The organism is Marinobacter sp. CHS3-4 (assembly GCF_030053415.1).
Classification (GTDB): Bacteria; Pseudomonadota; Gammaproteobacteria; order Pseudomonadales; family Oleiphilaceae; genus Marinobacter.
On sequence record NZ_JASGBJ010000003.1, the window covers coordinates 226948 to 340935 of the forward strand.

General features: G+C 55.9%; 106 protein-coding genes and 1 tRNA gene (2 of these 107 cut by a window edge). 45 read left to right on the forward strand and 62 right to left on the reverse strand.

The annotated features are described in order from the left end of the window. The 5 genes in view from lysA to QLQ17_RS14765 are tightly spaced (at most 44 nt apart) and all read left to right on the forward strand, a layout consistent with a single transcriptional unit that may run on beyond the window. Window positions 1-433 carry the 3' portion of a diaminopimelate decarboxylase gene (gene lysA, locus QLQ17_RS14745; RefSeq protein ID WP_283210372.1) on the forward strand. 818 nt of this gene lie to the left of the window's left edge, so only the last 433 of its 1251 coding nucleotides appear in the window; its start codon lies off the left edge, out of view; its stop codon occupies window positions 431-433. A gap of 44 nt (window positions 434-477) precedes the next feature. Next, complete coding sequence (gene dapF, locus QLQ17_RS14750; protein ID WP_283210373.1) at window positions 478-1413, forward strand: diaminopimelate epimerase; 936 nt, start codon at window positions 478-480, stop codon at window positions 1411-1413. A 37-nt stretch (window positions 1414-1450) separates the two neighbouring features. Further along, window positions 1451-2218 (forward strand): DUF484 family protein, encoded by a 768-nt coding sequence (locus QLQ17_RS14755; RefSeq protein ID WP_283210374.1) that lies wholly within the window; start codon window positions 1451-1453, stop codon window positions 2216-2218. Window positions 2219-2220: 2 nt separating this feature from the next. Beyond that, on the forward strand, window positions 2221-3177 hold the full coding sequence (gene xerC, locus QLQ17_RS14760) for a tyrosine recombinase XerC (RefSeq protein WP_283210375.1): 957 nt from the start codon (window positions 2221-2223) through the stop codon (window positions 3175-3177). Between the two features lie 23 nt (window positions 3178-3200). Continuing rightward, entirely contained in the window at window positions 3201-4868 is a 1668-nt protein-coding gene (locus QLQ17_RS14765) for a diguanylate cyclase (RefSeq protein WP_283210376.1), read from the forward strand. 2 nt (window positions 4869-4870) lie between these two features. Here QLQ17_RS14765 and QLQ17_RS14770 read toward each other — a convergent pair whose 3' ends face one another. Beyond that, window positions 4871-5104, reverse strand: coding sequence for a DUF2789 domain-containing protein (locus QLQ17_RS14770; RefSeq protein ID WP_283210377.1), 234 nt, complete (start codon window positions 5102-5104; stop codon window positions 4871-4873). Window positions 5105-5188: 84 nt separating this feature from the next. On the opposite strand from QLQ17_RS14770, the gene QLQ17_RS14775 reads away from it, so the two are divergent. Next, window positions 5189-7969, forward strand: a complete 2781-nt coding sequence (locus QLQ17_RS14775; RefSeq protein ID WP_283210378.1) for a transporter substrate-binding domain-containing protein — start codon at window positions 5189-5191, stop codon at window positions 7967-7969. 6 nt (window positions 7970-7975) lie between these two features. On the opposite strand, the gene QLQ17_RS14780 is transcribed toward QLQ17_RS14775, so the two are convergent. Beyond that, a complete protein-coding gene (locus QLQ17_RS14780) occupies window positions 7976-8347 on the reverse strand; it encodes a hypothetical protein (RefSeq protein WP_283210379.1) in 372 nt (123 codons plus the stop codon). 232 nt (window positions 8348-8579) lie between these two features. On the opposite strand from QLQ17_RS14780, the gene QLQ17_RS14785 reads away from it, so the two are divergent. Continuing rightward, entirely contained in the window at window positions 8580-9266 is a 687-nt protein-coding gene (locus QLQ17_RS14785; protein WP_283210380.1) for a hypothetical protein, read from the forward strand. 15 nt (window positions 9267-9281) lie between these two features. Beyond that, window positions 9282-11471: a patatin-like phospholipase family protein gene (locus QLQ17_RS14790; protein WP_283210381.1), complete on the forward strand. Its 2190-nt coding sequence runs from the start codon at window positions 9282-9284 to the stop codon at window positions 11469-11471. Window positions 11472-11477: 6 nt separating this feature from the next. Here the strand turns inward: QLQ17_RS14790 and QLQ17_RS14795 are convergent, their stop codons facing one another. The 3 genes from QLQ17_RS14795 to QLQ17_RS14805 all read right to left on the reverse strand — a co-directional run bounded on the left by QLQ17_RS14795 (window position 11478) and on the right by QLQ17_RS14805 (window position 14712). Continuing rightward, complete coding sequence (locus QLQ17_RS14795) at window positions 11478-12152, reverse strand: GntR family transcriptional regulator (RefSeq protein WP_283210382.1); 675 nt, start codon at window positions 12150-12152, stop codon at window positions 11478-11480. A gap of 104 nt (window positions 12153-12256) precedes the next feature. Further along, on the reverse strand, window positions 12257-13693 hold the full coding sequence (cls, locus tag QLQ17_RS14800) for a cardiolipin synthase (protein WP_502867390.1): 1437 nt from the start codon (window positions 13691-13693) through the stop codon (window positions 12257-12259). Then, on the reverse strand, window positions 13690-14712 hold the full coding sequence (locus tag QLQ17_RS14805; protein WP_283210490.1) for an AraC family transcriptional regulator: 1023 nt from the start codon (window positions 14710-14712) through the stop codon (window positions 13690-13692). Before QLQ17_RS14805 ends, cls begins: the two co-directional genes overlap by 4 nt. A 366-nt stretch (window positions 14713-15078) precedes the next feature. Between QLQ17_RS14805 and QLQ17_RS14810 the strand changes: the two genes are divergently transcribed. The 4 genes from QLQ17_RS14810 to QLQ17_RS14825 all read left to right on the forward strand — a co-directional run bounded on the left by QLQ17_RS14810 (window position 15079) and on the right by QLQ17_RS14825 (window position 18566). Next, the gene (locus QLQ17_RS14810) at window positions 15079-15864 is read left to right on the forward strand and encodes an alpha/beta fold hydrolase (protein WP_283210383.1); all 786 of its coding nucleotides are present in this window, start codon (window positions 15079-15081) and stop codon (window positions 15862-15864) included. A 104-nt stretch (window positions 15865-15968) separates the two neighbouring features. Then, a complete protein-coding gene (locus tag QLQ17_RS14815; protein WP_283210384.1) occupies window positions 15969-17060 on the forward strand; it encodes an SMP-30/gluconolactonase/LRE family protein in 1092 nt (363 codons plus the stop codon). Next, window positions 17053-17523, forward strand: coding sequence for an acyl-CoA thioesterase (locus tag QLQ17_RS14820; protein ID WP_283210385.1), 471 nt, complete (start codon window positions 17053-17055; stop codon window positions 17521-17523). The genes QLQ17_RS14815 and QLQ17_RS14820 overlap by 8 nt, the downstream gene beginning before the upstream one ends. Before the next feature lie 56 nt (window positions 17524-17579). Further along, complete coding sequence (locus QLQ17_RS14825; protein ID WP_283210386.1) at window positions 17580-18566, forward strand: NADP-dependent oxidoreductase; 987 nt, start codon at window positions 17580-17582, stop codon at window positions 18564-18566. 22 nt (window positions 18567-18588) lie between these two features. Here QLQ17_RS14825 and QLQ17_RS14830 read toward each other — a convergent pair whose 3' ends face one another. The 3 genes from QLQ17_RS14830 to QLQ17_RS14840 form a co-directional block, all read right to left on the reverse strand. After that, on the reverse strand, window positions 18589-20457 hold the full coding sequence (locus QLQ17_RS14830; protein WP_283210387.1) for a cation:proton antiporter: 1869 nt from the start codon (window positions 20455-20457) through the stop codon (window positions 18589-18591). After that, the gene (gene tcdA / locus QLQ17_RS14835) at window positions 20457-21281 is read right to left on the reverse strand and encodes a tRNA cyclic N6-threonylcarbamoyladenosine(37) synthase TcdA (RefSeq protein WP_283210388.1); all 825 of its coding nucleotides are present in this window, start codon (window positions 21279-21281) and stop codon (window positions 20457-20459) included. The genes QLQ17_RS14830 and tcdA overlap by 1 nt, the downstream gene beginning before the upstream one ends. A 233-nt stretch (window positions 21282-21514) precedes the next feature. Beyond that, entirely contained in the window at window positions 21515-23290 is a 1776-nt protein-coding gene (locus tag QLQ17_RS14840; RefSeq protein ID WP_283210389.1) for an acyl-CoA dehydrogenase C-terminal domain-containing protein, read from the reverse strand. Between the two features lie 167 nt (window positions 23291-23457). Between QLQ17_RS14840 and QLQ17_RS14845 the strand changes: the two genes are divergently transcribed. After that, window positions 23458-24201 carry an SDR family NAD(P)-dependent oxidoreductase gene (locus tag QLQ17_RS14845; protein WP_283210390.1) on the forward strand — a complete coding sequence of 248 codons (744 nt, stop codon included), beginning with the start codon at window positions 23458-23460 and terminating at the stop codon, window positions 24199-24201. Between the two features lie 74 nt (window positions 24202-24275). Here the strand turns inward: QLQ17_RS14845 and QLQ17_RS14850 are convergent, their stop codons facing one another. Together QLQ17_RS14850 and QLQ17_RS14855 are read right to left on the reverse strand one after the other, a co-directional pair. Then, complete coding sequence (locus QLQ17_RS14850; protein WP_283210391.1) at window positions 24276-24929, reverse strand: ChrR family anti-sigma-E factor; 654 nt, start codon at window positions 24927-24929, stop codon at window positions 24276-24278. Beyond that, complete coding sequence (locus tag QLQ17_RS14855) at window positions 24926-25573, reverse strand: sigma-70 family RNA polymerase sigma factor (protein ID WP_283210392.1); 648 nt, start codon at window positions 25571-25573, stop codon at window positions 24926-24928. Before QLQ17_RS14855 ends, QLQ17_RS14850 begins: the two co-directional genes overlap by 4 nt. 194 nt (window positions 25574-25767) lie before the next feature. On the opposite strand from QLQ17_RS14855, the gene QLQ17_RS14860 reads away from it, so the two are divergent. After that, window positions 25768-26841 (forward strand): AraC family transcriptional regulator, encoded by a 1074-nt coding sequence (locus tag QLQ17_RS14860; RefSeq protein WP_283210393.1) that lies wholly within the window; start codon window positions 25768-25770, stop codon window positions 26839-26841. A 16-nt stretch (window positions 26842-26857) separates the two neighbouring features. Here QLQ17_RS14860 and speA read toward each other — a convergent pair whose 3' ends face one another. Continuing rightward, entirely contained in the window at window positions 26858-28765 is a 1908-nt protein-coding gene (speA, locus tag QLQ17_RS14865) for a biosynthetic arginine decarboxylase (RefSeq protein ID WP_283210394.1), read from the reverse strand. A 161-nt stretch (window positions 28766-28926) separates the two neighbouring features. Here speA and speE point away from each other — a divergent pair, with 161 nt between their 5' ends. Further along, a complete protein-coding gene (gene speE, locus QLQ17_RS14870; protein WP_283210395.1) occupies window positions 28927-29808 on the forward strand; it encodes a polyamine aminopropyltransferase in 882 nt (293 codons plus the stop codon). A 79-nt stretch (window positions 29809-29887) separates the two neighbouring features. On the opposite strand, the gene QLQ17_RS14875 is transcribed toward speE, so the two are convergent. Next, entirely contained in the window at window positions 29888-31168 is a 1281-nt protein-coding gene (locus QLQ17_RS14875) for an ammonium transporter AmtB (RefSeq protein ID WP_283210396.1), read from the reverse strand. 77 nt (window positions 31169-31245) lie between these two features. Beyond that, the gene (gene glnK / locus QLQ17_RS14880; protein ID WP_135804419.1) at window positions 31246-31584 is read right to left on the reverse strand and encodes a P-II family nitrogen regulator; all 339 of its coding nucleotides are present in this window, start codon (window positions 31582-31584) and stop codon (window positions 31246-31248) included. A gap of 379 nt (window positions 31585-31963) precedes the next feature. Between glnK and QLQ17_RS14885 the strand changes: the two genes are divergently transcribed. Beyond that, complete coding sequence (locus tag QLQ17_RS14885) at window positions 31964-32218, forward strand: accessory factor UbiK family protein (RefSeq protein ID WP_283210397.1); 255 nt, start codon at window positions 31964-31966, stop codon at window positions 32216-32218. A gap of 6 nt (window positions 32219-32224) precedes the next feature. On the opposite strand, the gene QLQ17_RS14890 is transcribed toward QLQ17_RS14885, so the two are convergent. Then, window positions 32225-33487 (reverse strand): glycerophosphodiester phosphodiesterase family protein, encoded by a 1263-nt coding sequence (locus QLQ17_RS14890; protein ID WP_283210398.1) that lies wholly within the window; start codon window positions 33485-33487, stop codon window positions 32225-32227. Window positions 33488-33515: 28 nt separating this feature from the next. On the opposite strand from QLQ17_RS14890, the gene QLQ17_RS14895 reads away from it, so the two are divergent. Next, complete coding sequence (locus QLQ17_RS14895) at window positions 33516-35039, forward strand: YifB family Mg chelatase-like AAA ATPase (RefSeq protein WP_283210399.1); 1524 nt, start codon at window positions 33516-33518, stop codon at window positions 35037-35039. Window positions 35040-35102: 63 nt separating this feature from the next. Continuing rightward, window positions 35103-35819 (forward strand): tRNA (guanosine(46)-N7)-methyltransferase TrmB, encoded by a 717-nt coding sequence (trmB, locus tag QLQ17_RS14900; protein ID WP_283210400.1) that lies wholly within the window; start codon window positions 35103-35105, stop codon window positions 35817-35819. 16 nt (window positions 35820-35835) lie between these two features. Here the strand turns inward: trmB and QLQ17_RS14905 are convergent, their stop codons facing one another. The 10 genes from QLQ17_RS14905 to QLQ17_RS14950 form a co-directional block, all read right to left on the reverse strand. Then, the gene (locus QLQ17_RS14905; protein WP_283210401.1) at window positions 35836-36372 is read right to left on the reverse strand and encodes a hypothetical protein; all 537 of its coding nucleotides are present in this window, start codon (window positions 36370-36372) and stop codon (window positions 35836-35838) included. Beyond that, window positions 36372-37499 (reverse strand): radical SAM family heme chaperone HemW, encoded by a 1128-nt coding sequence (gene hemW / locus QLQ17_RS14910; RefSeq protein WP_283210402.1) that lies wholly within the window; start codon window positions 37497-37499, stop codon window positions 36372-36374. Before hemW ends, QLQ17_RS14905 begins: the two co-directional genes overlap by 1 nt. Beyond that, on the reverse strand, window positions 37496-38098 hold the full coding sequence (rdgB, locus tag QLQ17_RS14915) for an RdgB/HAM1 family non-canonical purine NTP pyrophosphatase (protein ID WP_283210403.1): 603 nt from the start codon (window positions 38096-38098) through the stop codon (window positions 37496-37498). The genes hemW and rdgB overlap by 4 nt, the downstream gene beginning before the upstream one ends. A gap of 22 nt (window positions 38099-38120) precedes the next feature. Beyond that, window positions 38121-38567, reverse strand: a complete 447-nt coding sequence (locus tag QLQ17_RS14920) for a DUF4426 domain-containing protein (RefSeq protein WP_283210404.1) — start codon at window positions 38565-38567, stop codon at window positions 38121-38123. A gap of 29 nt (window positions 38568-38596) precedes the next feature. Continuing rightward, window positions 38597-39199: a methionine biosynthesis protein MetW gene (gene metW, locus QLQ17_RS14925; RefSeq protein ID WP_283210405.1), complete on the reverse strand. Its 603-nt coding sequence runs from the start codon at window positions 39197-39199 to the stop codon at window positions 38597-38599. Continuing rightward, window positions 39196-40344 carry a homoserine O-succinyltransferase MetX gene (metX, locus tag QLQ17_RS14930; RefSeq protein WP_283210406.1) on the reverse strand — a complete coding sequence of 383 codons (1149 nt, stop codon included), beginning with the start codon at window positions 40342-40344 and terminating at the stop codon, window positions 39196-39198. The genes metW and metX overlap by 4 nt, the downstream gene beginning before the upstream one ends. Window positions 40345-40429: 85 nt before the next feature. Then, complete coding sequence (locus tag QLQ17_RS14935; protein WP_283210407.1) at window positions 40430-42394, reverse strand: dynamin family protein; 1965 nt, start codon at window positions 42392-42394, stop codon at window positions 40430-40432. 253 nt (window positions 42395-42647) lie between these two features. Further along, window positions 42648-43229 carry a YggT family protein gene (locus tag QLQ17_RS14940; protein WP_283210408.1) on the reverse strand — a complete coding sequence of 194 codons (582 nt, stop codon included), beginning with the start codon at window positions 43227-43229 and terminating at the stop codon, window positions 42648-42650. Between the two features lie 24 nt (window positions 43230-43253). Beyond that, window positions 43254-44087 carry a pyrroline-5-carboxylate reductase gene (gene proC, locus QLQ17_RS14945; RefSeq protein WP_283210409.1) on the reverse strand — a complete coding sequence of 278 codons (834 nt, stop codon included), beginning with the start codon at window positions 44085-44087 and terminating at the stop codon, window positions 43254-43256. A 90-nt stretch (window positions 44088-44177) separates the two neighbouring features. Next, a complete protein-coding gene (locus tag QLQ17_RS14950) occupies window positions 44178-44873 on the reverse strand; it encodes a YggS family pyridoxal phosphate-dependent enzyme (protein WP_283210410.1) in 696 nt (231 codons plus the stop codon). A gap of 145 nt (window positions 44874-45018) precedes the next feature. Here QLQ17_RS14950 and QLQ17_RS14955 point away from each other — a divergent pair, with 145 nt between their 5' ends. Further along, window positions 45019-46053, forward strand: coding sequence for a type IV pilus twitching motility protein PilT (locus QLQ17_RS14955; RefSeq protein ID WP_283210411.1), 1035 nt, complete (start codon window positions 45019-45021; stop codon window positions 46051-46053). Between the two features lie 87 nt (window positions 46054-46140). Next, window positions 46141-47262, forward strand: a complete 1122-nt coding sequence (locus QLQ17_RS14960) for a PilT/PilU family type 4a pilus ATPase (protein ID WP_283210412.1) — start codon at window positions 46141-46143, stop codon at window positions 47260-47262. Between the two features lie 21 nt (window positions 47263-47283). Here the strand turns inward: QLQ17_RS14960 and QLQ17_RS14965 are convergent, their stop codons facing one another. Both QLQ17_RS14965 and polA read right to left on the reverse strand, forming a co-directional pair. Then, a complete protein-coding gene (locus tag QLQ17_RS14965) occupies window positions 47284-47700 on the reverse strand; it encodes a hypothetical protein (RefSeq protein ID WP_283210413.1) in 417 nt (138 codons plus the stop codon). Between the two features lie 263 nt (window positions 47701-47963). After that, the gene (polA, locus tag QLQ17_RS14970) at window positions 47964-50687 is read right to left on the reverse strand and encodes a DNA polymerase I (protein ID WP_283210414.1); all 2724 of its coding nucleotides are present in this window, start codon (window positions 50685-50687) and stop codon (window positions 47964-47966) included. Window positions 50688-50774: 87 nt separating this feature from the next. Between polA and QLQ17_RS14975 the strand changes: the two genes are divergently transcribed. Beyond that, window positions 50775-51110, forward strand: a complete 336-nt coding sequence (locus tag QLQ17_RS14975) for a DUF2782 domain-containing protein (RefSeq protein ID WP_283210415.1) — start codon at window positions 50775-50777, stop codon at window positions 51108-51110. A 21-nt stretch (window positions 51111-51131) separates the two neighbouring features. Here the strand turns inward: QLQ17_RS14975 and QLQ17_RS14980 are convergent, their stop codons facing one another. Then, window positions 51132-51623, reverse strand: a complete 492-nt coding sequence (locus tag QLQ17_RS14980; protein ID WP_283210416.1) for a fibronectin type III domain-containing protein — start codon at window positions 51621-51623, stop codon at window positions 51132-51134. Between the two features lie 322 nt (window positions 51624-51945). On the opposite strand from QLQ17_RS14980, the gene QLQ17_RS14985 reads away from it, so the two are divergent. Then, window positions 51946-52350, forward strand: a complete 405-nt coding sequence (locus tag QLQ17_RS14985; RefSeq protein ID WP_283210417.1) for a hypothetical protein — start codon at window positions 51946-51948, stop codon at window positions 52348-52350. 62 nt (window positions 52351-52412) lie between these two features. On the opposite strand, the gene QLQ17_RS14990 is transcribed toward QLQ17_RS14985, so the two are convergent. Both QLQ17_RS14990 and pyrE read right to left on the reverse strand, forming a co-directional pair. Beyond that, on the reverse strand, window positions 52413-53066 hold the full coding sequence (locus tag QLQ17_RS14990; protein ID WP_283210418.1) for a DUF4124 domain-containing protein: 654 nt from the start codon (window positions 53064-53066) through the stop codon (window positions 52413-52415). Between the two features lie 76 nt (window positions 53067-53142). Next, window positions 53143-53781, reverse strand: a complete 639-nt coding sequence (gene pyrE, locus QLQ17_RS14995) for an orotate phosphoribosyltransferase (protein WP_283210419.1) — start codon at window positions 53779-53781, stop codon at window positions 53143-53145. 81 nt (window positions 53782-53862) lie between these two features. Between pyrE and QLQ17_RS15000 the strand changes: the two genes are divergently transcribed. Beyond that, window positions 53863-54669 carry an exodeoxyribonuclease III gene (locus tag QLQ17_RS15000; RefSeq protein ID WP_283210420.1) on the forward strand — a complete coding sequence of 269 codons (807 nt, stop codon included), beginning with the start codon at window positions 53863-53865 and terminating at the stop codon, window positions 54667-54669. Window positions 54670-54828: 159 nt separating this feature from the next. Here QLQ17_RS15000 and rph read toward each other — a convergent pair whose 3' ends face one another. Further along, window positions 54829-55545 carry a ribonuclease PH gene (gene rph / locus QLQ17_RS15005; RefSeq protein WP_283210421.1) on the reverse strand — a complete coding sequence of 239 codons (717 nt, stop codon included), beginning with the start codon at window positions 55543-55545 and terminating at the stop codon, window positions 54829-54831. Window positions 55546-55729: 184 nt separating this feature from the next. Here rph and QLQ17_RS15010 point away from each other — a divergent pair, with 184 nt between their 5' ends. From QLQ17_RS15010 to ridA, 5 genes are all read left to right on the forward strand, one after another. After that, window positions 55730-56593 (forward strand): YicC/YloC family endoribonuclease, encoded by an 864-nt coding sequence (locus QLQ17_RS15010; RefSeq protein WP_283210422.1) that lies wholly within the window; start codon window positions 55730-55732, stop codon window positions 56591-56593. A 21-nt stretch (window positions 56594-56614) separates the two neighbouring features. Next, window positions 56615-57241, forward strand: coding sequence for a guanylate kinase (gene gmk, locus QLQ17_RS15015; protein ID WP_283210423.1), 627 nt, complete (start codon window positions 56615-56617; stop codon window positions 57239-57241). A 99-nt stretch (window positions 57242-57340) separates the two neighbouring features. After that, the gene (gene rpoZ, locus QLQ17_RS15020) at window positions 57341-57553 is read left to right on the forward strand and encodes a DNA-directed RNA polymerase subunit omega (protein WP_283210424.1); all 213 of its coding nucleotides are present in this window, start codon (window positions 57341-57343) and stop codon (window positions 57551-57553) included. Between the two features lie 184 nt (window positions 57554-57737). Further along, window positions 57738-59891, forward strand: coding sequence for a RelA/SpoT family protein (locus QLQ17_RS15025; protein ID WP_283210425.1), 2154 nt, complete (start codon window positions 57738-57740; stop codon window positions 59889-59891). Window positions 59892-59941: 50 nt separating this feature from the next. Next, window positions 59942-60328, forward strand: coding sequence for a deaminase RidA (ridA, locus tag QLQ17_RS15030; protein WP_283210426.1), 387 nt, complete (start codon window positions 59942-59944; stop codon window positions 60326-60328). Window positions 60329-60374: 46 nt separating this feature from the next. Here ridA and QLQ17_RS15035 read toward each other — a convergent pair whose 3' ends face one another. Beyond that, window positions 60375-61253, reverse strand: coding sequence for an NAD-dependent epimerase/dehydratase family protein (locus QLQ17_RS15035; protein ID WP_283210427.1), 879 nt, complete (start codon window positions 61251-61253; stop codon window positions 60375-60377). 49 nt (window positions 61254-61302) lie between these two features. Between QLQ17_RS15035 and QLQ17_RS15040 the strand changes: the two genes are divergently transcribed. The 3 genes from QLQ17_RS15040 (at window position 61303) to QLQ17_RS15050 (ending at window position 65796) form a co-directional block, all read left to right on the forward strand. After that, entirely contained in the window at window positions 61303-62262 is a 960-nt protein-coding gene (locus QLQ17_RS15040) for a hydrogen peroxide-inducible genes activator (protein WP_283210428.1), read from the forward strand. 7 nt (window positions 62263-62269) lie between these two features. Next, the gene (recG, locus tag QLQ17_RS15045; protein WP_283210429.1) at window positions 62270-64345 is read left to right on the forward strand and encodes an ATP-dependent DNA helicase RecG; all 2076 of its coding nucleotides are present in this window, start codon (window positions 62270-62272) and stop codon (window positions 64343-64345) included. Window positions 64346-64428: 83 nt separating this feature from the next. After that, window positions 64429-65796 (forward strand): HDOD domain-containing protein, encoded by a 1368-nt coding sequence (locus QLQ17_RS15050; RefSeq protein WP_283210430.1) that lies wholly within the window; start codon window positions 64429-64431, stop codon window positions 65794-65796. Window positions 65797-66088: 292 nt separating this feature from the next. Here QLQ17_RS15050 and QLQ17_RS15055 read toward each other — a convergent pair whose 3' ends face one another. From QLQ17_RS15055 to QLQ17_RS15075, 5 genes are all read right to left on the reverse strand, one after another. Beyond that, window positions 66089-66544, reverse strand: a complete 456-nt coding sequence (locus QLQ17_RS15055; RefSeq protein WP_283210431.1) for a DUF2489 domain-containing protein — start codon at window positions 66542-66544, stop codon at window positions 66089-66091. A 19-nt stretch (window positions 66545-66563) separates the two neighbouring features. Further along, window positions 66564-68858, reverse strand: coding sequence for a molybdopterin-dependent oxidoreductase (locus QLQ17_RS15060; RefSeq protein WP_283210432.1), 2295 nt, complete (start codon window positions 68856-68858; stop codon window positions 66564-66566). 141 nt (window positions 68859-68999) lie between these two features. Next, complete coding sequence (locus tag QLQ17_RS15065; protein WP_283210433.1) at window positions 69000-72311, reverse strand: Ig-like domain-containing domain; 3312 nt, start codon at window positions 72309-72311, stop codon at window positions 69000-69002. Between the two features lie 13 nt (window positions 72312-72324). Beyond that, window positions 72325-73656: an alkane uptake protein AupA gene (gene aupA / locus QLQ17_RS15070; protein ID WP_283210434.1), complete on the reverse strand. Its 1332-nt coding sequence runs from the start codon at window positions 73654-73656 to the stop codon at window positions 72325-72327. 301 nt (window positions 73657-73957) lie between these two features. Next, window positions 73958-74212: a TIGR02647 family protein gene (locus QLQ17_RS15075; protein WP_283210435.1), complete on the reverse strand. Its 255-nt coding sequence runs from the start codon at window positions 74210-74212 to the stop codon at window positions 73958-73960. Window positions 74213-74215: 3 nt separating this feature from the next. Here QLQ17_RS15075 and QLQ17_RS15080 point away from each other — a divergent pair, with 3 nt between their 5' ends. The 3 genes from QLQ17_RS15080 to QLQ17_RS15090 all read left to right on the forward strand — a co-directional run bounded on the left by QLQ17_RS15080 (window position 74216) and on the right by QLQ17_RS15090 (window position 77043). After that, window positions 74216-75205 carry a transporter substrate-binding domain-containing protein gene (locus tag QLQ17_RS15080; protein ID WP_283210436.1) on the forward strand — a complete coding sequence of 330 codons (990 nt, stop codon included), beginning with the start codon at window positions 74216-74218 and terminating at the stop codon, window positions 75203-75205. Window positions 75206-75218: 13 nt separating this feature from the next. Then, window positions 75219-76211: an XdhC family protein gene (locus tag QLQ17_RS15085; protein ID WP_283210437.1), complete on the forward strand. Its 993-nt coding sequence runs from the start codon at window positions 75219-75221 to the stop codon at window positions 76209-76211. Between the two features lie 271 nt (window positions 76212-76482). Further along, on the forward strand, window positions 76483-77043 hold the full coding sequence (locus QLQ17_RS15090) for a PEP-CTERM sorting domain-containing protein (RefSeq protein WP_283210438.1): 561 nt from the start codon (window positions 76483-76485) through the stop codon (window positions 77041-77043). A 77-nt stretch (window positions 77044-77120) separates the two neighbouring features. On the opposite strand, the gene QLQ17_RS15095 is transcribed toward QLQ17_RS15090, so the two are convergent. From QLQ17_RS15095 to rpsU, 11 genes are all read right to left on the reverse strand, one after another. Further along, window positions 77121-77585: a GNAT family N-acetyltransferase gene (locus QLQ17_RS15095; protein WP_283210439.1), complete on the reverse strand. Its 465-nt coding sequence runs from the start codon at window positions 77583-77585 to the stop codon at window positions 77121-77123. Window positions 77586-77621: 36 nt separating this feature from the next. Continuing rightward, the gene (locus tag QLQ17_RS15100) at window positions 77622-77870 is read right to left on the reverse strand and encodes a YgdI/YgdR family lipoprotein (RefSeq protein ID WP_283210440.1); all 249 of its coding nucleotides are present in this window, start codon (window positions 77868-77870) and stop codon (window positions 77622-77624) included. Window positions 77871-77901: 31 nt separating this feature from the next. Further along, window positions 77902-78240 carry a DUF2834 domain-containing protein gene (locus QLQ17_RS15105; RefSeq protein WP_283210441.1) on the reverse strand — a complete coding sequence of 113 codons (339 nt, stop codon included), beginning with the start codon at window positions 78238-78240 and terminating at the stop codon, window positions 77902-77904. Window positions 78241-78481: 241 nt separating this feature from the next. Next, complete coding sequence (locus QLQ17_RS15110) at window positions 78482-79060, reverse strand: hypothetical protein (protein ID WP_283210442.1); 579 nt, start codon at window positions 79058-79060, stop codon at window positions 78482-78484. A 139-nt stretch (window positions 79061-79199) separates the two neighbouring features. Next, on the reverse strand, window positions 79200-79880 hold the full coding sequence (locus QLQ17_RS15115) for a hypothetical protein (RefSeq protein WP_283210443.1): 681 nt from the start codon (window positions 79878-79880) through the stop codon (window positions 79200-79202). 883 nt (window positions 79881-80763) lie between these two features. Next, window positions 80764-81570 (reverse strand): M48 family metalloprotease, encoded by an 807-nt coding sequence (locus tag QLQ17_RS15120; protein ID WP_283210444.1) that lies wholly within the window; start codon window positions 81568-81570, stop codon window positions 80764-80766. A 564-nt stretch (window positions 81571-82134) separates the two neighbouring features. Then, window positions 82135-83718 (reverse strand): methyl-accepting chemotaxis protein, encoded by a 1584-nt coding sequence (locus QLQ17_RS15125; RefSeq protein WP_283210445.1) that lies wholly within the window; start codon window positions 83716-83718, stop codon window positions 82135-82137. A gap of 271 nt (window positions 83719-83989) precedes the next feature. After that, window positions 83990-84066: transfer RNA gene (locus QLQ17_RS15130), tRNA-Ile, on the reverse strand. A gap of 104 nt (window positions 84067-84170) precedes the next feature. Then, window positions 84171-86024 (reverse strand): RNA polymerase sigma factor RpoD, encoded by a 1854-nt coding sequence (gene rpoD / locus QLQ17_RS15135; RefSeq protein ID WP_283210446.1) that lies wholly within the window; start codon window positions 86022-86024, stop codon window positions 84171-84173. A gap of 126 nt (window positions 86025-86150) precedes the next feature. Then, a complete protein-coding gene (gene dnaG, locus QLQ17_RS15140) occupies window positions 86151-87881 on the reverse strand; it encodes a DNA primase (RefSeq protein WP_283210447.1) in 1731 nt (576 codons plus the stop codon). Window positions 87882-88027: 146 nt separating this feature from the next. Then, window positions 88028-88243, reverse strand: a complete 216-nt coding sequence (rpsU, locus tag QLQ17_RS15145; protein WP_007153483.1) for a 30S ribosomal protein S21 — start codon at window positions 88241-88243, stop codon at window positions 88028-88030. A 203-nt stretch (window positions 88244-88446) separates the two neighbouring features. Here rpsU and tsaD point away from each other — a divergent pair, with 203 nt between their 5' ends. Beyond that, window positions 88447-89502 carry a tRNA (adenosine(37)-N6)-threonylcarbamoyltransferase complex transferase subunit TsaD gene (gene tsaD, locus QLQ17_RS15150; RefSeq protein ID WP_283210448.1) on the forward strand — a complete coding sequence of 352 codons (1056 nt, stop codon included), beginning with the start codon at window positions 88447-88449 and terminating at the stop codon, window positions 89500-89502. On the opposite strand, the gene plsY is transcribed toward tsaD, so the two are convergent. Then, a complete protein-coding gene (gene plsY, locus QLQ17_RS15155; RefSeq protein ID WP_283210449.1) occupies window positions 89499-90092 on the reverse strand; it encodes a glycerol-3-phosphate 1-O-acyltransferase PlsY in 594 nt (197 codons plus the stop codon). The genes tsaD and plsY overlap by 4 nt on opposite strands. Window positions 90093-90113: 21 nt before the next feature. Here plsY and rpmJ point away from each other — a divergent pair, with 21 nt between their 5' ends. The 3 genes from rpmJ (at window position 90114) to folK (QLQ17_RS15165) (ending at window position 91126) form a co-directional block, all read left to right on the forward strand. Continuing rightward, window positions 90114-90191: a 50S ribosomal protein L36 gene (gene rpmJ, locus QLQ17_RS17190; RefSeq protein ID WP_502867394.1), complete on the forward strand. Its 78-nt coding sequence runs from the start codon at window positions 90114-90116 to the stop codon at window positions 90189-90191. Window positions 90192-90254: 63 nt separating this feature from the next. Then, window positions 90255-90611 (forward strand): dihydroneopterin aldolase, encoded by a 357-nt coding sequence (gene folB, locus QLQ17_RS15160; RefSeq protein WP_283210450.1) that lies wholly within the window; start codon window positions 90255-90257, stop codon window positions 90609-90611. Beyond that, on the forward strand, window positions 90611-91126 hold the full coding sequence (gene folK, locus QLQ17_RS15165; RefSeq protein WP_283210451.1) for a 2-amino-4-hydroxy-6-hydroxymethyldihydropteridine diphosphokinase: 516 nt from the start codon (window positions 90611-90613) through the stop codon (window positions 91124-91126). The genes folB and folK (QLQ17_RS15165) overlap by 1 nt, the downstream gene beginning before the upstream one ends. 1 nt (window position 91127) lies before the next feature. Here the strand turns inward: folK (QLQ17_RS15165) and pgi are convergent, their stop codons facing one another. The 10 genes from pgi to dksA form a co-directional block, all read right to left on the reverse strand. Then, window positions 91128-92792 (reverse strand): glucose-6-phosphate isomerase, encoded by a 1665-nt coding sequence (pgi, locus tag QLQ17_RS15170; protein ID WP_283210452.1) that lies wholly within the window; start codon window positions 92790-92792, stop codon window positions 91128-91130. A gap of 34 nt (window positions 92793-92826) precedes the next feature. Next, window positions 92827-93678: a pantoate--beta-alanine ligase gene (panC, locus tag QLQ17_RS15175; RefSeq protein ID WP_283210453.1), complete on the reverse strand. Its 852-nt coding sequence runs from the start codon at window positions 93676-93678 to the stop codon at window positions 92827-92829. Continuing rightward, the gene (gene panB, locus QLQ17_RS15180; protein ID WP_283210454.1) at window positions 93675-94469 is read right to left on the reverse strand and encodes a 3-methyl-2-oxobutanoate hydroxymethyltransferase; all 795 of its coding nucleotides are present in this window, start codon (window positions 94467-94469) and stop codon (window positions 93675-93677) included. Before panB ends, panC begins: the two co-directional genes overlap by 4 nt. Window positions 94470-94577: 108 nt before the next feature. Further along, the gene (gene folK, locus QLQ17_RS15185; protein WP_283210455.1) at window positions 94578-95084 is read right to left on the reverse strand and encodes a 2-amino-4-hydroxy-6-hydroxymethyldihydropteridine diphosphokinase; all 507 of its coding nucleotides are present in this window, start codon (window positions 95082-95084) and stop codon (window positions 94578-94580) included. Window positions 95085-95087: 3 nt separating this feature from the next. Then, window positions 95088-96401, reverse strand: a complete 1314-nt coding sequence (gene pcnB, locus QLQ17_RS15190; protein WP_283210491.1) for a polynucleotide adenylyltransferase PcnB — start codon at window positions 96399-96401, stop codon at window positions 95088-95090. A 764-nt stretch (window positions 96402-97165) separates the two neighbouring features. Then, complete coding sequence (locus QLQ17_RS15195; RefSeq protein ID WP_283210456.1) at window positions 97166-98569, reverse strand: sigma-54-dependent transcriptional regulator; 1404 nt, start codon at window positions 98567-98569, stop codon at window positions 97166-97168. Between the two features lie 7 nt (window positions 98570-98576). Beyond that, a complete protein-coding gene (locus tag QLQ17_RS15200) occupies window positions 98577-101537 on the reverse strand; it encodes an ATP-binding protein (RefSeq protein ID WP_283210457.1) in 2961 nt (986 codons plus the stop codon). Continuing rightward, entirely contained in the window at window positions 101527-101703 is a 177-nt protein-coding gene (locus tag QLQ17_RS15205; protein ID WP_283210458.1) for a hypothetical protein, read from the reverse strand. Before QLQ17_RS15205 ends, QLQ17_RS15200 begins: the two co-directional genes overlap by 11 nt. 49 nt (window positions 101704-101752) lie before the next feature. Next, a complete protein-coding gene (gene gluQRS / locus QLQ17_RS15210) occupies window positions 101753-102628 on the reverse strand; it encodes a tRNA glutamyl-Q(34) synthetase GluQRS (protein WP_283210459.1) in 876 nt (291 codons plus the stop codon). Between the two features lie 64 nt (window positions 102629-102692). Next, the gene (dksA, locus tag QLQ17_RS15215) at window positions 102693-103133 is read right to left on the reverse strand and encodes an RNA polymerase-binding protein DksA (protein ID WP_283210460.1); all 441 of its coding nucleotides are present in this window, start codon (window positions 103131-103133) and stop codon (window positions 102693-102695) included. Window positions 103134-103311: 178 nt separating this feature from the next. On the opposite strand from dksA, the gene sfsA reads away from it, so the two are divergent. Beyond that, entirely contained in the window at window positions 103312-104052 is a 741-nt protein-coding gene (gene sfsA, locus QLQ17_RS15220) for a DNA/RNA nuclease SfsA (RefSeq protein ID WP_283210461.1), read from the forward strand. Here the strand turns inward: sfsA and QLQ17_RS15225 are convergent, their stop codons facing one another. Beyond that, complete coding sequence (locus QLQ17_RS15225) at window positions 104053-105630, reverse strand: bifunctional aminoglycoside phosphotransferase/ATP-binding protein (protein WP_283210462.1); 1578 nt, start codon at window positions 105628-105630, stop codon at window positions 104053-104055. 122 nt (window positions 105631-105752) lie between these two features. Here QLQ17_RS15225 and mrcB point away from each other — a divergent pair, with 122 nt between their 5' ends. Next, window positions 105753-108071, forward strand: a complete 2319-nt coding sequence (mrcB, locus tag QLQ17_RS15230; protein WP_283210463.1) for a penicillin-binding protein 1B — start codon at window positions 105753-105755, stop codon at window positions 108069-108071. Continuing rightward, on the forward strand, window positions 108068-108622 hold the full coding sequence (locus QLQ17_RS15235) for a tetratricopeptide repeat protein (RefSeq protein ID WP_283210464.1): 555 nt from the start codon (window positions 108068-108070) through the stop codon (window positions 108620-108622). The genes mrcB and QLQ17_RS15235 overlap by 4 nt, the downstream gene beginning before the upstream one ends. 19 nt (window positions 108623-108641) lie before the next feature. Here QLQ17_RS15235 and QLQ17_RS15240 read toward each other — a convergent pair whose 3' ends face one another. Beyond that, entirely contained in the window at window positions 108642-109571 is a 930-nt protein-coding gene (locus tag QLQ17_RS15240) for a DUF4382 domain-containing protein (protein ID WP_283210465.1), read from the reverse strand. 112 nt (window positions 109572-109683) lie between these two features. Here QLQ17_RS15240 and QLQ17_RS15245 point away from each other — a divergent pair, with 112 nt between their 5' ends. From QLQ17_RS15245 to QLQ17_RS15260, 4 genes are all read left to right on the forward strand, one after another. Then, window positions 109684-110271 (forward strand): RNA polymerase sigma factor, encoded by a 588-nt coding sequence (locus tag QLQ17_RS15245; protein WP_283210466.1) that lies wholly within the window; start codon window positions 109684-109686, stop codon window positions 110269-110271. Between the two features lie 18 nt (window positions 110272-110289). Beyond that, window positions 110290-110982, forward strand: coding sequence for an anti-sigma factor family protein (locus tag QLQ17_RS15250; RefSeq protein WP_283210467.1), 693 nt, complete (start codon window positions 110290-110292; stop codon window positions 110980-110982). Further along, a complete protein-coding gene (locus tag QLQ17_RS15255; RefSeq protein WP_283210468.1) occupies window positions 110979-111362 on the forward strand; it encodes a hypothetical protein in 384 nt (127 codons plus the stop codon). The genes QLQ17_RS15250 and QLQ17_RS15255 overlap by 4 nt, the downstream gene beginning before the upstream one ends. Window positions 111363-111490: 128 nt before the next feature. After that, window positions 111491-112846 (forward strand): tetratricopeptide repeat protein, encoded by a 1356-nt coding sequence (locus QLQ17_RS15260; protein WP_283210469.1) that lies wholly within the window; start codon window positions 111491-111493, stop codon window positions 112844-112846. A gap of 53 nt (window positions 112847-112899) precedes the next feature. On the opposite strand, the gene QLQ17_RS15265 is transcribed toward QLQ17_RS15260, so the two are convergent. Together QLQ17_RS15265 and hemL are read right to left on the reverse strand one after the other, a co-directional pair. After that, window positions 112900-113814, reverse strand: a complete 915-nt coding sequence (locus QLQ17_RS15265) for a lipase family alpha/beta hydrolase (RefSeq protein ID WP_283210470.1) — start codon at window positions 113812-113814, stop codon at window positions 112900-112902. A gap of 164 nt (window positions 113815-113978) precedes the next feature. Continuing rightward, a protein-coding gene (gene hemL / locus QLQ17_RS15270; RefSeq protein ID WP_283210471.1) for a glutamate-1-semialdehyde 2,1-aminomutase crosses the window boundary here: on the reverse strand, window positions 113979-113988 show its 3' portion. It continues 1271 nt past the right edge of the window; 10 of the gene's 1281 nt are visible here — the last part of the coding sequence; its start codon lies beyond the right edge, outside the window — the gene reads right to left on this strand; it ends in the stop codon at window positions 113979-113981.

Genomic DNA, 113988 nt, shown 5'->3' on the forward strand with positions numbered 1-113988 from the left:
GCCGGGGCGCTCGATTGCGGCCAACGCTGGCATCCTCCTGACCCGGGTGGAATTCCTCAAGTGTACCGAGCACCGTAATTTCGCCATTATTGACGCCGCGATGAACGATCTCATTCGGCCGGCACTCTACAGCGCCTGGCAGGCCATTATTCCGGCAAAGCCCCACAATGATGTCGAGGAAAAGCACTGGGACCTGGTCGGGCCGGTTTGTGAAACCGGGGATTTTCTGGGTAAGGACAGGGCTCTGCGCCTCCAGGCCAACGACTTGCTGGCCGTTCGCTCGGCAGGTGCCTACGGATTCGTGATGAGCTCCAATTACAACACCCGTAACCGTCCTCCTGAGTTGATGGTCGACGGCAGTGAGGTCCACGTGGTTCGCCGTCGTGAAAGTCTCGAAGAGCAGCTTGCACCTGAAAGCTGTCTGCCAGAATGAACGGCGGCCAGATGGAAGTGTCCCAGAATGATGGGGAGAGCAGTATGAGTCAGCCAAGACGCGGCCCCCAGCTCAACTTCACCAAGATGCACGGGCTGGGCAACGATTTCATGGTGGTGGATGCCATCAGCCAGCCGTTCCGTCTGCGCACAGACATGATCCGGGAGCTGGCCAATCGCAATTTTGGCATCGGATTCGACCAGTTACTGGTGGTTGAGCCGCCAGGGCTGCCCGACGTGGATTTCCGCTATCGGATTTTCAACAGTGATGGTTCCGAGGTAGAACAATGTGGCAATGGCGCTCGCTGTTTTGCCCGCTTTGTTCGCGATCAGCGTTTGACCAACAAGAAGGTCATCCGGGTGCAAACTGCCAAGGGTGTCATCGAACTGAGAATGGGCAAAGGCGGCATGGTAACCGTCGATATGGGCGTTCCGGAGCTGAATCCTCCTGCGATTCCTTTTGCCGCTGACCGGCGCAAAGACGTTTACACCGTGGAGGTAGGTGACGAAACCGTGGAGCTTAGTGCCATTTCGATGGGTAACCCACATGGGGTTCTGTTGGTGGATGATGTTGATACCGCGCCGGTGCTGGAACTTGGCCCGAAGCTGGAAAGTCATCCCCGGTTCCCGGCCCGTGCCAATATTGGCTTTCTTCAGGTCGTGGACCGTAGCCACGTGCGCTTGAGAGTCTATGAGCGCGGCGCAGGTGAAACGCTGGCCTGTGGCAGTGGCGCCTGTGCCGCGGTTGTTGCCGGTCGCTTACGCGGGTTGCTGGATGCCCGTGTCGAACTGGAACTGCGCGGTGGCAAGCTGGTCATCGAATGGCAGGGTGAGGGGGCGCCTGTTATGATGGAAGGGTTCGCCACCACTGTCTTTGAAGGCCAGTTGCGGCTGCCCGGTGATGCCGGGCCAAGGCGTCGCAGAGGCGGAAGCCAGAATAAAAATCCTCGTGGCCGTCAACAGGCCACTGCAAGGCGCTGATCGCCAGAGGCGAGCGCCTGACCGTCAGGAGACAAGCATGACAGACCAAACGGCCCGTCAGAAGGCCGCTGACCTCGATCCGGAATCAGTTGCGGAGTATCTTCGTCAGAATCCGGATTTCTTTGTGGATCAGGACGAATTGCTGCGCAGTCTGACGCTTCCTCACGACAGTGGAAAAGCCATCTCCCTGGTTGAACGGCAGGTTCATCTGTTTCGAGAGCAGAGAGATACGCTTCGCCAGGAACTGGTGGATCTGGTGTCCATTGCCCGTCATAACGACCGTTTATTTGAAAAGAGCAAACGCTTGTTGATGCAGATCATCGAAGCGCGCAATCTGAACGATATGGCCGCGGCGGTGGATGACAGCATTCGCGGCGATTTCGGCCTGGATGCCGCATCGGTCATTCTGTTCACCGATCAGAAAGTGTCCACCAACGGACAGGGTGCCCTGCATGTGGTCTCTCCCGATCAGGCCCGGGAGCGGCTGGGTGGTCTTCTGGAAGGTGAGCGGGCTGTGTGTGGACAGTTCCGTGAAAGTGAGCGCAGCTTCCTGTTCCCGGATCGGGAAGAGCCAATTGCCTCTGTCGCACTGGTGCCCCTGAGGGCGTATGAGCCGGCGGCCGGCACAGAAGACCTGGTGGGTGTGTTTGCTGTTGGGAGCTGCCAGACCGGTTATTTTGACCAGAGCATGGGGTCGCTGTTCCTGACTTATATCAGCGATACCCTTAGCCGTTTGTTGCCGCCGATTCTTCAGCGGCACGCGTCCGCGGCGCCTGTCGCAGAGCCGCTTGCGGAGTCCCGCTAATAATGGCGCAGCCCGGCGCTGATCATGGCCTGGCTGCCGTACTTGCGGAGCCACTCCAGGGCTTCATTCGTTACCTCTCCTCCGAAAAGCGCCACGCGGCTCACACCTGTAAAAGCTATCAGGACGATATCCTTCGTTTTGGCCAATGGGCCATTGAAACCGAATCCTGCCGTGCCTGGGCTGATCTGACTACCCACCATCTTCGTCGCTATGTGGCCGCCCTGAGCCGGGCGGGTCTCGGTGGCCGGAGCATAGCTCGGCACCTCTCTGCCATACGGCGTTTCTACGATTATCTGCTGAGGGAACACCTGGCCAAAGACAATCCGGTCATTGACGTGCGTGCGCCGAAGGCTGCCCGCCGATTGCCTCGTGTGGCGGATGTAGACCAATTAAGCCAGCTTCTGGATGCCACCCCTGATGACCCGCTCGAAGCCCGGGATCTTTGCATGTTCGAACTATTGTATTCCTCAGGGCTGCGACTGTCCGAGCTGTCGAACCTGGATCTGACGTCCATTGATCGCCGCGGTGGAGAAGTTCGTGTCCTTGGTAAGGGCAGTAAAGAGCGAGTGTTGCCCGTCGGGCGCCGGGCGCTGGAGGCCTTGGCCCGATGGCTGGATCTGCGGCCGCAACTTGCCGTCTCAAACGAGCCTGCACTGTTTGTCAGCCGCCGTGGTGAGCGTCTCAGTAATCGAAGCATTCAGTCCCGTTTGCGGCGCTGGGGCGTCAAGAACGGCGCCGACCAGCGACTGCATCCGCATCTGCTTCGCCACTCGTTCGCCAGCCATATGCTCGAATCCAGTGGCGACCTGCGTGCGGTTCAGGAATTATTGGGTCATGCTGATATCAGTACCACGCAGATCTATACTCATCTGGATTTCCAGCATCTGGCGAAGGTGTATGATCAAAGCCATCCCCGGGCGCGTCGAGTTCGTAGCAAACCAGATGGTTCGAAGAGTTGAATTTGGCGAGGAGGGGGAGATAAATGCCATCGGATTCGTCCTGGAAGGACAAGTATCTGAAAGAACTTGAAGACGCCGAAGCGCGTGAGGCGCATTGGGATGCCCAGCGCAATTTGCTTCAGCGTATGCTGGTTCGCACCAGCCTGGCTTCCGAGGGGCAGAGTCGGGAACTGGACCATTTGCTCTCCCGGTTGCGGGATGAATTACGGAAGGATTCACTGAATGCCCGCGCCTGGCAGGACCTTCAGGAGCGAATTGACCGTAAGGTATCGGCGCTGGATGAGCGTAAATCTGAAACCGACAAGGCATTGCGCAGCGCGTTCGAAAAACTGTTATCTGAACTCCGCAGTCACGGCGCCTTTGACGCTGTCAGGGATCGTCTGAAAGACCTCGAAAAACGCCTTCGCAAGCCGGAAACCCTTCGCAACACATTCAACGACTGGCTGATCGACTTTGCCAGCGTACTCAAGGCGGGACTTGCCGATTCTCCTGGCGACCGGGGCACTGCGCAGAAAGGAATGTTCAGCAGATTATTCGGCCGGTCAGATGACACCACGCCTGAGCCGGATGCAGCGCCACGTTCACCGGACACCCAGTCCATTGTCGAGTTGGAAGCTCAGGGTGAGGAGGAGTCGGATCAGAGGCTTCGAATTGCCCGCCGGGTTGGCGAGCTGCTCGGCCAGATGTTGGAGCAGGTATCTCTGGAACCCGCGGCAGAAACCCGGGCGCGCCGCCTTCGAGAGAGTTTGATGGCCAGTGATGACTGGGATGAACTCCGGGAAGGACTGAGTGGGGTTGCTGAACTGGTCATCGCCGCAGTGACACGAAGCCAGCGCGAATTCGAGGGGTTTCTCCGACGCCTGGATGAACGCCTGGAAACTCTGAGGCAGTATTTCGCAGAGCAGGAAAATGCACAGGCGGGCCGCATGGGTGCGTCTGAAGAGCTGGATCAGGAGATCAAGCAAGAGCTCGAAGCCTTCGGTCGAAAAGTTGAGGATAGCCAGGATTTTGACGGGCTGAAAGCTTCGGTTTCCGGACACCTGAAATCCATTCGTGAGGCGGTGGGCCGGTTTAGGACCAAGGAAACTGAGCGAGAGAAATATCTGTCAGAGCAGCTGGCGACCATGCATGAAAAGATGGCGGCCATGGAAACACAAGCGGAGCAAGTTCGTGGAGAGCTAAAAGAGCAACGCCGACGAGCCATGACCGATGTGCTGACTGAACTGCCAAACCGGGAAGCCTGGCAGGATCGGCTGGAAATAGAGCACCAGCGCTGGACACGCTACAACAATCCACTGACGCTTGCGGTTCTGGATATCGATTTCTTCAAGCGGGTCAATGACTCCTTTGGCCACAAAGCGGGCGACCGGGTATTACAGCTGGTGGCCAAGGCGTTGAGAGATCGGCTGCGCAAAACTGACTTCATTGCCAGGTTTGGTGGGGAAGAGTTCGTGCTTTTGTTCCCGGAAACAGAGGCGCATTCCGCCAAGAACGTGCTGGACGGTCTGCGGGAGCACATCAAGGCTTTACCGTTCCATTTTCGCGGCGAGCCCGTGTCGGTGTCTTTCTCAGCAGGTATCGCTGAGTTTAAATCCGATGATCAAGCCGATGAGGTTTTTGACCGGGCTGATCGCTCCCTCTACCAGGCAAAGAAATCGGGCCGCGATCAGGTATGCATTGCCGGTCAGTAGAATCAGTGGCGTAATTGCGCGTCCAGTTCGTCGATGATTTCCGCCCAGTCAGAGTCGTCTTCGAGGCCCTCTTCCAGGAACAGCGACTGGCTCTCTGACCAGAAGGGCGCATCCTGTACCGCGATCTCTGAAGGCAATGGCGAATGGCGCGTAATAAAGTCCTCGATGCTTGCCTGATCTGAGGGAATGCCCAGCTGTTCGAAAAGGGTTGAGAGCGTGTGTTTGCTGGTATCCATGGTGAGTCAGCTACTCCTGAATGCAATCCGTGAATTTAGTCGGTATGGTTTTCACAACTCTAGTCTAACGCAAAAGGATATCCAGTGAAGGCGGCTTTTCGGTGTCTGTTATATCTGGCCTGCCTGTTGGGATCGGTCTCTGTGTTGGCAGACCCTCCCCAGAGCTCACCTGCTCCCGTTCTTGGCAGCGATGACCTTGACTGGCTCGAAGCCCGTAAATCCTTTCGTGTTGGTGTTCGCAGTGACCAGGTGCCGTTGGTGTTTGACACCGGCGAGGGCAAACTTGCCGGTGTTTTTATTGATTACCTGAACACCATTTCCAACAAGCTTGATGTGCCCATTGAGCAGGTCACCGGTGACGCTGAACAGCTGGATCAATGGCTGGAAGACGGTGTGATCGATGCGCGCCTCAGCACTCGCTCCGTCAGTCGTCCCGCAAGCGATGGGGTTCGCGTTTCTGCCCCGCTGATGTCTTTGACCTACGGGTTGTTTGTGGCCACTGGCGACGCAGGAATACAGGAACTGGCTGATCTGGAGAACACACGCATTGCCCTGGTGGCCCGGGATGCCAATCAGTATGCCATGTTGGATTCGGTCAAGTCGTTCACGCCACTGAAGGTGGATACGCTGGGAGAAGCCGTCAGCATGGTGTTGTCTGGTAAAGCGGATGCCTTTCTGGGGCCAGTGGCGGTAGTGTCTGACTATCTGCGTTCGGCAATGGTTAACGGGGTTCGGTTGGCGCGTTTGATGAACCAGCAGTCGGTGGATGTGGTCTTCGAGACAGGCTCCGATCAGGATCGCGTCTATCGGGCATTGAATCAGGCGGTACTCGCCATTTCACATAGCGAGCACAGGTCCATTCGTCAGCCCTGGCTGCAATCTGCCGTGCCGGAGACGGAGGATTCGACGATCCGGTTGTCTGATGCGGAAACGGCTTTTCTCCAGCGCAACCCCGGCCTAAAGGTCGCTGTGCGCCCGGATTGGCCGCCATTCGGATTTGCAGAAAGTGGAGAGCCCAGAGGATTGGTTCCGGATCTGATTCAGCGCCTGGAACAGCAGCTATCCGTGCGCTTTGACCGTCAGGTGCTGGACACCGGACAGGTGCCCGAAACTATGCTGGAACAGGGCAAGGTAGACATCGTGCCCGACCTCACGCGAACCCCGCGACTGGAGGAAAGCTTTCTGTTCACCCGAGCGTATCTGACAGTCCCCATTGCCCTGGCTATTCGGGAGGAAGGGCGCTTTATTGGTGAGCTTCGTCAGCTGAGGGATGAACGGGTTGGTGTGGTGAATCGCCAAGCCGGGCATGATTATCTGCTGATCAATCACCCCGATCTGAATCTGTATCCCGTGCAATCGGTGGAAGAGGGTCTGTTGGCCTTATCCAATGGCGATCTTGATGTCATGGTCACCCACATCCCGGCTGTTAGCTATACAGTGGCGAGACTGGGCCTGTCGAATCTCCGCATCACCAGTATCACGCCATATCAGTACGAGCTTCGATTTGCCGTCCGCAAAGATCAGCCGGAACTGCTGGGGATTCTGAACAAGGCCCTGAGCAGTCTCGATTCCAACGAGACCGAATCCATTTACAACCGTTGGATTCATCTGGATATCGAGCAAGAAACGGATTACACGGTGGTTCGCCGAATTGTTCTGATCGCGGTCGTCGTGGTGCTGATCTTTCTTTACTGGAATCGCAAGCTGTCGCGAGAAGTCGACGAGCGAATTCGGTCAGAAAATGCACTCCGTCGCAGTGAGGACGAGCTACGTGCAGCGAAGCAGGATGCCGAGCGGCTGGCCCGGCAGGCAGAAGCAGCAAGCCGTTCCAAAAGTGAGTTCCTGGCTAATATGTCTCATGAAATACGTACACCCATGAACGCAGTGATTGGCTACAGCGATCTGCTGAGCAACACCGTGACGGACCCTCAGCAACGTAACTATCTTGACTCGATTCGCGCAGGCAGCCGAAGTCTGTTGATGCTGATTAACGACATTCTGGATCTGTCCAGAATAGAGGCCGGCAAGATGCGTCTGGACTACTCGGCCGTTTCCATGCGCCGGCTACTCAGTGACGTGCGCCATATCTTCGATTTGCGGGCCACAGAGCAGGGCATTTCGCTGGAGGTCAGTGTGGATTCCAAAATGCCCGTGGCTATGCGCCTGGATGAAACCCGTTTGCGGCAGGTGTTGTTCAATCTGGTGGGCAACGCCATCAAGTTTACGCACGAAGGAGGCGTGACTGTCCGCGCCACTGCGACGCCGCAGGTGGATCCGAAAACGGGTCAACCAAGCGAGGGAACGTCGACGCTGGTCGTAACGGTTAAGGACACCGGCATTGGTATTCCTGAGGATCAACAGCAACAGATATTCGACGCGTTTGAACAGCAGGAAGGGCAGAACAGCCGTCGTTATGGCGGCACAGGGCTTGGCCTGGCCATCAGCCGCAAGTTGGTGGAGATGATGGGCGGAAAGCTGGAAGTGCAGAGCGAGGCCGGGGTCGGCTCCATATTTACCGTCACCCTTCCAAATATTGACGTCACTGTTGAGCAGGCCGAGGACGACGGACAGCCTCAGGAATCGGATCGCCTGTTGGCAGAAACCCTCAGCATGCAGGAGCGGGGTTGGTTAAGAGAGCAGCTGTCCAGGGATTTCGGTGATGAATGGCAGGATGTCCGGGAAAGTGGCGATCCGGAACAGATGAGAGCGTTTGCCGAGCGAGTGATTGAATGGGGGCGTCGCCTGCGTTCACCGTCAGTCACCCAATATGGCGAGAAGCTACTGGTCGATGTGGAAGCCTTCAATCTGGACGCCGTAAACAGTGCCCTGGAATCTTTTCCCAGGCTGCTTGGTCGTGGAGACTAATGTCGACTACAGACAGTCAAACTGGGACTTGCGATCGAAGGCCACCGACACCATGTCGAAGCCGCGCCGGGAAAGATCCCGAATGAGGTCACGGTCTTTGAGCATGGCCATGCAAACCTTGTGAACGCTGGCCTGCAGCTGCTCTGTTCCGGGGTTTCCATTAAGGCGGAAGTCCACAATCAGGTATTTGCGTTCGATGGCAGAACTGACTGGAATCGCCTCCCTCTCAACGCTTTCATACCCGATATAGGTTGCCTGGTTTGCGGGGAAGAGGCCGCTCATCAGTAGGTCAAGGTTGCCCGCGGATGCTGATCCCGCGCTCAAAAGCAGCGGTAAGGTCAACGCGATGAAGAAGGCCTTTGTGCGTGAAGCAGTCATTCTTGATGAGCTCCGGAAATTCAGTCAGATACAGGATTCAGGTAACGCTATGTAATCAAAGGTTACTGATGATTATCTGAAATCGCCAGAAATCTGTTTATTTTTTGGGCATATTTTTCAATTGTTCACACTTTGGGCCGTTCTGGAGGCAAAATACCGAGGTTCCGAGGGGCGAATGTTTCAACTATGATGAAAGTAGTTCCACGAGCATTCCGAGTTCAGAGGCAAGATCATGTTCCAACTGGTTTTTAAAGGCGAATGCACCCCGGGTACCGATCCGGAAACAGCTCGCAGTAATGCCAAAACCCTGTTCAAGGCCAACGCTGATCAGATCGCCAAGATGTTCAGCGGCCAGCCAGTGGTTATTCGCAACAAACTGGAAGAAGTTCAAGCCGAAAAGTACCGCGGTGTCTTACACAAGCACGGCATGGTGGCTTACGTTGAGCCCATGGAAGGTGCGGCGCCCAGAAAGCCTGAGCCAGATGCACCCAGACCTGCTGCCTCTGAAGAGCCTTCAGCCGGGACCAGGCCTTCAGCCGGGACCAAGCCTTCAGCTGAGACAAGGCCCTCACCTGAGGAGCGACCCGCGCCCCCTTCCCAGCAGGCCCAGCCAGCCGCTTCTTCGGCACCTAAGACTCCGTCTTCGGGCGGTGTCAAAGTTGAGCCCGGTGATCGTCCAAACGTGGCCGGCGAAAAGGTCGACAGCATTCTTTCCGACTCAGGACTTACACTGGACCCCGTGGGTATTACTCTCGAAGAGCATAAAGAGCAACAGGCCCCCATGTTCGAGCACCTTGACGACTGGACACTGGCGCCCGCCGGGTCAGAGCTTGGTGAGAAAAAAGATACACCACCGCCGGTTGTACCCGACGTATCGCACCTCTCTCTGGAAGAGCAGGAAAAGCAGGATGAATCCTGACGTGCGACGACGTTAATGCGCCGCTGGTTGCTTGTCTTTCTGTTAGGTTTTTGTGTTTCAGCCGCTGCGGCGGCTCGCCCGAAAGTCGCACTTGTTCTGAGCGGCGGTGGCGCAAAAGGAATGGCTCACGTCGGGGTTTTGCGGGTTCTTGAAGAAATTCAGGTCCCGGTGGATCTGGTGGTTGGTACCAGCGCCGGCTCAGCCGTAGGCGCGCTTTATGCGTCTGGCATGCCAGTCGAAGATATAGAGTCCCGTTTTATTAACCTGGACTGGCTTTCCAGTTTCCGGGACGACCCCGGACGCGTATTCAAGCCCGTTCGCCGCAAACGAAATGACTGGCGCTTTCCGGTTACACCTGGCATTGGCGTTGGCTCGGAAGGTCTGACGTTCGGCGGCGGTATCATTGCTGGCCAGAATCTGGGTTTTATCCTCAATGAGTTGACCCACGATGCGGCGTTGGTCGACGATTTCGATAAGCTTCCCATCCCCTTTCGTGCTGTTGCCACTGATCTTGAAACCGGCGAGCCGGTGGTGATCGGCACTGGAAATCTGTCCGATGCCGTCAGGGCCAGCATGAGTATTCCAGGCGTTTATGCCCCCGTATCCCGTGATGGCCAGCTTCTGGTCGACGGCGGCGTTGCCAATAACCTGCCGGTATCGGTGGCAAAGTCGTTGGGGGCAGACGTGGTTATTGCGGTGGATATCACGGATCCGCTGATGGACAAGGAAGAGCTTGAAGACGCCTTTACGGTTGTTGGGCAGCTCACCACACTGCTGACTCGAAGGAATACCGAGCGCCAGTTGGAACAGCTTGGCGACCACGACGTGCTGATACGGCCTGATCTGGGCCAGCTTTCATCGGCCGACTTTTATCAGGCCAAGCCGTTTTTCGAACTGGGGGCTACTGAAGCCCGGCGTCACGCCGTCAAACTGAGTGGCCTGTCAGTGGCAGAGCAGGATTGGCGGGCTTATCGTGAACGTCTGGAACAGCGATCGTTCAGCCCCTCTCTGATCAGTCGGATCCGGGTCGAAGGCGGGAACAGGCTGGCGGATGATTTTATCCGCTCCCGGATCGAACAAAAAGTTGGCGAGCCATTGGATACGGATCAGTTGGAAAACGATCTGAAGCGGATCTATGGACTTGGCTACTACGAAACCGTCGCCTACTCGCTGGAGCGTCTGCCTGACGGAGACTCTGGTTTATTGATTCGGGTACGTCGAAAAAGCTGGGGCCCCAATTATCTGTCTTTCGGGCTGAATTACGAAGATAACTTTGAGACGCAGACTGAGTTTAACGTGGCGGCGGCAGTTCGAATGACCGAGCTGAATTCTCTGGGTGCGGAATGGAATACGGGGTTGCAGCTGGGTACTCGCCCCTGGGCCCGAACGGAATGGTACCAACCCCTGGACTACGGGTATGAACGCTTTCTGACCATGGGTGCGGAATACAAACGTGAATCCTTCAACGCGTTTAACGGCGATGGAGTTCGCATCACCGAAGTGGATCTGAGCACCAGTGAAGCGGACCTGGCGCTGGGGATGGAACTGGGTGCCAACAACGAAATACGACTCACCTATCGGCGGGGCTATGCCACGGTCGACGAGCAGGTCGGGGCGCAGGTAGTTCCTTACAAGACCATCGAGAAGGCCAGCGCGAATCTGGCGTTGGAGCATGATTCTCTCGACGATGCGTTCCTGCCGCAGACCGGCTGGTTTGCGGGCATAAGGGGGAAGCTGGAACGGAAAAGCCTTGGTTCTGACCGCAACTTCGACTCGGTTAGAGCGATGGCGCTGGCTGCGCACACCTGGGAAGACACCACGTTAACTGGCCTGATCTTTACCAATACCGTAACCGGGGGCGTCGCGGGTATCGAAAATTCGGTGGTACTGGGGGGCTTTAAGCGCTTGTCTGCATTCAGCCGTGGGGAGATCGCCGGTGAGGATGCAGCGCTTGCAAGCCTGTTTCTTCGCGAACAGTTCGGCGGCCCCCTTGTGCCCTGGTTTGCAGGTGTCGGGGCCGAAGCCGGCAATGCCTGGTCGTCTCTCGGGGATGCAAGATGGGACAACCTGCTGTATTCCTGGAGCGCCTATGCGGGCGTGGAAACGGGTATCGGCCCGGTGCAGCTGTCAACCGCCTACAACAATGAGGACGACTGGAGTGCGTATCTGAGCATTGGTTTCTCGTTCACCCGCCTGTTTGAATGAGTGGTTTCAGCCGGTAGCGGTTTTCGTACCTATCACTTCCAGTACCTGTCGACACTGCTGATCGGCATAGCCCTCCAGAATGTCGGCCATCCGCTCTTCATCACGGTCACGAATGGCGGCGATGGATTCCCGAACATGCTCGAGATTGTCTTCCAGTACCTGATTGCCGCCACCCTGAAATGCCACGAACGCACAGCGTTTTGCAGACGGCCAGAGATCACGAATCGCCGACACGATGAAGTAGTTGTCGGCATAGGTCAGTGAGGCCTGGGTGTATTCAATACCCAACTCAAGAAACCCCATCAAATCGTTGCGCTCGTGACGATCCTTCATTCGCTCGTACAGGGATTCGAGCTTGTCCATATCCGCTTGTTGCCATTGTCTGACCAATTTGCGACCTGTGTGGGTCAGATACAGTTGCAGGACTTCGTAAAGGCTTCGAACAAAAAACTCATCCAGCGGCGTCACGAAGGCGCCTTTGCGAGGTACGTTCTGCACCAGGTGACGCTTTTCGAGAAGCAGCAGGCCTTCTCGGATAGAGCCATGGCTGACGTCCATCTGCTTGGCCATAGAGCTTTCATAGATGCGCTCTCCAGAACGTAACTGGCCGAAAGCGATCAGGTTTTCGATGTGACGGGCGACCTGCTCTGTGAGAGTCTCACGGGGTTTGAAAAGGGTCATTATTGTCGTTAATTACCGCATGTTTGATCTGTCGTTGCGGAATACTCTCACATTCCCGGTGTTTGGAAAACGAACCCTTTACTGGCAATGAGACCCGGTCGGCATTACAGCAAAGGGCCCATCAAGCGGATGGCGCGGCAGGTCAGCCGAAAAAGAATGGACCGATCCTGGTAATCGCTCTCGGTCATCAGGCGGCAGTTGTCGAGATCCCTGCTGAGCATTTTTTCCACTCGCTGGACAAACCCTTTCGACGTATTCACGGCTGTAATCTCAAAGTTCAGGCGCATCGATCGATTATCAAGATTGGCCGTGCCTACGGCCGCGTAGCGGTCGTCCACCAGCAGGGTTTTCTGGTGCATGAAGCCTGGTTGATAACGATAGATCGAAATATCGGCCCGTGAAGCCTGTACCAGATAGGAATAGGCTGCCAGGCCGATCAGCTTGCTGTCGGATTTTTCTGGAATCAGGATGCGCACGTCCACGCCTCGCAAAGCGGCCAGTTGCAACGCATTCAGAATCTGAAAGTCCGGGACGAAATAGGGCGATGCAATCCAGAGCCGGTGGCGTGCATTGTTGATGCAGTTAAGAAAGAACAGAGATCCGGTTTCATAAGGGTCTGCCGGCCCCGTAGGGAGAATCAGCACTTCTTCATCGCCACCGGAACTTGTTACGGGTTCCCAGTTCAGCTCCGGCAGATGATCGCTGGCCCAATTCCAGTCTTCCAGCCAGGCCAGTTGCAACCCCTGTGCAGCGGGCCCCTCAATCCGACAATGGGTGTCGCGCCAGGGCTCTTCATTCTGGTCAGCACCAAGGTATTCATCGCCAAGATTGATGCCACCTACAAACCCAATATCGCCATCACACACCAGCAGTTTGCGGTGATTTCGGAAATTGATCTGCAGCCGCATTCTCCGCAGATTACCGTCACCGAACGACGCGACGTGGGCACCGGCGGCTGCCAGTTCTTTCAGGTATTTTCTGGGCAGCCAAACGCTGCCAATGTCGTCATACAGGAACCATACCTGTACGCCCTGGGCTAACTTTCGTTTGAGAATGGATTTTATACGCTGCCCGACCTTGTCGGACCGGACGATGTAAAATTCCAGCAGAATGTAATGTCGGGCGCTTTCCATGGCCTCAAACAGGGCTTCAAATGTGTCTGTGCCATCCTGGAGAAGTGTGCAGTAGTTGCCGCTGGTGAAGGGCTGGCGGCCCAGTTTGCAGAGCACCTGGAGCTCATCGCTGGCCTTGCTCTGCCCGGGAATGTCGATGGCGGTGTCCTGTTGACCAAAGTGGCTGTGCACTCCCGTTAACGTCCGATCTCCTGGTCTGCGAGCTTTCAGGTAACCGCCAAAGCGGTTTCTCCCGAACAGCAGGAAAAAGGGCACGGCGATATACGGCAGGCCAATCAGTGCCAGAATCCAGGCAATTGCGCCCTGTGACGTCCGATAGCTCAGCAAAATGCGGTAGATGCAGGCGGCGGCGAGGAGATAGAGGGCGCCAACGACGTAAGCAATCCAGGCCGGATCCAGGGCGCTCACGTGTCGGCGTCCGTTATCTGGTGGTCCAAATGCTGCGCTCGATACTGCGCGGGCGCGATGCCTGTCCAGCGCTTGAACGCACGGCTGAAGGCGCTGAGCTCCGAGAATCCCAGCAGGAAAGCAATTTCACCCAGCGCATAATAGTCTGAAGCGACATAACGAATGGCTTTGTCCTTGCGCACTTCCTCAACCAGGTCATGAAATCCCAGCCCTTCTTTTTTCAACCGGCGGTAGAGCGTCTGGCGACTCATATGGCATTGCCGGGCCAGGGTGTCTGCATCGATGCGGTCGGTAGACATCTGCTGGGAAATCAGTCGCCGGATCTTGCGGCCGAAGGTACGGCGGCTCTGCAGTCTGGCCATCAGGGCATTGACCTGTTTCAGAACGGCCGAGTACACGTAGGGGTTGCGGTGCGGAATCGGGTGGGCTAGATGCCGACGGTCGAAAGCCAGCCGGGTGACCTTGCAACCGAATCTGACAGGGCCGCCGAAGAGATCGCGGTATTCCTGTTCGTAATCGGGTTTGGAGTGGGCAATCTCGACCCAGTCGGCGACGATATTCGGGTGAATGAAGTGCCGGGTACGGCATAGCACAGAGGCCAGCGTGCGATCCATGTCCTGCCGGCAATAATGGCCGGGCGAGTCGGCCTGCCAGGTAAGAATGGCACGGTTTCCGGTTTGCTCAAGGCTCAGTCGCACGGATTCGTTGATCAGGCGGTGCAGCCGCACGTACTGGGTAACGGCTTCACCCAGGGTGTCACAGTTGAAAAACACATGGCCGACCAGCCCCATCCTGTCCGGGTCGACTAGCTGGCCGGCATGCAGGCCGACAGCGGGATCGCCGGTCACCGATTCGGCGTATTCCCAGAGATGGTAATGCTGATCGGCCGGTATTCTGAGGTCAGGGTCCTTCAGAGCGTCTTCGTTGTGGCCGGTGACTCGCTCCACAACGCTGGGGTCAAGAACGCCCTGGCATCGCAGGTAGTGAACCAGCGCCAATGTGCTGGACGCGGCGATCATGGGTGATGTGTTGCTGTTGGTCGGTTCTGGAACGCTCACGTTGGCCTTAGATGGTGGATGAACAAGACGTCACGAAGGGTGGTACAAACTGTCAAGTGAATGAGACAGCCTGTCAATCAACCTTGCCAACTCTAAAGATAGCATTGGAGTCAGGATTACAGGCAATTGGGTTTCATTCATCAGGAGGTGTTTTATGGAACTGGAAATCTTTGTACCGCACAACGAGCAGGAACGCTCCAATATTGCTGCTCTGGCAGAGTATCTGAACAACATCTATTATTGCTGATCATCGCGTCACCTGACATGTTAACAGCCGGGCTTGCCCGGCTTTTTTGTGCCTGTCTGTTTCATCCGGGAGTTATTTGAGTGGAGCTAAATTACAAAGTCGTTGGCGAAGGCCGTCCCGTTATCCTGCTGCACGGCCTGTTTGGGTCGCTGGATAATCTTGGAGTTATCGCCCGTGGTCTACAGGACAAATGGCAGATTCACGCGCTGGATTTGCGCAACCATGGCAAATCTCCTCACACGGATACCATGACCTATCCGGAAATGGCAGACGACGTGCTGGCCTATATGGACGCCCAGGGTCTGGAAACCGCATCGGTGCTGGGCCATTCCATGGGCGGAAAAGTCGCGATGCAGCTTGCGCTTCAGGCGCCGGAGCGCATTACCAGCATCATTGTTGCCGATATTTCTCCCGTGACCTATCAACCACGACACGATCATGTCCTGGAAGGGCTGAAGGCAGTGGACCTTGCCGCATTGGGGTCACGAACAGACGCAGACAGGGCGCTGTCTGAGTACGTTGAAGAGGCCGGCGTCAGGCAGTTTCTGTTAAAAAATCTGGCGCCGGTCCCTGCCGGGGAGCAGGACGCATCCGGTGCACGATATCGCTGGCGGCTGAACATTCCCGTGATCGACCAGAGTTACTCAGACCTTTCTTCTGCGCCAGAGGGAGAGGGGCCTTACGAAGGCCCGGTGCTGTTCATAAAGGGTTCAGACTCGGCCTACATCCAGACCAAGCACCGCGACACTATAAAGTCGCTTTTCCCAAACGCCGATTTGCGAATCATCGAAGGCACAGGGCATTGGTTGCATGCTGAAAAGCCAGACACGTTTATCGCACTGTGTCGGCGGTTCCTGAGCGCCTGATCTAATCATGCTGGCCAGCTCTACGACGATCGGCGCGACCGGGTAGACAGGTCGCAGGTGTCTGATATGGTTAGAACACTTGAACAACAAAGCAGGACAGCAGCATGAAGTGGTTGATGGGTGGTTTGTTGGTGGTGTTTGTGATTCTGGGTGGCTTTCTGCTGGCCGAATCGCCCATCGACAGTGTCTCCTGGAAGGCACCCGAATCAAAACCAATGACCGGGCCACTCACTCCGAATCAGCGGCTGAAGCAGGCTGATCTGTTGGCTAAAGGACAGGTTTATGGCCCGGAAGACACCACCATCAGTGCCGATGGCGTGCTGTATACCGGAACCCAGGACGGATGGATTGTTCGCGTGTTTCCGGACGGCCGGGTGGAAAACTGGCTGCGAACGGAGGGTCGACCATTGGGAATGGTGTTCGATGCCCGTGGTAACCTCATTGTTGCAGATGCCTGGAAAGGATTGCTCTCCATCGAGCCCGACAAGACCATAACGGTGCTCTCTCGGGAAGCGGAAGGAACGCCGTTCCGGTTCACTGACGATGTCGATATCGCACCAGACGGGCGTATTTATTTCACCGATGCCAGCTCCCGCTTCACGCAACCGGATTATATGCTGGATCTGTTGGAGATGCGTCCACACGGTCGTTTGCTTCGGTACGACCCTGCCACGGGTCGTACCAAGGTTTTGCTGCGTAATATCCACTTCGCCAATGGCGTGGCGGTCTCGCCGGATGGAAAGTACCTGCTGATGAACGAGACCTGGAAGTATCGGATACTCCGTTACTGGATCACCGGGCCGGACAAAGATACGGCCGAGGTGTTCGTTGATAATCTGCCGGGCTTTCCAGATAACCTCGCTGTGGATGCCCAAGGGCGCTTCTGGGTTGCGTTTCCAACCCTGCGTAATTCGCAGGTGGATTCACTCCATAAACGCCCCTGGCTGAAGGATCTGGTCGCCAAGCTTCCGGAATCCTTCAAGCCGACGCCGCAACAATACGGACTGGTTGTCGCTTTCGATTCCCGAGGCAAAGCCCTGACCAGTCTGCATGATCAGCAGGGCGACCATCTTCAGGAGATAACCTCTGTGAATCCCCACGACGGCAAGCTGTACTTTGGCTCGCTCCACAACGATCGCATCGGAAGAATGGCCATTGCGGATATTTCCGGTCTTGAGGAGGCGACGAATGAGTGAACAGCCTACACTTGAGTGGGATCTGCCCTCACCTTTCACGGTGAACATCACGGTGTCACCGGAAGACACGGACCGCCTGGGGCACGCCAACAACGTCGTGTATCTGCGCTGGTTGGAAGAGGTGAGCTGGGCTCACATTGAGAGTCTGGGCATGACCTGGGCGCTTCACCAAGAGACGGGTAAAGCAATGGCGATCACCCGTACCGAAATTGATTATCTGGCGTCGGCCAATGCGGGCGATCAATTGGTACTTGGCACCTGGCTCACGGATTTTGACGGCCGATTTCGGTCTGCTCGTCAGTTCCAGCTGATTCGGAAAACGGATGGCAAGACCCTGGTTCGAGCACTGTCTACCCATGCCTGCGTGGACATGAAAACTCAGCGGCCGTCCCGCATGCCGACAGAATTCAAACGCATCCTTGGCGACGTTCTTGTCCAGGGTGGCCGTGGCCTGGAAGGCTGAAGGTCTGAATAACCTGCGTTGGTCAACGCATCCATGACAGCAATCTGGAGAGCACTATGCACAACAGCACGGATTCCGGTCCCGAGATGTCCATGCGCCGCGTGGTCTACGACCAGTTTGGTGAAACTGATGTTCTGCGTCTTGAAAAGGCAGACATGCCAAAGCCGGGCAGTGACGACGTGCTGGTTCGAGTGGCTGGCGCGGGCCTGAACCCCATCGACTGGAAGACTCGTAAAGGGCTTGGCTTTGCGGCCAGACAGATTGAAAACGATCTGCCCTGGACACCCGGGTATGATGTGGCCGGTGAGGTGGTCGCCGTTGGGGATGCAGTGACGACTCTGGTTCCCGGTGACCGGGTAATGGGTATGGTCGGTTTTCCAGCCGGCGGCGGTGGTTATGCCGATCATGTGGTGGCGCCTGCGGTGGATATGGCGATTGTTCCGGAAGAACTCGATCTGATGTCCGCAGGAGGAATTCCGCTGGCAGCTCTGACGGCGTGGCAGGCCCTGTTTGAAGTGGCTGAGCTGGAGTCCGGACAGAAAGTGCTGATTCATGCCGGAGCTGGCGGGGTGGGCCATTTTGCCGTGCAGTTTGCCCTGGAACGGGGGGCTCATGTGATCGCTACCGCTTCTGCCGCCAACCGGGATTTTCTCGCCGGCCTCGGGGTTCATGAGGTGATCGATTATCACTCCACCCGAATTGAAGACGAGTGTTATGGACTGGATGTGGTGCTTGATCTGATTGGTGGTGAAGTCGGTAAACGGTCGCTGCATACCCTGAGCGAGCATGGGGTTCTGGTGACCATCCCTACGGTGACGGCAGACGACATTATCACCGAAGCAGAGACCATGGGGCTACGAGCCCACGGCATGACGGTGCGGCCCGATGTGTTTCACCTGGAAGAAATTGCCGAACTGATCGAAGACGGCGATGTGCGTATCCATGTCGATCAGGCATTTGCGCTGGACCAGGTTCAGGCCGCCCACAAGCTGCTTGAGGGCGGCCACGTCCGGGGCAAACTGGTGCTGGACTGCAGCCGCTGATCGTTCAGTTGAGTTTCCCGATTCAGGGGGCGGCGGGGGTAGAACTGTTGCTTTCCTCCGCTTTCTCTTTCTTGTCCCTCGCTTTTTCCTTGTCTTTTTCCGGCTGAGGCGGAACCAGGCTGACTAGCGTCCAGTCTTTCTCGGGCTTCAGGCTTTCCAGGTCCTTCACTGGTGAAATGCGATCACGGCTATCCAGCACGAACAGCACGATGGCCTGTCGCTCGTAACGGGCCTGAAAATCTTCGAAGGTGAATTCGTCGCTCAGTTGAGTGGTTTTGATGCTGTAGTTTTTCGCTGCCAGGCTCGCCAGCTTCGCGTAGCTGATGCCGTTGAACAGACCGCGGGTCATGTGGATCTTTTCAGCTGTGCGATGGCGGGCAGTCTGATCCTGATCGCCGTCAGACAGAGTGTGCACGCCGGTGGTGCCAAACCAGTCCAGGAAGTGATAGGTGGCCAGTGAGTTCATGTGTCTGTAGGGCGAAATCACCAGAAGGTTGCCGATGCCGGTCAGGTCCAGGTGAGTCGCTGCGTGTTCCGACACCGGGTTGCCAAAATACACCTGCAGGTTTTCCATGCGGGCCAGCTTGACGTTTTCCCAGTTGGTGTCGGTCAGGGTGACCGGGACCTTCAGGTTTTTCAAAGCAACGCCGATTTTTCGGGCGACCGGGTTGGCGCCAAGAATCAGGAAGCCGTATTCCGGCGGCTCGGCCACTTTCAGCAGCCGCGCCAGCGGACGGGCCGTCAGGCTCTGGATGGTGACGGTGGCGATGATCAGCATGAACACCAGAGGCACAAGGGCACCCGCGCTCTCATAGCCCAGCTTTTGCAGTTGGAAGGCAAACAGTGCGGACACGGCAGCGGCGACAATGCCTCGGGGCGCAATCCAGCTCAGGAACAACTTGTCACGCCAGTTAAGCGTGGTGCCAATGGCTGAAAGGAAAATACTGACAGGTCTCGCCAACAGCATCAGCAGTGCCAGCACCAGAACCAGTTCCCAACCCAGCTGAGCGATGGCTTCGAACTCTACCCGGGCAGCCAGAATAATAAACAGGGCAGAGATCAACAGGACGCTGAGTGATTCCTTGAATTCCAGAATGCTCTCGATGGGCACCTGTTTCATGTTGGCCATCCAGATACCCATCACGGTGACAGTCAGTAGTCCTGATTCATGGGCTATCTCATTGGACAGGGCATAAACGCCCAGCATGAACGTCAGGGTACCCGCGTTATGAAGGTATTGCGGGATCAGATGCTTGCGCAGCACCAGGCCGTTAAGCCAGCCGGCAATGGCGCCAATCAGGAAACCAACGGCCAGCGTCTTGCCGAATATCCACATGGAATGGCCGAACACATTGCCCTGGCCCCAGGAAACAATGCCCTCAAATACCAGGACGGCCAGCAGGGCACCGACCGGATCAATGATGATGCCCTCCCACTGAAGAATATTGGCCAGTTTTGACTGGGGGCGCACCGAACGCAGCAGTGGTGCAATGACGGTAGGGCCGGTGACGATGGAAATGGCGCCGAACAACAGGGCCACCTCCCAGGACACATCCAACAACCAGCGGGCGGACAAGGTGCCGATGGTGCAGGTGACCACCGAGCCAACGGGAATCAGATTACGCACCATCTTGCCATGACCCGCGATATCGCTTAAGCGAAGCGTCAGGCTGCCTTCAAACAGAATGATGGCGACGGAGAGCGAAATAACGGGAAACAATAGATCCCCGAATACGGCTTCGGGATCAAGAAAGCCCAGCATGGGCCCAACGGCAAGCCCGCCTGCAAGCAAGAAAAGAATGGCTGGCATTCGTACCCGCCATGCCAGCCATTGACAGAACAAAGAAAGAACGCCGATTGCGGCGAGCAACATTACCGTGCTGACGGTCATTATGAGGTCCGATCCTTGGTTTTCTGGTCGTTTACCGACGTTGCTTTGCGGGCGATGCGGCTTAACAGACGGGACGCGGCGAAAAAGCCGAAGCTTGCGGTCACCGGGCTGGCTGCCCCGAATCCTGTTGCGCAGTCCAGTCGCACCGGGCCATCAGTCGAGGGCTTTTGCAGGCAGACTTCACCGTCTTCGGCAGGATACGTCAGCTGCTCCAGAGAGTATACGGCCTCAACGCCAAAGCGCCGTTTCGGGTTGCGCGAAAAGCCGTATTCACGGCGGAGCAAATTGCGAACCTTGGCCAGAAGCGGATCCTGCGTGGTTCGGCTAAGGTCGCTGACCTGAATCTGGGTGGGGTCCATCTGGCCGCCGGCACCGCCGGCACAGACCAAAGGAATCTTGCGGCGTTTGCAATGGGCAATCAGGGCCGCCTTGGCTTTGACGCTGTCGATAGCATCCACCACGCCAGACAGGTCATCGGTGATCAACTCAGACACATTTTTGGTGTTGAGAAACCCGAAGTGCACGTGAATATCCGCATGGGGATTGATGGCCCGCAGTCGCTCGGCCATGGCAGCGGTTTTGGTCTGCCCGTAATGACCGGTCAATGCGTGTAGCTGACGGTTGGTGTTCGACACGCATACGTCGTCCATGTCGATCAGGGTGAGGGCGCCGATACCGGAGCGCGCCAGGGATTCCGCGGCCCAGGAACCCACGCCTCCCAGTCCAACGATGGCGATGTGCGACTGGCGAAACGCCGCCAGGGCCATGCGGCCGTACAGGCGTTCAATGCCGCCAAAGCGGAAATAGTAGTCGTCATCGGTCACAGGGTGTCTCCGGTTGCATCAGTACTGCGAGTGCCTTTGTGGCCGCTCGATTGTACCCCAGTCTTTCGCCCATAAAAAAAGGCCGCGCAAATGCGCGGCCCCAGAGGGTGTGTCCTTCCCGCTAAGGGGTTGGACAAGACTAGTTCAGAGACACTAATCAACGGGATTAGTATCTCTCCGTGACCGGCTATCCGGAAGGTCACAAACTGTCACATATCGGTCATTTTCGGCCATTACGCTGCCCAGTGGTCGTCGCCATAGGCCATCATCGAGTCCTTGCCGGTTTCGATGTCTTTCTGCAGCATGTCTATTTCAGGCAGCAGCTTCTCGAAGAAGAAGCGGGCAGAAATCAATTTGCCCTCCAGTAGCGGAGTGTTGCCTTCGCCCTTGTCCAGTTGGGCCTGAGCGACGCCGGCCATGCGGGACCACAGGTAGGCGATGACGGTCAGAGCCATCAAGCGCAGATAGGGCGTTGCGGCCGCGCCGGCTTGTTCCGGATCTTTCGGCGCATTGGTTCCAATCCACATGGTGGTGGATTCCAGTGCTTTCATGGCGCCTTTCAGCTCCTCACGATGTGGGGCTTCCGGGTTGTCTTTCAGGTATCCGGTCAGCTCGCCGAACAGGGTCCGCACCAGTTGTCCGCCTTTCAGGCCGAGTTTGCGGCCCACCAGATCCATTGCCTGGATGCCATTGGTACCCTCATAAATGCGGGCAATCCGGCCATCGCGAACCAGCTGCTCCAGAGGCCAATCGGTGGTAAACCCGGAGCCGCCCAGCACCTGCAGGCCGATGTTGGCGTTGTTGTAGCCTTCGTCGGTCAGGAAGGCTTTCACGACCGGTGTCAGCAACTGCACGATATCGTCTGAGGCTTCGCGAACGGCTTCGTCAGGATGCGCCACTGCCAGGTCCAGTTTCTGCCCCGTAAACAGGGCCAGGGCGCGCATGCCCTCGTTCAGCACCTTTTGACGCATCAGCATGCGGCGAACGTCCGGGTGCACGATGATCGGGTCGGCCGGGCCGTCAGGGTTCTTCTTGCCACTCAGCGAACGGCTCTGCAGGCGCTCACGGGCAAAGTCGAGGCTTTCCTGATAGGCCATTTCAGCCAGCCCGAGACCTTGCATACCCACCATCAGTCGGGCTTCGTTCATCATGGTGAACATGGCACGCATGCCGTCGTTCGGCTCGCCGACCAGCCAGCCCTTGGCGCCTTCGAAGTTCATCACGCAGGTGGCAGAGCCCTTGATGCCCATCTTGTGCTCCAGGCCGCCACAGAAAGCCGGGTTGCGTTCGCCAGTGTCAGGCAGCACTTTCGGCACAACGAACAGGGAGATACCTTTGGTGGTGTCTGGAGCGCCTGGAAGTTTGGCCAGTACCAGATGCACGATGTTGTCGACCAGATCGTGCTCGCCGCCAGTGATCCATATTTTCGTGCCCTCAATGGCGTAGGAACCGTCATCATTGGGCGTCGCCTTGGTGCGGATCATGCCCAGGTCGGTACCGCACTGAGGCTCGGTCAGGCACATGGTGCCGGTCCACTCGCCGGAGATCAGCTTCTCCAGGTAAGTGTCTTTCAATTCGTCAGACCCGTGAGAATGCAGAGCACTGATTGCTCCGTGGGTCAGGCCCGGATACATGCCCAGTGAGAGGTTGGTGGAGCACATCATCTCATCCACCACGAACTTCAGAGTGTGTGGCAGACCCTGGCCGCCGTATTCAAGGGGCGCGTCCAGAGCTGTCCATCCGCCTTCCACAAATTTGGCATAAGCTTCCTTGAAGCCGTCAGGCGTGGTCACTTCGTGCGTTTCCGGGTTGTACTGGCAGCCCTGGCGGTCGCCGATCTGGTTAGTAGGCTGAATCACTTCGGAGGCGAGTTTGCCGGCCTCTTCAATGACTGCAGAGATAAGATCTGGCGTGGCATCTGCATATTTTTCAAGCTCGTGGAGCTTGTCCACACCCAGTACGTCGAACAGTAGAAAGCCAAGGTCATTGGCGGGTGCCTGATATTGCATGGAATTCTCTCCTCAAACTGATGTTGGAATACAGTCACACCTTCTGGAATCACAATTTCATACGCCCGTATGAATTTTTGGTTCATTTTTTTCTCTGATGCATTTGCTATCGGTCTGATTGAATAAATTTTCGTATCCAGTCAAAAGCGAGGTAATGAGGAGCGGAGATGACCAATATATTGATTGCAGGGGTGTCAGGGGCTATCGGGCACGCTATTGCGGAACATTATCTGTCCGCCAGTGAGGAAGTCAGAATCATCGGCCTTTGTCGCAATCCGGGCGCAGTGTCGTTCGATGAGTCGGTGAAACATCGGGTGCAATTGCTAGCATGGGACGCGGCTGGTCTTCCGGACGGTAAGGGGATACAGGCAGACATTGAACGGGTCTTGACGCCTGAGGAAGGCCTGGATCGTGTCATTTATGCCGCTGGTTTTCTTCATGGGCAGGGAATGAAGCCGGAAAAACGGCTGGAAGACTTGAATCCGCAGGCGCTGTCTCACGCTTATGCCGTCAATGCCACCGGTTACGCGGTGTTGATGCAGTCTATTGCGCCGTGGTTGCGCCACCGTCGGTTTAAATCCGTTGTCGCGATTTCGGCCAAGGTCGGTTCGATCACCGACAATGGCTTTGGCGGCTGGTATGCCTACCGCAGCTCCAAGGCCGCTTTGAATATGCTTGTCCGGAATTTTTCAATTGAGCTGCCCCGCAAATGTAAGCCCATCGCCTGCGTTGCTGTGCATCCGGGTACAACGTTATCACCCTTGAGTGAACCATTTTCGCGTTCGCTGGCTCAATTGACGGTTCATGAACCTGCAGATACCGCGCGTAATATTGCGGGAGTGATTGACGGGCTGACAGAAGACTCGAATGGAACGTTCCTGAGTTGGGACGGTTCTGAACTGCCCTGGTGAACAAAAACATAAAGTAAAAAAAAAAGGCCGGGAGAACCCGGCCTTTTTCACTACTTCAGATGCTGTCGTGTCATTCAGCGAATGAACGGGTTCAGCATCCGGCTGAAGGTGCCCGTCAACTTGACGGGTGCACTGAGTACCGACAGCGTGATGCAATCTTCACAGCCCACTGCCACAGGGCGATGGTTGTCTTCCTGGTTCAAAACCACGAAGTCCCACTGATTGAAAACCCCTTTCTGATCCGCAAAGGCGCCCTGCAAAACGATGGTGGTTTCTTCTCCCCGGTGGGTGTGAGAGGGTGCCTTACCACCGGCAACAAGCTTCTGAAGGACTACCTGCTCGTTCTGGCCAGGAAACCGGTCAGAGATATCGAGAACGCTGACATCACCAAGCTGGCGTTTCCAGGGCAAACCGTTTAGATCGTCGCCCAACAGTTTTTGAAGTGCACTGGCACGCTTACCAGCCTTTGCCGCGGTGCTAACTTCGCGTTCAGCATCAGTATCGTCACTGTCAATCTTGGACAGAATAGAGTCAAACATACCCGACGACATCTCGGTTTGCGGCTGATTTTCCATCATGACCGCACCAAGACTATCCAGCGTGTCTACCCGGCTGCGACAGTCAGCACATTGGTCCAGATGGAGTCTGATACACAAAGCGTGCGGCTCGGTCAGATTACCAGCACTGAATTCCATCAGGGTAAGTGTGTCTGGGTGGTGCGAATTCATACGTTTTGATCCTGCAAAATCACTTTCAACTTATTCAATGCCAGGCGTACCCGGCTTTTCACGGTTCCCAGAGGGATACCAAGCTCGTCGGCCACCATCTGGTGGGACTTGCTTTCCATATAGACTTTTGCAATCACCGTAATCTGCTCTTCGGGCAGATGCTTCAGTGAATCACGAACCCTTCTCTCAGACATCAAGCGGTGAAGCGATGTCACGGGCTCATTTTCATACTCGCCCGGAATTTGCCAGAGATCTTCCGTCTCTACCGGCATCTCAGCGCTCGTACGTTGCATCTTGCGAAGCATGTCGATGCGCTGGTTCCGCGCGATGGTAAAGATCCAGGTTGATGCAGCCGCTTTCTTCCAGTCATACAGACAGGAGCGGCGCCAGATCGATACAAACACCTCCTGCACCAGCTCTTCAGCATGACTGGCGAGGCCATTGGCCATCGCGTAATACTTGATTTGTGGCCCAAAATGCTGAAACAACGCGTGGTACGCTTCTCTATCCTGGTGTTTGCCTACTTTTTCCAGCAACTGACTCCAGGGGTCTTTGCGACCCTCGGCACGTGCCGGTTTGGAATCCAGTGTGGTCACCGGACGCTCCTTGACTGTTGCATGGCTTGAAATTGTCTTGGTCATCATTCTAAGCACTCGTCCTGGATTTGTCAGTCTTATTGGTTTACGCGGGTTAAACCCATCTGGATTAATCCGAACGCAAAAAAATCAGGCTCTGACATGACTGAATTGCCGGTCATTTTATATCTTTGCGGCGATTGCCCGGCTGCAGAGGGAAGGCTAATCTGTTTTCAACAACGAAAAACAAGGAATGTGCGGTCATGAGCTTTTGCCGAGCGCCATCGAATCAATCCTCATCGCTGAAGATCCCCAGTCAGCAGGGAAAAATGCCGGCTATCCGGGCCCATTACGCAGATATTCTCTGCCAGCTTGCCGAGGAGCGTCAGGTCTCGCGTTCTGCACTGTTAAATGCGGCAGGTATCCGCGCTTCCCTGTTAAACCACCCGGAAAATTTCATTACCGTTGATCAGTTCAGTGCCCTGTGTCGTGAGGCGATCAGGTGTAGCGGGGATCCGTGTTTGGGAATTGAATACGGCAAGCGATTGAAATTCACGACCCACGGAGCGCTTTCCCAGGCAGCGATCAGTTGCGACACCATTGGCCAGGCTCTGGATGTCCTGATCAAGTATTTTCGAATCCGATTCGTGTATATGAAGCTGGAGTGCTTTACCGAGGGCAGTGATGCTGTTCTTCAGCTGGACGTACTGCACGACGTTAACGACCTTTACCGGTTCAATGTAGAAGTCGTGATGGCCTCGCTGATGGATGTAAATCTGCTGTTGTTCGGGCCGCAACTCCTGGACGGAGGCAGTTGCCGGGTCAGCTATCAGGAACCGGACGATGCGTCTGCCTATCACTCACTATTCGGGCATCGCCTGACCTTTGATGCGGGCGCCAACCAGCTTCGTTTCCGGCGAGAGTTTCTCGATTTACCCATTTCCCTGTCTAATCCCGTCGCTCGAAGAGTTGCCGAAGCCCAGTGCGAGGAGGAAATGAAGCGGCTGGAAGCGGCGGAATCTGCAGCCGGTCGCGTGGAACGGGTGCTGGAAACGGTCAGGGATGGCCGGCTTCCCACTATCGAAGCGGTTGCCGAGGAGCTGCGCGTTTCGCCGAGAACCTTGCGGCGACAGCTCCATCAGGAAGGGGCGCGATTCCAGGATATACTCGAAGGGATTCGCCACCAGAGGGCGCTGGAATTGCTGAAAACAAACAACCTCAGTGTGGATGCCATTTCCGATCGCCTTGGCTATAGCGATCCGTCCAATTTCGGTCGCGCTTTTCGCAAGTGGGAGGGAGTGTCTCCGTCCGTCTGGCGCAAGCAGAACGCTGGTTAGTGGTGGCAGAGCCTGTCTACTCCTCCAGATAGGTGTAGCCGGATAATCCGTTTGTTAGCTCTTCCATCAAGCGGGTTTGCGTGTCCGGATCAAACTCACTGGCGGAAAACTTCTGACGATAGGATTCCAGTAAACGGGCAGGTTCGAAATTCACGTATTGCAGCACCTTGGCCACCGTATCGCCCTGGATCGGATCGCTGATGGAATAACCGCCGCCGGGGTTGCTTCGCACATCCACCGAGTGAGTGTCACCGAACAGGTTGTGCATATCCCCCAGTATTTCCTGATAGGCACCGGTCATGAAAAAGCCCATCAACAGGGTTTCGCCTGGTACGTCTGCCGGCAGGGGCAAGGTTGTTTCAATGCCCTGGCCATCCACGTAACGGTCGATGCGGCCGTCTGAATCGCAGGTGATGTCTTGAATCACTGCCCGGCGGTTCAGTGGGAGGTGAAGCCCGTTGATCGGCATGATGGGGAAGATCTGATCAATGCCCCAGACGTCCGGCAGAGACTGAAACAGAGAAAAGTTGATAAACAGTTTTTCTGCAAGCTTCTCATTGAGTTCATCAATGATTTCCCGATGCGCGCGGTTGGCGCTGTTCAGCTGCTTTTGAAGCGAACGGCAGCAAGCTGCGTAAAGCGTTTCGGCATGAGCGCGGTCGGTCAGCGATAAAACGCCGTGGGCAAACTGGGCATGAACGTCTGCCATGGCGTGAAGAATGTCGTGATAGATCTCTGCCAGCGAGCGATGGGAATTCTGATCTTTCAGGCTGTCCAGGTCCCGTTGCAACGCGTGTAACGGTTCGGGCGCATCGCTGCGGGGAGAATGGGTGTCTGGTTTGTCCTGGATTTCCCGGTCTATCACGTTGGTAATAAGCACCGAGTGATGGGCCGTCAGCGCGCGGCCGGATTCACTGATCAGGTTGGGGTGTGGAATGCCGGCACGATCACATTCGGACTGCAGAATGTGCACCACGTTATAGGCATACTCCTGCACGCTGTAATTCATTGAACAGCTGCTTCTTGAACGGGTGCCTTCATAATCCACGCCTAACCCGCCGCCGATATCTACCGTGGCCACGGGAGCACCTAACTGACGCAACTCGCTGTAAAAACGGGCGCACTCCCGCAGGCCGGTCTGGATGTCACGAATGTTGGCAATCTGCGAACCCAGGTGGAAATGCAGCAGCTGCAGGGAGTCCAGAGCATTGGCATCCCGAAGCGTACTGACAACATCCAACACCTGACTGGCAGACAGGCCGAATTTGGATTTTTCGCCGCCGGTGTTCTGCCAGTTACCTTTGCCAATGGTCGCCAGCCGCGCCCGTACGCCGATCATCGGCTTGACCCCCAGCGCCTGTGCTTCCTCGAGAATCAATGGCAGCTCGGATTGCTTCTCCACCACAATGAACACCCGATGCCCGAGCTTCTGGCCAATCAGCGCCAGCCGGATGTATTCGCGATCTTTATAACCATTGCAGACAATGACGGACTCCGGCTTTGACAGCGCCAGAACCACCATCAGTTCCGGTTTGCTGCCCGCTTCCAGGCCAATCTGATTGTTGTCAGCCGCTGGTTGGGCGCTTAAAAGTTCTTCCACAACCCGACGCTGCTGATTGACCTTGATGGGATAGACCGCCGTGTATTGGCCCTGATAACTCTGCTCAGTGGCAACCTGGTTAAAGGCGCCGCACAGAGTGTTGACCCGGTCATGAAGAATGTCGGTAAAGCGCACCAGTACGGGTAACTGAACCCCGCGCTGCGCAAGGGTGTGGGCCAGATCCGGTAGACAGATGTTATCCTTGTCGCCGCCGCGGTCCGGACGGATCTGTACATTGCCATCGTCACTGACGCCGATGTAGCCATCGCTCCAGTGGGCAATGTTGTAGACCTCGTAGGCAGCACTTTTGCCGGGTTCATTCATGTTGCATTTACCTGTGTTATGGCTCTGAACCGGATTTGCGGGGAACTGGCGCTTATTGTAGGGATTACGGGGCCTTGCCGAAAGAAGTGTTGCTACAATGCCGGAATAACACCAATTCAACATCACCAGGGCGGGGCTTCCGCCATTTTGGGAGAGTCACCATGACAGCATTGAACGACGGCTGGTTTACCGAAGTATTCCAGGACCACGGGACGGCTTTTTCGCTGAAAGTGAAGAAAAAGCTTCATGAAGAGCAGAGCCAGTTCCAGAAGCTTGAGATCTGGGAAACCGAGACTTTTGGCAATCTGATGGTGATCGATGGCTGCGTGATGCTGACCAGCCGGGACAACTTCCTGTATCACGAGATGATGACCCATCCAGCTCTGTTTACCCATCGTGATCCGAAGAAGGTGGTCATTGTTGGAGGCGGTGATTGCGGTACGCTGAAAGAAGTGCTGAAACATCCCGGCGTTGAAGAAGCCTGGCAGGTGGAAATCGACGAGCGGGTTACCAAGCTGTCGGAACAGTATTTTCCGGAGTTGTGTGAGTCCAATACCGATCCCCGGGCCAATTTCTTCTTTGGCGACGGTATTCAGTGGATGCGGGACGTCGAGCCAGACAGCCTGGATGTGATCATTATCGACAGTACGGATCCGGTTGGTCCCGCTGAAGGCCTGTTTGCTCTCGATTTTTATCGCGATTGCATGCTGGCATTGCGCGATGGCGGGCTGATTGTCCAGCAGAGTGAATCGCCTCTGCTACACACCAATACCATCATAAAGAGCATCCATGATGACATGCGCAAGGCCGGCTTTGATCATGTGACGACTCTGCCATTTCCTCAGCCGGTCTACCCCACGGGCTGGTGGAGCTGCACCATGGCTGGAAAGGAAAAACCAGTGGTGTACTTCCGAGAGGAGGATGCCGACCAGCGTCCGTTTGTGACCCGCTACTACAACGCAGATATTCACAAAGGCGCTCTGGCGATGCCCCAGTTTATGGTGGATGTGCTGGAAGACGAGGTGATGTCCAGCGAGCGATGACCTTTTGCATGGATGACAATTGCACGAAAAAGGGGCGCCCGAAGGCGCCCCTTTTTTTGTTCCAGAGTGTCAGCCGATATTACTTGGCGCTGACAAACTCCGGATAGGCTTCCATACCACACTCTTCGACGTCCACACCTTCGTATTCGGTCTCTTCGCTGACGCGCAGTCCGAAGATCGCCTTGATGATGCCCCAGGCAATCAGGCTGGTCACGAAGACCCAGACGAAGATGGTCAGTGTGCCGACCAGCTGACCCATGAAGGTCGCGTCGCTGTCGGACAGAAGTACCGCGAAGATACCCCAGACACCGACCACGCCGTGAACAGAGATGGCGCCGACCGGATCGTCGATGCGGATCTTGTCCAGGAACACGATGGAGAACACAACGATCACGCCACCGATGGCACCGATGATGGTGGCCAGCAGAGGTGAAGGATCCGCAGGCTCAGCAGTAATGGCAACCAGGCCAGCCAGAGCGCCGTTCAGAGCCATGGTCAGGTCAGCTTTGCCAAACATGACGCGAGCGACGATCAGAGCAGCGATCAGGCCACCAGAAGCTGCGGCGTTGGTGTTCAGGAACACGTTAGCCACTTCGTTGGCAACACCGATGCCACCCAGCTTCAGGGTAGAACCGCCGTTGAAGCCGAACCAGCCCATCCACAGGATGAACATACCCAGTGTGGCCAGTGGCAGGTTCGCGCCAGGGAACGCCTTGATTTCGCCGTTCGGACCGTATTTGCCCTTACGAGCACCCAGCAGGATAACGCCAGCCAGGGCAGCAGCCGCACCGGCCATGTGAACGATACCGGAACCGGCATAGTCGCTGTAGCTCAGTTCGTAAATTCCGAAAACAGACGCGCCGTTCCAGGTCCAGGCACCTTCCATCGGATAGATGAAGCCAGTCATGATGACGGCGAAGATCAGGAAGGACCAGAGCTTCATGCGCTCAGCAACCGCACCAGAGACGATGGACATGGCAGTGGCCACGAACACAACCTGGAAGAAGAAGTCAGACGCACCGCTGTACTCGCCCATGTCGCCGAAGCCAGCTTCAGCAGAGGCAGCCAGGATGCCAGCAACCGCAGCGTCGTCCATACCGGCAACGGTAGTGATGCCGCTCAGGAAGATGCCGCCGCCGTACATGATGTCGTAGCCGCAGATCAGGTACATAGTGCACGCGATCGCGAACAGAGCGACGTTCTTGGTCAGGATTTCAGTGGTGTTTTTAGCACGCACAAGACCTGCTTCCAGCATTGCGAAGCCCGCGGCCATCCACATGACCAGAGCACCGCAAATGAGGAAGTAGAACGTATCCATTGCGTACTGCAATTCAAAAATATAATTGAGATTACTTTCCATTGGTAAGCCCTCCGCACGAGGCTAATCTTTTGGAGTTAAGAATTTTTGCGTTGGCTGAATCTGTTCGTGTTACTGGATCACACGGCCTCTTCGCCGGTTTCGCCAGTCCGGATACGGATGGCCTGTTCCAGTTCAGTCACAAAGATTTTGCCGTCACCGATCTTGCCGGTGTTGGCCGCCTTGGTGATGGACTCGATGACCTGGTCAAGCAGGTTCTCGCCGATGGCGACTTCAACCTTGACCTTGGGCAGGAAGTCCACAACGTATTCCGCGCCGCGGTAGAGCTCTGTATGGCCTTTCTGGCGACCGAAGCCTTTCACTTCAGTGACCGTTACGCCTTGTACGCCAATCTCGGATAGTGCCTCACGGACATCATCCAACTTGAAAGGCTTGATGATCGCTGTCACAAGTTTCATGGGTTTCTCCTTGGTATAGCCGTCTCAAAATTTGGGGCTCTTTAGGGCCCTTGAATTGAGTTCGGGATGCTGCCACCTCGCACACCAATTGTGCGGATTGCGTACAAGGCTTTTAGCATCGTGTGTGCCAACGCAAAAAAAAGCTTATATATCAGTAATCTATTAATACGCTGATCCAAAATGGACCGTTTTGATGCACCAAAAAGGCGCCATGCTCTGGCAATTGAACCAAAATAATGCACTGTGCCAGTGCGGGATTCAGAGCCGGGGCAAACTCCATTATAGGAGGATCGCGCCACAGTATGGCAGGGCTGCGGCTGTGATACACTTCCGCCCAATGCTCCGGGCATGGGTCCGGCAAGATTTGGAGAGGTTTTCTATGAAAGGTCCGCAGGATTTCTTTAGCCAATTGCAAGGTCAGTTTGGCCAGTTTGTGCCAGACATGGCGCGCGCCGCCCGGGAAGATTTTGAGGCCCAGGCGAGGGCGACGGTGATGTCGGTGCTGTCACGTCTGGAGCTGGTGAGTCGGGAAGAGTTTGATGCTCAACAGGCAGTGTTGATGAAAACCCGTGAAAAAGTGGAGGCGCTGGAGAAGCGCGTTGAAGCGCTGGAAAGCCGCCTGTCAGACGCCTGAACCGGCCTAGTCAGGGTCTGCCAGTCCCATGCAGTTGGCATAAAACGTGGTGGTCGCCGGCCAGTCCGAAAAGACGCCAACCACCCCCACGTCCTGAGCCAGCACGTCGATGACCGTCAGCACATCGCCGTCGTTGTTGATGGCCTCGGTTACGCTGGAATAGTACCAGCCTCCGCCATTGTCCAGCGAACCGCTTCGTTCGACGGTCCAGGCGATGAGATTCAGGCCCGCTGTGCGAGCATTTTTAGCATAGGCAGACGGCACGATGTGGCCCTTCTCATCGGTACTCAGCAGCTTCCAGAGTGGGGGTGCAAGAAAGTGAACCCCTTGGGCCTTCAGGCGTTTGAGGAACTCCACTGATGTGTTGGATTGTGTCGTCGCATCCGAGTCCAGCAGCACGGCCTGACGCCCAAATTCGGGCATCTCTTCAATCCAGAACAGCACGTCTTCCAGATTGAACGACTGGGGCCAGACATGGGCCGGGTGAATGCCCGCGTCGATGTAATCCTGAATCATCTGGCGTGCATAGGCCTTTTGGCTGTATTCGCCCTCGAACGGCATGTCCACCACCGGCGATTTGAGCTCTGGCGTAAACTTCACCCCCAGTGCCTGGAACAGCTCAATGCTCTCTCTATGGGTCATCACCGTGCCACGACGGTCCCGCGTCATCTGCTGGTCACCGTTGGCGTTCTGGATGTAGGCCTCGGGGGACGTTGCCATAGGATTGGATCCCGTCATTTTGCCTTGCAGCTGCCTGAATTCCGCCAGAGTGAGGTCGCTGGTCCGACATTCGGCCCGGGCCGGCGTTCCGGTTGAAGGATCCGCCGGCACAAAGGGCTGGGTGCACTTGGCGTTCAGTTTGGGGATGGTCACGATATTGGTGGTGGTATGAAGGTCATCCTGGGCATGACGGCACACCAGTTCCCGATCTTTGGTAAAGGCCACATCGCATTCCACAATACCGGCACCCATTTGTGCGGCTGCAATATAAGATTCCCGGGTGTGTTCCGGATAGTTCAACGGCGCGCCACGATGGCCGATTGAAAACTCCGAGGCTTTGAATTGCTCGATATCGCAAGACAGCAACCGCTCTTTCAAAGGGCTTTCGTCCATATCTCTCACCAATGCCATGGGGCGTGAGCCAATCTGAACATCACCGGTCTGCACCGACTCTATGCTTTTGGCGATTGCCAGGCTGGCAGCCAGCACCAGAAACAGACCTGCACAGCTTGCACATTGCGTCATCCGCGACATAATGATCAGCCTCATTTACTGACAGATACCATGGAAGGTTGTCATGTTAGCCATCGTTCACACCCGCGCCTGTGTTGGCGTGTCGGCGCCGTCAGTGACGGTAGAAGTCCATCTTTCCGGTGGTTTGCCGGCGCTGTCAATTGTGGGCTTGCCGGAAACCGGTGTTCGGGAAAGCCGTGAGCGGGTGCGCAGCGCTCTGCTCAACTCCGGTTTCGAATTTCCTGCTCGCCGCATCACGATCAATCTTGCTCCGGCGGATTTGCCCAAAGAAGGCGGTCGCTTTGACCTTCCCATCGCTCTGGGCATTCTGGCGGCCTCTGGGCAGATCCCCGCAGAAAGCCTGGAAGCGGTTGAATGCGTGGGTGAGTTGTCTCTGGACGGCGCATTACGACCGCTCAAAGGTGTATTGCCCGCCGTACTGGCGGCACGTTCTGAACAGCGACAGTTACTGATTCCGCTTGCCAATGCGGATGAAGCCGCGCTGGCCAGTGAGCAGGATGTGTTTGCCGCTAATCACCTGCTGGCCGTGTGTGAACACCTGTCTGGTCGCGCGAGGTTGTCGCCTGTAGCTCCGTTGGACATTGACCGTGCGCCGGCCGACGCTCCGGACCTGGAGGATGTCCGGGGCCAGAAGGTACCCCGTCGTGCTCTGGAGGTGGCCGCCGCTGGCGGACACAATCTGTTGATGTTTGGCCCGCCCGGTACCGGTAAAAGCATGTTGGCCAGTCGACTGCCGGGCATTCTTCCGCCGCTGACCAACGACGCCATGCTCGACGTGGCCAGCATTTATTCCGTGGCTGGCCTGACCTTGCCGGATAGCAACTGGCACTGCCCGCCATATCGGGCGCCCCATCACACGGCTTCCTCGGTGGCGATGGTTGGGGGTGGGGGCAGTCCACGTCCGGGTGAAATCTCGCTCGCGCATCGTGGTGTGTTGTTTCTGGATGAGCTTCCCGAGTTCGGCCGTCGAGTGCTGGAAGTACTTCGCGAGCCAATGGAAAGCGGGGAAATTGCCATCAGTCGTGCGGCCCGCCAGGTTACCTATCCGGCACAGTTTCAAGTGGTTGCTGCCATGAATCCCTGCCCGTGTGGGTACCAGGGCCATCCGACCATCGAGTGCCACTGTTCGCCCAACCAGGTGTTGCGCTACCGTTCCAAAGTGTCGGGTCCGCTGCTGGACCGGTTCGACTTGCATGTGGAAGTGCCGGTACAGAGCGCCAAACTGTTGCTGGCCGATGTTGGAGAAAGTGAATGCAGCGCAACCGTTCGTGAACGGGTGAATCATGCCAGGGCTCGGCAGAACTCACGTGGCACAATCAATGCGCAGCTTGGCGGGCGTGAGCTGGATCGCTATTGTCGTCTGGATGCCAAAGGCGAAACACTGGTCACTGGTGCTATGGAGCGCCTGGGGCTATCGGCCCGGGCACTGCACCGGATTTTGAGGGTCGCGCGCACGCTGGCGGACCTGGAAGGTGCGGATGAGGTTTCTCAACCTCATCTTGTGGAAGCGCTGGGTTATCGAAAACTGGATCGGCAGCAGTCTCGTAATGCTCAGGTGTCGGTTTGAATCTGATAAACTTGGGCAAAGTTTTCACGGGCTTGAGCCCATCGGGGCGATTGAGGACAGTCAATGAGTGAACAAAACAACGAGTCTGGCGAATCACCGGTTACGACCCGTCGGGGTATCCGCAGCTTCGTACTGCGTCAGGGCCGCATGACTGAAGGCCAGAAGAAAGCCTATGAGCGAAACTGGCCCAAATACGGTCTGACCCGCGAGCACGGCATGATCGATCCCCGTGAGGTGTTTGGCCGGGACAACGTGCTGAATCTGGAAATCGGGTTTGGCATGGGGCAGTCACTGGCTGATATGGCCGAAGCTGCTCCCGAGCAGGACTTTATCGGCGTTGAGGTGCACCTGCCGGGCGTAGGCGCATTGCTCAAAGAAGTGGAGGATCGAGGGCTGGAGAATGTCCGGATCTATGCCATCGATGCTAACGACGTGGTCGACCTTTGCCTTCCGGATGCGGCCCTGGATCGGGTCATGGTGTTTTTCCCGGACCCATGGCCGAAGAAGAAGCACCACAAACGTCGTCTGATTCAGCATGACTTTGTTCAGCGTCTTCGCCATAAATTACGGGTTGGCGGTGTACTTCATCTGGCCACTGACTGGGAGAACTACGCGGAACACATGATGGAAGTCATGGGGGAGTCCGAGGGGTTCGAGAACGCTGTCGAAGCGGGCGCGTATTCGCCACGTCCGGATGACCGTCCCATGACCAAGTTCGAGAAGCGTGGCGAGAACCTCGGCCATGGTGTTTGGGACTTGCTGTTCTACCGTACCAACTGATGGACAACCAGCAAGATTAGCCCCGGGACAGCGGATGTCGCCGGGCTGCTCGCAGGATAACCAGGCCTGCCAACCCCAGAATCAGACCGGTGAACTTGGCCAATGCGAACAGCGTCGCCGCCAGGTTCAGGCTCTCGCTTGGTGACTCAAGGCTGTTCAGCAAGAGAATGTTCTCCGCCACATCGCACGTGCCTGCACCGATAAACATGCCTCTTACCCAGCGGGTCACGGTGCGCTCCCTAACGCCTGGCCGGTCTCTGGATAAGTGTCTGGTTAACAGCAGTAGAGTTAAGACGTAGGCGGGTGCGAAGGCAAAATCCAGCCACAGGGACGCTCTTGCCCAGGCCATGCCTTCTCCATTCCAGCTTGCCAGGATTTCCCTGACGTGATCCAGCGAGCCAGCCATTTGCAAGCTGATGATGCCTTTGGGGGCAGGACTTGTTTGCAGCGGTTGGTTCACCAAAACAAGTACCACGAACAGCATCACAGTGACCAGCAGGCTGACACTCAGGGCCCTGGGCAAGTGAGGTCTGGGTAATGCGTTGAGTACCATTACAAAAATCGCTCCAGCAGGGTGTTCAGGTAACGCTGGCCCAGTTCCGTGGTCTTCAGGCCGTGCCGTTCCAGCAATTGTTCCTGTCGTAACGATTCAAGTTTTACCGCAACTGTGTCCAGGGGTAAACCTGTACGCTCCGTGAACAGGCCTTCCGGAACACCTTCGGTCAGTCGCAAGGCATTCATCATGAACTCGAGCGGCAGCTCATCCTCTTCGATAACCTGTGAGCCTGCGGTGCGGCTGGCAATTCGGTTCAGATAAGCGTCAGGCTGGCGGGTTTTCCAGAATCGTCGGATTTCGCCGCTTGCCAGGGTCACTTTGCCGTGCGCGCCGGCCCCCAGGGCCAGGTAGTCGCCAAAGGTCCAGTAATTCAGGTTGTGGCGCGAAGCTTTGCCCGGTCGGCTCCAGGCCGATACCTCGTAGTCGCCGAACCCGTGTTTGCGAAGCGTATCGGCACCCTGACAGTAAATGTCCCAGAGGCGATCGTCGTCCGGCAGATTCGGGGGTCGGCTGTAAAACTCGGTGTTCGGTTCGAGAGTGAGCTGATACCAGGATATGTGCGGCGGATTCCAGGCAATGGCGGCTTCCAGATCTGCCACCGCGTCCGCCGGTGTTTGATCGGGCAACCCGTGCATCAGGTCCAGATTGAAGTTGTCAAAGCCCGCGTTCCTGGCCGCTTCAATGGCTCGATGGGCGGCTTTGTCGTCATGAATGCGGCCGAGCGCTGACAACTGCGAGGGCTGAAAACTCTGGATGCCGAGTGAGAGTCGATTGATGCCTGCCTGTCGAAAGCCGGTAAAGCGGGACTGTTCCACGGTACCTGGGTTCGCCTCCAGCGTGATTTCAGCGTCATCGGCCAGGGTCAGATAGGCGCGCAGGCTGTCGAACAGCTGGTGGTAGAACTCGGGTGACATGAGCGAGGGAGTGCCACCACCGATGAATACGGTCTGAATCGGTCGCCCCTCTGCCAGGGAAAGGTCGTGTTTCAGGTCTTCCACAATGGCATTCAGGTAAGACTGTTCGGGAATGTCTCCGTTCAGGGCATGAGAATTAAAGTCACAATAGGGACATTTTTTCACACACCAGGGCATGTGCAGGTAAAGGCTGAGCGGAGGCAGATTCAACGTGCCTCCAGCTGGTCCACAAGGATGGCCAGGGCGCGACCCCGGTGACTGATCTTGGCTTTTTCGGTCCGGCTCAATTCTGCGGCGCTGGTGTCGGTTTCTGGCGCAAGAAACACCGGGTCATACCCGAAGCCACCATCGCCCCTGGGCTGTTCCAGAATCTGCCCGGGCCAACGACCATGGCAGATGATGGGAGTAGGGTCGTTGGCGTGGCGTAGATAGACCAGCACGCAGTGGAACTGGGCGCCCCTCTTTTCCATCGGAAGGCCTTTCAATGCGGCCAACAGTGCGTCGATATTGTCCTGGTCGCTGGCATTGTCGCCGGCAAACCGGGCTGAACGCACACCTGGTTTGCCGCCAAGGGCGTCCACGGCCAACCCGGAATCGTCCGCAAGCGCTGGTAAACCCGTTTCTCTGGCTGCGTGGCGAGCTTTCAGGATGGCGTTCTCAACGAAAGTGACAGCCGGTTCGTCCGCTTCGCCCACCCCCAGCTCACCCTGCGCCACCGGCGCCAGATTGAGTGGGGCCAGTAGTGCTTCTAGTTCGGCAATTTTGCCACGGTTGTTGCTGGCGATAACCAGCTTGTTCACGTCCGTCATTTGACCCTCAATGCTTGTGCGTTCAATCGTTAAACAGTGTGTGGGCAAAGCGGATCGGCAGGTCTCGGGACGCGCCCTGAGGTCTTGCCGTGATCTGAAACGTCATCAGCTCGGCATTGCTGTACTGGTATTGGGCAATGAAATACACCGCGTCACCTTCCTGGATACGGCGAAACGCGAGGAATTTTGCCTGCTGAATATCGTTCAAAGCCTTTCCTTCCACCTGGCCAGGTACGGTGTCCAGACCTCCGTCTTCGCCCTTGGTCATGATGGCGATGTTGACGATCCCGATGCCACGGCTTCGGTTCAGATCGTTCTCGCTGGCAATCTCCGGTGTCAGGAAGGTGCTGGGAAACACACTCCATTGAACGACATACTCGCCAAAGTCCTTCGAGCCAGCGTGGCTGGCGCTGATGAAAAACAATAGAAAAAAGGTCGCTAGCAGTGGGATAAAACGGCGCGGTTTCATAGCTGCACTCCTTCGGCTTATCCGGCTACTTACCCGGTTTTTCGGGCAATCCGGTAAATGGCGATTTGCCCCAGCATATTCGGCCAGAGACGGCTCAACCAGCGATCCTGATGTTCGCCGTCCACCACTGTGCGGTTGAGGATCTGGAAGTCTTTGCGGTAGCAGAGCGCTTCAAAATCCTTAAAGGTGCACAGATGAATATTGGGGGTGTTATACCACTTATACGGTAGTGTTTCCGATTCGGGCATACGACCTTTGCGCATCAGATACCATCGCAATCTCCAGTATGCAAAGTTGGGAAAGGTCACGATGCCTTCCCGGCCAACCCGCATCATTTCATCCAGCACCATATCCGGCCGACGCACAGCCTGCAGCGCCTGGGTCATCAGCACCGTATCGAAGGTATGGTCTTCAAAATTGCCCAGCCCCTGGGTGTCCAGGTTCTGCTCGATAACGGATACGCCGCGGCCAAGACAGGTAGTGATGTGGTCGTGGTTGATTTCCAGGCCGAAGCCGGTGGCCTGTTTTTCTCTCTGAAGGTAGTCCAGCAGGGTGCCATCACCGCAACCGAGGTCCAGGACGTGGCTACCTGAATCGATCCATGGTTCGATGATCTTCAGGTCAGTTCTCATGCGCCTACCTCCCGGGCCACTCGATCCATATACGCGCTGAAGATGGCCGTGTACCGAGGGGTGGGGATCAAAAAGGCATCGTGCCCCCAAGGCGCGTCAATCTCTGCATAACTGACTTTACAGCGCGCTGAGATCATCGCGTTGACCAGTTCTTCGGACCTTGCCGGTGTAAACCGCCAATCGGTGCTGAACGAGAGCACCAGGAATTCGGATTTCGCCCGACTCAGTGCTTTGGCGAGGTCGTTATCAAATTCATACGCCGGGTCAAAATAGTCCAGCGCTTTGGTCATCAGCAGGTAGGTGTTGGCGTCAAAGCTTTCAGAAAATCGTTCACCCTGGTACCGCAGGTAACTCTCCACCTGAAACTCGGCGTCATATCCGAATTTGTAGGCCTGGTCCCGCAGCTCCCGCCCAAACTTCTCACCCATGGAGGCATCTGAAAGATAGGTGATGTGGCCGACCATGCGGGCAAGCATCAACCCGCGACGGGGCAGAGTGTTGTGCTCGTAATAGTGGCCGTCATAGAACTCGGTGTCAGAAGTGATGGCCTGGCGGGCGACTTCGTTGAACGCAATATTCTGAGCGCTCAGGCGGGGAGTCGACGCAATAATCACCGAATGCCGGATCCGATCCGGATAGTCCAGGCTCCACTGCAGCGCCTGCATACCGCCCAGGGATCCGCCGACCACCGCCGCCCAGCAACCAATGCCAAGCCGATCGGCCAGCAACGCCTGGGATTGGACCCAGTCGCGTACCGTAATGACCGGAAAATCCGGGCCGTAGGGCTTGCCAGTGTTTGGGTTGGTGCTGCAGGGGCCGGTACTGCCGTGGCAACCGCCCAGATTATTGACGCTGACAACAAAGAATCGGTTGGTGTCGATGGGCTTGCCCGGCCCGATGCAGCTGTCCCACCAGCCAGGTTTGCGGTCATCCGCGCTGTGGAAACCAGCGGCGTGGTGATGGCCGCTCAGAGCATGGCAGATCAGCACGGCATTGCTGGCGTTATCGTTCAGAGTGCCGTAAGTCTCATACACCAGGTCATACTGATCCAGCGTTCGATTGCACGCCAGGGTGATGGGCGTGTCGAAATGCAAAGTCTGTGGGGTGACGATCCCGACAGAGTCCGTTGGCAGGGTATCGGGCATTGGCGCGACGGTTCCTGGTTCAGTCAATCAGCCAGCGAGTTTAAAGCCCGCCACCCAAGGCTGCAACCGCCGCCTGTCCGGTGAATCAGAGTGCCCCGGACAGGTTGACGACCTTTTGCTGAATCATGGTGGGCGCCGGCTTGCGGATCTGCTTGTGCATGGCGTCCGCCAGCTCCAGTTGCCGTTTGAGATCGGTGACGGCCTTTTCCAGGCGTTCGCGCTCGGCCCGGCCATCGCGATCGTTGCGCACCATGTCGCGAAGGCGACGAATCTGATGTTCGAGCAGCTGCTTTTGCTCCATCGAGTATTGCATGATGGGCAGCATCGCTTCCGCAGGCCAGCGTTCGACATCCTTGCGAACCCGCTGGTGCAGCGTGCGGGCTTCGCTGACGATCACATTGAAAAACCGTCGTACCAGAACGGACTGTTCGGTCAGAAGATTGGTGGGGCTGATCTTGAAGCGCTTTGCTTTTTTGCGCAGCTCGCGCACGGCGATGACATGGCGACCGGCGCGAAGCGGGATCGGCTCCAGATGCTTCGCCCGGGTGTCTTCGTTGTATCGGCGATAGATAGCACCGACCATTTTTTCTGCCAGCCGACCCTCACTCATCAAGTTATTCAGATCCGCTTCCAGAAGTTCGAAGAAATACTCCATGCTGCGATTCATGCCAGCCGTGGTCCAGCTGTTAGACATCTGCTCGCGAACGGTTTGGGCGTGGTTTTCAAAGCGGTCTTCGCTGACGAATTCCTTGAGGGTTTCGCCTTGCGAATCCATCAACCGTCGGCTGGAGCGAAGGGTAATCAGCTTTTTGTAGTAAAAGTCGTAATCCTGTTGGGCCCGGTCAGCCAGGTGCCGCAGAGCCTTCTTGTCCACGGTAACACCGGTGCAGGCCTGCTTTTCTTCCTGCAGCGCTTCCAGACGGTTCTGCATGGCGGCCTGGCTGTTTTGCAGCATGCCCAACAGATCGTTGATCAGGCTCTGGGTGATTAACTGTTCCTTGTGCATCAGAATGCGCTGGATGATCAGCTGTTCAAGCTGCGCCAGATTAGAGCGTTCGAACAGTGCTTCATCGTTCTTCACTCTGGCTGTCAGGCCTTGTTTTGCTGACAGTGGAATCACATCCTTTTCGCGCATGCCAAGGTGATCGGCGGTATAGCCACGCATCCGGTGGATGGCATCGTTGGTGTGCTTCTCACCCTGAAGGTCATCCCAGAGCACGTCGATTTTGTTCAGTACCGCAAATCGTCCGGCGCGATGGTCGGCATGCTCAGTGTCAATGTGGTCTTTCCAGATGGCCATGTCGCTGGCGGTGACGCCGGTGTCAGCACTCAGGAGGAACACCACGGCATGGGCGCGAGGGAGCATGCTGATGGTCAGTTCCGGCTCGGAACCAAGCGCATTCAGGCCCGGTGTGTCGAGGATTCGCAGGCCGCGTTCAAACATCGGATGGCGAATACTGATCTGGGCGTTGCGCCAGGCAGGCACCAGCACGTTGCCGGGCTGGGTGCGGTCGTTTTCAAGCATGTCTTCATCAAAGCCGAGCTCCCGGGCTTCACCGGGGCTCACGCTCTTGACTCTGGCCACTTCGGCCAGGACTTCGCGCATGACATCGGGATCACGCTCGTCTAACTCGTGCTTCACCCAACGCTCGGGTTGCTTCCGCAGTTGCTGCAGCGACAGTTCACCGGTTCGGGTTTCAATAGGCAGCAATAGCAGGTAATTGCTGTTGGTGTTGCGATCGAAAAAAAGCTCGGTGGGGCACATAGTGGTGCGCCCAGCCTGAGAGGGCAGCATGCGCTGACCAAATTCCGAGAAGAACAGCGCATTGATCAGCTCTGTCTTGCCGCGAGAATACTCGCCCACAAAGGCAATGGTCAGTTCGTCCTCAACCAGCAGTTCAAGCCCGTGGCGGATGCGTTTGCTGACGTCGTCTGAAAACAGGTCGTTGTCCTGTAACCAAAGCCGGTAGCGACCGATCTGACGGATCAGCTCTTTCTTCCAGCTGTGATAGGCCTCGACCTGTTGCGACAGGGTGCCATTGTTGTTCATTGAAGAATCCTTCTGCGCGACTTGCGGGCGACGGCAACGATTCGTAAAACGTGCGATTCGTCAAAAGTTTCAAGAATATAGTGCAGGTTACGACTTCTTCATAAAAAGTCTTTAGTCGTTCTGTAAGCGCGATCGTAGACGATAACCCGTCGTACACAGAAAAAGATCAGCCGATTCAATGACATGAATCGGCTGGCGTGGGGGCTTTCGTGTTTTTGCGGCTCTGTAACAAAGTGTGATTTTGCGCGCTAATCTACATTCCGGCCAGGGCGCCCATGCCGGCGCTGCGCTGAAGATTATCAATCACGACGCGTATCACGTTCAGGATAAGGAACACGATGATCGGGGACAGATCCAGTCCGCCCATGGAAGGCATCAGGTTGCGAACCGGGCGCATGACCGGCTCGGTGATCTGGGCGACAAGCTGAATGGCCGGATGATTACTGCCCGGAGCTATCCAGCTGATGACCACCACGGCAATCACTGACCAGAAGTAGATAGTCACAATCAGATCCAGGACGTTCAGCACCGACCAGGTCAGCAGCGTGAGAGGATTCATGCTGGGCACGCCGCCACTCATGGCTACAACAATCAGAAAAAACGTGATGGCCTGAACGATGATTGCCAGCACCAGAGAGGCGCCATCAAGACCACCCCAGCCAGGAATGACTTTTCTGAGAGGCCGAAGCAGCGGATTGGTCGCTTTCACGACAAACTGGGAAATCGGGTTGTAAAAGTCTGCACGGGCAAGCTGCAGCAGAAACCTGAGCAGCACAATGGTCAGGTAGAAGCTGGAGGCAATTAGCAGAATCGTGATGACAATGTCGGCCAGCATGGCACTGTGTCTCCCGTTTGGCGGTTACTGTTTGGCTGCAAGTTCTTTCGACATTTCGCCGGAGCGATTGTAGGCAGCGGAATAGGCCTTTTTGACCAGTTCTCTCAGGCCGCCCTCTTCAAAGGTGTGAATGGCCTGTTCGGTTGTGCCACCAGGCGACATCACGTTTCGCTTGAGCTGGCCGGGGTCGTGTTCGCTGCGTCCTGCCATCTCGGCGGCGCCGGCCATCGTCTGAATAGCCAGTTCGCGAGCGGTTTTGCCGGGGATGCCAGCCTCGGTAGCCGCTTCTTCCAACGCTTCCAGCATCAGGAAAAAGTACGCAGGGCCGCTGCCTGACAACGCCGTGACGGCATGCAGAAGCGACTCGTCTTCTACCCACAGGGCAGACCCAATGCTCGAAAATACCGACTCGACCATGGCTTTCTGTTTGTCTTTGACCTGATCGTTTGCGTACAGGCCTGCGGCACCTTTGCCCACCAGCGACGGGGTATTCGGCATCACCCGAACCATGGGCATGCCGCCGCCCAGCCATTCGTCCAGCGTGGTGGCTTCAAGGCCAGCGGCAATGGATACCATCAATGGCCGCGTATTCTGCACCACGGGTGCAATGTCTATGCACACGTCTTTCATGACCTGTGGTTTCACTGCCAGTATCACCATGTCGGCCTGTTGGGCGCAGTGGCGGTTGTCGGTCGTGATGCTGACGCCAAACTCTTTGCGAACTGACTGAAGATGCCCGTCATCCGGGGCGCTGACCCAGATATTGGCTGCGTTGTAACCGCTTTCCAGCATGCCACCGATGATGGCGCTGGCCATGTTGCCGGCACCGATAAACGAAATGGTTGGTGATGTGCTCAAGGTTTACTCCCGCTCGTGGTCAGAGGCGGCGTGCAGCCGCATTGCAATGGATGATAACAGGAACCGCGCCCGCCAGCTTGTCTGCTCCGCCTAATGGCGCATACCGAAAATTGCGGTGCCAATACGCACCCAGGTGGCACCGGCTGCAACGGCAACTTCAAGGTCCGCCGACATGCCCATCGACAGCGTGTCGAGCCCCCTGTAATCAGGGTGGCTCTGCCGAAGGTCTTCCAGCGCCGCTGCCAGTCTTTCAAAACTTGCCTTCAGCTCGGGCGCCGGCTGATCCGGATCCGGAATTGCCATCAGGCCTCGAAGACAGACGTTTGGCAGGCCCAGAACGTCCTCTGCCAGCCCTGGCAGTTCGGAAATCAGGCAGCCCGCTTTACTGTCTTCTTCATTGATATTGACTTGCAAGCAGATATTCAATGGCTCGGCGGTGTTTTCCCGTTGCTCGCTAAGCCTTCGTGCAATTTTCAGTCTGTCGACACTGTGCACCCACTTAAAGGCGTTGGCGATCTGACGGGTTTTGTTGGACTGAATGGGTCCAATAAAGTGCCATTCCAGGCCGGGCAGGTCGCCGAGCGTATCGATCTTCTCCAGGGCTTCCTGAAGGTAGTTTTCGCCAAACGCGGTCTGGCCCGCCGCGTAAGCGGTGCGGACGTCCTCGGCAGGTCGTGTCTTGCTGACCGCCAGAAGCCGGACGGAGCCGGGCGCACGACCGGCATCCAATGTTGCTTTTTGTATGCGTCGGGTTACGGTCCCCACGTTGTCTGCTATGCTGCTCATAGTGCAATTTCGCCGATGCCGGTCTACCTCATTTACGGTGACACGTTAACCGCAGGTCACTGAAATGCCAAGTGAACACGGGCTTTAACCTGCGCCGGCACGAGCCAAAATCAGAACAGAAGAATAACGCCTTCCGAGGACCCCTATGGATATTACTGAACTGCTTGCCTTTTCAGCCAAACAGGGCGCATCTGACTTGCACCTGTCGGCTGGCCTTCCGCCCATGATTCGGGTTGATGGCGATGTTCGCCGGATCAACCTTCCGCCGATGGAGCACAAAGAGGTCCACGGCCTGATCTACGACATCATGAACGACAAGCAGCGTAAGGATTACGAGGAGTTTCTGGAGACGGACTTTTCCTTCGAGGTCCCTGGTGTTGCCCGCTTCCGTGTCAACGCGTTTAACCAGAACCGTGGCGCCGGCGCCGTTTTCCGTACCATTCCTTCCAAAGTGCTTACCATGGAAGATCTGGGCATGGGGCAGGTATTCAAGGACATCGCCTCGGTGCCTCGCGGGCTGGTGCTGGTCACCGGGCCAACGGGTTCTGGTAAGTCCACGACGCTGGCGGCGATGATCGACTACATCAACGACAGCCGCTACGAGCATATCCTGACTATCGAAGACCCGATCGAATTTGTGCACGAATCCAAAAAATGCCTGCTAAACCAACGGGAAGTTCACCGCGACACCCTGGGCTTCAACGAAGCACTGCGCTCTGCATTGCGGGAAGACCCTGACATTATCCTGGTCGGTGAGCTTCGTGACCTTGAAACCATTCGCCTGGCGCTGACCGCCGCGGAGACGGGCCACCTGGTATTCGGTACGTTGCACACCACCTCGGCGGCCAAGACCATTGACCGGGTGGTCGACGTTTTCCCGGCGGAGGAAAAGTCCATGGTTAGGTCCATGCTTTCCGAATCACTGCAGGCGGTTATATCCCAGTCTCTGATGAAAAAAATGGGCGGCGGCCGGATTGCTGCACACGAAATCATGATTGGTACTTCGGCGATCCGGAACCTGATCCGGGAAGATAAGATCGCCCAGATGTATTCCGCCATCCAGACGGGTGGGTCGCTGGGTATGCAGACGCTGGACCAGTGTCTGGAGAAATTACTCAAGAAAGGCCTGATTTCACGCGAGGCTGCGAGAATGAAAGCCAAGATGCCGGACAATTTCTGACAACTTGGGAATTGGCACGGGGCGGGCAGTCCTTCCGGGGCACGCTAAACTCGGGTGAACAGCGAACACTTGGAGATAGGTGGCAGCATGGAATTCGATAAATTATTACGTTTAATGGTCGACAAGGGCGGCTCTGACCTGTTCATCACCGCCGGTGTTCCGCCCTCCATGAAAGTGAATGGCAAGGTTCTACCCGTCACCAAGAGCGCGTTGACGCCGGAGCAGACCCGGGATTTTGTCTACGGGGCCATGAACGACAAGCAGCGTCAGGAATTCGAAGAAAGCCACGAGTGCAACTTTGCCATCAGTGCCCGGGGCATTGGCCGATTCCGTGTCAGCGCGTTTTTCCAGCGCAATCTCTGCGGCATGGTATTGCGGCGGATTGAGGTGAAAATCCCCAACGTTGATGATCTTTCACTGCCGGCAGTGATCAAAGATCTGGCGATGACCAAGCGTGGCCTGATCATGTTTGTGGGTGCCACCGGCACCGGTAAATCGACGTCGCTGGCGGCAATGCTTGGGCACCGAAACCGGAACAGTCGTGGTCATATCATTTCCATCGAAGATCCCATCGAATTCGTTCACCAGCATCAGGGCTGCATCGTCACGCAGCGCGAGGTGGGTATCGATACGGAAAGCTTCGAAGTCGCACTGAAGAATACCCTGCGTCAGGCGCCGGATGTCATCCTGATTGGTGAGGTCCGGACCCGTCAAACCATGGAATATTCAGTTCAGTTTGCGGAAACCGGTCACCTCTGCCTGGCGACTCTGCACGCGAACAACGCCAACCAGGCACTGGATCGGATCATCCAGTTCTTCCCGCCAGAGCAGCACAATCAGATCTGGATGGATTTGTCGCTGAACCTGAAAGCCATCGTGGCCCAGCAGTTGGTGCCGACACCGGATGGTCAGGGCCGCAAGGCGGTCATCGAGGTGCTGATTAATACGCCTCTGGTGGCCGATCTGATCCGCAAGGCGGAAGTGCACAAGCTCAAAGAGTTGATGTCCAAATCAAGAGAATCGGGCATGCAGACGTTTGACCAGGCTTTGTATGACCTGTATTCCGAAGGTTCGATTACCTACGAGGACGCGTTGGCCCACGCTGATTCGGCCAACGACCTGAGGTTGATGATCAAGTTGGGCGCTGACTCTCAGGGTGCCGACAAACTGGCGTCCAGTGTGGACAAGTTGTCTATTCAGGACGATTGAGCTGTGGGGCCGGGTGGTGTCTTATCCCACCACCTGGCCGCGGTACATCTTCTTCGCTTTGCGCGGGCTGTCCACTTCGCCATCACTTTCAAGCTGGGTGTCGTCTGTTCTCGGTTTAGTTTCATCGGCAATCGCCTGACCGCGGTACATGCGCTTTGGGCTGGCTGATTCCTTTTTACCGTCAGCGTCTTTTCCTTCCGGTTCTTCCTCCGCGGGCAATTCCAGGGTCGGAATCTGGTGCTTTAACGCTTCCCACGTGCGGATGAAGTCCGATGACCGGGTTTTGCTGGCGTATTCGGCCAATCGATATTCCAGACGATCTTCTGTGAGGTGTAGTTTGACCCCGAATTCCGATTGGATCAGACGACGGCATTGATGAACCAGCTTCAAAAGACCCGGATTCAGCAGCCAACTGCGTTCGGATGCCATGGTGGACATGGTAGGCGCCTCATAATGGGTGTCACAACTTGGCCTCTGCATGCGTGGTTTCTACGCTGCGAAAAGGCCGACCATGTCTCCTTTTGCGAAATTCGTGCCGTTTATTCGATTCGGCGCCAGCCCAGTATTTGCGGGGCTTGGCGACGTTCTGGAGGGTTTGGCGTCATATCTGGCCAGCACGTTTTGCGGGCAAGCCGACCCGTTTACGCGCTGAAATGATGCGTGATCTCCCAGTTGGACGCGGCTCACCCTCCGCCGGGCGCTCAGTGAGCTTCATCCCAGTTGTTACCGATGCCTGCTTCCACAAGCAGAGGTACATCCAGCTTGGCCGCAGCGGACATTCGCGACTCAAGTCCCTTGCAGATGGTGTCCAGAGCGCTCTCTTTGACCTCCAGAATCAGTTCATCGTGAACCTGCATGATCATTCGAGCGTCGTCTGCGTGATTTGTTGTCAGCCAGTCTTCCACGCTGAGCATCGCGAGTTTAATGATGTCGGCCGCCGTTCCCTGCATGGGGGCATTGATGGCCGTGCGTTCGGCGGCCTGTTGCAGTTGTTTGTTTCGGGCATTGATTTCAGGCAGGTATAGACGACGGCCGAAGAGTGTTTCTACATAACCGTCGTCGTGCGCCTGCTTGCGTATGCTGTCCATGTATTTCAATACACCCGGGTAACGCTCGAAGTACCGGTCGATGTACTCCTGTGCCTGGTTTCGGCCTACGTCCAACTGTCGGGAAAGGCCGAAAGCAGACATGCCGTAGATTAGCCCGAAATTAATTGCCTTCGCACTGCGTCGCTGGTCGCTGGATACCTCGTCTACACCAACGCCAAACACCTCTGCCGCTGTCGCCTTGTGGATGTCTTCACCCTTCTCGAAAGCCCTCAGAAGACCTTTGTCTCCGGAAAGATGCGCCATGATGCGCAGTTCGATCTGGGAATAGTCGGCAGCCACCAGTTTGAAACCCTCTGGCGCAATGAATGCCTGGCGAATACGACGGCCCTGCTCAGTGCGGATGGGGATGTTCTGCAGATTGGGTTCCGAGGAGGATAGCCGCCCCGTGGCAGTAACGGCCTGATGGTAAGAGGTATGGATGCGGCCGGTACGGTGGTGAATAAGCTCCGGCAGTGTATCCGTATAGGTGGATTTGAGCTTGCTCAGGCTTCGATGTTCGAGAATCAGGTGAGGCAATCGATGTTCATGCGCCAGTTCCTGAAGTACCGGTTCTGCCGTAGAGGGGGCGCCTTTGGGTGTTTTTTTGATCACCGGCAATCCCATTTTCTCGTAGAAAATAGCTTGCAACTGTTTTGGTGAGCCCAGGTTAAAGGTTTCCCCCGCTTCGTCGTGGGCTTCCTTCTCGAGTTCGGCCATTCGCTCAGCCAGTTCCTGGCTGTGCTGGCGTAAGGTGCTTGCGCTGATCATCGCGCCACGTTGCTCCATCCGCGACAACACGGGCACCAGGGGCAGGTCGATGTTCTCGTAAACGTCTTTCAGGCGGCCGGTCTTGGCCAGGCGTGGCCGCAGAACCTGGTGGAGCCTGAGAGTAATATCTGCATCTTCTGCCGCGTAGGGCCCGGCCTGTGCCAGGTCAATCTGATTAAAGGTCAGCTGTTTGGCACCTTTACCGGCGATGGACTCGAAAGAGGTGGTCTGCTCGCCCAGATACTCCAGGGCAAGGGCGTCCATATTGTGGCGGGATGCCACCGAATTGAGAACGTAGGACTCCAGCATGGTGTCTTCAGCAATGCCCTGGAGATCAATGTCGTGGTTTGCCAGCACGTTTTTGTCGTATTTGAGATTCTGTCCGACTTTGGCAGCCTTGGGGTCCTCGAGTAGCGGCTTGAACTGGTCGAGTACTGCTTCGCGATCCAGTTGTTCTGGCGCCCCCATGTAATCATGACCAAAGGGTACGTAGGCGGCTTCGCCAGGCTCTATGGCAAAAGACAGGCCCACGAGCTCGGCGTCCATATAACGCAGGCTGGTGGTTTCTGTGTCGAACGCAAACAGGTCCGCCTGTTTCAGTCGCTTTAGCCACTGATCCAGCTCGGCCTGGTCGGTCACAATCGTGTATTGGGACTCGACTTGGGAAGGCGCTGGCGATTCCGAAGCAGGGTTGGTGTCTTTTTGTTCGTCGCTTTCGAGCTCGGCAATCCAGGTTTTAAACTCGTATTCCTTGAAAAGCTCCAGCAGTTCATCATCATCCTGCTCGCGGAGCTGTAAATCCTCCAGCCCAAAATTCAGGGACACGTCAGTACGGATTGTGGCCAGCTCGTAGCTCAACGGTAACGTGTCGGCTGCTTCTCTCAGATATTCTCCGATCTTGCCTTTGACTTCATCGGCATGCTCTATCACCTCATCAAGGTTGTTCCAGGTTTGCAGCCATTTGACCGCAGTTTTGGGGCCACATTTATTAACGCCTGGAATGTTGTCGACCTTGTCACCGACCAGAGCGAGATAGTCGATGATCTGTTCCGGTTTGACACCGAACTTCTCCACCACACCTTCCCGATCCATCCGGGTGTCGGTCATGGTGTTGATCAGAGTGACATGATCACTGACCAGCTGAGCCATATCCTTATCGCCAGTGGAAATCACCACATCGATGCCTTTGCTGGTTGCTTCGTGGGCAAGAGTGCCAATCACATCGTCGGCCTCAACGCCTTCCTCGATCAGCAACGGCAACCCCATCGCCCGCACGATGTCATGTATCGGCTGGATCTGAACGCCCAGGTCTTCCGGCATTGGCGGGCGATTCGCCTTGTACTGTTCGTATATCTCATGGCGAAAGGTTTTTCCTTTTGCATCAAACACCACCACCATTTTCGAACCCGGAAAATCCTGTTCCAGCTTACGTATCATGCTGATGACGCCCTTGATCGCACCGGTCGGGTGATTCTTGCTGGTGGTCAATGGTGGCAGTGCGTGGTAAGCGCGGAACAGGTAGGAAGAACCGTCAACGAGAACCACTGGCGGAGTTTTAGTCTCTGTCATGTCAAAGCGGATCCGGATTGTGATTGAAGCGTGGGGTTGCTTGTGCAAATCTGTTGGTATCAACGACCGTTGGAACCAGAGGGTACCATGAATCCAAAAACGATCACCTGCTTTGCCCTGGCGTTCGTTGCTTTGACAACGTCTGCCGTGGCGCAGGAATCCAAGAAGACTGTGCAGACGCCGGAAGAGCCGGTGGTTGTCTCCGATTATCAGCCACCGGGCTCAGAGGCCCAGATTGTGATTCGGCCCGGCGATGAGGACCAGGTTTTCTATGAATACCGGGTCGGAGGGGAGCTCAAAGAGATCAAGGTCGTTCCGAAGGTCGGCCCTGAATATTATCTGGTGCCTGCCGAGGGCGGAGGCTGGATCCGAGAGAATGAAACAGACCTGCTGGTACCCAGCTGGGTGCTGTTTCGTTGGTAGCTTATTCTTCTGATCTCATGTTCAAATGAGATCGACAGCAACGCCGTCTGAACGGCGGCTTTCGCGTCCTTCCGAGTCAACGGCAGTCACGCTGAACTCGTAGGCCCCCGCGCTAAATTCCTCCAACTTGAACGCCGTTCCCTGTTCTGCGGGGTATTCGATTGCTTTATAGCTGGACTGATACCTCAGTCGGTAATAAATGCGGTATTCCTCAATGTCACCGGATAAAAGCGGGGAGCCGTCTTCACGGGTGGACGGCGGTTCCCACCTCAGGGTCGGGCGATCCAGGTTTTGCGTATTGGATGGCTGGTCCGGCGACTGTTGGCCGAGGGTCTTTTCAAATGAAGATACAGCGCTGTCAAGGCGCTTTTCTGAGGCTGCTGAGGCGTCGGCGGAGTCGGCTCTGGATTGGCCGTAGTCTTCCTGGCACCCACTGATGATGAAAGCAATGAGCAATGTGATCAGAGAAGCAGAAATATTGTCGCCGAGCAGGCGAGGAGCATTATTTTTCATGATTAGATCTCGCAGTCGGGCCGTCTTTGCGGACCCTTTATCAAGCCATTTAAAAACTGGATGCACGGATTGCGGCCGGAATAATACGGGTAGACTGGCGAGCGCCAAAAAAGCAGGGGCAGTATGCCAAGCGTCAGCAAATCATCAAGTGACAGTTCGGTAAGGCGCGTCAGAAAGCACATTTTTCCCTATTAGTATGATCATTCTAATTTTTGAGCTTACTGTGCATGTGTCAGTCACAAAACGGCTTCAAAAACAGTTGCTGTGGTGATGCATATTTTAAATCGTGTAGTACGCATCCAAACCATTGAGGAGAGACATTATGGGTAAGCTCAAAACTTATCAGGAACAACTTCAGGAAATCGTAGAGAAGGGCATCAATGCCGCAGAAGAGCAGCAGAAGAAGCTGTCTGCCAAGCCTTTCGAGTACGCTGAAAAGCTTGAAAATGAAGCGCGCGAATACAGCGTTAAGACTCTGCGCACCCGTTATAACGGCTACAGTGAGAGCCTGTTCGAGCAGCTGCGTTCACTGAACACCCGTTTCGGTAGCTTCGCTGCTGATCTGGTTGCCAAGCTGGAAAAAGAAGCGGCTGAAGGCGCTTCAGAAGTTTCCGAAGCTGCGGAATCAGTGAAGAAGACTGCACAAGCCAAGAAACCAGCGGCCAAGAAGCCAGCGGCTAAAAAGCCTGCAGCGAAGAAGACTACCACCACTACTGCCTCCGCTTAATCGCGAAGAGACAGTATGGAGAGAAGGCCGCCTGCGGGCGGCCTTTTTTAGTGGTTATTTGTTCAGTTTTCCCTGTCTTCGGGAGAGACTTCCAGAGGCAGAGTGCGAGCTTTACCGGTGATGGTTTCCAGGCGCTCGATATCTCGAACGAATTGATCTTTGACGGCATCGATCTCGGCTTCCTGCGCATTGATTTCACGCTCAATGTCACGGATGTTGGATTCAAGCCGGCGTATTTTTTTGAGGGTTGCCTCAGGAATTTTTTGTCCCGAACGTTCCCTGTCAGCGGCTTTGCTCTGTTCAGTGTCCAGTTGGCTTTCGATCACTGAAATATTGCCGCGTTTGAGTTGGGAAAGTCCGCGAAGCTCTCGGACCTTACGGTACATGGCACGAACGGCTTCGTCCGGGTGACTGAAACGTTCCAGGAGTTTCTTGTCGAGTTCCCGCCGGCGGGCTTCCTCTTCCTGGCGGCGCTCTCTGGCTTCGCGGGCGGCGATTTCTTCAGCGGTTGGTGCCGGATCGACGGTTTCGATGACGCGACCCTGGCTGTTGAGAATGTCGTAGCCGCGTTTTGACGCTTCCTGGGGAATGGTGTTGCTAATGACAACCTGGCCACTCTCATCGGTGTAGCGATAGAGGTTGGCCTGGGCAACCGAAGAGAGCAGAAGTAGGGCGACTGCAGAGACTGTCAGGCGAAGCCGGGTCAGATCATTCATGGTCACTAGATGCACTCTGGTTGGCGAAAGATGCTTACAGAAGCATATCAAAAGCAGCGGGATATGCCATGGGCATCTACACGCCGTAGGTTTCCCGGTAAGCTGCTACTTTCGCAGCGTGCTCTTCAAAGCCGGGGCGGTTGTTCAGATAGTCAAGAATCTGATCAAGCTTGATGATGCTGATCACCGGAATGCCGAAGGTGTCCTGCACTTCCTGAATGGCAGATCGGTCGCCGGTTCCGCGTTCCTGGCGGTCCAGGGCGATTAACACGCCGGCGGGCCGGGCGCCAGACTGTTTGATCAGATCCATGGATTCACGAATGGCGGTCCCGGCCGTGATCACGTCATCCACGATCAGAACATTGCCCTGCAATGGGGCGCCGACGATGTTGCCGCCCTCGCCATGATCCTTCTTCTCTTTTCGATTGAAGGCAAAGGGCTTGTTGGTGCCATTCGATGCGAGCGCCATCGCGGTTACCGTGGCCAACGGAATGCCCTTATAGGCTGGGCCGAAAATGATGTCATAATTCACGCCGCTGCGTTCGATTGCCGCGGCATAGGCTTTGCTTAGTTCTAGTAGGTCGTTGCCGGTATTAAACAGCCCTGCATTGAAAAAGTAAGGGCTGGTGCGGCCGGATTTCAGTTTGAACTCGCCAAATTTCAGGGCTTCTCGGGCGATGGCGAACTCAATAAACGTCTGCTGATAGTCATGCATGGCAAGGAGTCTGGCGAGTCTGGAACTTTAATTGAAACGCAAAAACAGTATGATACACACAAACCGGATCAGGGAACACGTATGCGCGTAGTGACAATCAGCGTTAATGGGCTGGCGCAGGCCGTTGAGAAGGGCTTCTTCGAGTGGTTGGCCCGCCAGGATGCTGACGTGGTCTGCGTTCAGGATCACCGCATGCGCGCCTATGAAGTTGAGGATAACAATCTGATTCCGGAAGGTTATGAAGCCTATTTTATTGATGGCGAGCGCAATGAAGATGGCGGCGTCGGCATCTACACCCGCCATTTTCCCAAGGCCATCATGTATGGGTTTGCCAACGAACAGGCAGACCGCGAAGGCCGTTTCATCCAGGCGGATTTTGACAAGGTGTCCGTGGCTTCTGTGCTTGCACCCTGCGCGCTGGGGCGCGAAGAAGAACTGATTGGTAGTGATGATCTGACCGTGCTGGACCATAAAGACGATTTTATGGAGTCTTTTGGCCTCCACATGCAGAAAACCCTTCGCAAGCGCCGACAGTTCATTTTCAGCGCCAACCTGCAAACCGCTCATCACGTCACGGACGCCAGCCCGCTGTACCACAAAGTGGACTTCTCTGGATTTCTGCCCCACGAAAGAGCGTGGTTGGACCGCCTTTTCGATGAAATGGGCTGCGTTGATGCGTTCCGCGATATGAACAAGCAGAGCAATCAATTCACCTGGTGGCCGGAGCAGGCCGAAGGTTCTCGCAAGAAGGCGGGAATTCGGGTGGATTATCAGCTGTTGACGCCGGGTATTCGAAAGACGGTTCTGGATGGCTGGATTGATGATTCAACCCGGTTCTCTGATCATGCGCCGGTGATCATGGATTACGACATAGAGATCGGCGTCTAAGGCGAAAGTCTTCAAGGTCAGGCGCAGCGCTTCCAGAAAGAGAGGCTGTTCCGGACACGCTACAAGCACATCCCTGTGCGCTCGGCTTCGGCCATCCATGGCCGAAGACGGTCCGGAAAAGCCTCTCTTTCCGGAACCGCCCAGCTTTGGCAATATCTTTTACTGCGCTAACGCTGCTTTTTGGGCTTCAAACAGCTGGTTAATGCCAAGCTTGGCCAGTTTAAGCATCCCGTCCAGCTCTTCCTGCTCGAACGGAGCACCTTCCGCCGTTCCCTGAATCTCGATGAATCCACCCTTATCGGTCATGATCACGTTCATATCGGTTTCGGCTTCGGAGTCTTCCGGGTAGTCCAGGTCCAGTACCGGTGTGCCTTTGTAAACACCGACCGAGAACGCCGCAATCATTTGCTTCAGCGGTGACTTCTTCAGGCGACCTTCCTTGACCAGATGATTCAGAGCGTCAACCAGAGCCACGCAGCCGCCGGTGATTGCTGCTGTGCGGGTGCCGCCGTCGGCCTGGATAACGTCGCAGTCGATGGTGATGGAATGTTCGCCCAACGCGCTAAGATCTACCGCGGCGCGTAGCGAACGGCCGATCAAGCGCTGAATTTCTACAGTGCGGCCACCTTGCTTGCCACGGGCGGCTTCGCGGCCCATGCGGCTGCCTGTTGAACGGGGAAGCATGCCGTATTCGGCGGTAATCCAGCCTTTACCTTCGCCGCGCAGAAACGGAGGCACCTTGTTTTCAACGGATGCAGTACAGATTAACTTCGTATCGCCAAATTCCACCAGCACAGAGCCTTCGGCGTGGCGGGTGTAGTTGCGTGTGATTCGGATATCGCGGGGTTGTTCCGGCGTTCTTCCGCTCGGTCTCATAGTCGTTCCTGGTAATTCTCAAGTGAGTGTCCAGCCATGGGGCCGGTCGATTGAATAAATGAAAGGCCGGAGAGTATAACATGCTGCTCGAGACGAGGGTTCGATGCTGTTTCACTAAGGGTCGCCGTTGTAATATCAGCCCTGCTAGACTGAATCAATATCACGCCAATCATGCGGAGCCTTTATGATTCGAAGTATGACGGCCTTTGCCCGTCGGGATGCTCAGGGCGACTGGGGCACACTCACCTGTGAGATTCGCACGGTGAACCATCGTTATCTGGAACCGTCCTTTCGCCTGCCGGATGCGCTCCGCGATCTGGAGAACCGTTTTCGGGAAACCTTCCGAAATCAGGTCAAGAGGGGCAAGGCAGAAATAAGTCTGCGTCTGCAATCGTCTGATTCCGGGCAGCGGCTCGACATTGATGAGTCCATGGCCCATGCCATAAATGAGGCGGCCAATCACATCAACCGGATGCTCGATAACCCGGCCCATCTCAGCGCTCTGGATATTCTGCGTTGGCCCGGCGTGCTGGCCTCCAGAGAGCAGGACTACAGTGCGGTAAAACAGATTGCCGAAGAACTGTTCAGAGAAACCGTCGAGGAACTGGTGTCGGTTCGCGAGCGTGAGGGTGAGCGCTTGCTGCCTCTCTTCGAGGAGCGCCTTCAGGGCATGGGTAAGCTGGTTGCCGACGTGCGGCAATTGATGCCAACGCTGTTGCAGTCACAGGAAGAGCACCTGCGGCAAAGGTTTGAACAGGCTAAAGTAGAACTGGATCCGGAGCGGCTATCGCAGGAGATGGTGATGTTGGCCCAGAAGTCTGATGTGGCCGAAGAACTGGATCGCCTGGATGCGCACATTCAGGAAGTGGGTGATGTTCTGGGCAGTGGTGAGGCTATCGGACGCAAGCTGGATTTCCTGATGCAGGAGCTTAATCGCGAAGCCAATACCTTGAGCAGTAAGAGCATCGATGCCCGAACAACCCGTGCTGCGGTGGATCTCAAAGTGCTGATCGAACAGATGCGTGAGCAGGTTCAGAATATTGAATAACGTTTTAGGACAACCACTGTAATGACTCAACCAAAAGAACAGGGCACGTTGTATGTGATTTCTGCGCCTTCCGGTGCTGGAAAAACAAGCCTGGTGGCAGAAATGCTTCAGCAGGACTCCAAGCTGGGCGTGTCGGTTTCCCATACCACCAGACCCAGGCGAGCCGGTGAACAAGACGGGGTGAACTATCATTTTGTCAGCCGTGAAGAATTCGAGGCGATGATAGGTCGTGGTGACTTTCTGGAACATGCTGATGTCTTTGGCAACTACTACGGCACCTCCCAGGTCTGGGTGAAAGAGCGCCTTACAAAGGGCGAGGATGTGATTCTGGAAATTGACTGGCAGGGCGCCGAGCAGGTTCGCCGTATAATGCCAGAATGTGTGGGAATTTTTATTGTTCCCCCATCCCCCGAAGCGCTGCGCGAACGCTTGACCGGTCGGGGGACAGACGAACAGGACGTTGTGGAGCGTCGCCTTAGGGAAGCGGCACAAGAGTGCAGTCACGCTGCCGAATTCGACTTCTTGGTGGTGAATGACCAGTTTGACACTGCTCTGGAGGACTTGCTGTCGATCGTTCGCAGCCAGCGCCTGCGTATGACAGCGCAACAGCAGCGATACGCAGATCTGCTGGTCCGATTGTCTTCCTGATTGGGGCGCTTGGGCACCGAAGGCTGTGTACAAAGTCTTGCTTGCGGATTACACTACGCGGTCTGCTGAATCAGCCATTGTTTAAAGGTCGGGAAAGTTATGGCACGAGTTACCGTTGAAGATTGTCTGGAAAACGTTGATAACCGCTTTCAACTGGTCATGCTGGCCACCAAGCGGGCCCGTCAGATTTCCACCAAGGGGTTTGAGCCACTGGTGATGGAAGAGAACGACAAGCCTACCGTAATCGCGCTTCGGGAAATTGCTGAAGGCAAGATCGGTCGTGAACTGCTTGCCGAGGAAGACGACGAATAGTCGACACGGTATTTCTTCGGCATTAAACGCCGATAAGCATTGAAATCCGGCATTCCGCTTTTATAGTGTATAGGTATAAGCATGAAGGAATAGCACGGAGCAGCGCGAAATGGCGTAAATGGAACCCGAATGCCCGCATTCGGGTTTTTTTGTCCCTGTAGAATGGCTTGTATACGGAGGCGCGGTGTCGGCAGAGGCGACAGTAGAGGTGCTGGCAAGTGAGTTAAGCACCTATCTTGATACCAATCGCATCAATCAGGTGCGACGAGCCTACTATTATGCCGAACAAGCCCACGAAGGGCAGATGCGCAAAAGCGGCGACCGTTACATTACCCACCCTCTGGCTGTGGCCCACATTCTTGCCAGCCTGAAGCTGGACCATCAAAGCCTGATGGCGGCCATGCTTCACGACGTTATCGAAGATACCGGTATCCCGAAAGACGCCTTGGCCGAGCAATTTGGTGAAGATGTCGCCGAATTGGTAGACGGCGTCAGCAAGCTCACCCAGATAGAATTCCGTACCCGCGCCGAAGCCCAGGCTGAAAACTTCCAGAAGATGACTCTGGCCATGGCTCGCGACATCCGGGTGATTCTGGTCAAACTGGCGGACAGGCTGCACAACATGCGCACTCTGGGCCCCATGCCCTATGAAAAACGCAAGCGCATCGCTAACGAAACCCTGGACATATACGCGCCCATAGCCAACCGGTTAGGCATGCATTCCATCTGTACAGAATTGGAAGACCTGGGGTTCTCGTCACTTTACCCCATGCGCTCGAAATACATTTCCAAAGCGGTCGCGAAATTGCGGGGCAGTCACCGGGAAATCATTGATGAGATTCGCGGTAAGCTGCAGGAAAAGCTGGAAGAGCGAGGCTTGCCTGGCAGGATTCAGGGCCGGGAAAAGCATTTGAACAGCATCTACAACAAGATGAAGTTCAAGCATAAGTCCTTCCATGAAATCATGGATGTGTATGCGTTTCGAATCATTACGGACACCGAAGACGACTGTTATCGCATTCTGGGTGCCGTGCACAGCCTCTATAAACCACTCCCCGGCCGCTTCAAAGATTACATCGCCATGCCCAAGGCCAATGGGTATCAGTCATTGCATACCACCCTGTTCGGCATGCACGTGAATATTGAAATCCAGATCCGCACCGAAGAAATGGAGCAGATTGCCAACAACGGCATCGCGGCCCATTGGATGTACAAGAATGAGCCGTCCGACGTCAGCGCGGTGAACCAGAACCGGGTCGATCAATGGGTGAAAGGCCTGATGGAAATGCGGGAGCGGGCGGACGATTCCCTGGAATTCATCGAACACGTCAAAGTGGATCTGTTCCCGGATGAGATCTATGTGTTCACGCCCAAAGGCCGGATCATGGAATTGCCGCGAGGCGCGACGCCGGTGGACTTCGCCTATGCGATTCACACCGACATTGGCAATGCCTGCGTGGCCTGCAGGATCAATCGCAATCTGGGCTCGTTGAGCCAGACATTGCAAAGCGGTCAGACGGTGGAAATTATTACGGCACCGGGTGCCCGCCCGAATCCTGCGTGGCTGAGCTTCGTAACGACCGGCAAGGCCCGCAGCAGTATCCGTCATGTGCTCAAGAATCAGCGCCGTGCGGAGTCCCTTGAGCTGGGTAGAACCTTGTTGAAACGTTCTTTGAAAGGTTTCGGTACCAAACTCTCGGATGTTAATGAAGCGCAGATCCAACATGTCGTGCGACACAACCAGGTTGAAAGTTTCGAAGATCTGATCAGCGACATCGGCCTTGGGAATCGAATGGCTTATCTGGTGGCCAGGCAACTGGTCAGCGATCAGAGTGAGAGTGGAAAGGGGGTCACCAAGCAAACCGAATTGTCGGGGCAGGAACATGGCTCCATGACCATTCGCGGCACCGAAGGCTTACTGGTCAAATTCGCCAAGTGTTGCAAGCCGATCCCGGGCGATCCGGTCGTGGGAGTAATGGATTCTGGTAAAGGTCTGGTGATTCATTCCGATACCTGTCCACGTTTGCCTGACGACAGCGAATCCCGCGCCAATCTGACCCAGTTGAAATGGGCCAAGGATATCGACGGCGAATTCTCCGTTGAACTACGGGTAGAGTTGGAACGCCAGCGAGGGGTGATTGCCGAACTGGCCAACGCGGTGGCCATGGCCGATGGCAACATTGAGCGAATCAACGTGGAAGAGCAGAACGCGCGATTGGGCGTTGTCAGCCTGGTGGTCCATGTTCAGGGGCGTCGCCACCTGGCCCGAGTCATGCGCCGCGTGCGCAATATCAAAGCGGTGACCCATATTAATCGGGTACGCAACCGGGGCAGTTGACAGTCCGCGCCTCTGGAGGTGAGGATTGCCGTTTTGAACGAGGGAAAAACATGACCAACAAATCTGTCATTCAGACTGAAAACGCGCCGCAGGCTATTGGCACCTATTCTCAGGCCGTCAAAGCTGGTGATACCGTGTATCTTTCTGGCCAGATTCCACTGGTGCCGCAGACCATGGAAGTGGTGGCCGGTGATTTTGCGGCGAAAACCCGCCAGGTGTTCGAGAACCTGAAAGCCGTGTGCGAAGCCAGCGGCGGCGAGCTGAAGGACATCGTCAAGCTCAACATCTACATGACGGACCTGAGCAACTTTGCCACCGTCAACGAGATCATGGCGACCTACTTTCAGGAACCGTACCCGGCCCGCGCCGCTGTGGGGGTTGCCGCGTTGCCCAAAGGCGTTCCCATTGAAATGGAAGCGGTTATGGTTCTGAGCTGATTCGGACGTCGTCCGAGCAAAAAAGGCGGCCCTGGGGCCGCCTTTTTTATTGTTGTTTCATTTGTTCATCGATCATTTCGCCGTAGCCGGCCCGATAGTTCGGATAGCGGAATTCAAACCCGCTTTGCAGAAGTTTCTGGTTACTGCAGCGCTTGCTGCCAGCTCGGCCGCCTTTACGCGCACCGGCCGCTGGAGCTTTGCAGGGCAGTTGTGAGCGTACCCACTCAACCACCTCATCCAGCCGGGCGGGTTCGCTGTCGCTGGCCAGGTAGCAAGGCTCCAGCGCCTGGCCATTGAGTGCATGTTCTGCAAGATGACAGACTGCCGCGGCGGCGTCCGCCTCATGAATACGGTTGCTGAAAGGTGCGGGCGAGGCTGGGTCCATCTCACCTTCCATCACCGCCTGCAGGAAGCGTTTGCGTGACGGACCGTAAATACCACTGAAACGAACAACCGTCGCCGGGAATCCGCTGTTCAGTGCCGTTTGTTCGCCTTGCAGGATCTGTTGGCCGCTGGCCCTGGCGGGTTCGGTTGGGCTGGATTCGTCCACCCAGGAATCGTCGTCCTGGGAATACACGCTGCTACTGCTGATAAAGATAAGGCGCTTAACCGGCTGGTCGCCGATGGCGTTGATCAGGTTCTCAAGTCCGGTGACAAAGGCATCCCGATAACCAGACTCGTCATATTGAACCGGCGTTAGACAGTAGATAACCAAATCCAGTTCTTTTGGCAGGACCGCCCTTAGCTGATCTGGATTCAGCAGATCGGCGGCCACTGGATGAACGCCCGTTGGCACTCGATCCGGATTGCGCCGAAGGCCGTAAATAGTGTGTTCTTTTGCGAGGTGCGAGGCGATGGTGCCTCCGAGTTTGCCGCACCCGGCGATCAGAATGCGCGGAGCGGTTTCGTCTTCGGTGATTGCCATAGGCAAACTCAATCCTTATGCTTTGGATAATAAATTACCGGAGCCTCCCATGACTCTTACCGAGTTACGATACGTTGTTACCCTTGCTCGAGAAAGACATTTTGGCCGCGCTGCCGAGCGTTGTCATGTCAGTCAGCCTACCCTCAGCGTGGCGGTGAAAAAACTCGAAGATGAACTGGGTATACCGCTGTTCGAACGCAGTAAAAACAGCATTCGTGTTACGGAAACCGGTAAGCGCATCATTGAGCAATCCCAGCGTGTGTTGGATCAGGTGGGGCTGATCCGAGACATGGCCCAGGACGGTAAAAATCAGCTCAATGCACCGTTGAAAGTGGGTGCTATTTATACCATCGGGCCATACCTTTTCCCCCACTTGCTGCCGGAACTGCGCCGGGGCGCGCCGGACATGCCGTTGTACATCGAAGAGAATTACACCGCCACTCTGCGCCAGAAGCTTCGCCAGTCAGAGCTGGATGCCATCATCATCGCGTTGCCATTTGAAGAGCCTGAAGTGGTTACGCTTCCGCTGTATGACGAGCCTTTTGTGGTTCTGCTGCCCGGTGGTCACCCCCTGGCCAGGCACGAAAGCCTGACAGCAGAACAGCTGGCGAAAGAACAGTTGCTGTTGTTAGGCCCTGGCCACTGTTTCCGCGACCAGGTTCTGGAATCCTGTCCGCCACTGGTGGAAGCCGTCAGTCGCAGCTCGGCCACGGAGAAGGGGCCGTCGCTGGTTACCGAAGGCAGTTCGCTGGAAACCATTCGCCACATGGTGGCTTCCGGGCTGGGTATTACGGTTTTGCCGATGTCTGCGGCCACCGCCATGCAGTACGACGAAGACATTCTGGCTGTTCGACCGTTCGTGGCGCCTGTGCCCTACCGCACGGTGGCGCTGGCCTGGCGAGTCACCTTTCCGCGACCCAAGGCAATTGACGTGCTGTCTCTGGCAGCCAGCCAATGTCGGGTGATGGATAAGGCGAAGTTGGAAAAACCAGCCGCTACTGCGTCCTGAGCAGTTCATGACCTCACTGGGCGACATTGACGTCACCGTTCTAAAAGGGGTGGGCAAGGCTCTTGCCCAGACCCTGGCGAAGCTGGGAATCCATTCTCTGCAGGATCTGCTGTTCCACCTTCCACACCGATACGAGGACCGAACCCGCCTGATCCCGATGGGGCAGCTGCGTATTGGCGACGTGGGCGTGGTGGAAGGTGAGGTGATGAAGGCGGATCTGGTGATGGGGCGCCGGCGTAGCCTGCAGGTGACTTTAAAGGACAGCAGCGGCTTTCTGGTCATGCGTTTCTTCCACTTCAACGCCGCCCAGAAAAACCAGCTGTCGGAAGGCACACGTGTGCGGTGTTTTGGTGAAGTTCGTCCGGGCCGGGCAGGTTTTGAATTCTATCACCCGGAATATCAGGTCAACCCGCCACCGATGCCCTCAGCGGCCGAGGCCACCCTGACGCCGGTCTATCCCCTTACCGAAGGCATTCAGCAGCCGCGGGTCCGCTCGCTGTGCCAGCAGGCGCTGACTTATCTCAAGCGTTATCCCATCCATGACTGGTTGCCGCCGGAATTGATGGAGCAATATCAGTTGCCCGGTATTACACAGGCTGTGGAATTGGTGCACTCACCGCCTGCCAGTGCGCCGGTCCATCTGTTGATGGAGGGAAGACATCCGGCTCAGCAACGCCTGGTGATGGAAGAGCTGCTTGCGCATCAGCTTAGCCTGTTGCAGGTCAGACAACAGATTCAGGCTCGTGATGCGCTACCGCTGTTACCCAATGGCGATTTGCCGGCACGGTTTCTTGAAGAGTTGCCATTCAGACTGACTGGCGCCCAGAAGCAGGTAATGAGCGAAATTCGTCAGGATCTGAGCCAGACTGTACCCATGCTGCGCCTGGTTCAGGGTGATGTGGGCTCTGGCAAAACCGTTGTGGCAGCGTTGGCAGCTCTGCAGGCCATTGGCGCCGGGGCCCAGGTCGCCCTGATGGCGCCAACGGAAATCCTGGCGGAACAACATTATCAAAATTTCAGGGGCTGGCTGGAGCCTCTCGGTATTCAGCTGGCATGGTTATCCGGCAAGGTAAAGGGAACCGCCCGAAAAGGTGTTCTTCAGGCGGTGAGCACCGGAGAAGCCGGCGTGGTCATTGGTACCCATGCTCTATTCCAGGATGACGTTGTGTTCAACCGCCTGGCTCTGGTGATCGTCGACGAGCAACACCGGTTTGGGGTGCATCAACGCCTGGCGCTGAGAGAGAAGGGGGTTGGCGGAACCCTGGCGCCTCACCAGTTGATCATGACCGCCACGCCCATTCCCAGGACGTTGGCCATGAGCGCCTATGCGGATCTGGATACCTCGGTGATCGACGAATTGCCACCGGGTCGCAAACCCATAGAAACCATCGCCATCCCGGACAGTCGCCGGGAGGATGTGACTGATCGGGTGCGCAACGCTTGCCGGGAAGGGCGCCAGGCTTACTGGGTGTGTACGCTGATTGAAGAATCCGAGGCCCTTCAGTGTCAGGCGGCGGAAGCCACGGCAGAAGAATTGGCCAAACGCTTGCCAGACCTGAAGGTGGGGTTGGTCCATGGGCGTCTCAAAGCGTCGGAAAAAGCCCAGGTGATGGAACAGTTCAAGGAAGGTGAGCTGGATCTGTTGGTAGCGACTACCGTGATTGAGGTCGGGGTTGATGTGCCCAATGCGTCACTGATCATTATTGAAAATCCGGAGAGGCTGGGGCTCGCTCAATTGCACCAGCTCAGAGGCCGGGTCGGTCGGGGCGAGGAAGCCAGTTTCTGCGTGCTGATGTACCACCCGCCGCTGTCCCAGAACGGCAAAGCACGGCTTCAAGCCCTGAGAGACAGTCAGGATGGCTTTGTGATTGCTGAAAAAGATCTTGAAATCCGGGGGCCAGGCGAGGTTCTGGGCACGCGTCAGACTGGTATGATGCAATTCCGGCTGGCGGACTTTGAGCGCGATAAAGGGTGGATCGAACCGGTAAGGGATATGGCCCCCGAGTTGTTGAGTCAGCCTGAGCGCGTGAATGGACTGATAAGACGTTGGCTGGGCGAGCGAGTTCGCTACGGCGACGTTTAGCGCTGAGTCTGACGTTCTGCCCTATAATGAAAATAAACAATAACGAATAAAACGACAGAATAAACGGAACAAGGGAGAGATCTATGGAACTACCTGTCGCAGTCAGGCAGGCGCTGGGTGATTCCGTCTCCGGAGTGTCGCTCCGGGATGTTAGCCAGGCCGTGGAAGAACAGCTGTTGCGTATGGTACTTCTCAGGGACGATCAGGGGAGTTTGCAGGCGATTTGCCGCCACACGGATCTTCTGGATATCAACGCCCTGAACAAGAAGCTTGGTCGGGATCTTCGAATGATGACCCGCAGGGACCAGGCCCAGGCACGCCAGCGTGCTGGCCTGACGGAAATGCCACCATTGCCCTCCCTCACAGGCTGGCCTACGGTCGTTGACGATCGGGTGGATGCTCTGTCTTCTGTGACTTTGTCGCTGGGTGCAGACAACCCCTGCATCGTGATGCCTTGCGAAGACTTCCAGTCTCTTATCGAGAGCGCCGACCGCCACTCGTTCTCGGTGGCGTCTGGCAGCATTCAGGTCAACCTGGACCACCCTGAGGAAGATAAGGCCCAGCTTCACTCTGCCATTCGAAAGTTTACCAGCCTGCGAATTCAACAACGGCTGGAGGATACCCTGGAGTTGCCACCACTGCCGGAAACAGCTCAGCGAATCATTCACCTGCGGGTCAATCCCAACGCGGTGATGGGCGACCTCGTAGACGTCGTGGAGAGTGACCCAAGTTTGGCAGCACAGGTAGTCAGTTGGGCATCGTCGTCTTTTTACGCAGCAGCCGGGCAGGTTCGGTCGGTGCATGATGCGGTGTCCCGTGTTCTTGGTTTTGATCTGGTAATGAACCTGGCCATGGGCCTGTCACTTGGCCGGGCGCTTAAAACGCCACAGGATCACCCGGAAGGCTATGTGGACTACTGGCAGCAGGCGATCTGGCAAGCGCAGTCCTGTGGAATTCTGTCCAGCATGATGCCGAGGGGTGAACGCCCCATATTCGGTTTGTCGTATCTGGCGGGGTTGCTTCACAACTTTGGCTATCTGGTTCTGGCACAGGTGTTCCCGCCTCATTTCAAGCTGGTGTGTCGTACTTTGGAGGTCAACCCGCACATGGATTCGTCGGTCATCGAGCATTACCTTCTGGGGGTCAGCCGTGAGCAGATTGCGGCTCAGCTGATGCAGAACTGGGGCATGCCGGATGAAGTGAACCTGTCCATCAGGTATCAGAAAAATCCTGGATACGACGGGCCCTATGCCGTCTATGCAAAGCTGCTCTGGCTGGGGCGTCAGTTGCTGATCGAGCGCGGAGTCGCACTGGGTGCGGGCCAGGAAGTGCCTTCTGAGCTATACGAGTCGTTGGGGCTGGATCGAGCAAAGGTGGAAGATCAGTTTGATCAGCTCGTAGAGAATAAAGACGTGGTGATGGCCATGGCGGGTATGATGAGCCCGTCATAAAAAAAGCCGGCCCTGAGGCCGGCAAGCTCACCCGCTTGTTGCAGATTCAATCCAATGCTAGGAGAAAACAATACGAGTCGTTTGGCGAAAAGTGACAACGACTTCATTTAATTTAGCCAATGGTGCGGAAAAGGAAAGAAAATAGCCGTGGCATTTTTCGGCTGGATCCTGGTAACAATGTGTCGGCAGCCAGAAAGGTTTGATTTAAAAGATTTAAAACAGCCGTTTTATCGGTAGGTAGTTACAAAAAAAAACAAAACCGCTGCTTATTCAGCGGGCAAGGCCAGGGAAATTAGAACGGATGCTGGCGCAGTGCGACAGCGGCCTCGCGAATCCGATCGGCGTGCTCTTCCTCAACAGCCAGACGTTCCTGGTCCATCTTTTCGACAAACCGTGTATTGGTGTCCTGCCGGGCCTGGTGAGTTGGCATGTGCTGGATCAGATCATGAACTTCCTGGAACACCCGGAACGGCGACTGATCCAGCAACTCGGGTTTTACGTGGTCGAGTAACCCTTTGATTCGCAGGCAGGCTTCGGAGTATTCCATCTGGTCTGCCTCAACGGCCATGGCCAACACCTGCAGGCTATCCACCATATTCTGGTGACGGTCTCGCTGAAAGGCCTCCGTTTTTTGCTGACGCTTGCGCCCTTCTCTGAGGGTGCGCATCTGCCTGGCGATGAAGGTAATCAGCAAAGCGATGGCGATCATCCCGCTCGAAATCAATGTCCACTGCAGCCACTGGGGCATAGTTATCTCCGAAAGTCGATCAGGCCCGCTTGCGTTGCCGGTCGGCGCGCCAGACTTTGATGTTGACGGTCTGACCATTGAGTACGGAAGTGCCCACCAACGGATCAACCTGATCGTCGCTGATGACGTCATTAATACTGGCCCCGGCGTGGGCTGAGGCAACGGATTGGGCAATACCTTCACGGTCATGGCCCCATCCATGAGGTACCGAGACCACGCCAGGCATGATGTCCTCTGTAATCTCGACCGGCAGCACGATTTTGCCCGTATCGGTGCTGATCTCAGCGGAATCGCCGGCCTGCAGGCCAGACCTGGCCGCGTCTTTTGGGCTGATCATCACGGTACAGCGATCTTTTCCCTTCACCAGCCGTTGGCTGTTGTGCATCCAGGAATTATTGCTGCGGACGTGGCGGCGACCTATCAGCAACAGGTCGTCGCTGACCGCCTGGTTAAGAAACTCATGCAGCCTGTCCAGATCGGCCAGATAGCGCCTTGGCGCCAGATTAACCTTGTGGTCCGGCGTGAACAGGCGTTCGGGCATGCAGGGGCGCAGCGGCCCAAGATCGACCCCATTGGGTAGTTGGGTCAGCGACCGTATCGACAGCCCCTTAGGTAAATCCTGCCAGTGGCGGTTCAGTGGGCTAAGTCTGGCAAGCCCACGCACCGGATGACGTTCGGGAAGAATATCCAGAACCAGATCAATGGCAGGCTGAACCAGCCCACGAGCAGGCCCGATATCGGTTCCGTAAGGGCCGGATCGTAGCATCAGATCAAGGATCGGATCCGGGCCGATCTGTTTGAAAGCCCGCCAGCCTGCTTCGGAGCGCAAGCTCAGTCGGCCACCCGCCCGGTGCTTTTCCAGGCGGTGAGCCAGTTCCAATAGTATTTGCCAGTCGTGACGGCTATCTTCGCCAGCTTCGAATAGGGCAGGGCTGTATTTCGCAGTATTTCGTACCGCAAACATGCTGAAAATCAGGTCGTAGTGGCTGCGCTCCAGGCCGGCGGTAGGCGGCAGGATCACATCCGCGTGACGGGTGGTTTCGTTGAGGAAATAGTCCACCGATACCATGAAATCCAGAGAGCTGAAGGCTTCATCCAGCCGACCGCCATTGGGGCTGGAAAGCACCGGGTTACCGGCCACGGTCACGAAGGCGCGAATCTGGCCTTCGCCCGGCGTCAGTATCTCATCCGCCATGGTGCTGGAGGGGAACTCACCACCAAATTCAGGGAGCTTTTTGACCCTGCTGTATCGACGCCCGAAATGCCCTTTCTGACCAGCAAGCGCGCCAAGGGCCACCATGTCGATCGCCGGCTGGGTAAACATAACGCCGCCGGTACTATCGAGTTTCCCGGTCAGGATGTTCAAAACATAGGCCAGCCAGGTGGCGATGCCGCCGAACGCCTGGGTACTGGTGCCCATGCGAGTGTAGAGCGCGGCTTTACGCGTGTTGGCCAGCTGGCGAGCCAGATCCCGAATGGTGTCTGCTGACAACCCGGTATGGCCACTGACCGCTTCCGGCCTGAAGCCCAGGCTTGCCAGGCGGATCAGATCGACGTCTCTGGTCCATTTTTCCGCATGACCCAGATCGACCAGTTGTTCTTCGAAAAGCGTGTGAACCATGGCCATCATCAGCAACGCATCGGTGCCGGGACGTACAAAATGGAAGTCGTCGGCCAGCTTTGCCGTTTCTGTGCGCCTTGGATCGATGACAATCATCCGGCCACCGCGTGACTTCAGTTTTTTGATGCGGCCACGGAAATCCGGCACGGTCATCAGGCTGCCATTGGATGCCATGGGGTTCGCTCCAATGCAGATGAAAAGCTCCGTGCGATCAATATCGGGGATTGGGAACAGCACCTGATGCCCAAACATTTCCAGGCAGGCCAGCATGTGGGGCAATTGATCGTTTGAGGTGGCCGAGAACCGGTTCTTGGTGCCCAGCGCCTGCAAAAAGGGCAGGCCAGTCATCAGGGCGCCGTGGTTATGGACATTGGGATTGCCGAAGTAGGCGCCGATACTGTTGCGGCCATGCTCTTTGCGAACCCGGTGCAGGCGATCTGCCACCAGATCAAACGCTTCGTCCCACTCCATTTCTTCCCAGCCGTCCGCGGTGCGTCGAACCGGCTTGCGCAACCGATCCGGGTCTTCGTGCAGATCCTGCAGCGCGACGGCTTTGGGGCAGATGTAACCCTGGCTCAGGGGATCGTCCGGATCACCTTTTATAGACTGAACCTGTCCGTCCTGCACCTCAATTGCAACGCCGCACATGGCTTCGCACAGATGGCAGGTGCGGTAGTGTGTGCCGTTGTCCATGGATCTGTCTCCCGGGCTACTGTGGTCAAAGAAAGGTCAGGTTAGCAGGAATCCCGGAGCTTGGGAAAAGCGCGGGCGCTTCTTGCAGGCATAAAAAAGGCCAGCCCGGTGGACTGGCCTGTCAAGCCTGAAAAAAAGACGTTACTGCTGGGCCGGCAGATCCTTGACCGGGTTGGATATGAAGTTGAGATAGGTGCCATTCACGGGAATTTCCAGCGGCAGCCTCAGTGTGACGACACCGGCGTTCTGGAAACCGCCCGTGTTAGCCGTGACAAGTAGCTCGTCGCTGGCTCCGACCCGGTTGGAATTGCGCTGTTCAATTTGCATCCGGCCATCGTCGAAGAAGGTAATATCGCCCTTCAGATCTAGCGTGAATGGTCGACCATAGAGGTCGTGGGTGCCACCCAGCGGGATGGCCATATCCGGCGCGTCAATCAGCAAATCTGCTTTGGTGATAAACACAGGCTGGCCGTTTTCACCTTCAGCGATAACGCCGGGCACCAGCGAGTTGCGAGCGCAGTTGCTGCCTGTGCAGGCGGGATCATCCTTGGCGTAACGCATCCGCAGCACCTGGGTATTGGTCACCGTTTCTTCCTGCAAAGGGATAAAGCCAAGCACGTAGATTTTGGTGAACACACTGATAGAAGTGGTGCTGAGCATGGTGGGGTAGAGATCCACCAGAATGCCTTCGATTTCATCACCATCCACGTTGGGATCCGGGTCATAGATGCCAGGACCTTTGACTTCGGTATTCAGCGCATAGCTCTGGTAGATGAACTTGGCGCGAGGGCAAGTCACGCCTTCGCCAGCAACACAGCCAACCTGGGCAGGTGCTGTTGGCGACACCAGGCCACTAGCAGAGGCCTGTTTTCCAGTGACTGCCAGCTTGGTCGAGTTGGCGGAGGATGCCCAGCCTTCGGCATCACTGCCTCCATGCTCGAAGGGCTCCAGGCAGTTCTCAACGTTCTCGAACGTGCGATTGCCACTGTCGTTGGTGCCGGCATTGCAGTCCACCAGGAAGTTGGAATTGGTGTCCCGGATGGGCAGGTTCCGCAGGGGCGTGAATACCGTATCCACGGCCTCGGTGCCGGTGAAGTAGATGGTAAGCGGATCGGCGCCCGGATCTGAATCGTTCAGGCCTTCCAGCAGGTCTGTCTTCAGTGCCAGGCCATCGGTGTCACAGATGGCGCTGTAGGTACCAGCGCTACAGGCACCAGCTGCCTCGGAAGATGCCAGGGTATAGCGATAGTGATCGCCTGGCTGCCAGGCCTCGTCCGGGAAGAAACGCAGCCTTTGGGGGCCAAGCTCAAGACGTCCAGAGACCGGTTCGCTTGAGGTGATCGCGCCACTGCCAACGCCGTTCTGCGTCACCTTCTCGACGATGAAGGTGGTGCCCTCAATCACCGAATCCGGGTCGATACTCTTCGAAAACACCACCGTGATGGGGCGATCTGCCGGCATGGTAGAAACCGGCATGGTGTCTACCGTGGCGTCACGACCGCCGGTGTAGGCGTCGCCGCGAACATCGTAGCACTGCCCCAGAACCCCGTTTTCAAGGTCCAGCACCGAGTGGTTGGTCTCACAGGGGTAGCCGGGGTAGGTTGTCAGTGCCAGCGGAGGCCGTTTGACAATGGAACTGCCGTCGATAGGGTCTAGCGCAAACTCCAGGGGTGCCAGAGCGGTCGGGTTGCCGGCCAGGTCTGTCACACCGTTCACCAGCACCTGATAGTCTACGCCGTGCTTCAGGCCGCCTTCCGGGTTCAGGGTGATGGTGGTGCCATCCAGTTTCATATCCAGATTGCTGACCGTCGTGCCGTTTTCGGTCAGCGTGATGTTGCCGTCAAGAGAATCCGGCGCCAGCGGCTCGTCGAAGAACAGAATCACCGGGTCGCCAGGGCGCTGCATGGACTGGCGGGTGGCTGGGATAGCATCCACCGGGCCGGGCATCCAGCTAAGCAGTGAAGGTGCTGTGGCGTCCATCTCACGCTCGTTTTCGGCATCCAGTGCGGAATCGACGTCTGTCGCCGCCTCCAGATGGAAAGCGATGGTGGAATCGGTGTATTCCTGGCCCAGCAGGCCCGGCTCCACGGTGCCAATGGCATCGATGGTTAATACGCCGTTCTCAACAATCGCGATACCGCGCAGTTCGACGCCCATCAGGGTTTGCGACAGAGCCGCATTCGGTTGAGCGTTGTCAGTGTTCATGGAAACGTCCATGAACAGCGTAATATGGCGAGGCGCGCTCAGATCATCGGTGTATGGGTTGGGGCTCATGTAGCCCGAGGCATCGGACATCATTGTCACTTTGATGTCGCCCGTGGTTTGCAGATTACCGGTGGCGGCATCCAGCACAGGCACCTCGCCGCCAACCAGCACGTCCAGGCTGGTGCTGCGCAGGACGCTTCCCTTTGGAATCCGCAGGGGCAGCGCTTCGTCAGCCTTGAACGCAGGTGCGAACGCCAGCTCCGCAAACAGATCGCCGGTTTGCTGGGACGGACCCGCATTGCCCTGGAGAACTGAATTGAGCGTGACACCATTGATCACCTGACCATTCAGGATGGACTTCATCGACTCGGACTCACTGGCGCCGGAAGCCAGCCCGGAATCGATCGCGGTTTGCTTCAGTGTCACCGTCGGGCCAGTGTCACGCGGGGTGAAGGTCCAGTCAGAACTGAATCGACTGCCGGACGGGTCTGTCAGGCTGGGCAAATTCTGGATCTGCAAGGTGTATTCGGCGCCACTGTTCAGAATGTCATCCTTGCTGCCGCACATGGTTGGTTCTGCGGTAACGCAGGGGTCCAGGGCGATGCGGTTACCCTTTACCAGCACCGTTGCAGGTACCGGTTGATCGTCCTGGTCAAGCAACTGCACGGAGCCACCGAGGGATTCCCAGTCGGGATGAATCGGCTGGGTCATGGTCACACGGAAGGTGGAGAAGTTCATCGCTTTAAAATCGCCGCTGGCAGACGGCACCTGCGAGGCGATTTCAAAGGTTTCTGAAGTGTTTGTCAGCGATGCAATACCAGAGAGTGAACCGCGCGTCTGAAACTGAACGCCCGGGTCGCCGGACGCATTGGGAACGTCGACGTTACGACCTCCTTCTGCGTTCAATGGCTCGTTGAAGGTGACATCAAAGTTGGTAGCCGCTGCCAGTGGCTCATCAAACATCAGCTTCAGACTCTGTCCGCCGTCGACTTTCTCCACGGTAAAGGACACCGGGGTGCCGCCGGTGGTGACGCTAATCTTGCTTTGCAGGTCATTCACGCTGTCGGTGATGGTATGGCTGAAACGCAGTACCGTATCAGATTGCTGGCTGACGCCAATCTGCCCGTCAGCAGGGTAGCTGTAAACAACCGAGCCAGGCCCCGTGGGTTCGTTGATGGTCTGCTCTTCACCACCGCAGGCGGCCAATAGAATTGCAGGAATAAGTGCCAGGGTCTTGTTGTACTTCATGGCCAACATCTCCTCAGAACTTCAGAGTAATCGAACCGCTGATGACGTGAATCTCACCGTCAGCCGTTGCCTGTTGTTCATTGCCGTCGAAATCGACGATGGTGAAATCCCGCTCCTGCAGTTGCTGGTACTGGTAGCCAATGTCCATGCGGACCGGATAGGCCAGTAAACGGGTTTTGGTGTAGGTGGCGCTCAGGCCAAGGCCCACAACGATCTTGTCGGTGTCCAGATAATTCAGCTCGGGGTTGCGAGTAGTTTCCAGTGGCGACTCCTCGTAGGCAACGCCGCCGCGCACCGCAAAATGTTCGCCAAGCTGATATTCACCGCCAATTCTTGGAATCATGATGTCCTTGAACCGAATCCGGTCTGCCGGACTGATGCTTTCCTGGTCGCGAACTGATTCGCTGGCAAATTCGTCTTCCAGTTCGGACCAGTTCTGCTGTTCGACACTGCCACCTACGCGCCAGCCATCTCCGACATATTGGGTTCCGAACGAGAAGGTTTCAGGCTGAAACGAGTCAATGGTGGCCACATTCAGGCTCAGCCCCGGATCCGGAATGGTCTGGGTGACGATGACGTTGGAATTCACCGAGGTTGAAGATGCAGATTTGGTCCGATAGGTCAGCGCGGATTCCCAGCCACTGAACAGACAAGACTCATCCGGGCACAAGGTTTCCCCCCAGTTTACGGTGGTACCGAGGATGGACTTGAGCGAAGGTTCGGCATTGACGGAAAGTCTTTCACGGCTGGTTTCACCACCAAGTGTTGAAACCGCATCCAGGCTCGCCGCCGCTTCCAGGGTAATCCGCGCAGATACGCCTGCCGAAATGCCCCGCCAAAGCGGCGTCGCCCCGCCGATGTTGAGAAACAGTGGTTCCTTGCCGTACTGCAGGTACTGCCCGGTCTCAGAGGTTTGGGAGGAAAACGCCAGCATCTCCTTGCCGTATTTTTCCACACCGGCAATGAAGCCCAGGTAAATAGGGTGGTCAAACCGGGTCAGTGAGCCAAGGTTGGTTTTCATACCGATTAGCACATGTTGGCTGGGCGCATTGGATACGATGTCCCCATTGGCATCTGAACGGCTGGAACGAAGTTCTTGCTCTGCGTGCAGTATTCCCGAGGTTAACTCACCCCGTTCGTCGGCAGTCAGGTAGGACGGATTGTAATAAGTAGACGATACCTGGCTGTTGAACATCGACAGCGACTGCGCTGTGGCCACGTCGACAGGCATGACACCGTAAGCGGTGCCCAGATTGCCCATGCTGGCCATAGAAAGTGCCGAATAGCCACTGGCTGCAATAGCAAGCGTCAGTGTATGAAGAGAAAATCGGGGGGTTAATGCCATGGAACACTCCAATTGTTGTCTTTTTCCACTTTGGCGCACGCCTGTAAGGTAACCGGCGAATAGGAACCACGGTGGTTATTCAGTGTGTGGCGATTTTATGTTGGCAGGGCAGGCGGCACTTTGGCTGTTCTGACATCGGGGGGTGTCTGGCGAACCACTTGATTCAAAGCCGAAGATAAAAAATGGTTCGATATCAACTAATTACATCGCCGCACCTGAAGTGTGCGACCGCGCTGTTTCTGTGGCGCAAATGTGATTGGCTTCGCACTATGGGCCTGACATCGGCCCACGTATTCGCCGTTCAGGTGACGGTATTGTTGGTGCTGCTCAGAACTGACAGCAGCCGTTGAGCGTGTTCTGCGGTTTCGCTGCCAAGGCTCGTGAGATAGCCCCCGTCTTTTTGGGTAATCAATCCTTTGGCGTACAGACGTTCTGCGGCTGCGATGGCCTCGGCCGACGCGGAATGGCTGTGTACCTTGATGCCTTCATTGATCGAAGACAGGTTAAACATGGAAAGCAGATTCAGCTCTGCCAGGTGATCGGTTGTGAATGCCATGGCGTGTCCTCCGGACTGGGGCTTTATGGCAGTCTGGGTCGTGATTCGGCATTTCGCCAGTTTTCGGTATGGGTATGCCTGATCGAGGGGGAAATTTTCGAAAAAGCCTGCAATACTGTCGCTAGACGAAGCTATGAAACGTCACCACGTGCGTCCCAGATGACAAGCATAGACATACGACAGATGCCCCGGCGAGCGGGGAGCGTTCCAGCGGTGGTTGTTCTTACTGCCGTGGTATGGCTGATCTGTTGTCTGGTTCCTGTCAGCGTCAAGGCCGTCGAACATATCCGGATCGCGGCGCCTGATCTCCCTGGTGCGTCTGGAGAGGGGGGCACAGGCCGGGATGCAGAAATCGTCGATCAGGTTTTGAACCTCTGTGGTTACCAGGCGGAGTTTGTGGTTCAACCGTTCGGGCGACACCTGCGAACCTACCGGGAACAGCAGAATTATGACGCAGCCATGACAGTCCCTTTGGCTGCGAATCTTGCAGGGGCTGGAACAGCGGCTTACATCTGGTATCAGAACGGGGCTTATTATGACAGCTCCCGAACCGGCCCTATCCGGTCCATTGAAGACCTTTCTGATCTTCACCTCGTGACCTTTAAAAATGGCGTCGAACTGCTCGAGCTGAATGAAATCGTGCCTGATATTGCTTCCGTGCTTGAGATAGCAGATCAGCGTGTTCATTCGAAGCTGCTCTTCCTCAAGCGGGTAGATGCCATTCTGGCGGATGGACTGATCATTGCGGAAATCAATCGCAGGCTGGCGAACGACCAGCAATTCAGCCCGAATTTCGATCCCCACGCGGCTTTACGTTTTTCACCCATCTTTCCGCCGTCACCCTACAAGATGGTATTCCGAGATTCGTTGATCGCTGAAGAGTTCGATCGCTGCTACGATGCGGCCCGAAAGGATGGGGTAATAGCGGATATTAACGAACGTCATCTCGGGCCCTTCCAGCACGAACTCAGGCATGGTTATCTGGGGTTTTGATTGAGAACACGCCATGAATAATCTGGATTATCAGGTAGTCACGCAGGCCATTAGTTGGCTGGAAGAGGGCAGGACCATCTGGTTCTGCACCGTGCTGTCTACCTTTGGCTCATCACCCCGCGAGCCCGGATCACTCATGGTCGCTTCGGCAGACGGTAAACATGTTGGATCGCTTTCAGGAGGCTGTGTTGAGGAAGACTTTCTTGAGCGAGTGACCACCGGCGATTTTGAATCCCCAGCGGTTACGGTGCGTTATGGTGATTCGAAAGATGACCGGGGTAACCCCCGCATCAAATTGCCCTGCGGCGGCGTGCTGGAAGTGCTTATCGAGAAAATGAGTGCCAATGAAGAGACCAAGGTTCATTGTGCCCGGATACTCGACGCCATGGTGTCCGGCCAGCCCCCCGTTGCACGACAAGTCAGGCTGACAGACGGTGCAAAGTGGCTTGAAACGATAGAACCCACCGGGCCGCGAGTGGTGGTCAGCCAGGCAGAAGAAATAGTGACCATCCGGGTTGGCGCCATTGCCCGGCTCATATTGGCTGGCTACTCAGCCGTTGCCGAAGCTTGCGCCAGTTTTGCCGTGAGCCTGGGTTATGAAGTGATTGTCTGCGACCCCCGTGAGGAAGTGACGGCTAACATGCGCCTCCCGGAGGGTGTTCAGTTTCAGCCGGTTTTACCATCGCTTTATATCAGTGCCGAGGGCACTTGCACCGCGTCCACAGCGGTGGTGGCAGCAACCCACGACCCGAAAATCGATGACCTGGCGGTGATGGCCGCCGTTAAAACCCCGGCAAGCTACATTGGTGTGATGGGGTCTCTGAAGACCTCTAAAGCACGCTCAGAGCGCCTGCGACGTTCGGGTGGGCTTAGCGATGAAGACATCCGTCGAATTCACATGCCCATCGGTCTTCAGCTTGGCAGCAAAACGCCATCAGAAATCGCACTGGCCATCATGGCCGATATTGTTCGTGTGAGACGGGGTCGCGACATCGACGAATTGTAGTCGGCGCGCCTGTTCTGGCAACTCTTAAGGGGCCGGACGCTTACGTCTCACCGGATATGACAGGTTGTACGAACCAGGCAGAGATGGAATGAAGGTTGTCGAAATTCTTTACAAACTTAGTGATCTGTCGCTTGGGGTGAATGTAAGCCGGCATCACAACCACTGATAAACACATCACAATACTGCCCATGGCACTGTTATTGCTCCCGAATCAAAGCAGTACGTGTAGTCTGTATGAACGCGAAAACCAAAACAACATGGAGCGTATGCTATGAAAAAGAATGCCTGTTTTTGCCTCTTGATGATTCTGGGTTTGATCTGGATATCACCTGCTCAGGCAACACCAATATATGCGGACAGCCTTGTGGCTTCTAGCTTCGTCACTTCCTTTGGCTCTGGTGATGTGACCGGTGCACCAGATGGTGGTGGCCTCTTCTTGGGAGATGACTTCGATCCACCCACCAATCCGGGCTCCATTACCGTGGGGTTTTCAGGAGGACTGGGTGACGGCGCGGGAGATGACATTTTTGTTGTTGATGTCGCTAGCTCGGTTAATGAGACAGCCAATATTTATGCCAGCACGGACAATATTTCGTTCACCTTTCTGGGTATGGTAAATGCTGTCGCAAACAGCCTTGATATCAACGGCCTGTTTTCAGGCGCCATCAACTATCTGAGAATCGACAACGCTTCCACCGAGGTCTCGATCGATATCGATGCCGTGGGTGGCTATTATGCCTACGAGCCCCGTGACGTGCCGGAGCCAGCATCCATTCTGATCATGCTTGCCGGTCTTCTGGGAATTGGTGTCTCTCGTATTAAGAAGTCCTGACAGAAATTGAGAGCCCCCCGATGGCTGGTTGCCGTGACCGGTCTTGGGGGGCTTTAGCTTTTCCTTTGCGGCGCGTCTCACGCACCCGTCTTCCTTGGCCGGTTAGGGCTGTTAAGCTCTTTCGTGTATACATTAGTCGTTTTCGTAAGATCAAAACCGATAGAAGGGTAAAACTTATGAGATTCCAAACGACGCACGTTAGAGCGAACGAGTACACGCGTTAGACCTAAATTTCGAGACCAGTCTTCGGCAGCATTTACCAACAAAAGCCCGATGCCTGATCGTCTATGACTTGAGCGCACGACCAAGCCAGTTATTTCTGAGATAAAACCCTGACCGAGCGATAGGCGTTTTTCGACAGCGATCCACCCAAGAACCGAATCATCAGAAACAGCCACGAATAATTGATGATTTGACGAATTCGCCGATGCTTTAAGCCACTCAAGAGTTTCTGGCTCGCTTACTGAATAGCCCCATTCCAGGACTAACTCGTGAATCCCTTTCAGTTGTTTGCTTCTTGCAGTCTGAATCGAAACTTGCATATTCAATCGAGTGCCCGAACGTCAATTAAGCAGTAATCACCTGCCCCGTATTGGCCGATTATTCGCCCAGTCTATGATTGATTGGGTTCTTGCGTCATGAGCATCTCTGCTTTTTTGGTCTTCTCGTAATGCCATCAAGTCCTGATAGTCAGCCTTAACAGCTTCTTTCTCTTCGTCAGAGAGTTTGCTCCACTCTTTTTCACTAAGTCCATAATAAGGCGTTGCGCATCCCGAAAGTGCCAGCGAAAACACGAGAAAAGTCAAAAGCGCGATTAAGTTTTTCAAGGTCAAATCTTCCTTTGAACCTAGCGGCCTGTTAAGAATCACTTTTAACCTCTTTGATTTGCCTTTCGCGAATTAGCAAATAGAGAGCAAAGCCCACCGCGACTCCCGGGACGATGCCAAGCAGCAAACAAACCCATCCTTTCCGAACCGAGTATATCTTGGCCTCGTAAACTACCCAGGCCGCAAGAATGGCCCAGCAAACAAGGACGTCCATCGAATAGCCACTGGAATACGGGTTAACAAATCCTGCCGCGAATGCGCCCCATACATCGGGATTCTCGATAAGCGGAGGTAAGACAATCGAAGCGAAAAAGCCCGTGAAGAAAAGAGCAGCGACAACCAGTGTTGCCTTAAATACTGACTCAGACATTTATAAACCCTCTCGCGCGCGACGCATTACCGCAATCAAGTATGTCTTTGATCGTGTGGATATTTGAAAAGGTACGATTGTGGCACAGGAACGGCCGGTATGGGGTGTCAGAAACACTTAGAATTGGTAGTGACACCATAAAGCGGCCGGGTAAAACGGAGGCTGACTGCCATTGCTGCGAAGTCCAAAGTGGCGCTTGCAAACAAAAGCGAACATTCGCGTTTCTTCGGATCAGCTCACTTCAATCACTTTTATTCCGCAGTAAACCCTGCGTTAGGTCATGTGTGATTGCGGACGCAAAATCTTCCAGCGCATGACAATAGGCTTTACCCAAGATCGATTCATAATCGCTCAAGTAGGCGTAGGAGAATTTTTCTTCGTATTCACCCGTGAAACCCAAGTGTCTTGCAGGTTCTTCTCCCTGCCCTGTCAGATCCACCGTAAACCGTGCTTCTGCATGAGTGGTCCCCTCAAGCCAACCTGTCCGCGAACGAACATCTAGAAAGGTGACGTCGCCAACAAGCCTGTAAACAGCCTTATCGGGATGTCCTGCAATCGAGTATCCATGTGCCTCTAGAATCTTTGAGAGGTCAAGCTTTAGGGTCTGCCATGGGGAATTTTTGGCATAAATAGGGAATGGGTTTACATGTGCAGTTAAATTGCCCACCAACGGCGCACGCGGTCCATCTGCAACATCGACAAAAACAGACGGGTAACCTCTGGGTGAAAGGACTGAATCTGTCGGCTCCGGCATCGAAAGGCACCTAACGGCAATAAATGCCTCACAACGGATCGCCTGAAACAATTCATTTTCTGGCACGAAGCACTGTCTGTCAGGGTTTTTATAGGTCTCCTCGTACCAGGCGCAGCCGGAGAGGACGAGGACCTTCAAAGCAAGCGCTGTTCTCAGAAATATGCAAAGCCTCTGGAAAGCGCCACGCTGGCAGCCTCGAGAGCTGTTAGGGGAACACACGAAGCTGGTTGAGCGTCCCCTTTTTGAAACGGATATCAGGAATTTCAATCTCTTTACCCTCAATAGAGACACCTTTGATACTCAACAGGAATTCATGAGTCGGGAGGGAATCGGTGTCAAACCAGAAAAGGAAACAGCTCGTTTCTGTGAAACGAATAGGCTCTTCAGATGGTCTGAAAATGCCCAGAGTGTTATCAGCCTTGAGAACGGACTCCTGAGAAGCACCAAATCGCGTCAATCCGATCCCGGTTCGATAGAAACGTGGACCACAACCTGCGGCCAGTGCCCGAGGACTGAACCAGGCGACATCCGGCCCCAGAAAAGCGACTGTGGGTGCCGGCTCTCCATCTGAGAGCAACATTACCTTAGATGTCGTGATGGTAAGAGGCTTGCCCTTGGGGTCGATATTTAACCAGAGGCCCAGCGGGGGCAAGAGGTACTGACCGTCCCAATCGAACGCTTGAAGCTGGGCATACAGAATCAACTGAGGAAATCGGAGTTCCACCAACTCGTTGTGAAGCTCCCCTCGAACCTGTTCAGGGATCACAGGGACAGCCGCATCATATTGCACGTTAGCGACGCAGGCACTCAGCAAAAACGTTGAAAACCATCCGAATCCACAATGCAGCCATTGCCTACAGATACCATGGACTGAGATTCGAGTCATAGTGTCCCCCTTCTATACTCTTGCAAGGGATACCCATACAGACAACGCCAACATGCCAGGGCCTTAAGAGAAGTATAGACACTACCACTCGAACTCATGAGCAACGCGTAAATAAAAAGAGAGTTTGAAAACTGGTCGACTCCGTACGGTGCTAAAAGAAACAGGTATTAAACTAGGGCTCACCTCACGTTTAAACTGGCGAGCGTGGGCAGCGGACCGCTTCATTTCACGTGTTAACTATTCATGGCTGAGAGGGATAGATGCTGGCTGGGTTCCCGGTTCAAGTAATGGAGTCAGCGCCTGATCAACGCAAATCTGCGCATGTCAGGTATAGCTACGCATTACCGATGGGTGGCAAACTTGTTCCATTGTCCTAATCCTTATCTGGCGGCGGTGCATGTCAGTGCGGTGCAAGCGACAAATAACAGATCATTGCAGCGGACGTTTGACCCGCCACCCATGATTGCTTTCGAAAAGATAGGCGTCGCCTCAAGCGCCGCTGAATTCAGGCGTTATCTCTTAATCTGAACGTTCGCTTTGCGACCAAACAGAACTTCGGTTGTGAAGCGGTCATTTTTGGTTACCTAAGTAACCATAGGTTGGTCAAAACGGACGTTTTATGGTTTCAGTACCAGAGAGGTCCGTCTTGTGCGGGAGATGGTGGGCCCAATTGAACTCGAACCAGCGACCATAGGATTATGAGAGCCTTGTAGAACGTTTCGGAACACCACAATAATCTAGAGTGCTAGCCATTCTGCGGTGCGAGTTATTTGCTCCCCACAGAGAACCACACGAAAGCACGTCGGTGTTGATGTTCAGATGACGCCTGATTGGCATGCAATACAATAGACACTTATCGCGGGGTAACGGGATAATAATGTGGCTACTTACCTTTACCAATTAGACGCCATCGGCGACGGTACTCTCGCCCAGTAAAATCGCTGGGATTCTCACCGTTCGCCATTGCTTCAGCTCTATCGGCTCTAAGCAGTAGCTCTAAACGAACCTCATCTGTCGAACTCCACCTCCCGATACTCGATGATTTTCGCACGTTAATACGTCTCGGAAGAACGATGAATGGATTACTTGGTAGTAAAAATGATCCAAACTGAACTTCATCAGCGCTGCTGGCTTGCTCTGCAAGCTTGCGCATCGCGCGTGCCAAAGCTTTTGGTTCTAAGGTTTTTTGAACCGCTACCACATCGGCACAGAGATCACGAGCTTGTTCGATCCATCTTGGGGCTAACCCCCATGCAAACAAAGCGAAGAGATAGAAAACAGAGTAAGTAAAAGCAATTGGCCCATCTAAAAACCAGCTCAAAAGGAATGAAAAACCAAGTATCCAGAGCAGAAGCCACCAAAGAATTTCCGCTCGTGTAGCTAACCGACACCAGCGGTCGCGCATACCCGCGAATTGGGCCGCAACCAATGCTTGCAGCTCGTAACGATCGAGTCGCTCCAAGGCACCTGTTGTTGCCACAACAATCTCTCGGTCTGAGCAAGGCAGCATCGCGACGTTAGCTACAGAGCAATCGCTGACTTGGATATTTTCCACAGGCTCGCCAAGTGCGATGGCGATCTCCGCAACAATATTTTCAAATACTTTTGTTGGCGGGTGTGGTTGGAGATGTCGTGCCAATCGATTTGAAATTCGCTCCGGGGACAAATACCACATGATTAGAATGGGCATTGTCACTGATATCCCTACATACCATTGCCATGAGATGTAGGGAGCCGTATCGAATTTAAACACCCAAGAAGCGATGACAAATCCAAAACAAAGAATACTTAGGATAGCCGCTATAAGTGCGTGGCGTCTGGCCACTAATTCTAATCGCATCATTTTAAAAGAGGTCTATTCATTTGGAGCACGTAAAGATCCGCGTGCCTCGATGTTTAGAATGAAAAAAATACTAGGCTTACCGATTGCGCTTACTCCACTTCATTCCTCGTATCGTTTATTTTCCAGATTGGAGTTATCGATTCGAGCCCTTTGATGTGGGGGGCAGCGCAGAACATACTACAACCAGTTGTAAGAGCTGCCGGATCCTTTTCGGTCGACGATCCAGTCACCCGAGCTAACCGCAACTGAAGAGTAAGCAGCTAGCAAGGTCAAAACAGCATTCTGTGGAACAACGGCGATTACCAATACTGATAACGACGCCAAAGCTGAGAGACTCAAATAGTTGAGTCGTGACTGCTAGTTCAAGCCCAAATCATCAGACTCAGGCTCTAATTCAAGATTATGTAAACACTAAACCTGAAAGCGGGCGGTCTGCGTGTTTAAGCCTTGTGCAAGCCTGGCAAGTTCTTCGCTCGCCGCTGCTACTTGATCGGTAGAAGCGGCAGACTGATCGCCGATATCTCGAATCTGCGTCATGTTCTTGTTGATGTCCTCAGCAACCGAGCTCTGTTGCTCTGCAGCTGTCGCGATTTGACTGTTGTATCGGAGAATCTCCTCAACTGCCTTGGAAATCTCTTTGATCGAGGAGCCAGAAACCTCTGCGCTTTCCAATGTTTGCTCGGCAAGCTTCTGTCCTTTTCCCATACTCTCAACCGCGTTGTTTGCGCTATTCACTAGATTGCCTATTAGGGTTTCAATCTCGACGGCTGAAGTTTGTGTGCGTTGAGCCAGAGAGCGAACTTCATCGGCAACGACAGCAAATCCTCGACCCTGTTCGCCTGCGCGGGCTGCTTCGATAGCTGCGTTGAGTGCAAGTAGATTCGTCTGTTCGGCAACTGATTTGATGACATCTAGAATCGTGGCGATATTGTCAGTTTCGGATTTGAGCTCATTGAGTTGTTGCGAGACCTCGGTACTCTGAGTATTCAATTCCGACACGAAGGCGAGTGTTTTGTTGACTGAATTTTCGCCGCTTTCAGACTTCTCACTAGAAAGTTGAGCGGCTTGAAACGCCGCCTCGGCATTGTTTGCGATCTCACTCACCGTGGCAACCATCTCGGTCATGGCGGTGGCGACTTGATCAGTCTGACTTTGCTGTTCCTTGACACCCTGGTTTGTCTGGTCGGTGACGGTCGTTAGTTCCTCCGATGACGAAGCAATGCTGTTTGCGCCCTGGTCTATTTCTCGAATAAGTTCTCGAAGACTCGTTACCATGGTTCCAAAGGCCGCCATCAGCTGGCCAAATTCATCACTCCGATCGCTCCGGCTTTCAATTTGTAGATTTCCAGAAGCAACTTTGTTGGCAACGTCTAGGGACGCATTTACAGGCCGTGTAATTGAACGTACCAGCAACCATGCCACGATGCAGCCAATGACGAGACCAAAGACCATTCCGGCAATAGTTTCGACCACTGTTAGATCGTAGCGTTCAGACATGAGTTTCATTTCACGAGCTTTTAATTGCTCAGTTTTTTGGATGGCGTCGCGGGCGGCGGTAAGAAGCTGATCTTCAATAGCTGAAACGGATCCACTTTCCGACGTGATACTTGCTACATACTCTTTGAGCAGATTCTCGTAGGTAACGACGCTGGAGCGAATCTCCTCAACCAATTGTTGGTCACCAGGCTCCTCAATTAGCTCTATAAGGGTTGTCAGTGAATTCTTCGTTTTTTCCAAAAGGCTGTCTGTATCTTTAATAGCGCTAAAGTCATTGTGTATTCGGTAGTCTTTCTCTTTCAATTCTGTTCTCAAAAGCGAGATTTCAGCACTATTGGCGTACTTCAATATGGAAACGCGATGGTTGTATTCGTTCAGAGAACGAATGCTTATGAGTGAAATCACGATGATTATTGAAATGAGTGCGGCAAAGCTGAATGACAGTTTTTTACTGATAGAAAGATTGCGGAAAAAATTCCCTGTGCGAGCCTTATCCATGGAAAGAATCCTCCATTAACGATTTTTTCTGAAGTTTCAGTTTGAATGATAGTTCAAAAATTGGATTTTGCCCGAAGGTCATATGCAATACTTATGCAAGTCACTGAAAAGGCGACGATATCGCTGGACCGATAGCTCACTCTGCGAATTCAGCTTGGGTTTCTCTGGGCAGCTACTATCGTTATGCTCGGGCAGGTTCAGAGATTTTTTTAACGCCTGATTGGCATGCGATACGATAGAAACGTATCGCGGCAGGAAAGTCGTTGAAATATGGTGGGCCCAGCTGGACTCGAACCAGCGACCAAAGGATTATGAGTCCTCTGCTCTAACCAACTGAGCTATAGGCCCTTTTAGATTAAACTGTATTGCCGGATATCGTTTCGGGGAGGGCCGAAACGAAGCGGGCGCCATTATACCGGTGAGGTGTGGCGCCCGCTACCGCAATGAGAGGATTATCCCTGATTGCCCTGATCGTCAATGAAGCCGCGCAGGTGATCGGAGCGGGAAGGGTGACGCAACTTGCGAAGGGCCTTGGCTTCGATCTGGCGGATGCGCTCACGGGTCACGTCGAACTGCTTGCCCACTTCTTCCAGCGTGTGGTCAGTATTCATCTCAATACCAAAGCGCATGCGCAGTACCTTTGACTCGCGAGCGGTCAGGCCAGACAGCACGGAGCGTGTCGCTTCGCGCAGGCCTTCGGCTGTGGCTGAATCCACCGGTGAGAGCGCCTGAATATCTTCGATGAAATCCCCCAGGTGACTGTCTTCGTCGTCGCCGATCGGGGTCTCCATGGAGATTGGCTCTTTAGCGATCTTCAGTACTTTGCGGATTTTGTCTTCCGGCATTTCCATGCGCTCGCCCAGCTCTTCCGGCGTGGGTTCGCGGCCCATCTCCTGAAGCATCTGGCGAGAGATGCGGTTCAGTTTGTTGATGGTCTCGATCATGTGCACCGGAATCCGGATGGTGCGAGCCTGATCCGCGATGGAGCGGGTGATGGCCTGACGAATCCACCAGGTGGCGTAAGTCGAGAACTTATAGCCACGACGGTATTCGAATTTGTCCACGGCCTTCATCAGGCCGATGTTGCCTTCCTGGATGAGGTCGAGGAACTGGAGGCCACGGTTGGTGTATTTCTTGGCGATGGAAATAACCAGACGCAGGTTCGCCTCCACCATTTCTTTCTTCGCGCGTCGTGCCTTGGCTTCGCCGATGGATACGCGGCGGTTGATCTCTTTGATATCCACCACGTCCAGATCCACTTCGGTCTGGATGTTGGCAATGCGCTTCTGCAGGCGAACGATTTCATCAACGCGCTCGGCGATCAGCGGAGCGTAAGCTTTTTTGCTCTTGGTCAGCTGCTCGGCCCAGTCCAGGTCGACTTCGTTGCCCGGGAAGGACTTGATGAAATCTTTGCGCGGCATCTTGCACTCGCGCACACAGATTTTCATGATCGCACGTTCGTTCTCGCGAACCAGGTCGTTGGTTGAGCGAACGACGTTGACCAGCTCGTCAAAGGCTTTGTTGCCCAGCTTGAACGGGGCAAATACCTGGCCCAGCTCGTTCAGCGCTTCCTGGGTTTTCTTGTGACCACGACCGTATTTGGCCAGTGCCTTTTCAGAGGCTGCCAGCTTTTCTTTCAGCAGTTCGAAACGAAGGCGGGTCTCTTCGGGATCTGGACCGCTTTCGGTTTCTTCTTCGCTGTCGTCATCGTCGTCGTCATCGTCGGATGAGTCGCTGTCGTTTGTGGACGAATCGTTGGAGGTGTCTTCCTCCATGAACGGTTCGGCGCCGTCCGGGTCCAGAAAACCGGTGACGATGTCGCTGATGCGGCCTTCGTTTTCGATGATGCGGTCGTAGGCCTGGATGACGGTGCCGGTGATGCCCGGGAAGTGGGCCACAGCGGCCATCACATCGCGGATGCCTTCTTCGATGCGCTTGGCAATGACGATCTCGCCTTCGCGGGTCAGAAGCTCTACGGTGCCCATTTCGCGCATGTACATGCGAACCGGGTCAGTGGTACGGCCGGCGTCGGATTCAACGGCGGCGAGGGCGGCAGCAGCTTCTGCGGCGGCGGCCTCGTCGGCTGTGGAGTCGCCATCGGTCATCAACAAGGTATCGGCGTCTGGTGCCACTTCGGCAACCTGAATGCCCATGTCGTTGATCATCCGGATGATGTCTTCAACCTGATCCGGATCGGCTATGTCTTCCGGGAGGTGGTCATTTACCTCGGCGTAAGTCAGGTAACCTTGTTCCTTGCCTCTGGCAATGAGGTCTTTAAGACGTGATTTTTGCGAATTGCCTGACATAGACACCCTGTAAACTCGCTTGTATAAGGAAAAAAGTTAAACAGCCATTATAGCTGTCGCCCAGTTGCTCTGCCACCGGATGGTTAGATGGTGACCAACTTTCAAATATCAAGGGTTGAAGGCGTGTCAGTTGCTCTGACTTGTCTGATCGCCCTGACCAGACAACGCCTTCAATTCCCGCCGCTCTTCCGCGGTCAGGTCTGACAGGTTGCGCTTCTCTGAAAGCAACGCAGCCAGTCGTTGTTTGCGGGCCACTTCCTGGTTTGGATTGAGCAATTCCCTTGCGCCGGCCAACGTGTGTTCTCTGGCGGGCACATGTTCAATACCATCAAACAAACCATAAAAGCGTGCCCTGGCACTGGCGTCGGTGGCTAACTCGAACACCAGTGATTTTCGATCTCTGATTCCCTGCTCAAGAATCCATGACGCAAACTGCCCGGCCTGTTTAAGTTCCCGGGTTTTGCGGGAAAGTTCATCGATTTCACCCGCCATATCGGGCGCTTCCAGCAGGGCCAGGCAAAGCTGCGTATCCTTGCTCAGCCTGACATCAATACGCTCTTCCTGAGTACGCTGCTCGCCGCCAAAGCCCTTGCGGTTCTGCCAGGTGTTCTGGTTGCGACACAGCCGCAGCATTTCATGCCACATGGCGTCCCGCAGGGTGCTGCGTGGCATTTTCTCCAGCAGCGGCTGCACCCTGGCTTTCAGCTCGCCGCGATCTTCTGGCAGCGACAGATCCAGCCCTTCGCTCTGTCGGTTGAACAGATACCGCGACAGTGGCGTTGCGCTGTCGATGCGCTCTCTGAATGCGTCAGGGCCTTCCTGTCGCACCAGTGTGTCCGGGTCTTCGCCGTCTGGCAGCATCAGAAACTGCAGATGCATGCCATCGCCCAGCAATTCCAGCGCGTTATCCAGCGCCTTGTCGGCCGCCCGATAACCGGCGGCGTCGCCATCGAAACAGAAGACAATGTGCCGGGCCTGTTTCAGCAGGGCAGACAAGCTGTCCTGGTTGGTGGCCGTTCCCAGGGTCGCCACCGCATAGTGGATGCCGTGTTGCGCCAGTGCGATGACATCCATATAACCTTCGACGACCAGCAAACGGTCGACCTGCCGCAGCGCTTGCTTGGCTTCATAAAGGCCGTAGATTTCCCGGCTTTTATGGAATACATCGGACTCCGGGGAGTTGATGTACTTGGCCTTGTCATCCCCCAGTGTTCGCCCGCCAAAGGCGATGGTGCGGCCCCGGCTGTTGCGGATGGGGAACATCACGCGGTTGCGAAACAGGTCCCTGGGGCGTCCGTAGCGGTCAGACACCGTGCCGGTTTCAATCAACGGCCCTTGAATGTCTTTGCCGGCGCTGTCATACAGTGCTGTGCCAGTGCCCGGGGCAAAACCAAGCTGGTACTGGTCGATAATCGACTGATCCAGACCGCGTTGGTGTAAATAGTCCCGCGCGAAGGAGCCCTGCTGGCCCTTCAGAGCGCCCTGATAGAACTGGCTGGCGTAGTCCAGCGCGTCAGTCAGAGTTTTCGCCTGCTGCATTTCCTGCTTGGCGTGTTGGTCGTACGGCACTTCCAGCCCGGCGCGTCTGGCCAGCTCTTCCACCGCATCGGTAAAGCCCAGGCCGTCATACTCACGCACAAAGCTGATGGCATCGCCATGGGCGCCACAGCCAAAACAGTGATAAAACCCTTTATCAGGACGGACATTGAACGACGGGGTTTTTTCATCATGGAAAGGGCAGCGGGCTTTGTAGTTGCCGCCGGCCTTCTTCAGGGTGATCCGTGACCCGATCAGCTCAGCCAGATCAATCCGGTCGAGCAGGTCTTCAACAAAGCGTTGCGGAATCAGTCCACTCATGATGTCTCCGGTCGCTTATGTAATGCCAATCCTGCGAGTACAGCCAAAAATGCCGCCGAAGCCAGGCCTCGGCGGCATTTTGTCGCTCGTTACACGGCAACGCCGGTAACGGCAGTCACTTGCAGTTGAGCAGCTTCCGGTAAAGCTTAGTACAGGCGCTCAAACTTGCGCTGTTCACGCTGAAGCTTCTTGAGATGACGCTTAACAGCAGCGGCAGCCTTGCGCTTGCGCACGGCAGTCGGCTTCTCGTAGTGCTCGCGACGGCGCACTTCTGACAGTACGCCTGCTTTTTCGCAGGAGCGCTTGAAGCGACGAAGGGCTACGTCAAACGGTTCATTCTCTTTCACTTTAACAGCTGGCATTCGAAAATCACCTACCTGATTGATTCGGTTTGGTTTCGGTCGGAAATTGGCTAAAACTCGACCAGTGCTCATTTAAGGGCGGCAATGATAGCGCCTGCCGATGGCCGAGGTCAATGTTTGTTCGATGAAACTGACGGGGTGTTTCGGGTTTCTGGTAGACTGCCGGTTTCAAAGCAATCGACGTCAGCCTGTTGGTGCCTTTCATGCTCATTCTTGGTATCGAAACTTCCTGTGATGAAACCGGTGTTGCCCTGTACGACAGCGAACAGGGGCTGCTGTCCCACGCCCTGTTCAGTCAGATCGACATGCACGCCGATTATGGCGGCGTGGTGCCGGAGCTGGCCTCGCGAGATCATGTTCGTAAGCTTTTGCCGCTGTGTGATCAGGTGATGGCCGACGCCGGAAAAGCCCGAAGCGACATCACTGGAATTGCCTATACCGCCGGGCCTGGTCTCATTGGCGCGTTGATGGTGGGCGGTTCTGTAGCCCATTCGCTGGCTTTTGCCCTGGGAGTGCCGGTGTTGGGTGTTCACCACATGGAGGGGCATCTTCTGGCGCCGATGCTGGAGTCGGATCCGCCGGCCTTTCCTTTTGTTGCACTGCTGGTTTCTGGCGGACACACGCAGTTGGTGGAAGTGAAAGGTATTGGTGAGTACGCCATGCTGGGTGAATCGGTCGACGATGCCGCGGGTGAAGCTTTCGACAAGACAGCCAAAATGCTGAATCTGGATTACCCCGGGGGTCCCAGGGTGGCGGCGCTGGCAGAAAAAGGCACGCCTGGCCGCTATCGCTTCCCGCGGCCCATGACGGATCGCCCGGGGCTGGATTTCAGTTTCAGCGGCTTGAAGACGTTCACTCTCAACACCGTGACGGCAGCGGAGAAGGCTGGCGGGCTTGATGATCAGACCCGTGCCGATATTGCCCTGGCTTTCGAAACTGCGGTGGTAGAAACCCTGGTGATCAAATGCCGCCGGGCGCTTGAGCACACCAATGGTAAGCGGTTGGTGATTGCTGGTGGTGTTAGCGCCAACAAACGCCTGCGTGATGGTCTGGAGGTCATGGCTGCCAGGCAGAAAGCCAGGGTGTTCTATGCGCGGCCGGAATTCTGTACCGATAACGGCGCCATGATTGCCTACGCTGGCTGCCAGCGGCTGATGGCTGGTCAGCAGGACGGTGACCGTATCGTGTCTGTGCCCCGCTGGCCGATGAATACGCTGCCACCAGTGGCAGAGCCCCGGTCAAACGGGCTGGTTGATTAAAAGCCTGGTTCTCGACCCTGGGCCATGCGTATCAGGTTGTTCCGGTGGCGAACGACGATCAATAAGGCAAGCAACCCGAACAGGGGCAGGGTGTCTGGCTCCAGAATGGCGCTGATCAGTGGGCCGCTGATGATTGCGACGATGGATGCCAGCGCGGAAATGCGCCACCGCCACATCACCAAGGCCCAGATTGCACTGAGCAGCAATGTCGTCACCGGGGCCAGTGCCAGGCCAGCGCCCAGAGCTGTTGCGACCCCTTTGCCACCCTTGAAGCGATAAAATACCGGAATCATGTGCCCGGTAACCGCGCACAGGGCCACCATCGCCTGAGCGAGTATAGACAGCCCGCTGGCGCTGGCCAGCCAGACCGGCAAACCGCCTTTGGCGGCATCCAGCACCAGTGTTGTCGCCGCAGGTGCCCAGCCTCCGTTGCGATAGACGTTGGTCGCGCCCGGATTGCCTGACCCCTGTGCCCTGGGGTCAGGCAACTGCCAGGCTCGGCTGATGGGCAGGGCGAACAACACAGAGCCAGCCAGATAACCCAGAGCGCAAAGGAGAACGGTCAGAACCGGATCGCTGATAATGGCCATGTCGTTTCTGGAGCAGGTTAGATGCCCTGGCGGCAAAGACGGGCCAGGGTGATCTGTGAGAAAATACCGCGCCACAACCAGCGCGATGGGTGTCTCTAGCAGAGTATCCGTTGCCTGTATGTTATTCAATCAGCCGAGAGTCGAAGCCCGTGGAGTCCGTCAGTGGTAGACACAGTATTCATTGAAGGTCTGGCCGTTGAAACCATCATCGGCGTGTATGACTGGGAGCGTGAGGTTGATCAGAGGCTTCTGATTGACCTGGAAATGGCCTGGAATAACAGCATTCCCGGTCGTTCGGATGATGTATCTGATGCGCTTGATTACGCAGCAGTGAGTGAGAAGGTGATTGCTTACTTGCAGGAAGCTCAGCCTAGACTGCTGGAAACGGCGGCAGAGGGCCTCGCTGGCCTTTTGCAAGAGGAGTTCCATGTTCACTGGGTACGGCTGTCGATTCGTAAACCCGGCGCCGTCGCGTCGGCGAACGCCGTAGGTGTTTCGATTGAGCGTGGAGTGCGCTGATGCCCAGAGTTTATATAAGCATTGGCAGCAATATCGAACGCGAAAAACACGTCCGATGTGCTCTGGATGCGCTGCAACACTGGTTTGGCGAGCTGGCTCTGTCTTCTGTCTACGAAAGTGAAGCGGTGGGGTTTGATGGCGAGCCATTCTTTAACCTGGTCGTTGGCGTGCAGACCGATCTGTCGGTGAGCGAGCTGTCTGTCCGCTTCAAGCAGCTGGAGGCAGACAATGGTCGTCGCCGAGATGTGCCAAAGTTCAGTGGTCGTACCCTGGATCTGGACATTCTGACCTACGACGACGAAGTCGGACAGGTCGATGGGGTGGAGTTGCCCAGGGGAGAAATTCTCGAAAATGCGTTTGTGCTAAGGCCGCTGGCGGAACTGGCGCCCGACGACTGCCATCCCTCGACGGGCCGGAGCTATGCAAGACTCTGGCAATCCTATGACCGGAATCAGAAACTCTGGACTGTCGATTTTACCTGGCAGGGCCGGGTAATATCACGGGCCGCTGCCTGAATTAATTCGTCGTTGAACGGTTTCTGAACCACTGAATGAGCTGGTCGGTCGAGCTGTCGCTGGGTTCCGTTGAGAGGTCCCGATCACTGGTTAGTCTGTCCAGAATCCCCTTGCCCATTTGCTTGCCCAGTTCCACGCCCCACTGATCAAACGAGTCCACGTCCCAGATGATGCCCTGAACAAAGGTGCGGTGTTCGTAAAGGGCAATCAGCGCCCCCAGTGTTTCCGGCGTGACTTTGTCCATGACCAGAGTGTTACTGGGTTTGTTGCCCGGTATCACTTTGTGAGGGGCCAGAGAGTCAATCTCGGCTGCAGAAAGCCCTTCTTCTGCCAGTTCTGCTTTGGCCTCGTCCAGTGTTTTTCCCGCCATCAGTGCCCGTGACTGACTCAGGCAGTTGGCGTACAGAGTGACGTGGTGATCGGCTACGGGGTTGTGGGTCTGAAGGGGAATGATGAAGTCCGCCGGAATCAAACGTGTTCCCTGGTGCAATAGCTGGTGGAATGCGTGTTGCCCGTTGGCGCCGACGCCGCCCCAGATGACCGGGCCGGTATCATAATTCAGTGCATCGCCGTTCTGGTTCACCCGTTTGCCGTTGCTTTCCATATCCAGTTGTTGGAGGTGCGCTGGCAGGATACGCAGATAGTGATCGTAGGGCAGAATGGCATGAGTTTCGGCGCCCCAGAAATTGGAGTACCAGACGCCAAGCATCGCCATCATCACCGGCATGTTTTCTGCCATCGGCGCCGACCGAAAGTGGCTATCCATGGCATGTGCGCCCGCAAGCAGGGCCCGGAAATTATCCATGCCAATCGTCAGCGCCACGGGGAGGCCAATGGCGGACCAGAGGGAATAGCGGCCGCCCACCCAGTCCCACATGGGGAACAGGTTGTCTTCGGCGATGCCGAATTGAACCGCCTCGTCAATGTTCGTGGTGACCGCCACGAAGTGTCTGGCAATGTCCTCTTCCGTGCCGCCCTGTTCGAGAAACCAGTCACGGGCGGCTTTACTGTTTTCCAGGGTTTCCTGGGTTTTGAACGACTTGGACTGAATCAGAAACAGGGTGGTTTCCGGGTTCACCCGATTCAGAACCTCGGCAAGCTGGGTGCCGTCGATATTGGCCACGTAGTGTGGTTGAAGTCGGCCCTGCCAGTATGGCTTGAGTGCTTCAGAGACCAGTTTGGGGCCCAGAAAAGAGCCGCCAATGCCGATGCTGATGACGTCAGTGAAGGCTTTGCCGCTGCGGCCGGTCCATCGCTGGGATGTCACGTCATCTACAAAACGTTCCATCTTGGCCAGGGTGTTTTCGACGGTGGGGGCGATGTCCTCACCGTTCACCGTGATGCTGTCGCCACTGGGGTCTCGAAGGGCGACGTGCAGGGCTGGCCGCTTCTCCGTGATGTTGATCGCGTCGCCGCGAAACATGGCTTCAATGCGCTCTGGCACCTTGCAGGCGCTGGCCAGGGCAATCAGTTTCTCATAGGTTTCATGGGTGGCCCGGTTGCGTGAATAGTCCAGCGTCAGGCCGCCCCCCTTCAGAACAAACCGCGATGCTCTATCAGGATCGGTGCTGAAAAGATCCCGCATATGTGTGCCGCTCAGATGTTGCTGATGGCGGACAAGCGCCTGCCACTCCGGTCGTTCTGTTAACGGTTGAGTTCCAGACATGGCAGATTCCTTTCAGTTTTTGCAGACCAGGTGATTACCGACGCGACACAGAAAGGTTGTCGATCAGTCGGGTCGTTCCAAGAAATGCCGCAACCAGCAGCGTAATGTCCTTATCGTCGGCAGCGGCGGGTTGCAGCGTTTGGCTATTGGCGATGTTGAAGTAATCAGGCCTCAGGCCGGCTTCGCCCAGGGCCTTGGTTGCCTCGTCTTCAATGGTTTTGAAGTCGTTTCTGCCCTGAGAGATTTTCGCTGCCGCATCCTTGAGCGTCTTGTAGACCACGGGTGCTGTTGCACGTTCGGATTTAGACAGATATCCGTTGCGGGAACTCTTGGCCAGGCCATCCGATTCGCGAATGGTGGGCGCACCGACAATCTCGACCGGCATCATCAGGTCGCGGGTCATTTTGCGAATGACGGCCAGTTGCTGGAAGTCTTTTTCGCCAAACACCGCGACATCCGGCTGCACCATATTAAACAGCATGGCCACCACCGTGGCGACACCTTCAAAGTGGCCGGGCCGACTGGCGCCGCAATGACCCTCGCTGACTTCGGGGACAATTACACGGGTCTGACGGGCAAGGCCTTCGGGATAGATCTCACTGTTGGACGGTGCAAAAACCATCGTGTTGCCTGCCGCTGTCAGCGCCTCCTGATCTTCCTGCAAGGTGCGGGGATAGGTGTCCAGATCTTCCGTCGCCCCGAACTGCATCGGGTTCACAAAGATACTGGTTACGACCACGTCTGCGGTTTCGCTGGCTCGCCTGACCAGCGAAATGTGGCCCTCATGCAGGTTGCCCATGGTCGGTACCAGGGCGATGCGTTTGCCCTGTTGCCGGTAGTTGCGAAGGATAGTCCGTAATTCTTTGAGGGTGTGTACGGTTCTCATGCTTTGAACGTATGCTCCTCAGATGGGAAAGTTCGGTTGCGCACGGCAGTCACGTAGGCTTCGATGGCGCCTTGCACTGAATCGGCTTCTGCCAGGAAGTTTTTCACGAACCGTGGCTTGCGGCCGGTGGTGATTCCAAGCATGTCATGAACCACCAATACCTGGCCATCGGTATCTGCGCCTGCACCAATGCCAATCACGGGCGCGTCCACTGCCTGGGTAATGCGGGCGGCCAGTGCGGACGGCACGCATTCCAGCAGGATCACATCGGCACCGGCGGCCTCCAGTTCACAGGCGTGTTCAATCATCAACTCGGCCTGTTTCTCGCTGCGCCCCTGAACCTTGTAGCCACCCAGTTTGTTGACGAACTGAGGGGTCAGGCCGAGGTGAGCACAGACCGGAACGCCGCGCTCACTGAGCGCATGGATGGTGTCTTTCATCCAGTCAGTGCCTTCCAGCTTGACCATATGGGCGCCGGCTCGCATGAGTTCGGCGGCGTTTTCCATGGCTGCTTCAGCCGTGCCGTAGGTCATGAAGGGCATATCGGCCATGATCAGGGCGCCGCGATTGCCGGTCGCTACCGACGAGGTGTGATACACCATCTGGTCCATGGTGACAGGAAGGGTGCTGTCGTGGCCCTGCAGAACCATACCGAGGGAATCGCCGATCAGAATGACATCGACACCGGCTTCGCTGACAATCTGGGCGAATGTGGCATCGTAGGAAGTCAGAACGGAAAACGCCTCACCCTTCTGCTTGTATTCACGAAGGGTATTGATCGTAACAGCCATAGAATCCTTGCCTTGTGAGTGGATGGGCTATTTAAGGGTAATCCGGGGGTCGGTGATAGGCAATAGCCGGGGGCAGGATGCCGGGAGATCCTTACCGATAGGCAGTGATCAGATAGGGTCTCTGGGAATGGGGTCAAGCCTGCGCAGCCTATTGTCGGGGCAGCGGGCTCTCAGTTCGGCAATGGGGGCGCCGTCAGGAAGTGTTAGGTCTGGTGCCAGGTCCAGAAGTGGTTGAAGCACAAAATCACGGTTGGGCAATTCCGGATGGGGGACCGACAGCCGGGGTTCGGCCAGCGTGGCCATACCGTAGAGGAGCAGGTCCAGGTCGAGGGTTCGTGGGCCCCAATGCTGCAGTCGCTCCCGGCCGTGATTCTGTTCAATGGCCTGCAGTTCATCCAGCAATTCGATAGCCGACAGCTCCGTGCGAATCCACACGGCGCCATTGATGAAGTCTGGTTGATCTTGCGGTCCGACCGGGCGGCTCCGATAGAAGGGTGATTGTGCCACCAGCTCCGTTTTCGGCAGCGCAGCCAGGGCAATGACCGCACGGGCAAGCTGGGCTGACGGTTCTTCCAGATTGCTGCCCAATCCTATGAAAGCGTCAGTGCCAGCCATGATTCAGGCCTTGTTTGCGGGCTTTTTGCGGCGGCGTTTCTTGGGACCGGAGGCGCCAAGCTGGCTCAGCATCTTTTCCTGACCCTTCTCGTCGGCTTCCTGAAACTCGGTCCACCACTGGCCAAGGCCGGGCTCGATTTCGCCGGCTTCTTCCCGCACCAGCAGGAAGTCATAGGCGGCGCGGAATCTGGGGTGAGACAGAGTTACGAAAGAGCGCTTGCCCTGACGGCGTGGCAAGCGCATCTGCAGTTCCCAGATTTCTTTCATTGGGCCGGAGAAGCGTTTCGGAATCGATGTGGCCTGAATCTGTTGGCCAATGACCTTGCCAATGGCCTGATGCAGTGCGGGCTGAACCGGTTCGCCGTTGTCCTGGCGTTTGCGCCAGTCAGCCTGGAGCGCCGGCCACAGCATGGCGGCGAACAGGAAGTAAGGCGTCACCGATTTGCCGATGGCAATACGGCGGTCGGTGTTTTGAAGGGCCCGACGAATCAACTCGTCGCTTTCTCCGGCGTCAATGGCGGCAACGGTTTCCGGAAACAGGGGCGCCAGCAGGTTGTATTCCCGAAGCAGGTCGTAGGTCGCCTCGCCATAGCCGGCCGAGAAGAGTTTAAGGACTTCTTCGAACAGCCGCGCCGGTGGGATGTGCGTTAGCAATGGCGCAAGTGTTCTGATGGGGGCTTTGGTGTTGGCTTCGATGTCGAAGCCCAGTTTTGCGGCGAACCGCACCGCACGCAACATACGCACCGGGTCTTCGCGGTACCGCGTTTCCGGGTCGCCGATCAGTCGCATCTGGCGTTTGTTGAGGTCTTCCATGCCATTGGCGAAATCAACCACGGTGAAGTCGCGAATGCAGTAATAAAGCGCGTTCACGGTGAAGTCGCGGCGCAGGGCGTCCTCTTCCATCGATCCATAGACGTTGTCCCGCAGTAGCAAGCCATGTTCGCTGGTGCGGCGGTCATCGTCTTGCTCATCTTCGTCTTCGGCGTCAGCGGCATTGCCCCGGAAGGTAGTGACTTCGATCACCTCGCGTCCGAACAACACGTGAACGATGCGGAAGCGACGGCCAATCAGACGGGAGTTGCGAAACAGGCCATGAACTTCTTCGGGGGTAGCGCTGGTGGCGATATCAAAGTCTTTCGGCTTGCCGCCGAGCAGGATGTCACGCACACCGCCGCCCACCAGATAGGCTTCGTACCCGGCATTGTTCAAGCGGCTAAGTACCTTTTTGGCCGGCTCGCTGATGACAGAGCGCGAGACATTGTGCTGATCTCTAGGGATTTCTCGCCGCTGATAGGTTTGAGTTTGTGTGTCGCCCATACCGGAGAAGAGGGATTTGACCTTTGAAAAAAGGGAAGTAAGTAGGTCGATCAGGTTATCAATCATTGAATTCCGTTGATTGCGCAAAAGCAAAAGCGAGAGTTTACCGGTTTGGGCAGGATTTGAACACGTTTGAGCAGAGGGTTATCCAGAACACAGATAATCAAAAGGCGGATCCGTTTTCACGAACCCGCCTCCAAAGCGTTGACGATCTGCATTGTTGTTGTTTTTGTCGGGATTCTTTTTCGTTTTTCTACCCCACGTGCAACCCCTACTGTCAGGGGCGATGTAACGCAAACGGAAAGCTTTGAATACACAGAGCAGTCAGGGACATCGGGCGAGTCTTGTGAGCAAATGCAGTGCCGTCTGGAAAACGATTCTTCTCTACATCTACAACTCGCACGTGCCGTGGGACCACTAAAAAGCAAAGTACCCAAAACACTCAGTTCGCTCACGTTCAATTTTTGTTTTTGTTGCCGAACGTTTTTTCCGCAGCTTTTTGTTTTTGTTTTGGCGCTGTCAGATCACTGTTGTTTTTGTTTTAGTGCGCCCTAGAGAGAGCAGAGTGCGTGCCAGTTTTGGAAAGTTGTTTGTTAACAGAAGGTTAGTGTTTGGCAATCTGTGTAAGGGGTAGCACTTATGTCTGAAGTGTTACTCAGTCCGCATCTATACAACCATTAGTGTTACCTTGAGGAACACTGGGTAACAAATGAGTTGCGGTTCACACTTTGATTTTGATGGGGTTCAACTTCTTAACTGTGAGGTCAGTTCGCCGGGTTCTTTTTGCGGGGGATGCCCAGGCGCTGCCGACGTTCCCAGAGAGATTTGCGGCTGATACCAAGTTTTTGGGCCAACTCGGTTTCGCTCATGCGATCCTGATTCTCCAGAACAAAGTGCTGGAAGTAGTCTTCAAGGGACAGGTCGCTGGACGAGTCAGTGTCCTGAGTTTGAGCCTGCTCATGGTTCCCGTCCACCAGGGACTCGGGTATGGCCACGTCTTCCACTTCGCCCTCGAGATCCAGCAGCGCAGGAGTAATCAGGTCGTTGTCGCAGAGAATGGTGGCACGCTCAATGGCGTTCTCCAGTTCCCTTACGTTGCCAGGCCAGCGATGACGTTCCAGCAGCCGCATGGCTTCGGGCGTCAGGTTCAGCGAGGGCTTGCCCATCTTTTCGCCCTGTCTGCGCAGGAAATTCTGTGCCAACCCAAGAATGTCCGGCTGGCGTTCCCGCAATGGCGGGATTCGAATCTGCATGACGTTCAGGCGGTAATACAGGTCCTCACGAAAGTCGCCAGTGCGGGTCATGGCTTTCAGGTTGCGATGGGTGGCGGCGATCATGCGCACATCCACTTTTCGGCTCTGGGTAGAGCCGACCTTCCGAATCTCTCCCTCCTGCAGCACCCGCAGCAATCGGGCCTGGGCTTCCGCTGGCAACTCGCCAATCTCATCGAGGAAAAGGCTGCCGCCGTCGGCGGCCTCAATCAGGCCTGTTCGCGCCGATACGGCGCCGGTGAACGAACCTTTCTCATGACCGAACAGCTCGGACTCGATCAGGCTCTCCGGAATGGCTGCGCAATTGACTGAAATCAGCGGGTGAGAGGCTCTCGGGCTCATCAGGTGCAATGCTCGGGCCGCCAGTTCTTTACCGGTGCCGGACTCGCCCTGTATCAGTACCGTGGTTTCGGTCGGGGCCACCTTGCGAATCAGGGTGAACACTTTCTGCATGGCATCGCAGTCGCCAAACATCAGGCTGGCTGGATCGCTGTCGGTGGCTGTGCTTTCGGCTTGTGGTTCTGCGGCGGTCTCTGGCCCGGGTGTCGTCTGCCTAGCCAGAATGCCCTCGACGGCTTCCAGCATTTCATCGTGATCGAACGGTTTGGCAATGTATTCGACGGCGCCCAGTTTCATGGAGTCTACGGCGGATCGCAGGCTGGCGTAGCTGGTCATGATCAGCACCGGTGTGTCTGGTGCGCGGCGAATCAGTTCGGTGCCGGGGGCACCGGGGAGTCTGAGGTCTGAAATGATCAGGTCAAACTGGTCAGGTTCCTCGGCGCCTGTCGCTTCTTCCACCGAGCCTGCATCGGCCACGTCGTATCCAGCATGGAGCAGGAGTTTTCGAAGCGCTGAACGTATGATCTCTTCATCTTCTACAATCAGGATGCGAGGCATAACTGTTTCATGACCTTTGGTTCTGGGCGATCGGCGGCCCGGATTCCGGTTCGTAGGCTGGTAACCTGATTTTTACCAGAGTGCCCGTGCCGGATTCAGAGTTAGTCGGGCTTTCCACCTGAATGTTGCCGTAGTGTTCTTCCACAATGCTGTACACCAGTGAAAGCCCGAGACCGGTTCCCTGGTTCGGGGCCTTGGTGGTGTAAAAAGGCTCGAAAATATGGTCCAGCTGTTCTCGAGGTATGCCGGACCCCTCGTCGGTGATCTCGATCATAGCGGAGTAGCCATCGTGCTTTCCACTGATTCGAACCTTACCACCTTCGGGCGAGGCATCGCGGGCGTTTGCGAGCAGGTTTATGAATACCTGGACCAATCGTTGCTCGTCACCCAGTATCACCAGAGTATCCGGGCAGTCGTTTATATAGCGGATACCCAATCCCTTGTCGCTCAGTGACAGCAGGTTGATGGATTCATCCACGCAGCGGCGCACGGTCACCGGCTCGTAGCGGTTCGCATGGGCATGGTTACCGGTACGGGCAAAGTTCATCAATGATTCCAGGATGTTGGACACCCGACGAGTCTGCTGCTGGATCTGATCCGCCGTGGACAGAATGTCCGGGTCTTCGGTCTCCAGTTTCAGGTTCTGGGCGAGGGAAGATATGCCAGTGACCGGGTTGCCGATTTCATGGGCCACGCCTGCTGCCAGTCGGCCAACGGAGGCCAGCCGCTCGCTGTGTATCAGCTCATCTTCCAGTAATCGGGTTTCGGTCTGATCCTCCACCAGAATAATGCTACCGCCTTCCGGATGATCCGGACCGCTGAGTGCTGCCTTGTGCAGGTTCAGCCAGTGAGGCCGCCCGCCGAGGTCCAGCCGGTGTTTGTAGCGGTGCAGGTCGTTGCCCGAATTGAAATCGTCCAGCAACAGATGCCAGTGTTCTGGCAGCGCCATCAGCTTGGCTCCCACAACGTCGTCAGCGGTGATGCCAGTCAGATCTTCCATGGCATTGTTCCACATCAGGATCTCGCCGTCGTCGCCCATGGAGCAGGCGGGAATGGGAAGGTTGTGAAGGGTTTGCCGGTAGTGGCGCCGCAGGTTGTCCAGTTCGCCGGCCAGGCCGGTCAGGCGGTTTTCGTAATCTCCCAGTGCACGCTCCACATAGCGGATATCCTGCCCGGACCCACTGCCAGCCATGGGTTTGAAACCCAGGTTGCGCTTGACCAGGTCGCGGGCCACGGCAGGTCCGAGCAGGCCAGACAGGTTGGCTTCCACGCGGTCGCGCAGACGCCTTAACTGATAGGGGCGATATTCAATCGGTGGAAGTTTGAGTTGCTGGAGCGCCCGTTCTACTTCCCGCCGGGCGACGCCCATGCCCAGTGGCGCGGCAAGCTGCAGAGCAAAATCCTCAGACGAGGTGGCCAGCAGTTCCCGGCGCTGCGGGCGTGATAGGGCGCCGACGGAACAGGCCTGGGCGGCACTGCTTTCCTCCGGAGAGCTGACGCTTAATATCGACACCAACGCAAACACGGTGATGTTCGCTGTCAGGCTCAGGAAAATGAAAATATGAACGTTACTCTGCTCCGGAACCAGTGGAGCGTCCAGCAGCGCAAGCAGGTTGGCCGTGTGGGAGAAGGGTAGCACCAGGGTGATGATCCAGATGGCCAGCCCGGCGCACAGGCCTGCGTTGAGCCCCCGGCGGTTGCCTTCAGGCCAGTAGATCACGCCAAGAGCGCCCGGCAGCAGCTGGAGCATACCTGACAACGCAATAATGCCCAGAATCGACAGATCTAGATGCCGTCCAAGGGTTTCGTGAAACAGAAGCGCGGCAAGAATGGTCGCCGCGATCAGTAACCGCTTTACCCCTCGCAGCCAGACATAGATATCGTCCTGGTCGTTGGGGGTTCGCAAGGGCAGAACCACATGGTTCAGCAGCATACCTGCCAGCGCCAGTGTACTGACGATCATCAACCCGCTGGCAGCCGATAACCCTGCGATATACATCATCAGGGTGAGTGCCGGGCTTTCCATGGCCTGGGCCGCCCCGATGGCAAAAAAGTTGGGGTCTGTGCTGGCTTCAAGAGCCTTCCCGCCCCACAGTATCAATGGCACTGGCAGGCCCAGCAATAGCAGATAGAGCGGCAAACCCCAGCTTGCCTTGGCCAATGCCCTGGGCGACGGGTTTTCGCTGAACGTCATGTGATACATGTGCGGCATGACCAGTGCGCCGGCAAAGGACATCAGCATCAATGCGCGCCAGCTGCCATCGTCAATTCGCAGCGTCAGTGCGGCTTCCGGACGGGTTTGCGTGGCCAGCCAGCTTTCCAGGCCTGCTGTGCCACCAAACACACCGAATAGGATGATGCCTCCAAGAAGCAGCAGAGACACCAGCTTGACCAGCGAATCAAAGGCAATGGCCACCACCAGGCCTTGATGGCTGTCTGACCCCTGGTTACGACGGGCCCCAAACAAGGTGGCGAACAATACAACGATCAGGCTGAACGACACGCTGATCAGTTCAGGGGAAGTGTTGGGAGCCAGAATGCTCGCAGAGCTGGTGACCGCTTTTATCTGCATGCTCAGCAAAGAAAGGATAGCGGCGCCCGAGCAGACGGTAACCAGCGTGCCAGCCCATTGGCTGCGATAACGATAGGCGAACAGGTCTGCCAGCGAGGTCAGTTGATAGGCTCTGCTGATCCGCAGAACCGGGTTCAGCAGGACAGGCGCAAGCAGGAAGGCACCGCTGATGCCCAGATAATAGGCCAGGAAGCCATAGCCAGATTCAGCAGCCACGCCCACAGAAGCGTAAACCGCCCAGATGCCGGCGTAAACGCCCAGGCTCAGGGTATAGACCAGCGGGTGCCGAACCCAGCTCCTTGGCAGTAACCCCCGTTCGGTGATCCAGGCAATTCCGAACAGCAGTAGAAGGTAAAGCAGGCTGGCGACCAGCAGACTGGAGGGGCTAAAATTCATTGGGATCCCGTCGCCATTCCAGCCAGAATCCCATGGCAATCAGGCTCGCCCAGATGAGGTAGGGGCTGTACCAGGCATTACCCGGTGAAGTCCACCAGTCCAGTATGTTTGGTGAAAAGATGTAGATGGCCAATACCAGAAGAAAGACCAGTCGGTAGATATACATCGCAAGAGAGTTCCCGCTGCCGCGTGAGACACCGTTTATAACACGGGGTTTACCGGGCTGTCAGGTGAATACGCGAAGGTTGCCAGCGCTCTGCAGCCCGGCAGAGTATTTCGTTCGTACTGTGGTCGGAGTGCAGGTCAGCGGTTTCCTGGTTTAACAGCCCCAGCGCCGTGAGCAGATTCGCAGACGCCTGTGTATCGTCGAGTGCCGGGGCATGGTTTTGTTTGCTCAGTTTCTGCCCCTGTTGGTTCGTCACCAGGGGGATGTGCATCCACTGTGGTGGCTTGGCGCCCAGGCTGTCGTATATCTGACATTGTTGAGGGGTCATCTCCAGCATGTCCGCGCCACGAACAACATGGCTGATGTTCTGATCTATGTCATCGGCCACCACGGCCAATTGGTAGGAAAAGAAACCCTCCTTGCGTTGAATGACCGGGTCGTCGATTTCCGCATGGATATGCTGGGTAAGATTCCCTTGAAGATTATCGGTCCAGGTGTGCCACTCGTCTGTAAGAGCGAAGCGAATAGCGGTAGGTGTCCCTCCAGTGATGGACGGCGAGACGTCACGGCAGCGATTGGGATGACGGCCGCCGTTGGCTTTCAGCTGCTTTCGGGAACAGGTGCAGTGATAAGCCTTGCCTTCCTTGATCAGCTGCTGGACCAGTTTCCCGTAACGATCGAGGCAGTCAGACTGGAAACGGATCGGTTCATCTGAGTTCAGGCTGTGGGCTTCGAGGCTGGAAAGGATCTGGTCCCGAGCTTCATCGGTTTCCCGAAGCGGGTCCAGATCTTCAATGCGAACCAGCCATTGGCCGTTGTTGGCGCGTGCGTCCAGAAAGCTTGCCAGTGCCGTCACCAGAGAGCCCATGTGCAGGGGGCCGGTCGGTGAGGGTGCGAAACGCCCGCGGTAGCTGGGATGTGGCATATAAGAAGGAAGCCGACTTCAGGGCTGAAGCCGGCAGCTCATTAATGGCTGAGGATCGCTGGTGTCAGATGCCAGTCTGGCGCTCGCGAATTTCAGCCAGTGTTTTGCAGTCGATGCAAAGAGTGGCCGTCGGACGGGCTTCCAGCCGGCGAATGCCAATCTCCACGCCACACTGGTCGCAGAAGCCATAGTCATCCTTGTCGATGCGATCAATGGTCTGGTCGATCTTCTTGATGAGCTTGCGCTCGCGGTCCCGGGTGCGAAGCTCCAGGCTGAATTCCTCTTCCTGGGTTGCGCGATCACTGGGATCTGCGTAATTTGCGGCGTCTTCCTGCATATGGTGCATGGTGCGGTCGACCTCCTCCATCAGCTCCTGCTTCCATTGCATCAGCAGGCCTTTGAAGTGCTCGAGCATTTCTGCACTCATGTACTCTTCACCCTTCTTCATTTCATAAGGGGTGAAGTTTGTGAAACGTTCGCGTGGTTGTTCTGCAGTCTTTGCCATGGAACCCGGCCTCTTGTTAGTACTTCACAAGAACGCTTTGCTTCCCACCGCATAAGCCCCGTGGCTGTGCGGTTTTACTTGGATGAAGCACTCGTCCTGAAACGGGAATTTGCGGAAAATAGCAGATAAGTTACGGGGGTGCCAGCCTTGTGACACCGACTTTTGCATGGAGACACATATGAGGATACCCGCCCCGATGATTCAAGGGCAATTAGTTCGACGCTACAAGCGCTTTCTGGCCGATGTGCGTCTGCCCGATGGCGCTGAAATCACGGCGCATTGCCCCAACACCGGTTCCATGCTGGGCTGTCAGCCGGATCAGGCGCGGGTGATTCTGAGCGAGAGCAACAACCCAAAGCGAAAACTCAAATACACCTGGGAACTGGTTGAAACCCAGTCGGGTATCTGGGCCTGCATTAATACGGCACGCCCTAACGGCCAGGCTCGCGAGGCGATTGAAAATGGCACCGTAAAAGAGCTGGCCGGGTATGGCAATTGCCGCTCTGAAGTTCGCTACGGCAGTGAGAAAAGCCGGATTGACCTTCATCTGTCGGGTCACGCAACAGCGCCGGACGCCTGGGTAGAAGTGAAGAGCGTGACGCTGTGTGAGAACGATGGGGCGAAGGGCATCGGCTACTTCCCGGACGCCGTCACCACTCGGGGCCAGAAACACCTCAGGGAACTGATGGCTCAGGTAGACAGTGGTGAAAGGGCTGTGCTGCTGTTCGTGGTGAATCACACCGGTATAGACGTGGTGAAGCCCGCTGACCACATTGACGAAAAATATGGTCAGCTTCTGAGGGAGGCCCACGCTGCCGGTGTGGAAGTGCTTGCTTACCGGGCGCGGCTGGCCCGAGAGGGGCAGCCGGATGGCGATCTCTCTCTGACGGAATCCGTGCCAGTCAGCCTCGAGGCCTGATCAGGCGCCGGGCATCCCGAAATGTTGACGGATGCGGTCGGCGACGGCTTCTGCCAGGTGGTCCTGATTCGTATACAGATGGACCGTGTGGGTCTTTTCCTGATCGGTCAGTGGTTCGAACCAGCTCGCTTGTGCCTCCAGAAGCTCTTCGGTGGCTTCCGAGGCGTCGCCGTCCCGCTGACGAATCCACGCCCGGCGAGTCTCCTCTGGCGCCTCGCAGTGAATCAGCGCGAACGGCAATCCCAGGTTTTCTGCCACATCCGTTAACAGATCCCGCTCCCACTGTTTCAGGCAGGCTGCATCCACGATCACCGGTAATCCCCCAAGCAGCAGATCCTTCGCCAGTGATGCCAGGTGCTCGTAGGTTCGGTGATTGGCTTCTTCGGTGTAGAGCTTTTCGCCAATGTCCGACTTGCTGCTCTCCAGCGGGCCCAGCCCGTGCAGGCGCTTGCGCTCAATGTCTGAGCGCAGCCGTATAAGGCCCAGTTCAGCGGCCATGTTGCCACTGATGACGGATTTGCCGCTTGCGGACAGACCGGTCATGGCCAGCAGATAGGGGTTAGGGAAGCTGCTGTAGTCCTCTGCCAACTGGGCGTAATTGCGATAACTCTGCATCAGGCCCTCTTTTTCTGTCTCGCTCAGGCCGGGGTTGCCCATTGTGAAAAGGGCGATCTTGGCGCGGACCATGGCGCGGTAAGCCTTATAGAGCGTCAGCAGTGGCAGCGCTTCGAAATCGCCCCGGTATTCCAGGTAACGGTTCAGAACCCGATTGGCCAGGCGGCTTTCGCCTCGTGATTCGAGATCCATCAGCAGGAACGCGAGGTCGTTAATAACGTCTATCCAGCGGAAAGGTTCACTGAATTCGATGCAGTCAAAAACGGTTACCTCGCCTTCGTGAACCGTAATGTTGGCTAGATGAAGGTCGCCGTGGCATTCCCGGACATAACCCTCGGCGCGACGTTTCTCAATCAGTGGCTGGCAGCGTTCGAACGTGACTTTGGTCCAGGCTTCCAGATTGTCCAGCTGGGAAAGCAGTGCGGGGTCGTCGATCATCGGGCGAATCTGATCGAAGTTCTCCTGCATGGCTGCGAACACCGCGTCTGGTGTGCCCAAGGGCTTGTCATCCGGAATCGGAGAGAGCTTGTCGTGGAATTGGGCGACCTGTTCCGCCAGGCTGTAGAGCTGTTCCGCTTCCAGTTCGCCACGTTCCTGCTGCTTGTCGAACAGGCCGTCCTGATCGAACTGACGCATGCGGATGGCGTACTCGAAGGGCTCACCGTTCCCGCCCAATACGGGTGCCTCAGGGGAACCTGATATAGGCAGAACTTCCAGATAAAGTGCGTCTGCCAGGCGCTTGTTCAGGCGAAGTTCTTCCTCGCAGAAATGTTTGCGCCGGTCCAGGGTGGAGAAGTTAAGAAAACCAAAGTCCATCGGTTTCTTGATTTTGTACGCGTAATCGCCGGTGAGAATCACCCATGAAATGTGGGTTTCCAGAACGCGGAATTCCGTGACCGGGTGATCGTAAAGCTCCGGATTCTGCAAAGCCTGTATCAGGGCATTGGATGGTGCGTCTGTCACGTTCTTCTCCCAGGCATCTTCAGGTATTGGATTTTTCTTGTGGCCTATCATAGCCGCCAGATTACATAAATGACACACGGATGCGTTGCCGCATTGGAGGTCCGTTTCGGTATAATCCTGCCATGAAAAAAACGGCCTCCCCAAAGAAAACGTCCCGAAAACCCTCAGGAAAAGCCGGCCGCAAGCCTTGGTTCTGGCGGTTGTTTATTCGTGTCTCGCTGATCGGCATTGTATTGCTGGCCGGGTGGATGGTGTATCTGGATGCCGTAGTGACCGCCCGTTTCGAGGGGCGGCGATTCGAGGTTCCTTCCCGGGTCTACGCCAGACCGCTGGAATTATACGATGGCGCCAGTGTCAGCGCAGGTGCGCTGGAACGGGAGCTAGAACTGGCTGGGTACCGTTCCGGCGGTGGTTCAGCGGCTGGTCGTTACCGCCGCAGCGGGGGTCAGTTTGTCATCAATACCCGCGGTTTCCAGTTCAGTGACGGGGAAGAGCCCCGGCGCCAATTGTCGTTGTCCATCTTCGGTGACCGGGTCGAGCAGTTCCGTGTGTTGAGCGGCCCTCAGTCGCCGATTGTGCGCCTGGAACCGGCTCAGATTGGCGGTATATATCCTGCCCATAAAGAAGATCGGGTTCTTGTGCAGCTGGACGAGGTGCCTGTTCTCTTCCGCAATACCCTGATGGCGGTGGAAGACCGGCAGTTCTACGACCATTTTGGCATCGCGCCCCTGTCGATCGCCCGCGCGATGCTGGCCAACATTCGTGCAGGGGAAGTGGTTCAGGGTGGCAGTACCCTGACCCAGCAGTTGGTGAAAAACTTCTTCCTGACCCGTGATCAGACTCTGCTCAGGAAAGGTAATGAAGCCCTCATGTCAGTCCTTCTGGAACTGCACTACGACAAGGACGATATTCTCGAAACGTACATCAACGAGGTGTACGTTGGTCAGGCGGGTACCCGCGCAATTCATGGTTTCGGGCTGGCCAGCCAGTTCTATTTTGGCGAGTCCATTGCCGATCTCAAGGCCCATCAGATAGCCACGCTGGTAGGGTTGGTCAAAGGTCCGTCCTATTACAATCCCCGTCGTCATCCTGACCGGACCCGTGCCCGGCGCAACCTGGTGCTGGGGATTATGGCGGAAAGCGGTCTGATCACGGAGCAGGAGGCATCGCGAGCCCAGGGCCAGCCTCTGGGGGTGACGTCCCAGGCGTCCTATTCTGAAAATCGCTATCCCGCGTATATAGACCTGGTTCGCCGTCATCTGGCTCGGGACTATCGCCAGGAAGATCTCCAGAGCGAGGGCTTGCGGATTTTTACAACCCTGAACCCTGCCGTACAATACGCGGCCGAATTTGCCGTCAGTGACACATTGAAGTCGATCGATGATCGCTCAGAGGGCAAGCTGGAATCCGCGATGGTAGTCACCTCGCGCGACAGCGGGGAAGTCCTGGCATTGGTGGGCGGGCGCGATCCTCAGTTCGCCGGATTCAACCGAGCGGTCGATGCCAGAAGGCCCATCGGGTCACTGGTCAAACCGTTCATTTATCTGACCGCTTTGCAGAACCCGGACAAGTACACGTTGGTTACTCCGGTGGAAGACAAAGAGTTTTCACTGGTGTTCGATGATGGCCGTCGCTGGGAACCCAAGAATTACGATGGCGAAGAGCGGGGTGAAGTGCCCCTGCATCAGGCGCTGTCCAAATCCTACAATCTGCCTGCGGTCAGGGTGGGGCTGGATGTTGGCGTCGAGGCCGTCAAAGAGACGCTGAGGGATTTCGGGGTGTCTGGCGGTATTTCAGAGTACCCGTCCATGTTACTGGGATCGGTATCCATGACGCCGGTTACGGTGGCGCAGATCTATCAGGGGCTGGCGACCTCAGGTTTCAATACGCCGCTGCGTACGATTCGACAGGTGACGGATGCCAGGGGCGAAGCGCTCAGTCGTTACAACCTGAAGGTGGATCAGGTTGCCGATTCGGCGTCGGTCCACCTGATCCAGTACGCCATGCAGGAAGTGATGCAGGAGGGCACGGGGCGTTCGGTTTACCGTACAGTGCCCAAAGCACTCGCTCTGGCGGGTAAAACCGGCACGACCGATGACGGTCGTGACTCCTGGTTTGCCGGATTCAGTGGCGACTTGCTGGCTGTCTCCTGGGTTGGCCAGGACGACAATGGCCCAACGTCTTTAACTGGTGCAACCGGGGCATTACCCGTATGGTCACGTTTTATGAGCCGGGTGCCTCAGCACGGATTTTCCCCGGTGGTGCCAGAAGGCGTGGATTACCATTGGGTGGACTCAGAGCGTGGGGCATTGACCAGAGAGGGTTGTGAAGGCGCTCGCTACATGCCCTTTGTTGTGGGTAGCGAACCTGACACTGAAGTGTCCTGCGATGGCAGCTTTGGACGTCGTTTGCGGGGCTGGTTTGAAGGAATGTTTGAATGAATTCAGTTATCACGAAACGCATCGGTTTGCTGCTGCTTGCAGGCACGCTGTCGGCCTGCGCGACAGGGCCGGATGGCGGTTCCATTTATGTCCCTGTGGGTGGCCAGGAATCGCAGGCGCCGGAGCCGCCCAGGGTGGATGTGGAACCGGACGAGCCAAGAGTCGAGCGCAAAAGCGAGCAACCCGACGTCGAGCCTCGGACTCCCAGCTATCAGAACGAGGGAGACGCACTGTCTCCCGCAGCACAGAGCCTGATTGGGGAGGGCGAGCGTCTGCTGGCGGACGGCAACCCGCAGGGTGCCATTAGTCAACTCGAGCGGGCACAGCGTATCGCGCCGCGGTCGGCGAAGGTCTATTTTGCGTTGGCTGAAGCCTATATGGATCTTGGCCAGTTGGGGACAGCAGAGCAATTCAGCCTCAAAGGGCTGTCACTGGCGGGGACGAACGTGTCTGCTCAGCGATCTGGATGGTTATTGCTTGCAGAGATCCGGCAGGCGAGAGGAAATGTTGCAGGCGCGGATCAGGCGAGAGAGCGAGCGGCCAGGCTTTAGGTCCTGGCCGCAGCAATGATCATTCAACGATCGGAATGGTTTTGGCCGTTGTTTCAGCGTTGGCAATGACCGGCACTTGCTGAGTGCCCTGGAACAGCAGGTCCTCCGAGGTTTCATTGTTGTCCGCCTCGCAGGTGTAGCTGATGGTGTAGGTGCCTTCAGTCAGGAATGCCGCAGTGTAGTCATACAACCCGGTTTCAAGGTTTTCTTCGACGGGCACCACCAGCAACGGTCCCGAATCCGGCTCATTGACGTTCAGGTCTGTGGGGTTTTCCACCTCGCCCTCGTAGACGTAGATGGCACCGGCGTAGCCTTCCGTGCAGTTAGCCAGGTCGGGATTGTCCATGCGGCTGGAGTTGATGTTGGCGTAGTCCACCTCTCCGGTAATGGATCCCACGCTGAGATTGTCTACGATTCTCAGCACCGGCTTCAGGTAATAGTCAGCTTGGCCGCCCTTGGGGTCAACAATGGATTTTCGGACGTCAAAGTCGACCGTGAAGCCGCTCTGGCCTCCCTCAGCCACGGTAAATCCGCGAATCAGTTTTAGCCCGGTCTGGGCGCCGGAAGGGATGAAAAGTGACTTCTGCCCACCATCCTGCATGACGTAGGTCTTGAGCGGATCCATGTCCAACTGAAGACGAATCCAGTTGTAATCACCTGCGGGCACTTCCACTTCGTCGAGAAGTGAGGCTGTCTCGCCGCCTTGCAACGTCAGCAGGTCGAGGGTTTTCGCCTCTTCGAACGAAATCTCAATACGCTCACCGTCTTTCGGCTTAAGAGTGACGCCGGTGAAGGTTATATTCACTTCTGAAAACTCGGTGGTTGGAGCGTCTGTCAGATTGAGCGAAACGCTGCCTGTGCCAGGCCCTGTTGAGCTGCCGTCACCGCCGCAGGCGGCAAGCGTTGCTGCCATGGACAGTGGTAGTAAATAGTTCAGGATGCGAGGCATAGAACTCTCCAGTTGTTCGTTGTTGTGTGAGCGCATTTTTGCGCTGTTATTCCCTACACGCTCATATCTCAGATAAAGTTCCAGATGCAGTCATGATTCAGGGAATACAGAATTGTCTTTATTACCGTTCAGAATGTCCCACAAACGAAAATTTGAAGAACTGGTGGGGCCACACCTTGAGGCCATGTACCGCTTCGCGTTTCGTTTGACCGGCCAGCAGCAGGATTCCGAAGATCTGGTACAGGACATTCTGATCAAGCTCTACCCGCGGCTGGATGAAATCAGTTCCGTGGAACGGTTGCGTCCCTGGTTGAATCGTGTGCTATACCGTCAGTTCGTCGATTCGTTAAGGCGTCAGGGGCGGCGCGCCGATATTCCATTGAGCTCACTGGAAGTCGTCGATGAGGCCGCCTGGCTGGAAAACCAGTGCGCTGATGTGCCGGGCATTCCTGAGCAGCTGGACATGAGTAAATTGGGGTTGGTTCTGGATCAGGCGCTGTTTACCCTGTCACCGGATCAGCGCACACTCATCCTGCTGCATGACGTTGATGGTTGGAGCCAGGAAGATCTTGCGTCGGTGCTGGGTGTGCCTCTGGGTACGGTAAAATCCAGAATTCACCGCTGTCGTGCAGCGCTGCGAAAAAAATTGCAGGAGACGCCGGATCTTTCCCGGAACTTTTTGGGCAACCCTGACGTGTAATGAGGTGAGGTGATCACAATGCCGTGCAGCACATGTCGGAAAAATATGCGTGCTTGGCTCCGGGGAGCGTTGTCCGGAGACGAAGCGCTGGAAGTCGAAAGGCACATTTCTGACTGCTACTTCTGTGCTGTGCTTGTGGAAAAGGAAAGCGCTCTTTTGGACGCATTGCAGACTAGATACAGGGTGCCCGAGCCGTCGGCGGATTTTCGCGAGCGCGTGATGGCGGCAGCGACTGCCCAGCCAGTGAAAAAGTCGCCCCAGGCGTTCGGCCTGCCGGTTCTGGGCGGAGCAATCGCCGCTGCCCTGGCGGTTGGCATAGCCGTGGGTATCGGCGTAGGCTCCGGCCCCACGCAGGAGGCCGCGCCTGCTTTGGCTGCATCCGATGGCCAGGTAGAACAATTGGAGAAATCTGAGAGTGCCGGTCAGCAAACGGTCCGATTGGCGTTCAACACCGCCCAGGCCATGAAGGATGTGACCCTGACTGTTGAACTTCCGCCACACGTCGAGGTTTCAGGTTATGCGGGTTATCATCAGCTCAGCTGGAACGTGAGTCTGGACCAGGGCGAAAACATTGTGAAGCTCCCCCTGAACGTGCTGTTCCCGGGTGAGGGTCAGCTGGTGGCTCGTCTGAATGATGGTGAGCGTGAAAAAGTCTTCCGGACACAGTTAAATCAGACTGATGTCCCCGGTTCTCCGGAGTCCGCATTATGAGACCCGTCTTGAAGAATGTCGTTTTTAGAGCTTTGGCCGCCGCCGGGCTTTCAATATTTTCCTCGGGCGCACTGGCTGACGACCTGGACGTTACCATGCGAATGGTGACGGATGACGAGTCGCTGACCGAATCTGTTGTTCGGGAAATCGAGCTTTCCCGGCCAATTATGCTGGATGCGCGTCCAGGAAATGCAACCGCTAAAGAGGCGAGGGAGCGCGGTCGTGAATTTGGCCAGTCGGTTGCAGAACGAGCCAAAGAAGCTGCCCGCATTCGCAAAGAGGGTAGCTTTCCCGATGTGACAGACGATCCTGATGCCAACCCTGAGAGGCCCGACAATCCGGGTAGATCAGGCAGCCCCGGCAGACCGGACAACACCTAGAAATCAGTCTTGCCGGTGTTCTCTGGTCGCACGCCCTTTGGACCTTTCGCGAATCGCCGATAAGCTCCAATTCTCTTTCAGGCAGTGCTGCTATACTCCGGGTTGAAATCAAGAGCCTGGAGTCTCAATTGAAGTTTAATGCCCTGGTTATTGTTGCCGTCTGTAGTCTGATGTTCTGGGGCACATGTTTCGCCGAGCAGCCAAGCGCGCAAGAGGAATTCCGGGAAGGGATTTCTGCGTTTCAGGCCGGGGATCTGAAAACCGCCAGACATCACCTTGAAACGGCTCGCCAGTCGGGCCTCGCTTCTTCCGCTCTGTTCTATAACCTGGGAGTCGTCTACTTCCGCCTCGATGAATACGATGAGTCGCAGGCTGCGTTCAGCAGGTTACTGGATACGCCACATGCACCGCTGGCGCTGTATAACCTGGGCCTTGTTCTGAAAGCCAAAGGCGATCCTGAAGGAGCCCGGGAATGGTTTGCGCAGGCGGCTCGATCTTCATCACCTCCCCAGATACAGGCGCTCGCAATAAAGCAACTGAATCCCAACGCACGTGACCGTGATATTGCAAAAACCGTCGAGCGCGGTGACGGCTCTTCAGTCCCCACCAATCAACGGCTGGTCTTTTTGTCCGTTGCTGGTGGTTACGACGACAATATAGCCGGCACACCCAGCAGTGAAACCACCGATCAGGCTGGAAGCTTTGCTGAATTTCTGGCCTCTGGCCGATCGCCGCTTTATCAGAGCCGCGGTCGTGCTTTGGTCCTGAATGCGGCTGCCTACAGTCGGCAGTACTCGAGCAATAGTGATTTCGATAATACCTATGCCAGTGCAGGGCTGGCCTGGCAGCATCCACTGGAATCGGCCCGCATCACCGCGGAGGTTGGCCTGTCCGGTTTATGGTTCGATGGAGATCTGCTGGAGCGCCAGGTGCGTTTGGATGTCAGCTATAAGCGTCCGGGCTGTTTCTGGCCACAGATTCTCGTGGTGGATTGTGAGATTCAGGGCTTTGCTGCCACGATTCAGGGTGGGGCCGGGTACGAGGCATACGATGGCAGTCTCTACGGTGGCGGTGTGAGTTTCGAAAAAGCTGTAGGCCCCTGGACTCTGGATGCGTCCTATCGTCTTGAAATTGACCGGAGGGAAGACCTGGAATCGGGTTCCGAGTTCTTTAGCTTATCGCCTATCCGACACCGGGTTGGCGTCTCTGCCGAGCGGTTAATGAGTCAACGCCTTTCATTGGGTGCCAGTCAGAGCCTGCGGGTCAGCCGTTACAGCGATCCTCATCGTCTAGTGGAAGATGGCCAGATTCAGTCGACAAGGCGTGAAGACGAAAAGTACAGAGCCCGGGTGTTCACTCGTTACGCGTTTAATCCCACCTGGTATCTGGGCGCAGAACTGGCCTGGGAAACCAACCAAAGTACGCTTGCCCGATACGAGTATGATCGCACGGAATTTTTGATCAGTCTCGACGGTGTGTTTTAGGGGAGAAGGAGTCAGGCCCGCAGCATCCTGCCAGCGGGCCTGAACCGAAGGGATTATAGACCGGCGTTTTTGAGCCGGTTTGCCTGCTGACGAAACACCGTTTTCGGATCCGTCTCGAACAGGCTATGCAGCCCCAGAGCCTGGTTTACTTCATCCAGATGATTCATGAAGTAATTATCCCGGATTACCCTGCCAAAGTGGCTGCTGCAACGGCCAACCAGACCATCGTTGGCAGAGAACCCAAAGGCCAGGCTGGTGGTGCCGAGTAGCGCATCCGACGGATCAAATACGTTGGTCAAAACGCCAGTGCCGCCCCAGGAATAAAAGCGAACGCCGTTAGCTGAGTAGGCCCCTTCGCCGCAATTGCTTGAGGGCATGCCGGCAGGTGCGAACCGATTAAATTCCGCGCTGCCCTGGGCCGTCAGGGAATACAGGCTCGAACGAAGATCCTGGTCATAGCCACCGCCTGATAATAAGTCAATCAGGCTGCCCAGAGCATTACCCAGAGTTGCGGCCAGGCCTTCAGCCGGTGAGCCATAAATCAGATCAGCCACCGGTGAGCCTTTGTGTGGCGAGCCGACGGAGGTCACGGACGCCACCAGATCCGGCCTTACCCGGGCCACATAGCGGGCCGTTGGTCCGCCATGGCTGTGGCCAATCAGGTTAACCTTGCCATGAACTGCGGCAATGGATGCGATCTGGGGCAACAGTGCCTCGCCACGTGCGATGGTGCTATCGAGGGCGGGAACCTGTGTGGTGTACACATCGGCGCCGTCACTGCGCAGGTCTTCGGCAACGCCGTACCAGTAATCAACGCCTACGATGGAATCGAATCCGAACATGCCGTGAACCAGCACGATGGGATAGCGGGTATCGGTATAGTCTGAGGAGGACCACCACCACGCCATGGTTGGCGCAGACCACGCCACAACCACGAGCACAGTGAGTGCTTTTAGCCATTGTTTCATTGTTATACCTGCAGTTTGCTGTTGTATTTATTGTCAAACTATCTCTTGCGAGACGTGGTCAACATTTGATCAGCAACGACAGGAAGTCAACGGCAAAAGAGGCCTTGATGCGCCGGTCACACTCAGGGTGTGACCGGCGTCACGGTTTTAGATGCTTTATGGCGCTAAAGCGTT

Bases quoted from the DNA above. Each gene is read 5' to 3' on its own strand.
- QLQ17_RS15040 (WP_283210428.1), top strand. From the start codon at position 61,303: ATGACTCTTACCGAGTTACGATACGTTGTTACCCTTGCTCGAGAAAGA.
- glnK (WP_135804419.1), bottom strand. From the start codon at position 31,584: ATGAAACTTGTGACAGCGATCATCAAGCCTTTCAAGTTGGATGATGTC.
- QLQ17_RS15120 (WP_283210444.1), bottom strand. From the start codon at position 81,570: ATGCCCATTCTAATCATGTGGTATTTGTCCCCGGAGCGAATTTCAAAT.
- QLQ17_RS14985 (WP_283210417.1), top strand. From the start codon at position 51,946: ATGGGTAAGCTCAAAACTTATCAGGAACAACTTCAGGAAATCGTAGAG.
- QLQ17_RS14830 (WP_283210387.1), bottom strand. From the start codon at position 20,457: ATGACCGTCAGCACGGTAATGTTGCTCGCCGCAATCGGCGTTCTTTCT.
- rph (WP_283210421.1), bottom strand. From the start codon at position 55,545: ATGAGACCGAGCGGAAGAACGCCGGAACAACCCCGCGATATCCGAATC.
- QLQ17_RS14765 (WP_283210376.1), top strand. From the start codon at position 3,201: ATGCCATCGGATTCGTCCTGGAAGGACAAGTATCTGAAAGAACTTGAA.
- QLQ17_RS15240 (WP_283210465.1), bottom strand. From the start codon at position 109,571: ATGCCTCGCATCCTGAACTATTTACTACCACTGTCCATGGCAGCAACG.
- QLQ17_RS15255 (WP_283210468.1), top strand. From the start codon at position 110,979: ATGAGACCCGTCTTGAAGAATGTCGTTTTTAGAGCTTTGGCCGCCGCC.
- pcnB (WP_283210491.1), bottom strand. From the start codon at position 96,401: ATGGGCGACACACAAACTCAAACCTATCAGCGGCGAGAAATCCCTAGA.
- metW (WP_283210405.1), bottom strand. From the start codon at position 39,199: ATGAGAACTGACCTGAAGATCATCGAACCATGGATCGATTCAGGTAGC.
- sfsA (WP_283210461.1), top strand. From the start codon at position 103,312: ATGAGGATACCCGCCCCGATGATTCAAGGGCAATTAGTTCGACGCTAC.
- QLQ17_RS14825 (WP_283210386.1), top strand. From the start codon at position 17,580: ATGCACAACAGCACGGATTCCGGTCCCGAGATGTCCATGCGCCGCGTG.
- QLQ17_RS15000 (WP_283210420.1), top strand. From the start codon at position 53,863: ATGCGCGTAGTGACAATCAGCGTTAATGGGCTGGCGCAGGCCGTTGAG.
- dksA (WP_283210460.1), bottom strand. From the start codon at position 103,133: ATGGCAAAGACTGCAGAACAACCACGCGAACGTTTCACAAACTTCACC.
- QLQ17_RS15265 (WP_283210470.1), bottom strand. From the start codon at position 113,814: ATGAAACAATGGCTAAAAGCACTCACTGTGCTCGTGGTTGTGGCGTGG.
- QLQ17_RS14785 (WP_283210380.1), top strand. From the start codon at position 8,580: ATGTTCCAACTGGTTTTTAAAGGCGAATGCACCCCGGGTACCGATCCG.
- QLQ17_RS15125 (WP_283210445.1), bottom strand. From the start codon at position 83,718: ATGGATAAGGCTCGCACAGGGAATTTTTTCCGCAATCTTTCTATCAGT.
- speA (WP_283210394.1), bottom strand. From the start codon at position 28,765: ATGAATGAACCCGGCAAAAGTGCTGCCTACGAGGTCTACAACATTGCC.
- tsaD (WP_283210448.1), top strand. From the start codon at position 88,447: ATGCTCATTCTTGGTATCGAAACTTCCTGTGATGAAACCGGTGTTGCC.
- gluQRS (WP_283210459.1), bottom strand. From the start codon at position 102,628: ATGCCACATCCCAGCTACCGCGGGCGTTTCGCACCCTCACCGACCGGC.
- QLQ17_RS14850 (WP_283210391.1), bottom strand. From the start codon at position 24,929: ATGAATTCGCACCACCCAGACACACTTACCCTGATGGAATTCAGTGCT.
- QLQ17_RS15085 (WP_283210437.1), top strand. From the start codon at position 75,219: ATGAATAATCTGGATTATCAGGTAGTCACGCAGGCCATTAGTTGGCTG.
- dnaG (WP_283210447.1), bottom strand. From the start codon at position 87,881: ATGAGTGGACTGATTCCGCAACGCTTTGTTGAAGACCTGCTCGACCGG.
- QLQ17_RS14860 (WP_283210393.1), top strand. From the start codon at position 25,768: ATGAGCTTTTGCCGAGCGCCATCGAATCAATCCTCATCGCTGAAGATC.
- QLQ17_RS15055 (WP_283210431.1), bottom strand. From the start codon at position 66,544: ATGCCCCAGTGGCTGCAGTGGACATTGATTTCGAGCGGGATGATCGCC.
- dapF (WP_283210373.1), top strand. From the start codon at position 478: ATGAGTCAGCCAAGACGCGGCCCCCAGCTCAACTTCACCAAGATGCAC.
- panB (WP_283210454.1), bottom strand. From the start codon at position 94,469: ATGGCTGTTACGATCAATACCCTTCGTGAATACAAGCAGAAGGGTGAG.
- speE (WP_283210395.1), top strand. From the start codon at position 28,927: ATGACAGCATTGAACGACGGCTGGTTTACCGAAGTATTCCAGGACCAC.
- ridA (WP_283210426.1), top strand. From the start codon at position 59,942: ATGACCAACAAATCTGTCATTCAGACTGAAAACGCGCCGCAGGCTATT.
- plsY (WP_283210449.1), bottom strand. From the start codon at position 90,092: ATGGCCATTATCAGCGATCCGGTTCTGACCGTTCTCCTTTGCGCTCTG.
- QLQ17_RS15205 (WP_283210458.1), bottom strand. From the start codon at position 101,703: ATGTATATCTACCGACTGGTCTTTCTTCTGGTATTGGCCATCTACATC.
- QLQ17_RS14990 (WP_283210418.1), bottom strand. From the start codon at position 53,066: ATGAATGATCTGACCCGGCTTCGCCTGACAGTCTCTGCAGTCGCCCTA.
- QLQ17_RS15035 (WP_283210427.1), bottom strand. From the start codon at position 61,253: ATGGCAATCACCGAAGACGAAACCGCTCCGCGCATTCTGATCGCCGGG.
- rpoZ (WP_283210424.1), top strand. From the start codon at position 57,341: ATGGCACGAGTTACCGTTGAAGATTGTCTGGAAAACGTTGATAACCGC.
- QLQ17_RS14890 (WP_283210398.1), bottom strand. From the start codon at position 33,487: ATGAGGCTGATCATTATGTCGCGGATGACGCAATGTGCAAGCTGTGCA.
- QLQ17_RS15090 (WP_283210438.1), top strand. From the start codon at position 76,483: ATGAAAAAGAATGCCTGTTTTTGCCTCTTGATGATTCTGGGTTTGATC.
- QLQ17_RS15235 (WP_283210464.1), top strand. From the start codon at position 108,068: ATGAATTCAGTTATCACGAAACGCATCGGTTTGCTGCTGCTTGCAGGC.
- QLQ17_RS14840 (WP_283210389.1), bottom strand. From the start codon at position 23,290: ATGCAATATCAGGCACCCGCCAATGACCTTGGCTTTCTACTGTTCGAC.
- rpsU (WP_007153483.1), bottom strand. From the start codon at position 88,243: ATGCCAGCTGTTAAAGTGAAAGAGAATGAACCGTTTGACGTAGCCCTT.
- rpoD (WP_283210446.1), bottom strand. From the start codon at position 86,024: ATGTCAGGCAATTCGCAAAAATCACGTCTTAAAGACCTCATTGCCAGA.
- QLQ17_RS14805 (WP_283210490.1), bottom strand. From the start codon at position 14,712: ATGATCGCCGCGTCCAGCACATTGGCGCTGGTTCACTACCTGCGATGC.
- QLQ17_RS15095 (WP_283210439.1), bottom strand. From the start codon at position 77,585: ATGCAAGTTTCGATTCAGACTGCAAGAAGCAAACAACTGAAAGGGATT.
- QLQ17_RS14935 (WP_283210407.1), bottom strand. From the start codon at position 42,394: ATGAACAACAATGGCACCCTGTCGCAACAGGTCGAGGCCTATCACAGC.
- rdgB (WP_283210403.1), bottom strand. From the start codon at position 38,098: ATGACGGACGTGAACAAGCTGGTTATCGCCAGCAACAACCGTGGCAAA.
- QLQ17_RS14960 (WP_283210412.1), top strand. From the start codon at position 46,141: ATGGAATTCGATAAATTATTACGTTTAATGGTCGACAAGGGCGGCTCT.
- mrcB (WP_283210463.1), top strand. From the start codon at position 105,753: ATGAAAAAAACGGCCTCCCCAAAGAAAACGTCCCGAAAACCCTCAGGA.
- QLQ17_RS14795 (WP_283210382.1), bottom strand. From the start codon at position 12,152: ATGACCCTTTTCAAACCCCGTGAGACTCTCACAGAGCAGGTCGCCCGT.
- QLQ17_RS15195 (WP_283210456.1), bottom strand. From the start codon at position 98,569: ATGCCTCGCATCCTGATTGTAGAAGATGAAGAGATCATACGTTCAGCG.
- folK (WP_283210451.1), top strand. From the start codon at position 90,611: ATGCCCAGAGTTTATATAAGCATTGGCAGCAATATCGAACGCGAAAAA.
- polA (WP_283210414.1), bottom strand. From the start codon at position 50,687: ATGACAGAGACTAAAACTCCGCCAGTGGTTCTCGTTGACGGTTCTTCC.
- folK (WP_283210455.1), bottom strand. From the start codon at position 95,084: ATGGCTGGCACTGACGCTTTCATAGGATTGGGCAGCAATCTGGAAGAA.
- trmB (WP_283210400.1), top strand. From the start codon at position 35,103: ATGAGTGAACAAAACAACGAGTCTGGCGAATCACCGGTTACGACCCGT.
- QLQ17_RS15115 (WP_283210443.1), bottom strand. From the start codon at position 79,880: ATGACTCGAATCTCAGTCCATGGTATCTGTAGGCAATGGCTGCATTGT.
- QLQ17_RS15065 (WP_283210433.1), bottom strand. From the start codon at position 72,311: ATGAAGTACAACAAGACCCTGGCACTTATTCCTGCAATTCTATTGGCC.
- pgi (WP_283210452.1), bottom strand. From the start codon at position 92,792: ATGTCTGGAACTCAACCGTTAACAGAACGACCGGAGTGGCAGGCGCTT.
- recG (WP_283210429.1), top strand. From the start codon at position 62,270: ATGACCTCACTGGGCGACATTGACGTCACCGTTCTAAAAGGGGTGGGC.
- QLQ17_RS15075 (WP_283210435.1), bottom strand. From the start codon at position 74,212: ATGGCATTCACAACCGATCACCTGGCAGAGCTGAATCTGCTTTCCATG.
- rpmJ (WP_502867394.1), top strand. From the start codon at position 90,114: ATGCCCTGGCGGCAAAGACGGGCCAGGGTGATCTGTGAGAAAATACCG.
- QLQ17_RS14875 (WP_283210396.1), bottom strand. From the start codon at position 31,168: ATGGAAAGTAATCTCAATTATATTTTTGAATTGCAGTACGCAATGGAT.
- QLQ17_RS14790 (WP_283210381.1), top strand. From the start codon at position 9,282: ATGCGCCGCTGGTTGCTTGTCTTTCTGTTAGGTTTTTGTGTTTCAGCC.
- QLQ17_RS14855 (WP_283210392.1), bottom strand. From the start codon at position 25,573: ATGATGACCAAGACAATTTCAAGCCATGCAACAGTCAAGGAGCGTCCG.
- QLQ17_RS14980 (WP_283210416.1), bottom strand. From the start codon at position 51,623: ATGAAAAATAATGCTCCTCGCCTGCTCGGCGACAATATTTCTGCTTCT.
- aupA (WP_283210434.1), bottom strand. From the start codon at position 73,656: ATGGCATTAACCCCCCGATTTTCTCTTCATACACTGACGCTTGCTATT.
- QLQ17_RS15200 (WP_283210457.1), bottom strand. From the start codon at position 101,537: ATGAATTTTAGCCCCTCCAGTCTGCTGGTCGCCAGCCTGCTTTACCTT.
- QLQ17_RS14940 (WP_283210408.1), bottom strand. From the start codon at position 43,229: ATGCTGGCCGACATTGTCATCACGATTCTGCTAATTGCCTCCAGCTTC.
- QLQ17_RS15050 (WP_283210430.1), top strand. From the start codon at position 64,429: ATGGAACTACCTGTCGCAGTCAGGCAGGCGCTGGGTGATTCCGTCTCC.
- pyrE (WP_283210419.1), bottom strand. From the start codon at position 53,781: ATGCATGACTATCAGCAGACGTTTATTGAGTTCGCCATCGCCCGAGAA.
- QLQ17_RS14770 (WP_283210377.1), bottom strand. From the start codon at position 5,104: ATGGATACCAGCAAACACACGCTCTCAACCCTTTTCGAACAGCTGGGC.
- QLQ17_RS15060 (WP_283210432.1), bottom strand. From the start codon at position 68,858: ATGGACAACGGCACACACTACCGCACCTGCCATCTGTGCGAAGCCATG.
- metX (WP_283210406.1), bottom strand. From the start codon at position 40,344: ATGCCCGATACCCTGCCAACGGACTCTGTCGGGATCGTCACCCCACAG.
- QLQ17_RS14920 (WP_283210404.1), bottom strand. From the start codon at position 38,567: ATGAAACCGCGCCGTTTTATCCCACTGCTAGCGACCTTTTTTCTATTG.
- panC (WP_283210453.1), bottom strand. From the start codon at position 93,678: ATGAGAACCGTACACACCCTCAAAGAATTACGGACTATCCTTCGCAAC.
- gmk (WP_283210423.1), top strand. From the start codon at position 56,615: ATGACTCAACCAAAAGAACAGGGCACGTTGTATGTGATTTCTGCGCCT.
- QLQ17_RS14975 (WP_283210415.1), top strand. From the start codon at position 50,775: ATGAATCCAAAAACGATCACCTGCTTTGCCCTGGCGTTCGTTGCTTTG.
- QLQ17_RS15105 (WP_283210441.1), bottom strand. From the start codon at position 78,240: ATGTCTGAGTCAGTATTTAAGGCAACACTGGTTGTCGCTGCTCTTTTC.
- QLQ17_RS14895 (WP_283210399.1), top strand. From the start codon at position 33,516: ATGTTAGCCATCGTTCACACCCGCGCCTGTGTTGGCGTGTCGGCGCCG.
- QLQ17_RS14845 (WP_283210390.1), top strand. From the start codon at position 23,458: ATGACCAATATATTGATTGCAGGGGTGTCAGGGGCTATCGGGCACGCT.
- QLQ17_RS14965 (WP_283210413.1), bottom strand. From the start codon at position 47,700: ATGTCCACCATGGCATCCGAACGCAGTTGGCTGCTGAATCCGGGTCTT.
- QLQ17_RS14815 (WP_283210384.1), top strand. From the start codon at position 15,969: ATGAAGTGGTTGATGGGTGGTTTGTTGGTGGTGTTTGTGATTCTGGGT.
- QLQ17_RS14885 (WP_283210397.1), top strand. From the start codon at position 31,964: ATGAAAGGTCCGCAGGATTTCTTTAGCCAATTGCAAGGTCAGTTTGGC.
- QLQ17_RS14820 (WP_283210385.1), top strand. From the start codon at position 17,053: ATGAGTGAACAGCCTACACTTGAGTGGGATCTGCCCTCACCTTTCACG.
- QLQ17_RS14950 (WP_283210410.1), bottom strand. From the start codon at position 44,873: ATGAGCAGCATAGCAGACAACGTGGGGACCGTAACCCGACGCATACAA.
- QLQ17_RS15250 (WP_283210467.1), top strand. From the start codon at position 110,290: ATGCCGTGCAGCACATGTCGGAAAAATATGCGTGCTTGGCTCCGGGGA.
- QLQ17_RS14780 (WP_283210379.1), bottom strand. From the start codon at position 8,347: ATGACTGCTTCACGCACAAAGGCCTTCTTCATCGCGTTGACCTTACCG.
- xerC (WP_283210375.1), top strand. From the start codon at position 2,221: ATGGCGCAGCCCGGCGCTGATCATGGCCTGGCTGCCGTACTTGCGGAG.
- QLQ17_RS14755 (WP_283210374.1), top strand. From the start codon at position 1,451: ATGACAGACCAAACGGCCCGTCAGAAGGCCGCTGACCTCGATCCGGAA.
- QLQ17_RS14905 (WP_283210401.1), bottom strand. From the start codon at position 36,372: ATGGTACTCAACGCATTACCCAGACCTCACTTGCCCAGGGCCCTGAGT.
- QLQ17_RS15010 (WP_283210422.1), top strand. From the start codon at position 55,730: ATGATTCGAAGTATGACGGCCTTTGCCCGTCGGGATGCTCAGGGCGAC.
- QLQ17_RS14955 (WP_283210411.1), top strand. From the start codon at position 45,019: ATGGATATTACTGAACTGCTTGCCTTTTCAGCCAAACAGGGCGCATCT.